General features: G+C 65.6%; 68 protein-coding genes (1 of these 68 running past the window's edge). 32 read left to right on the top strand and 36 right to left on the bottom strand.

Features of this window, described 5'->3' with window-relative positions; translation table 11 throughout:
- Positions 1–248: 248 nt before the first annotated feature.
- The 4 genes from ASE89_RS10600 to ASE89_RS10585 all read left to right on the top strand — a co-directional run bounded on the left by ASE89_RS10600 (position 249) and on the right by ASE89_RS10585 (position 3,716).
- Complete coding sequence (locus ASE89_RS10600) at positions 249–503, top strand: hypothetical protein (protein ID WP_156363415.1); 255 nt, start codon at positions 249–251, stop codon at positions 501–503.
- Between the two features lie 596 nt (positions 504–1,099).
- Complete coding sequence (locus tag ASE89_RS10595) at positions 1,100–2,236, top strand: hypothetical protein (RefSeq protein WP_056677251.1); 1,137 nt, start codon at positions 1,100–1,102, stop codon at positions 2,234–2,236.
- Positions 2,237–2,590: 354 nt separating this feature from the next.
- Positions 2,591–3,151, top strand: a complete 561-nt coding sequence (locus ASE89_RS10590; RefSeq protein ID WP_082451398.1) for a GDSL-type esterase/lipase family protein — start codon at positions 2,591–2,593, stop codon at positions 3,149–3,151.
- Positions 3,152–3,212: 61 nt separating this feature from the next.
- Positions 3,213–3,716, top strand: coding sequence for a TIGR02594 family protein (locus ASE89_RS10585; RefSeq protein WP_082451397.1), 504 nt, complete (start codon positions 3,213–3,215; stop codon positions 3,714–3,716).
- 194 nt (positions 3,717–3,910) lie between these two features.
- On the opposite strand, the gene ASE89_RS21560 is transcribed toward ASE89_RS10585, so the two are convergent.
- From ASE89_RS21560 to ASE89_RS10570, 3 genes are all read right to left on the bottom strand, one after another.
- Complete coding sequence (locus tag ASE89_RS21560; RefSeq protein WP_082451396.1) at positions 3,911–4,390, bottom strand: NAD-binding protein; 480 nt, start codon at positions 4,388–4,390, stop codon at positions 3,911–3,913.
- 118 nt (positions 4,391–4,508) lie between these two features.
- Positions 4,509–4,727 (bottom strand): hypothetical protein, encoded by a 219-nt coding sequence (locus ASE89_RS10575; RefSeq protein WP_056677240.1) that lies wholly within the window; start codon positions 4,725–4,727, stop codon positions 4,509–4,511.
- A 189-nt stretch (positions 4,728–4,916) separates the two neighbouring features.
- Positions 4,917–5,489 (bottom strand): TetR/AcrR family transcriptional regulator, encoded by a 573-nt coding sequence (locus ASE89_RS10570; protein WP_236701709.1) that lies wholly within the window; start codon positions 5,487–5,489, stop codon positions 4,917–4,919.
- Positions 5,490–5,649: 160 nt separating this feature from the next.
- Between ASE89_RS10570 and ASE89_RS10565 the strand changes: the two genes are divergently transcribed.
- Together ASE89_RS10565 and ASE89_RS10560 are read left to right on the top strand one after the other, a co-directional pair.
- On the top strand, positions 5,650–6,852 hold the full coding sequence (locus ASE89_RS10565) for an MFS transporter (protein WP_236701708.1): 1,203 nt from the start codon (positions 5,650–5,652) through the stop codon (positions 6,850–6,852).
- A gap of 52 nt (positions 6,853–6,904) precedes the next feature.
- Positions 6,905–7,918, top strand: coding sequence for a zinc-dependent alcohol dehydrogenase family protein (locus ASE89_RS10560; RefSeq protein WP_056677326.1), 1,014 nt, complete (start codon positions 6,905–6,907; stop codon positions 7,916–7,918).
- Positions 7,919–8,071: 153 nt separating this feature from the next.
- Here the strand turns inward: ASE89_RS10560 and ASE89_RS10555 are convergent, their stop codons facing one another.
- Entirely contained in the window at positions 8,072–9,694 is a 1,623-nt protein-coding gene (locus ASE89_RS10555) for an FAD-dependent oxidoreductase (protein WP_056677234.1), read from the bottom strand.
- Positions 9,695–9,865: 171 nt separating this feature from the next.
- Here ASE89_RS10555 and ASE89_RS10550 point away from each other — a divergent pair, with 171 nt between their 5' ends.
- Positions 9,866–11,449, top strand: coding sequence for a Na+/H+ antiporter (locus tag ASE89_RS10550; RefSeq protein WP_056677231.1), 1,584 nt, complete (start codon positions 9,866–9,868; stop codon positions 11,447–11,449).
- Positions 11,450–11,500: 51 nt separating this feature from the next.
- Here the strand turns inward: ASE89_RS10550 and ASE89_RS10545 are convergent, their stop codons facing one another.
- The 3 genes from ASE89_RS10545 to ASE89_RS10535 form a co-directional block, all read right to left on the bottom strand.
- Positions 11,501–12,091, bottom strand: coding sequence for an NADPH-dependent FMN reductase (locus ASE89_RS10545; RefSeq protein WP_056677227.1), 591 nt, complete (start codon positions 12,089–12,091; stop codon positions 11,501–11,503).
- Positions 12,092–12,163: 72 nt separating this feature from the next.
- Positions 12,164–12,991, bottom strand: coding sequence for an alpha/beta fold hydrolase (locus tag ASE89_RS10540; RefSeq protein ID WP_056677225.1), 828 nt, complete (start codon positions 12,989–12,991; stop codon positions 12,164–12,166).
- A 57-nt stretch (positions 12,992–13,048) separates the two neighbouring features.
- Positions 13,049–13,291, bottom strand: coding sequence for a hypothetical protein (locus ASE89_RS10535; RefSeq protein ID WP_056677222.1), 243 nt, complete (start codon positions 13,289–13,291; stop codon positions 13,049–13,051).
- Positions 13,292–13,497: 206 nt separating this feature from the next.
- Here ASE89_RS10535 and ASE89_RS10530 point away from each other — a divergent pair, with 206 nt between their 5' ends.
- Genes ASE89_RS10530 through ASE89_RS10510 form a run of 5 tightly spaced genes read left to right on the top strand, consistent with a single transcriptional unit; the run spans position 13,498 to position 17,973 of the window.
- Entirely contained in the window at positions 13,498–14,562 is a 1,065-nt protein-coding gene (locus ASE89_RS10530) for a sensor histidine kinase (RefSeq protein WP_056677218.1), read from the top strand.
- Positions 14,559–15,314 (top strand): LytR/AlgR family response regulator transcription factor, encoded by a 756-nt coding sequence (locus tag ASE89_RS10525; protein WP_056677216.1) that lies wholly within the window; start codon positions 14,559–14,561, stop codon positions 15,312–15,314. Before ASE89_RS10530 ends, ASE89_RS10525 begins: the two co-directional genes overlap by 4 nt.
- A gap of 41 nt (positions 15,315–15,355) precedes the next feature.
- Positions 15,356–16,000: a DUF6265 family protein gene (locus ASE89_RS10520; RefSeq protein ID WP_168427631.1), complete on the top strand. Its 645-nt coding sequence runs from the start codon at positions 15,356–15,358 to the stop codon at positions 15,998–16,000.
- Positions 15,997–16,851, top strand: a complete 855-nt coding sequence (locus ASE89_RS10515; protein ID WP_056677211.1) for an alpha/beta hydrolase — start codon at positions 15,997–15,999, stop codon at positions 16,849–16,851. Before ASE89_RS10520 ends, ASE89_RS10515 begins: the two co-directional genes overlap by 4 nt.
- A gap of 18 nt (positions 16,852–16,869) precedes the next feature.
- Entirely contained in the window at positions 16,870–17,973 is a 1,104-nt protein-coding gene (locus tag ASE89_RS10510; RefSeq protein WP_056677204.1) for a YybH family protein, read from the top strand.
- Between the two features lie 281 nt (positions 17,974–18,254).
- Here ASE89_RS10510 and mgrA read toward each other — a convergent pair whose 3' ends face one another.
- Positions 18,255–19,331, bottom strand: coding sequence for an L-glyceraldehyde 3-phosphate reductase (gene mgrA, locus ASE89_RS10505; RefSeq protein WP_056677201.1), 1,077 nt, complete (start codon positions 19,329–19,331; stop codon positions 18,255–18,257).
- 146 nt (positions 19,332–19,477) lie between these two features.
- Positions 19,478–21,604: an alpha/beta fold hydrolase gene (locus ASE89_RS20960; protein ID WP_236701707.1), complete on the bottom strand. Its 2,127-nt coding sequence runs from the start codon at positions 21,602–21,604 to the stop codon at positions 19,478–19,480.
- Between the two features lie 111 nt (positions 21,605–21,715).
- Between ASE89_RS20960 and ASE89_RS10495 the strand changes: the two genes are divergently transcribed.
- From ASE89_RS10495 to ASE89_RS10485, 3 genes are read left to right on the top strand one after another with little or no spacing between them, the layout of a single operon-like run.
- Positions 21,716–22,693 carry an SDR family oxidoreductase gene (locus ASE89_RS10495; RefSeq protein ID WP_056677197.1) on the top strand — a complete coding sequence of 326 codons (978 nt, stop codon included), beginning with the start codon at positions 21,716–21,718 and terminating at the stop codon, positions 22,691–22,693.
- Positions 22,690–23,190 carry a DUF427 domain-containing protein gene (locus ASE89_RS10490; RefSeq protein WP_056677193.1) on the top strand — a complete coding sequence of 167 codons (501 nt, stop codon included), beginning with the start codon at positions 22,690–22,692 and terminating at the stop codon, positions 23,188–23,190. The genes ASE89_RS10495 and ASE89_RS10490 overlap by 4 nt, the downstream gene beginning before the upstream one ends.
- Positions 23,187–24,662, top strand: coding sequence for a deoxyribodipyrimidine photo-lyase (locus ASE89_RS10485; RefSeq protein WP_236701706.1), 1,476 nt, complete (start codon positions 23,187–23,189; stop codon positions 24,660–24,662). Before ASE89_RS10490 ends, ASE89_RS10485 begins: the two co-directional genes overlap by 4 nt.
- 388 nt (positions 24,663–25,050) lie before the next feature.
- Here the strand turns inward: ASE89_RS10485 and ASE89_RS10480 are convergent, their stop codons facing one another.
- Both ASE89_RS10480 and ASE89_RS10475 read right to left on the bottom strand, forming a co-directional pair.
- A complete protein-coding gene (locus ASE89_RS10480; protein ID WP_192003339.1) occupies positions 25,051–25,653 on the bottom strand; it encodes a CC0125/CC1285 family lipoprotein in 603 nt (200 codons plus the stop codon).
- 55 nt (positions 25,654–25,708) lie between these two features.
- A complete protein-coding gene (locus ASE89_RS10475; RefSeq protein WP_056677186.1) occupies positions 25,709–28,996 on the bottom strand; it encodes a TonB-dependent receptor in 3,288 nt (1,095 codons plus the stop codon).
- Positions 28,997–29,380: 384 nt separating this feature from the next.
- On the opposite strand from ASE89_RS10475, the gene ASE89_RS10470 reads away from it, so the two are divergent.
- From ASE89_RS10470 to ASE89_RS10455, 4 genes are read left to right on the top strand one after another with little or no spacing between them, the layout of a single operon-like run.
- Complete coding sequence (locus tag ASE89_RS10470; protein WP_443024344.1) at positions 29,381–30,943, top strand: tryptophan halogenase family protein; 1,563 nt, start codon at positions 29,381–29,383, stop codon at positions 30,941–30,943.
- 56 nt (positions 30,944–30,999) lie between these two features.
- Positions 31,000–32,436 (top strand): tryptophan 7-halogenase, encoded by a 1,437-nt coding sequence (locus ASE89_RS10465; RefSeq protein WP_156363413.1) that lies wholly within the window; start codon positions 31,000–31,002, stop codon positions 32,434–32,436.
- A complete protein-coding gene (locus ASE89_RS10460; protein WP_056677178.1) occupies positions 32,433–33,944 on the top strand; it encodes a tryptophan halogenase family protein in 1,512 nt (503 codons plus the stop codon). Before ASE89_RS10465 ends, ASE89_RS10460 begins: the two co-directional genes overlap by 4 nt.
- Positions 33,945–33,947: 3 nt before the next feature.
- Positions 33,948–35,456, top strand: a complete 1,509-nt coding sequence (locus tag ASE89_RS10455; protein ID WP_056677175.1) for a tryptophan halogenase family protein — start codon at positions 33,948–33,950, stop codon at positions 35,454–35,456.
- Positions 35,457–35,488: 32 nt separating this feature from the next.
- On the opposite strand, the gene ASE89_RS10450 is transcribed toward ASE89_RS10455, so the two are convergent.
- The 3 genes from ASE89_RS10450 to ASE89_RS10440 all read right to left on the bottom strand — a co-directional run bounded on the left by ASE89_RS10450 (position 35,489) and on the right by ASE89_RS10440 (position 40,798).
- Positions 35,489–36,508, bottom strand: a complete 1,020-nt coding sequence (locus tag ASE89_RS10450; RefSeq protein ID WP_236701705.1) for a cupin-like domain-containing protein — start codon at positions 36,506–36,508, stop codon at positions 35,489–35,491.
- A gap of 161 nt (positions 36,509–36,669) precedes the next feature.
- Positions 36,670–38,301, bottom strand: a complete 1,632-nt coding sequence (locus tag ASE89_RS10445) for an alpha-L-fucosidase (protein WP_056677320.1) — start codon at positions 38,299–38,301, stop codon at positions 36,670–36,672.
- Positions 38,302–38,401: 100 nt separating this feature from the next.
- Entirely contained in the window at positions 38,402–40,798 is a 2,397-nt protein-coding gene (locus ASE89_RS10440; RefSeq protein WP_082451392.1) for a glycoside hydrolase family 31 protein, read from the bottom strand.
- 241 nt (positions 40,799–41,039) lie between these two features.
- Here ASE89_RS10440 and ASE89_RS10435 point away from each other — a divergent pair, with 241 nt between their 5' ends.
- The 8 genes from ASE89_RS10435 to ASE89_RS10400 all read left to right on the top strand — a co-directional run bounded on the left by ASE89_RS10435 (position 41,040) and on the right by ASE89_RS10400 (position 53,932).
- On the top strand, positions 41,040–43,835 hold the full coding sequence (locus ASE89_RS10435) for a TonB-dependent receptor (RefSeq protein ID WP_056677172.1): 2,796 nt from the start codon (positions 41,040–41,042) through the stop codon (positions 43,833–43,835).
- Between the two features lie 215 nt (positions 43,836–44,050).
- Positions 44,051–46,975 carry a beta-galactosidase GalA gene (gene galA, locus ASE89_RS10430; protein ID WP_156363412.1) on the top strand — a complete coding sequence of 975 codons (2,925 nt, stop codon included), beginning with the start codon at positions 44,051–44,053 and terminating at the stop codon, positions 46,973–46,975.
- A gap of 41 nt (positions 46,976–47,016) precedes the next feature.
- On the top strand, positions 47,017–48,678 hold the full coding sequence (locus ASE89_RS10425; protein ID WP_056677168.1) for a DUF5597 domain-containing protein: 1,662 nt from the start codon (positions 47,017–47,019) through the stop codon (positions 48,676–48,678).
- A gap of 175 nt (positions 48,679–48,853) precedes the next feature.
- A complete protein-coding gene (locus ASE89_RS10420; RefSeq protein ID WP_236701704.1) occupies positions 48,854–49,402 on the top strand; it encodes a Csu type fimbrial protein in 549 nt (182 codons plus the stop codon).
- Between the two features lie 65 nt (positions 49,403–49,467).
- Positions 49,468–49,923, top strand: coding sequence for a spore coat protein U domain-containing protein (locus tag ASE89_RS10415; RefSeq protein WP_056677146.1), 456 nt, complete (start codon positions 49,468–49,470; stop codon positions 49,921–49,923).
- Positions 49,924–49,940: 17 nt separating this feature from the next.
- Positions 49,941–50,678, top strand: a complete 738-nt coding sequence (locus ASE89_RS10410) for a fimbrial biogenesis chaperone (protein ID WP_056677137.1) — start codon at positions 49,941–49,943, stop codon at positions 50,676–50,678.
- A 15-nt stretch (positions 50,679–50,693) separates the two neighbouring features.
- Complete coding sequence (locus ASE89_RS10405; protein ID WP_056677128.1) at positions 50,694–52,988, top strand: fimbria/pilus outer membrane usher protein; 2,295 nt, start codon at positions 50,694–50,696, stop codon at positions 52,986–52,988.
- Complete coding sequence (locus ASE89_RS10400) at positions 52,988–53,932, top strand: Csu type fimbrial protein (RefSeq protein WP_056677125.1); 945 nt, start codon at positions 52,988–52,990, stop codon at positions 53,930–53,932. The genes ASE89_RS10405 and ASE89_RS10400 overlap by 1 nt, the downstream gene beginning before the upstream one ends.
- Positions 53,933–53,984: 52 nt before the next feature.
- On the opposite strand, the gene ASE89_RS10395 is transcribed toward ASE89_RS10400, so the two are convergent.
- The 5 genes from ASE89_RS10395 to ASE89_RS10375 all read right to left on the bottom strand — a co-directional run bounded on the left by ASE89_RS10395 (position 53,985) and on the right by ASE89_RS10375 (position 57,936).
- Positions 53,985–55,136, bottom strand: coding sequence for a winged helix-turn-helix domain-containing protein (locus tag ASE89_RS10395; protein WP_236701703.1), 1,152 nt, complete (start codon positions 55,134–55,136; stop codon positions 53,985–53,987).
- A 153-nt stretch (positions 55,137–55,289) separates the two neighbouring features.
- Entirely contained in the window at positions 55,290–55,568 is a 279-nt protein-coding gene (locus ASE89_RS10390; RefSeq protein WP_056677111.1) for a hypothetical protein, read from the bottom strand.
- A gap of 66 nt (positions 55,569–55,634) precedes the next feature.
- Positions 55,635–56,138, bottom strand: coding sequence for a ferritin-like domain-containing protein (locus ASE89_RS10385; protein WP_056677099.1), 504 nt, complete (start codon positions 56,136–56,138; stop codon positions 55,635–55,637).
- A gap of 83 nt (positions 56,139–56,221) precedes the next feature.
- A complete protein-coding gene (locus tag ASE89_RS10380; protein WP_056677087.1) occupies positions 56,222–56,686 on the bottom strand; it encodes a hypothetical protein in 465 nt (154 codons plus the stop codon).
- A 77-nt stretch (positions 56,687–56,763) separates the two neighbouring features.
- Positions 56,764–57,936: a zinc-dependent alcohol dehydrogenase gene (locus ASE89_RS10375; RefSeq protein ID WP_056677078.1), complete on the bottom strand. Its 1,173-nt coding sequence runs from the start codon at positions 57,934–57,936 to the stop codon at positions 56,764–56,766.
- Between the two features lie 516 nt (positions 57,937–58,452).
- On the opposite strand from ASE89_RS10375, the gene ASE89_RS10365 reads away from it, so the two are divergent.
- Positions 58,453–59,118: an HAD family hydrolase gene (locus ASE89_RS10365; RefSeq protein WP_056677070.1), complete on the top strand. Its 666-nt coding sequence runs from the start codon at positions 58,453–58,455 to the stop codon at positions 59,116–59,118.
- Positions 59,119–59,123: 5 nt separating this feature from the next.
- A complete protein-coding gene (locus ASE89_RS10360) occupies positions 59,124–60,137 on the top strand; it encodes an SDR family oxidoreductase (protein WP_056677067.1) in 1,014 nt (337 codons plus the stop codon).
- Between the two features lie 72 nt (positions 60,138–60,209).
- Here ASE89_RS10360 and pncA read toward each other — a convergent pair whose 3' ends face one another.
- From pncA to ASE89_RS10330, 6 genes are all read right to left on the bottom strand, one after another.
- On the bottom strand, positions 60,210–60,863 hold the full coding sequence (gene pncA / locus ASE89_RS10355; protein ID WP_236701702.1) for a bifunctional nicotinamidase/pyrazinamidase: 654 nt from the start codon (positions 60,861–60,863) through the stop codon (positions 60,210–60,212).
- Between the two features lie 72 nt (positions 60,864–60,935).
- Entirely contained in the window at positions 60,936–62,537 is a 1,602-nt protein-coding gene (treF, locus tag ASE89_RS10350; RefSeq protein ID WP_056677312.1) for an alpha,alpha-trehalase TreF, read from the bottom strand.
- A 69-nt stretch (positions 62,538–62,606) separates the two neighbouring features.
- Positions 62,607–65,303, bottom strand: a complete 2,697-nt coding sequence (locus ASE89_RS10345; RefSeq protein WP_236701701.1) for a TonB-dependent receptor — start codon at positions 65,301–65,303, stop codon at positions 62,607–62,609.
- A 99-nt stretch (positions 65,304–65,402) separates the two neighbouring features.
- Entirely contained in the window at positions 65,403–66,383 is a 981-nt protein-coding gene (locus ASE89_RS10340; protein ID WP_156363410.1) for a FecR family protein, read from the bottom strand.
- Positions 66,380–66,889, bottom strand: a complete 510-nt coding sequence (locus tag ASE89_RS10335; RefSeq protein WP_082451389.1) for an RNA polymerase sigma factor — start codon at positions 66,887–66,889, stop codon at positions 66,380–66,382. Before ASE89_RS10335 ends, ASE89_RS10340 begins: the two co-directional genes overlap by 4 nt.
- A 198-nt stretch (positions 66,890–67,087) precedes the next feature.
- Positions 67,088–67,429, bottom strand: coding sequence for a hypothetical protein (locus ASE89_RS10330; protein ID WP_056677055.1), 342 nt, complete (start codon positions 67,427–67,429; stop codon positions 67,088–67,090).
- A gap of 249 nt (positions 67,430–67,678) precedes the next feature.
- On the opposite strand from ASE89_RS10330, the gene ASE89_RS10325 reads away from it, so the two are divergent.
- From ASE89_RS10325 to ASE89_RS10315, 3 genes are read left to right on the top strand one after another with little or no spacing between them, the layout of a single operon-like run.
- Positions 67,679–69,436, top strand: a complete 1,758-nt coding sequence (locus tag ASE89_RS10325; RefSeq protein WP_082451388.1) for a type I secretion system permease/ATPase — start codon at positions 67,679–67,681, stop codon at positions 69,434–69,436.
- Positions 69,433–70,806 carry an HlyD family type I secretion periplasmic adaptor subunit gene (locus tag ASE89_RS10320; RefSeq protein WP_056677049.1) on the top strand — a complete coding sequence of 458 codons (1,374 nt, stop codon included), beginning with the start codon at positions 69,433–69,435 and terminating at the stop codon, positions 70,804–70,806. The genes ASE89_RS10325 and ASE89_RS10320 overlap by 4 nt, the downstream gene beginning before the upstream one ends.
- On the top strand, positions 70,796–72,397 hold the full coding sequence (locus tag ASE89_RS10315) for a TolC family outer membrane protein (RefSeq protein ID WP_056677046.1): 1,602 nt from the start codon (positions 70,796–70,798) through the stop codon (positions 72,395–72,397). The genes ASE89_RS10320 and ASE89_RS10315 overlap by 11 nt, the downstream gene beginning before the upstream one ends.
- A gap of 24 nt (positions 72,398–72,421) precedes the next feature.
- Here the strand turns inward: ASE89_RS10315 and pelF are convergent, their stop codons facing one another.
- From pelF to ASE89_RS10260, 11 genes are all read right to left on the bottom strand, one after another.
- On the bottom strand, positions 72,422–73,954 hold the full coding sequence (pelF, locus tag ASE89_RS10310) for a GT4 family glycosyltransferase PelF (RefSeq protein ID WP_236701700.1): 1,533 nt from the start codon (positions 73,952–73,954) through the stop codon (positions 72,422–72,424).
- Positions 73,930–74,844 carry a hypothetical protein gene (locus tag ASE89_RS10305; protein ID WP_056677039.1) on the bottom strand — a complete coding sequence of 305 codons (915 nt, stop codon included), beginning with the start codon at positions 74,842–74,844 and terminating at the stop codon, positions 73,930–73,932. Before ASE89_RS10305 ends, pelF begins: the two co-directional genes overlap by 25 nt.
- On the bottom strand, positions 74,841–75,758 hold the full coding sequence (locus ASE89_RS10300; RefSeq protein WP_156363409.1) for a hypothetical protein: 918 nt from the start codon (positions 75,756–75,758) through the stop codon (positions 74,841–74,843). The genes ASE89_RS10305 and ASE89_RS10300 overlap by 4 nt, the downstream gene beginning before the upstream one ends.
- A 47-nt stretch (positions 75,759–75,805) precedes the next feature.
- On the bottom strand, positions 75,806–77,278 hold the full coding sequence (locus ASE89_RS10295) for a hypothetical protein (RefSeq protein WP_056677032.1): 1,473 nt from the start codon (positions 77,276–77,278) through the stop codon (positions 75,806–75,808).
- Entirely contained in the window at positions 77,275–78,996 is a 1,722-nt protein-coding gene (locus tag ASE89_RS10290; RefSeq protein WP_056677029.1) for a hypothetical protein, read from the bottom strand. Before ASE89_RS10290 ends, ASE89_RS10295 begins: the two co-directional genes overlap by 4 nt.
- A complete protein-coding gene (locus tag ASE89_RS10285; RefSeq protein WP_056677026.1) occupies positions 78,993–79,871 on the bottom strand; it encodes an endo alpha-1,4 polygalactosaminidase in 879 nt (292 codons plus the stop codon). The genes ASE89_RS10290 and ASE89_RS10285 overlap by 4 nt, the downstream gene beginning before the upstream one ends.
- 14 nt (positions 79,872–79,885) lie before the next feature.
- Positions 79,886–81,283 (bottom strand): exopolysaccharide Pel transporter PelG, encoded by a 1,398-nt coding sequence (gene pelG / locus ASE89_RS10280; protein WP_056677023.1) that lies wholly within the window; start codon positions 81,281–81,283, stop codon positions 79,886–79,888.
- Positions 81,284–81,307: 24 nt separating this feature from the next.
- The gene (locus ASE89_RS10275; RefSeq protein WP_056677020.1) at positions 81,308–84,703 is read right to left on the bottom strand and encodes a M10 family metallopeptidase C-terminal domain-containing protein; all 3,396 of its coding nucleotides are present in this window, start codon (positions 84,701–84,703) and stop codon (positions 81,308–81,310) included.
- A gap of 145 nt (positions 84,704–84,848) precedes the next feature.
- Positions 84,849–85,589, bottom strand: coding sequence for an energy transducer TonB (locus tag ASE89_RS10270; protein WP_056677017.1), 741 nt, complete (start codon positions 85,587–85,589; stop codon positions 84,849–84,851).
- Positions 85,590–85,937: 348 nt separating this feature from the next.
- Positions 85,938–86,357, bottom strand: a complete 420-nt coding sequence (locus ASE89_RS20350; RefSeq protein WP_156363408.1) for a hypothetical protein — start codon at positions 86,355–86,357, stop codon at positions 85,938–85,940.
- 223 nt (positions 86,358–86,580) lie between these two features.
- On the bottom strand, positions 86,581–87,062 hold the 3' portion of the coding sequence (locus ASE89_RS10260; protein WP_056677010.1) for an alpha/beta hydrolase family esterase. The gene runs 388 nt beyond the window's last position; the window shows 482 of its 870 coding nt (coding positions 389–870); the start codon falls outside the window, past its right edge; the stop codon is at positions 86,581–86,583.

Raw genomic sequence — 87,062 nt, 5'->3', positions numbered from 1 at the left:
CCACGCTCTCCTCACGGAGCCTGAATCAGATCGCGCCTCTCACATCAATGGGTCCTGACCCTAACCCGGCGGATGTCAGCGCCAAGGGGCGGGCTGTCCGGCAAAGGGTTCCTGCTCAGGAAGACCGGATCAGTGGAAACCGCCAAGACTTTTTCGCCGCCCAACACATACTATCCCTGCTGAACGGACTTGGCTGTTGATAAGCACTAGTGCTAATGTCAACCGGCAGCTCAATAACGGAGACAAAGATGTTTGCCGTTACTCTTATGTTTTCCGAGGCGGTGGCCGTCGCTTCCAACCCGCTCGAATCCGGCAACGTCGTCAGGAGCGTGCGGGAATCGATATGTGAACTGCGCGCACCCTCGATTGCCGATGACGCCATTGGTCTTCTGGCCCTGCTAGCGCCGAAGCAAAAGAACGAGATGGGGGTCTTGCTCCTGGTCAATTGTTCGGACCGAAAGATCATAAGCCTGCGGATCCGAGTCGATCACGACGGCACGTGAACGAGTTTCCGTACGACCCGCGGGTCGTGACAAAATTGCGACATGACCCAGGGCGCTACGAAATCCTCAACTTCAACCAGAGGGCCAACAATTCCGTTGGGGACCACACGACCCATTCAAAATCGACATATTGGACGGGACCTTGCGAATATACGGGGCTTCAACTGACAACCGCCGCCGCAGGCGACGATCATAGCCGCCAAACGGTCGTCTTCGATCTCAACATCTGCAAGAACCAGATTCTCGCAATGCTCGAGCCCAACAAGGCGGTAATATCCCCGTAGGAAGACGCCAGAGAGCCGCCTGCAGAATACCACCGCGTGCCGCGATCAACGTCCTGCCCAGTACGTGGTTGGGCGAATGCCCCTCGTCAGGGCGGCGTCGCTGAAGTCATAGAGAGGCGGATGCGGTGGCGCATTTAACACTCCACGCGCTGAAAACGGCCAGCCGGTTTGCCGCTAATCTATCGAGAGAGTCGGCATTCCTCTCTTGATCAGTCATTCGCTGCTGCAAAGATAAAAGTTTCGCAATACAGTCGCTGATGCGAGGTTAGGCTTGCAGCGGTGCAAGGTGCGACTCGAAGTGGAGGCCTGGTGATGATTGCTTTATTCTTCGCATTGTCGCTGCAGGCCGCCACCCCCGATATCGTGATTTCTGGCAGGCAGCTTTCGGAAGCGTATGCAGCCTGCGTCGAGCAGGGCTGTCCGCCATTGCGAGATGCACAAGCGTCGATCGCCTTTGCCGAGCAGCAATTCCGGGATGGTGCGTATCTCAAGGCGCGTCACACGCTTATGCGCGCCATATCTCGTAACAAGCGTCACGCTGCGACGGACCCGAAACCGGTGTCCGCATTGTATGAAGCATATGCGACCGTCTCTTTGCACGACGGTGATCTGGATGCGTTCAAGAGCGCGGTCGGTGAGCAGGTTCGCACGCTGCGCGACAATCTGCCGGCCAATGACCCGGCTGTCGTTGCCGCGGCATTTGCAACCGGCGATATGTGGCTCGCGATGCGCAAGGGGCGTAGTGCCGAGATTTCGTATAAGGCGGTGGAGCGTCAGGCGTTGGCGGACCGAAACGCGGTGGTTGCCCTACAGGCGACGTTGCGCCGCGTCAGACTGGCCAACGCACGAGGCGACACGGCCGGTGCGGCCAGGCTTATGGCCGAAGCCGAAGCCCGGCCGATCGCGGCGGATCCAAAGCTGCACAACCTGCTGCAAGTTGTCCGGTTGCGCTTGGCGGCGGGGCAAAAGGACAACGCGCAGATTGACCAGCTGGTGCGTGCGATCGGCCGCGATGGCTCGACCCGCCCTGAGCTGGTATGGGCGCCGCCTTATCGACCTACGGCACTGGCGGCTGCGCAAGACGAAGCGCGCAAGTTCGACTTGCGCAATCCGCTTCCCGCGAGATCGTCCGATGTCGATCCAATCCAATGGGTCGACATCGGCTTCTGGATCCGACCCGACGGCAAGACGGACGAACCCGAAATCTTGCGCGGCTCGCGTTCGACGGGATGGGCAGGGTACCTCCTCAAGCAGGTTTCCGAACGACGCTACACCGGCTTTTCGACCAGCAGCACTGATCGGGGTGTTTACCGTGTCGAACGGTTCACCTTGCGCGGTACGTACCAGGTTCCAGTAGGGAGCCTGATTGCAAGGCGAGGGGGCGCTGCAAGGTTGGAAGTGCTCGACTTGACGCAGCCAGATACATCCGGCTCGTCGAACCGCTCATAACGACAAATGTGAGACGGGCTCCGGCGGCGGCTGATGATGCAAAAGCTGCTTCGCTGGGGACGGCCATTTGGCGGGGCAGTTCGGGCATATTCATCGTTCGCCGTGCCACGTTGCAGGTACCACGCCACGTCATCCGCGCCGACGATCGCGTTCCGGCGTTAGGCCATCACCCCATCCAGGCCGAAGATATTGGCAAAAGGTCGTCTGGAACTTCTGATGGTTCGATGGTCGCCGAAATGCGTATCGGCCGTCTGTATCTCGTTGCAGACGAAGGAGCACCAGCGTCAAAGGAGCGGCGCGATGGTGACCGGACGCCTTACATTGCATCGAAGGTGAACTATCTCACAGCGGCGCATGACACTCGACCGACCTTTGATACTCGCAATCGGCGACAGCCTGATTGCCGGTTACGGCCTGCCCGCCGACGATAGCTTTCCCGGACAGCTCCAGGCATCGCTGCGGCGGGCATGTCCTTTTGCCCGCGTGGTGAATGCCGGGGTGTCGGGTGATACCACCGCTGATGTCCTACGACGCTTGCCCCGAATGCTCTCCGCGCTTGACCAGCGACCCGCACTTGCGATCGTTCAGGTCGGACCGAACGATGTCCTGCGGCAGGTTCCGGTGGGTCGTACTCGGGCGCAGCTCGAGCAGGTCCTGCTGAGCCTGGGCAATTGTGGCATTCCCGTGTTGTTGACGACCGTCGATCCCCCGATGTTCATCCGTGATCGGGCTGCTGCATATCTCTGCATTCACGCGGCGTTGGCGGCCGAACACGGCGCGACCGTCTGGCCGTTCTTTCCGCCGGGCGTATTGGGACATGCCGATATGGTGCTGGCGGACCGGGTGCATCCCAATGCCAAGGCGATTGCTGCGGTGGTCGCAGCGATGCTGCCGATCGTGGAGAGGATGCTGTAATGCCCGCATTTGAGCGTAACCGCAGGCTCGTTCGTATCTCGGCCCCAGGGGCGGGTGGATCATGGTGACGGATCCGAAGTGGCTGAGAGTGGCGCGCACGAAGCTCGGCACGAAGGAAGCTGCGGGATCAGCGAACAGCGCGACGATCCTGGGTTGGGCAAAGCGGCTTGGAACGCGGGTGCTGGGCATGGTCTACAATGCCGATAGCGTCCCGTGGTGCGGCATGTTCGTCGCATATTGCCTGCAGGACGATGGTATCGAGCCGGTCTCTATTGCGGTGCGGGCGACGTCATGGTCGACATGGGGATTGTCGTTGCGGCCGGAGCGTCTGGCGCCGGGAGCTGTGCTCGTGTTCGAGCGTCCTGGCGGCGGGCATGTCGGTTTCTATGTCGGCGAAGACGCGACGGCCTATCATGTCCTTGGCGGCAATCAGGGCGACGCGGTGACCATAGCCCGGATAGCAAAGGATCGCTGTATCGCGCGCCGATGGCCAGCCGGCCGCCCCGTAATAGGCAAGCCGGTCCAGATGGCGGCACGAAAGCCGATCTCGACCGACGAAGCCTGATGGATATACGCTGATTTCGTAGTGCGCACATTGGATTCTGATCCTTTCGTAACAGACCGTATCGGCAAGCAGTCGCTCAAGTGGTCGGTTTGGCCTGACCGCGCCGTACGGCCTCGACGATGAGATCCCCCGTCTCGAGCCGCAGCGTGTCTGGCTCCCAAAATCCAAAGCTTTGATCGCTCCGGTAGATGCGATTACCGAGACCGGCACGGATTTCCGATAGTGCGATTCCCACCTCCGTCGCGGTCAGCGCTCGTTCGTGCAGGACGACCTGTCCGTCGGCAGCGGCGAGATCCGTTGATACGACGCGATATGCGCGCAGTGGGTCCGACCCTGCCAACAGGACGTCGGCGAAATTTGCGGGGTTCAGGACGATCGGGATCGGATGTGCCGTCCCATCCCGCAGCAACGAACAGGGCACGCGCACAGGCGAGCTGAACTGCCTCCAGCGCGGCATTGCGGGTCGCATCGCCTTGCATCACGGTCGTGCCCCATGCTTCAGTGGCGGAGAGCGCGACGGTCCGATCGTCGATTACCACGATTGTCTTTGGATCCGCACCACGCTTGACGAGTTCGTCAACAGCTTCCGCGCCCCACCCGCCATAGCAGCCGGAGCCAAACGGCGTTTTGCCGCGCAGTCTCGGGGTAAGACTGGGTCGAGGCGGACGGCGCATGACGTGGTCTACGCAGAGTTACGAACGACCCAAGGGGCTGCCGATCCGTTTTCGCCGTCGTGGCTCCGCGCCCGGGGTTGATGGGGCAGACGATATGATCTTCCAAAGTCGTGCCGGCCTATCGCCGACCGAACCCCGCGGTGCTGTTTGCGCCATCGTCGGTCCGCTCACGACCAGCCAGCACGTTCTCGAGTTCAGCCAATGAATGGGGCACGTCGAGGTGCTGCGCCCCGATGAACAGGCGTGACCCGTTCCCTTCGGGCACTGCATGGGTCAGCTTGTCGATATCGACCAGCGCCTTGCCCTGCGGCAGTATTTCGATCTGAACAAATCGCATGTGATTTCCCATCTTGCGTCTGAGGGCTGGAGTGTCGCGCGGTCTATAACGAAGTTCTGTGCCCTGAGGGTACCCGACACGCTGACGTACGTCGCTAGAGTCAGCTTAAGGGCGAGGTGACGGATCCCGGAGTCAGAAAGCGGGTAGGGTGGTCGGAATGCCTGCGAGTCGGTCTCTTTTTCGGCGAGATTAGTGGAGTTTGCTCTCACGCTCCCGTCTGCCTTGAGCATCCCACGCCAACATCGCGTGTTCGATGCCGGCCCGCAGCGTCTCGGTCGGAACGCCGTCCCGCGCCTGGATCGAGATCCCCAGCACCAGCCCGTCGTACAGCGCGGTGAGCCCCGCGACGTCCGTGGCGGGATCGAGATCGCCGGCGCTGACTCCGGCGGCGATACACCGCTGCAACGCCTGCCGGGTGATCTCGCGTTCGGCATGGGTCAGCGCCCGGGTCGGTGCGCCGGCCTCGGACGAAACGATTGCTGACAGCGTCATCATGCACCCCTTCGGATGAGCAGGATCGGTCTGCACCGCAACCGACGCGATCAAGGCCTGTTCGAGCCGTGAGCGTGGCGGTAGCATCTCGTCGTCGAGCGCACCGACGATGCCGCCATGCACGGCGAGATAGCGCGCGAGCGTTTCGCGGTAGAGCGCTTCCTTCGAACCGAACGCCGCGTAGAAACTGGCCGACGAGATGTCGCCCATCGCCTGACGCAGCGTGAGCAGCGACGCGCCCTCATACCCGTGTTCCCAGAACAGATGCATCGCGCTGTCCAGTGCTGCAGCCCTGTCAAAACCACGCGGTCGTCCGCTCCGTGCCATATATGTCCGCTCCTGATTGTGGACTAATCAATCTATTACTCGTTGACAAGCCACGCCATGTGGTTGAACGCAGTGGACCAGTCGATCCAGAAGTGAGTGTTGCGTGATTCCAAGATCCGGTCAGACCGATGATGGCGCGAGCGAGACGTTGCCGATCTCCGCGTTGCTGGCGCTGGCAATGACCGGTTTCACCGCGATCCTCACCGAAACGCTCCCTGCCGGGCTGTTGCCGCACATGGCCGCCGGGCTCGGCGTATCGGAGTCGCTCGCGGGGCAGACCATCACAGTCTATGCGGTCGGGTCGCTGCTCGCGGCGATCCCGCTGACGCTGTACACGCAAGGGTGGCGCCGCAAGCCGACCCTGCTGGTCGCGATCGTCGGCTTCCTGGTCTTCAACTGCGTGACCGCGGTGTCCACGTCGTACGCGCTGACGCTCGTCGCGCGGTTCATGGGCGGGGTCGCGGCGGGACTGGGGTGGGGAATCATCGCGGGCTATGCCAGGCGGATGGTCGCCCCGCCGTTGCGCGGCAAGGCGCTCGCGATCGCGATGGTCGGTACGCCGCTGGCGCTGTCGATCGGCGTCCCCTTGGGGGCGATGCTGGGCACGACGCTGGGCTGGCGCATGGCGTTCGGACTGATGTCGATCACCACCCTCGTCCTGATCGGCTGGGTGTTGTGGCGCGTGCCGGACTTTGCCGGCCAGCCTGCCGAACAGCGGCTGTCGATCGCCAGCGTGTTCCGCACGCCGGGCGTTCGTCCCGTCCTGATCACGCTGTTTGCGTGGATCACCGGGCACAACATCCTCTACACCTACATCGCGCCGGTCGCCGCCTTGTCGGGCGTGCGGCAGAGGCTAGATCTGTTGCTGCTCGGATTCGGACTCGCCGCGCTGGTCGGGATCTGGGTGACGGGCGTGCTGATCGATCGCGCGCTGCGTCCGCTCGTGCTGGTCAGCCTCGCGATGTTCGCGGTCGTCTCGCTGGCCTTCGCGCTGTTCGCGACTACCCCCGCGATGACGATCGCGGCGACGATCCTGTGGGGACTGTCGTTCGGCGGCGCAGCGACACAGCTGTCGACCGCGCTCGCCGATGCGGCGGGTGAGGGCGTCGACCTCGCCAATGCGATACTCACGACGGTCTGGAACGGCGCGATCGCGACGGGCGGGATCGTCGGCGGGGTGATCCTCGACCATGCGGGAGCAGGACCGCTCGCCTGGGCCGTACTGGTGCCAACCCTTCTTGCCCTGGCGCTCGCAGCCGGCGCGCGCCGCCATGCCTTCAAGCCTGGTCCCCGTGCCTTCGAATAACGTGCCTTCGAATAAGGCGCCCATCGTGCGTGCCCATCAGGAGAAGATTTCGATGAAAGCCTTTCACATCGGTGCCCAGAACGGCATCAGCGGGTTAGTCGCCACGACCCGGCCCGCGCCGGTCGCCGGTCCCGGCGAAGCGCTGGTAGCGCCGCGTCTCGTCGGCCTGATCAGCCGCGACGTTCAGCTGCTGCGCGGCACCTACGGCGCCCGACAGCCCGAGACCCGCATTCCGATGTCCGAAGGCGTGGGCGACGTGGTGGCGATCGGTGCAGGCGTGACCGAGGTCTCGGTCAGCGATCGCGTCGTCTGCGGTCATTTCGCGACCTGGCTGGACGGCCCGTTCCGGGCGGACGTCTTTGCGCATGATATCGGCATCACGCATGACGGCTGGCTTGCCGAAAGGGTCGTTCTCCCCGCGGCTGCGCTGATCCGGGTGCCCGACGCGCTGGCCGACGCGGATGTCGCAGGTCTCGCCTCGGCCGGCCTGACCGCCTGGAATGCACTGGTCGAGGTCTGTCGGGTCGAGGCGGGTGAGACCGTACTCTGCCTCGGCACCGGTAGCGTTGCGCTGGCGGCACTGAAGATCGCCAAGACCCGTGGCGCACGCGTGGCGATCACGTCGTCACAGGACGCGAAACTTGAGACGGCGCGCAGCCTCGGGGCGGACATCACGGTCAATTACCGGACGTCACCGGATTGGGGGGGCGAGGTGATCGCACAGACCGAGGGGAAGGGCGCCGACATCGTGATCGAAACCGGCGGCGTCGACACGCTGGGGCACTCGATCGCAGCCGCGGCGATCAATGCGCGGATCATCATCATCGGCGTTTCACCGGGCGAGGGGCCGGCGATCCCCGACTATCTGTCGCTCATCACGAAGAACGTAACGATCCGCGGCATCGCCAACGGCAGCCGCGCGATGTTCGTCGATCTGCTCGACGCGATGGTGGCGAACCGGATGACAACCGTCGTCGACCGGACGTTCGCCTTCGACGACGCACCGGACGCCGTCCGCTATTTCGCCGCGGCAGGGCATCTGGGCAAGGTGATGATCACGTTCTGATTACTGCAGCACGTCTGCCTCTGCGCACGTCTCTCACCGGGTTTCCTGTGATGCCGAGGTTGATCCGGATGGCATGAATGACCAGCATTGGACAGCTTGGAGCGCTTTTTTAAATGACCGACCGTCCGTCAGAACCGCGAGGGCGGATTCCGATCAGGCGCGATCCAAGCCGCGCACATGCTCCCACACATTGGAGATGACGACCGATCCCTCTCCTACCGAGGACGCGACGCGTTTCACCGATCCGGCGCGCACGTCCCCGACGGCATAGATTCCCGCGCAGGACGTGGCGAAAGGCGATAACGCGCCAGCCGCTTCGCCGGTGAGCACGAAGCCCTTGTCGTCGAGAGCGACCAGTTCGGAGAGCCAGCCCGTATTGGGTGCGGCGCCGACCATCACGAAGACGGCGCAGCTTGCCACGGTGCGGTCGCCGTCTTCGTTGCGGATCGTCACTGCCTCCAGATTGTCCCCGCCATGAAGTTCGACGGCATGGGTGCCGTATTCGATGGTGATCGCGGGGTCTGCCTCGAGCCTGCTCGACAGATAGCTGGACATGGACGAGGCCAGGGTATCGCCGCGCACCAGCAGGCGAACGTGGCGCGCCGTACGGCTGAGGAACATCGCCGCCTGCCCGGCCGAATTGCCGCCGCCGATGACCAACACCTCCGTATCCCGGCAGAAGCGGGCCTCATTCTCGGTCGCTGCATAATAGATGCCCGTGCCCTCGAACTCGGCGAGGCGCGCGATCGGCAGGCGTCTGTACTGGACACCGGTGGCAACCACGACAGAGGCGGCGAGAACGCGCCGACCATTGGGGAAGGTCGCACAGAAGGCGCCATTGTCGAGCTGGTCCAGCGACTCGATCCGCCGGGGCATGACGAAGCGTGTGCCGAATTTCATCGCCTGCACCTCGCCGCGCCACACGAGATCGGCGCCGGAAATGCCGGTAGGAAAGCCCATATAATTCTCGATCCGGCTGGACGTGCCGGCCTGGCCGCCGATCGCGGTCTCGTCGACTACCAGCGCGCGCAACCCTTCGGCTCCCGCATAGACGCCAGCCGACACGCCGGCGGGGCCAGCCCCGACGATGAGCACGTCGAAGGCCTCGTCTTCGGGAACGTCCTGATCAAGTCCGAGCAGCCGTGCCACCTTTTCCGGCGTCGGATCGCTCACCACCACGTCGCGGCCGAACACGACGACGGGCTCCAGCGGCGTGGTTCCGCAACTGCTGGCGACATGCGCGGCCTCAGCGCTGCCGAGCGGGTAGGAGCGGTAGGGCAGGCGATTGCGCGCAGCGAACTCGGCCACACCTCTGACGGCTCTGTCCTCCTCCTCGCCAACCAGAACCAGCATGCCGTCGCCGGCATCCAGCTGCCGCCGACGGCGCGCGGCCAGCACCGTGATGACAATGTCCGACATCTCCGGTATCGCCGCCATCAGGTGAAGCATCGCGGATCGCGGGACTTCGACGACGGTCGTGTCGCTCGCTGCGCGCATTGGTAACGACCATGTGCCGCCGGACAGCAGCGAGATCTCGCTCATGAACTGGGTGGGCCCCAGCGTCGACGGCACCAGCCGATCGCCCGTGAACGGGTTGACGACCTCGATCTCCCCCTCTTCGACATACACGAAGCGGTCGGCCGGCGCGCCGATCTCGGCGAGCATCATTCCCTTGGGATAGTGTTTGCGCGTCCCTGCCGCCCGGATCGCGGCAATATGCGCAGGTTGCAGCGGAACCCGCTGCATTTCCCGCAGGTCACGACCGATCGTTTCCATGAGCGCTGTCCCCTATCCCCCTCGACACTAGCCCGGCGAACGCGACGACGGCAATCGCCCGGGAACGGCCCAGGCCGAATGCGGGCGCGACCCGATACGCTGCCCGATCGCATTGACGCCGTTCGGGACAGCTTGCAGGACCACCGGGCGGGCAGGAAAAGGGGCGGCTCTGTGCATCCAGCGGCAAACTTCGAGCTGATCATCCTGATGTTCCTGGTGGTGCTGGGGCTTCACTATCTGGCCCGGCGTCTGTCGCTGCCACCAGCAGCCGCGCTGATCGTCGGCGGATGCGCCGTCGCCTTCGTGCCCGGCGTGCAAGGGATCGCGATCGATCCGGAGCTGGTCCTTGTCCTGTTTCTCCCACCCCTGCTGATGGACGGCGCGTGGTTCACCGCGGTTGCGCCGTTCCGGCGGCACATGGCCGGCATTCTTTCGCTGGCGGTTGGCGCCGTCTTCTTCACCACGGCGGTTGTGGCGGTCGTGACCAGGCTGCTGATGCCGGAACTGCCCTGGGCCGCCTGCGTCGCGCTGGGCGCGATCCTGTCGCCGCCCGACGCGGTATCCGCCCGCGCCGTGTTGCAACGGGTGACGCTCCCGCGCAGACTGACCACGCTGCTCGAGGGCGAAAGCCTGCTCAACGATGCCGCGGGTCTGGTGCTGTTCCGTTTCGCGGTGGCAGCGGTGCTGACCGGCAGCTTCCATCTGGGGGCGGCGACCGGAACGTTTTTCGTGCTCGTGGCGGGCGGCATCGCGGTCGGCGCGGCGATCGGCGGGCTCTGGGTAGTTCTGCTCCGCCGGCTCGGCGATGATACGCTGATGATCGCAGCGACCGTGCTGGTCTGCTGGAGCGCCTATATCGCGGGCGAACTGCTGCACGTGTCCGGCGTCATTGCCGTCGTCACTGCGGGCCTTGTCTGCGGCTGGTATCAGCATGTCGTCTTCACCGCCCGCGTGCGCATCCGGGCGATGGCATTCTGGCAGGTGCTGGTGTTCCTCCTCGAAGCCACCGTGTTCCTGCTCATCGGCCTGTCCTTGCGGGGACTGCTGGACCGGGTCGGCGGGCTCGACATCGTCATAGACACGATGGCGCGGCCCGTGCTGCTCATCGTCCTGGCGGTCGTCGCCGCGCGGTTCCTGTGGATCTTCGCGGTCGATGCCGGCGTCGCCACCGGTCGCCGCATCGGGTGGACGCGACAGCAACCGCTCGGAACGCGGGCGGCGGTGGTGATGAGCTGGGCCGGGATGCGCGGCGTGGTGACGCTCGCGGTCGCGCTCTCGCTGCCCGAGGCGATGCCGGCGCGGGATCTGATGCTCGTCACCGCCTTTGTCGTGATCCTCGTTACCGTCCTGGTGCAGGGCACCTCGCTCGGCTGGGTCATCCGGACCCTGAAGCCCTATGACGACGGCAGCGCGCGACCGCCGCTCGATCTGCACGCCGCCGAGATGATGCTGTTCCAGGCGCAGTTGGCGCTTGTCGAGCGCGAGGCGGTGGCGGTCGACGGCACGGTCATCCACCCGCAGCTCCTAAGGCGCTACCGGACCCGTGCAACCGCAGCGGATGCTTTCGACGGGACGGTGGAGGAGCGCAACGTGGCGATCGCGAGCCATTTCGACGTCATCATCGCCGCGGTCGCGGCCGGCCGCGCCGAGCTGGTTCGCCTGCACCGTGCCGGTCGTATCGATGACGAGACGCTCCACGACCTCGAACATGATCTCGACCTCGAGGAACTTGCCGCAACGGCAGCGAAGGGATGAACGAACTCGGTTGACCGGAGCCGCGATGTAGAGGCGCGGACGTCGGCCGGATCAATAGGGCGGATCACGCCGCTCGCGCTGGGAGCGGGCGGCCTGCGTCCACCAGCCGAGATCGTCGGCGAAGCGCGGGAAGGCGCGGGTGAGGGCGGCGCCACCGTCGCCCGCCGGTTCTCCGGTCGCATCGAAGGCATGGCCGATCCCACCCACCGCGATCGTACTGGACACCACCACCATGCCCATTTCGGACAGGATGCCGTGCCATGCGAGGCCGGCACGCGCACCGGCGAAACGTCCGGCCGAATAGCTGACGATCGCCGCCGGCCGCCAGTACCATTCCTCCAAGAAATGGTCGGTGAGGTTCTTGAGCCCGGGCTGCACGCCCCAATTATATTCGCCGGCCACGAAGACGAAGGCGTCGGCCGTCCTGATCTTTTCGGCGAGTGCCTCCAGCGCCGGCGGTGCCTCGCCGGTGGGATGTTCCTTGTACATGCGGTCGAGCATGGGAAGGTCGACCGCCCTGGCGTCGATGAGCTCGGCCGATGCACCGCGTTCGGCAAAGGCGCGGACGAGCCACTCGGCGAGGCGGATGCCTTGCCGGTCGGAACGATAGGAGCCGTAGAAGATCAGAACCCGATCGGGCATCGCGGCAATTCCTCGTTAAGCGTGTCGCGCAGAAGCACGGAGCGCGCCATCGCTCCGTGCTTCTACCATGGATCAGCCTTCGATGAAGGCGAGCAGATCGGCGTTGATCCGATCGGCGTTGGTAACCGGCATGCCGTGGGGAAAGCCGGGGTAGGAGATGAGCTTGGCGTCCTTCACGATGTCGGCCGACATCTTGCCGGTGGTGGCGAAAGGAACCACCTGGTCGTCCTCGCCGTGCAGGACCAGCGTCGGTACGTCGATCGCCTTGAGATCGTCGGTGAAGTCGGTCTCGGAGAAGGCCTTGACGCCGAGCGTATGGGCGAGCGCCGAGCCCATCATGCCCTGGCGCCACCAGTTGAGCCGCACCGCCTCCTTCACCTCGGCGCCGTCGCGGTTGTACCCGAAGAAGGGAAGCGTGAAGTCGTAGTAGAATTGCGAACGGTTCGTGGCCGTCTGCTCGCGCACCATGTCGAATACGTCCATCGGCACGCCGTCCGGGTTGGCATCGGTCTTGACCATGATCGGTGCGACCGCACTGACCAGCACGGCCTTTTTGACCCGCCCGGGCTTGGCGCGCGCGACATAGCGGGCGACCTCGCCACCGCCGGTCGAATGGCCGACATGAACGGCATCGTGCAGATCCAGCGCATCGGTCAGCGCGATGACATCCGCGACATAGGTGTCCATGTCGTGACCGCCCGCCGACTGGGTCGAACGGCCATGCCCGCGGCGGTCATGCGCGATGACACGATAGCCCTTCTGGACGAAGAACATCATCTGCGCGTCCCAGTCATCCGAGCTGAGCGGCCAGCCGTGGTGGAACATTACGACCGGTGCATCCGTGTTGCCCCAGTCCTTGTAGAAGATTTCGGTCTTGTCGACGGTGGTGACGAACGGCATTCGATGTCTCCTCGGGCTTGGTCGGGTACGCGGCACGCTACAGAGTGAAGGTGACAATCAGGCGGCGTCGACGAGGACGATCTCTCTACCCTTGATAGCGGTCATACGCGGTACGGCCTCGTCGGCAACGGCGGGGACCTCTCGCCGATCGAGACGGGTGAAGTTGACCTTGATCGACCCGATCGCCGGTATCAAGTCGCTACGCTGGTCGGCGCCGACCGGATATTCGGCGATTGCCTTCGGCAGGGCCTGCACCGCGTCGGAATGCGCCGCCTCGCGCGCATCGCGACACCGATGCAATAGAGGTTGGCGAGGCAGAATTCGTCGGTCGCGAATTTGGGGAGCACGCAGACGTCGGCGGCTGCGAACCGATCATGCGGGGTGAAGCGGACGATCTGTATCGGAACTGCATTTATCGCAGTTGAGCAGTTCTAATCTATTCATCCGTCCAGGCCTCGTCCCCGCCGGGCAGCTGTTCAATGTCGGGCGAATGTGCATGATTGGCCATGACCGCAGCGTATCGCCAAGGCGTCCTTCGCTATCTGGGCATTTGGGCCGCGTGGCTGGCGATCGCGGTGGTGACGGCGTTCCAGACCTATGCCGCGGGTTTCGCGGGTGGGCCAAAGCTCGCGCTGGGGCAGGCATTGGTCAATGGGCTGATCTGGTATTCGGCCTGGGCAGCACTGACGCCCGGGGTTGTGAGCGTGGCGCGAGCGTTCGCAGACGAGCGGCGGCTGGGCAGGCTGCTGGTCATCCATCTGGCCTTCGGGCTGCTCTTCGCGGTGCTGCATGCGGTGCTCTACAGCGCGGTGAACGCGATGATCTATGTCCGCGCGCCCTGGGCGCCGTGGAGCAATGCGCTGCTGATCACGAAGCTGGCGACCAGCATCCACGTCCATCTGATGATCTACGCGCTGCTCGTCGCGATCGTGCTCGGCGCGCGCGCCTATCGGACGATGCGCGATCGCGAAGTCGCGGCGGCGCGGCTGGAGGCGCAGCTCGCAGAGGCGGAAACCGCGGCGCTGCGCGCGCAGTTGCAGCCGCACTTCCTGTTCAACACGCTCAACGCCATTTCCGCGCTGGTGCCCGACGATCCGATCGTCGCCCAGCGGCTGATCGCGCGGCTGGGCGATCTGCTGCGGCTGTCGATCGATCAGCGCAGGTCGCAGCACAGCGCGCTTGCCGATGAACTCGACTTTACCGACACCTATCTGGCGATCGAGGAAGCCCGGTTGGGTGAGCGACTGCGGATCGTCCGCGCCATCGCGCCCGGGTTGGAGACCGTCCAGGTGCCGGCACTGCTGCTGCAGCCGCTGGTCGAGAACGCGGTGCGCCACGGGATTGCGCCGTTGATCGAAGGTGGCACGCTGACGATCGAGGCGAAGCCCGCGGGTGACATGCTGCGGATCAGCATCGCCGACGACGGCAAGGGCGCGGGCGCGATCCGCGAGGGCGTCGGGCTCGGCAACGCACGGCTGCGGTTGCGCCAGCTCCATGGCGAGCGCCAGTCGCTTGAGATCGACACGGCGCCGGGCGAGGGCTTCCGCGTCATCATCCTGGTGCCGCGGTGATCCGGACCCTGATCATCGACGACGAGCCGCTGGCACGCCGGGCGGTGCGCCAGTCGCTGGCCGGGTTCGGCGATTTCGAAGTGGTCGGCGAAGCGGGGCACGGGGCGGAAGCAGTGGCGGCAATCGGCACGCTGCGGCCCGATCTTGTGTTCCTCGACGTCCAGATGCCCGAGATGGACGGCTTCGGCGTGATCGAGGCGGTCGGGGTGGACGCGATGCCGCTCACCGTTTTCGTGACGGCGTTTGACGCCTATGCGGTGCGCGCGTTCGAGTCGGAGGCGCTCGACTATCTGCTCAAGCCGTTCGACGACCAGCGCTTTGTTCGCGTGATCGAGCGGGTGCGGCGACAGATCGGCACGGGCGACGGCCAGCGCGACGGCCAGCGCGACGGCCAGCACGACGGGATGCGATCGCTGCTCGGCGGGCAGGGCCGGCTAGTCGCGCGCGGCGATCGCGCGACGCAACTGGTTCGGCTCGACGAGATCGACTGGATCAGTGCGGCCGGCGACTATGCCGAAGTCCATGCCGGCGGACGCAGCTTGCTGATCCACGAATCATTGACGTCGCTCGAGGCGCGGCTGCCCCAGGCTGCGTTCGCGCGCATCCATCGCGCCGCGATCGTCCGGCTCGACCGGTTGGTCGAAGTCCGGCTCGGCACCCATGGCGACGGCGTGGTGCGGCTGGCGGGCGGCGCGGAGCTCCGGTTCAGCCGGCGATATCGCGAACCGATCGACGTCTACCTTACCCGCTGATCCCGCTTGGCGATCCGCCGGACCCGCCCGGCGAAAATTCATTGCCGGCAAACCCCGTTCCGGGCCCGTATGCCGCTCAACCAAAACAGGGGGTGGGCATGGGTTTGCAGCACAGGGCATATGTACTTTTCAGGTTTCCGACGGCGGTATTCGCACTGGCGATCCTGTTCCACGCAAGCCCTTCAACGGCGCAACTCGCCAACCCCCGGGCCATGATCAAGCTTCACGCCGAAGGCCGCCAGTCCCCGCGTGCGACGATCGCCGACATGGCGTGGATCGAGGGCCACTGGATCGGCGACATGCCCGATGGCCCGGTCGAGCATGTGCTTCTCAGTCCTCGCTTTGGGCAGCTTCCGGGCTTCGTCCGCGCGCTCGCTCCCCAGAACCTGGCCTTTTACGAGATCGGCGTGTTCGCCGAGATCGGCAATTCGCTGACGCTTCGGGTCAAGCACTTCACTCCGGAACTCGCCGGTTGGGAAGCGCAGGCGGCTTATATCGACCGTCCGCTGGTCGATCGCGATTCGACCAGCTTCTACTTCGACGGCGCGACTTTCTCGCGAACCGGGCCGGATAGCTTCACGGTCTATTTCCTCAATCGCTCGGAGGGCCAGGAACGCGAGACACTCGTGATTCCCTTCCGACGTACATCAGGCCCCACGCGGCAAAGCGATGGAGCACCGTCATGAGCGCGCTGTGCAAGCTTTACGCGGTTGCCTGTTGCTTGCTGGCGCTGTTCGTCGCTCCGGCGATGGCGCAGCCGCAGGGCCGGCTCGTTGTCGGCAAGCTGCAATCGATCAGCTTCGCCGGCAGCAAGATCGGCATCTCGCCCGTTCGCAACCTCACGGTCTATCTGCCGCCGCGCTACGCCGAGGCAGGCAAGCGATTTCCCGTCCTCTACTTCCTCAACTATTTCTTCGAAGATCACCGCGAACCCTTCGCCAGCCACGGCGCAAAGGCGTTGCTGGACAAGGCGATAGGGCAGGGTCTGATCGGCGACGTCATCGTCGTGACCGCCGACTTCACGACCCCCGCGGGCAGTTCATGGTACGTGAATTCGCCGGCGACGGGCAATTGGGAGGATTTCATGGTGCGCGAGCTGGTGCCGCACATCGATGCCACCTACCGCACGCTCGCCACCCGGGATTCGCGCGGGATCGCGGGGGACGGTCCGGGGGCGTATGGCGCGACGCTCGCCACCCGGGATTCGCGCGGGATCGCGGGGGACGGTCCGGGGGCGTATGGCGCGATCCGCTTCGGCATGCGCCATCCCGAAATGTTCGGCGCGGTCTATGGCATGCAGCCGGTGGCGAGCGGCCCCAATATCCAGCCGACGCACAGCCGCCCGAACTTCGAACGCATGGCGCGCGCGACATCGCTCGACGATCTGCGGGACGACGGCTTCTCGCTGATCTTCACGTCGATCTATCAGGCCTTTGCGCCGAACCCGAACCGACCGCCGCTGTTCTTCGATCCACCGGCGCGGCGTGTCGACGGGCGCATCGTAGTGGACAGCGACCGTACGGCGCGTTTCAAATAGGGATTCGCGCTGACGGCCTTGCTCCCCGCTTATGCCGACAATCTCAAATCGCTGCGGGGCTTCAAGTTCGACTGGGGGCGTCAGGACACGCTGGTCGATCATGTCTATGGCGCGCAGGCCTTTTCCAATCTCCTCGCCGAATATGGCGTGCCGCATGAGGCCGAGGAGCATGGCGGCGGCTTTCGCGACCGGCACTGGGGCGAGCAGGGGCGCTTCTATACCGATGTGCTGCCCTTCTTCGCGCGACACCTGTTGTTCGGGCCTCCCGCGACGCCGACCGAACGCGTCAACGCCGCGCATGGAAAGCTGCGCGAAACGATACTCGCCGACGATGCCGATGCGCGCGCCGCGCTTTACCGCGCCGACGCGTTGAGCATGCCCGAATATCAACCCGTGCTGCAGGGCACCCGCCAGATTGGCGCCTATCACCGCGCGATGCGCGAACGGCGGCAGGTGACCAATTATGTGCCGGTCGCGAGCGAAGTCTTCGACCTCGGCAACACACTGGTCGAGATCGGAACCTTCACGATCCGCTGGTCCGACCGCATCGATGAGGAGCGGGGAAAATACGCGCATGTGTGGGCCGTCGAGCGCGACGGCAGCCTCAGGCTCAAGGCCGACACCTGGGGCTATTTCCGTCCGCTGGCCGATCCCGCGGGCTTCTTCACCGCGATCCCGGAGCCGTCGTCCTCGCCCATCCCGCTAGCCGCAGGCGATCGGTCCGTGGGCGAATTCCTACGGGCGCATAACGACCGCGACGCCGAAGCCGTGCGGACCAAGGATGTCGAGGCGAAGCTCGTGGATTATACCGACGACGCCATCTTCATGCCCTTCGCCGATACGCCCAAACGCGGCATGGCCGAGATCCGCCCCTATCTGACCGCCTATACTGCAGCGGGAAGCGGCGCGACCTTCCGCGACGTGCGGGTCTGGACCCTGGCATTCAAAAATCACGGTGAGTGGGTAATCGAATATCCCAAATTCCGCGTCGATTGGACCGCGGGGGGCCAGTCGGGCACCGTGAAGGGCGGGGGCATCCGGTTGTGGCAGCGTCAGGCTGGCGGCTCGCTCAAGCTGCATCGCCAAATCGGAACACACGACTATGTCGTCCCGGCCCGTTGAGGCGGCGCCCCGCTTGGTCCGGATTGGCGGCAGGCATTCCGCTATCAGGCTGACATCGGAGGTCTTCGTTAGAGGCGGGCATTTACAAGCCTAGCGAGGCGCTCAGATCACGACGGGGCAAGGCTCAATAAACGTGGTTTGCTCAAAGAGAGCACGGCATCGCGTATTCTAACAATTCTGCGCCGCTGTCGGCGAACGTAAGCGGGCGTGAACGGATGTCCGAAGGTTGGACGCGCAAACGCCGCCTGGAATGTCCTGCAGGCGGTCGTCCTGACCGTTATTCAGGCGGGCACTCCTTGTGCTGCCGGCAGTGCAGTGATGTCAGATGATCCCGACCAGAGATTGACGCCGCCATCGTCGGCCGCGCTGTCGATCGCGGTAAGTTCGTCGGCGGAGAAGTCGAGCGTCTTTAGTGAGTCCAGGGAATCGTCGAGCTGGTCGACCGTTCGGGCGCCGATCAGCGCCGACGTGACGCGCGGGTCGCGCAAGACCCACGCGATCGCCATCTGGGCCAGGGTTTGTCCGCGCTCACCTGCGATATCGTTCAGGGTACGGATGGCAGCAAGGTTCTGATCCGAGAGCAAGGCCTGCGACAGCGACCCGTCACGGGTTGCTCGCGCATCCTGCGGGACGCCCTGGAGGTATTTGTTCGTCAGCATGCCCTGCGCCAAGGGTGAGAAGGCAATGCAGCCGACGCCCAGCTCCCCCAGCGTCGCCAGCAGGTCCCGCTCGATCCACCGGTTCAGGATCGAATAGCTGGGCTGGTGGATGAACAGCGGCACCTTTTCCGCGGCCAGGATCTCGGCCGCACGGCGCGTAAGCCCCGGCTCGTAGGAGGAGATGCCGACATACAGTGCCTTGCCCTGTCGATGGAGCTGCACCAGCGCGCCCATCGTCTCCTCGAGCGGCGTCGCGGCATCCACCCGGTGCGAATAGAAAATGTCGACATAGTCGAGGCCCATCCGCTTGAGGCTCTGGTCGCAACTCGCAATCAGGTATTTTTTGGATGAACCGACATCGCCATACGGTCCGGGCCACATGTCCCAACCCGCCTTGGTCGAGATGATGAGTTCGTCGCGATGGGCCGCGAAATCGGAGGCGAGGACGCGACCGAAATTCTCTTCGGCCGAGCCATAGGGCGGGCCGTAATTGTTGGCGAGATCGAAGTGGGTCACGCCACGATCGAATGCCCGCCGCAGGATGGCTCGCCCCGTCTCGAACACATCTTGTCCGCCGAAGTTCTGCCACAGCCCCAGGCTGATTGCCGGGAGCCTCAGCCCGCTTCGGCCGGTGCGTCGATAGGGCATGCCGCTGTCATACCGGAGCGGGGACGCGACGTACGGACGGGGAAACGACATTGGTGACTCCTTGTGAACGTCTTCGATGCGCAACGCGCAAACCGTTTCGGCGCAGCGTGCATCACTCTTCTGAACTGCCTCGATCGCGTTGGGCAGGTGCGCGATGCAGCGCTGCAGTTACGCGCTCAAGCTGCGCTAACGCTGGCCTAGATCAGCCATTCGAAAGCACGCTTCAGTCGTGCCGCACCATTGGTGTCGAACGGCCGACCATGAGCGAAGATCACCCGGTCAGGCTCGAGCGCCACGATCGCTCGCACCGCCTTTCGAGCGTCCGCGCCGCCTAGCCGTACCGGTAGCCGAAGGTACCGTGCGGTCGTGCCGTCCGTGGCAGCGGAGGCCTGCATCAATAGCCGCGTGACAGGCGGCAGCTTGTCAGGATCGAGGTTTTCGATGAGGTCGACGAGCACGAGCGTCCTGGTCTGCCGGTGGAAGAACCAAATCTCGTTGAAGCCAGCCCCTGCCGGCACCATCCCTTGATCAAGCGTGTCCGACCATTCCGCCGGGGCCGTGCCACCGAGTTCGGCATCGAACCGCACCGACGATGCACGGACCTGTGCCCGGTCCCGCAGTCCTGGCGCAGCCCAGGTGGTCGCATCCGGGTAGGCCCGTTGCCAATCGGCAATGTAGGTCCAGTGCGCGATGTTGGGGGCAACGAGATGCCGTACCCGGCCCAGCGCTTCGACCGCCTTGGCCAGCTCGGCCGAATAGGGGGTCGGCGAATGCAGCAGCAGATCGCCGTTTTCGAGGCGGACGATCGTCATGCGCACGGGCAGCGCTATCCCCATCGCGTTTATTGGTCCGCTGTCGACGATCCAGATACCCTCGGCAAAGACTTTCGGGACATCCAGTGGCGGGTAGGTCGCGCGATGCCGGGCTTGGGTATCGTCCGGGCGTCGATGACTGTCCGCCAGCGTCCAAAATCCAAGGGCGGCAACGCCGACGACACCCGCCGCGCCGGCGATCCGACGCCGTCTGCGCCCCTTCGAGGACGCCTGGTCGGCAAAGAAGCGTCGCATATCCGCCAGTAGGAGCCCGGGCTGTTCGAGCGCTGCGAAATGGCCGCCGGCCTCCATCTCGCTCCAGTGGACGATGTTGTAGGTCTTGCGTGCCTGCGAGCGCGGGGGCGGCGGGAAGACGGGATCGGGGAAAGCTGCGACGCCGGTCGGCACCTTGATACGGCTGCCTGCCGGAAGTTCGCCCGAACCCTCCAGCATGCGGCCGCGATACATCCAGGTGGACGTGATGAAGGACCCCTCGACGAGGTACAGCATGATGTTGGTGAGAAGCGTATCTTCGTCGAACGCCTGCCAGAGATCGGGCCTACCCTGTTCATCACGCGGAACGTCCGCCCAAGCACCGAACTTTTCCAGAATCCAGGCGGCAACGCCGACGGGACTGTCCGACATGGCAATGCCGAGCGTCTGCGGACGCGTGCCTTGCTCCTGTGCGTAGCCGGTTTCCTCTTTCGCCAGCGTGGCACGTCGGGCCGCCCAAGCGAGTTCGTCGGGCGTCTTCGGCGATACGTCCGCCGCCTGAAGGAGAACCATGTTGAGATGCAGCGCGGCCACGGCTTCGGGATGATCGTGCGCCATCCAGCTCCCGATCGCCGCGCCCCAGTCACCACCTTGCACCAGATATCGCGCATCACCGAAAAGCTCGGTCATAAGACCGTGCATCAACTCGCCTGTTCGGCGCGGTCCGATCGGCGCGGCAGGGCGCCCGGAAAAGGCGTAGCCCGGAAGCGAGGGCACGACGACGTCATGGCCGTCGGCGACCAATGGCGCGATGAGCGCCTCGAATTCCATGAACGAGCCCGGCCATCCATGCAGCAGGAGCAGGGGTGCGCGCGACCCATCGCCCCGCGCATGGATGAAATGAAGCTTTTCGCCCAGCACCTCCGTCGTGAACTGGGGTAGAGCATTCAGCCGACGTTCCTGCGCGCGCCAGTCGAACCGCATGCGCCAATGGTCCACGAGCCGCTTGAGATCCGCAAGCCCGACCCCTGACGTCCAGCTTCCGGCGTCCGGCAGCGCGCCCCAGTCGAACGATGCGACCTTGGCGTTGATGCCGGCGAGCCGCTCGTCGGGTACTGCAATCGTAAAGGGCTTTGCCATCTCGTGTCCTTGCGTTCCAAGGGCGCGCGCCCCGTCTCGAGCAACACCAACGCACGCACCTTCGTCGCGTTCAAAATCGTCCGGCATTCCGTAGTGAGAGCACCGTTCGAAGCTCGAGTCGGATACGGTAAGATAGGTTCTGCGGCGCTCGTGGGACACCGCAGCGCCTTAGAAACGTTGAGGGGCTATGCATGATGACAGGCCAGCCCCTCCGACGCGACAGCGTTCTCCCGCCGACCCTGTGCGGCCAAGCCCCCCGAGCATGGTCCAATGAGCGCGGACCACCCACTGGCGGGACACCGGGTGGTGATCACCGGTGCATCGAGCGGTATCGGCGCTGCGACGGCGGTGGCCTTCGCGGCGGCGGGCGCACGGGTTGTTCTGGGTGCCCGCGGCAGGGAAGGGCTGGACGACGTCGCTAGCCGCTGTGCCGCGGCGGGCGGCAACGCGATCGTCCGGCCCGTCGACTGTACGGATGCAGCAGCGGTGGCGACATTCGCCGCCGAGGCTCGCGACCTGCTCGGTGGCATCGACCTGTGGTTCAGCTGCGAGGGGGTTGGCGTGCTCGGCCGGTACGAGGACGTGCCGATCGCAGACCATGCGCGCGTCGTCGACGTGAACCTCGTTGCTCACATGAATGACGTGCACGCGGTGCTGCCGATCTTCCTCGCGCAGGATCGCGGCACCTGGGTCAACATGATCTCGGCCGGCGGCTTCGTCGCGACGCCGTATGCGGCGGCTTATTCGGCGAGCAAGTTCGGGTTGCGCGGGTTCAGTGCGGCACTCCGCGGCGAGGTGTCGAAGCGCCCGCACATCCATATATGCGACGTCTGTCCGACCTTCGTCGACACGCCTGGCGTCGACCACGCCGGCAACTATACGGGCGCACGGCTCGCGTTGCCGCCGGGTTCGCTCGCACCCGAGACGGTTGCGAAGGCCGTCGTGGGGCTCGCCACGCGACCCCGCAATTTCACCGCAATCGGCGCGCCGGCGATCGCCTTCAAGCTGGGGGAGTTCGCAGCGCCGAACCTGCTGGCGGCGATCCTGAACGGCTTCCTCGACACCTGGTCAGCCCGCGCACCCGACGCGGCCGACAGCGACGGGGTATTGTTCGAGCCCGGCGTCGCAGTCGGTCCGGATGGCGGCCGGCACGATCCGGACCGAAGGCGCAAGGTCGCGGCTGCGACGTCCGGTATCGCGGTGCTCGGCGTTGCGGGTATCGGCATCTGGCTCGGTCGTCGCCGGTGAGCGAGAACGACCGCGATCCTTCACTCGCGCCCGGCAAGGAGAGCGTGTGGCGCTTTCCCCGCCCGGCCGTTGCCGAAGCGAGCGAGCGATGGATCCGCATCGAGCATCGCGGCGTCCTCGTCGCCGATACGCGCCGGGCTGTCCGCACGCTGGAGACCAGTCACCCGCCCAGCTGGTACCTGCCGCCCGACGACCTGAGCCCCGGCCTGCTTCGCCGTTCGGAGCGACGCTCGTTCTGCGAGTGGAAGGGCTACGCAGTCTACTGGCACCTGACGATCGGAGCCGAAGTGCTGCGCGACGTGGCGTGGAGCTATCCGGAGCCGACGCCGGCCTTTGCGGTATTGCGCGACCATGTCGCTTTCTACGCCGGTCCGCTCGATACATGCACGGTGGACGGCGAGCAGGTGGTCCCGCAGCCCGGCGGATTTTACGGCGGCTGGATCACGTCAGACCTTGTGGGGCCGTTCAAAGGCATACCGGGCAGCATGGGATGGTGACGGCCGTTCTGCCTGCCGGTCTTCACGACTGGCGAGAAGCGCCGCGCGTGCGGGCGCTGAACGACCGCGCGGTGAACGCTAGCGGCCGATACGTCCTGTGCTGGCTGCAACAGGCGCTGCGGGCACGCGACAATCCGGTGATTGACGCGAGCATTCTGCTCGGCAACGCGCTCGGCGTGCCGGTCCTGGTGTACCACGGCGTGCGCGAGGATTATCCCTATGCCTCCGACCGGCTGCATCACTTTATCCTGGCGGCGAGCCGCGACCTTGGTACCGGGTGCACGAAGCGTGGTCTGGCCTGCGTTCACCACGTCGATCGGGCTGGGCACCGTGAAAAGGGTCTCGTGCACCGGCTTGGCGCCGATGCGGCGGCGATTGTGCTGGAGGACCAGCCGACCTTCGTCGCCCGCTGGCAGTCCGATAGGGTCGCTGCCCGCGCCGCCGCACCGGTCTACGCGGTCGAGGCTGCTTGTCTGGTGCCCCCGGCCGTTCTTGGCGACGACGTCCGTGGACGGTCGGGCTTTCTGCGACGCCACGAACCGGAGCGCCTCAACTGGGCCGAGACGAAGGCGTCGGTGCCGGAACAGCCCGCTTACGCCGGGACTCTGCCCTTCACGCCGGACAGGTTGAACACATGCGATCTCGACGCGCTGGTGACCAGTCTCGCGATCGATCATACGGTGCCGGTCAGCGACATGCACCCGGCCGGGCGGGGTGCGGCAGAGGAACGGCTGCGGCGGCTGCTGACCGAGGTGCTGCCCGGCTATGCCGCAGCGCGCAACGACGCCACGCGCGCGGACGGCGCCAGCGGATTGTCGCCCTATCTGCACTTTGGCGTGCTGGGCCCGCGCGAGGTGATGGCCGCGGTCTCCGCGGCTGATGCAGGCAGCAAGCACAAGGCAAAGTTCGCCGACGAGCTCCTCGGATGGCGCGAGTGGTTCCACTACCAGGCGCGGGCTCTTGCCGCGCCGGAGCGCTACGACCGCATCGCCGGCTGGGCAGTCGACACGCTCGCAGAGCATGCCGCCGATCCCCGACCCGAGCTGGAGACGTTGAGCGCGATGCTTCACGGCGAAACGCGCGACGAGACCTGGAACGCCTGCCAGAAGCAGTTCCTGGTCGACGGCTGGATGCACAACAATCTGCGGATGTACTGGGGCAAACGCATCATCGCGATGACGCCCAGCCCGGAAGCGGCATGGTCCACAGCCTGCTATCTCAACGACCGGCTCAGCCTCGACGGTCGCGACCCGTCGACCTACGGCAACATCGCCGCGACGTTCGCGGGCTCACCATCGGACCGCGAGCGACCGATCTACGGGCGCGTCTCGACACGCGGTGACGGCTCCACCCGGCGCAGGGACGGCGGCGACGAATGGCTCGCTGCGGCAGCGTCAAGGGCGGTGCCGCGGGTATCGGTTCCGGCGGAGGTGCCGGTCGATCCGTATCTCACCGGCGAGCCGACTATCTGAGCGGTCGTGCGACAGGGGGGCTTTGATCTGCAGATGCGGCCGAACAATCGCCTGCATTCCCGGCCTCTCTGTCATAGCTTCCCATGCGTCACCACCGCGCCCGTATTAAGAATGCCAATGATTTGCTGCTTCACCCGTCCATTCCGATTGCGGATCCCGGCTCCAAATCGAGGGGAAAAACGGGGGCGCGTCTCATCCGGCGCCCGCTGGCATTCTCTCGCATTGGTTTGTCAGGATCGCCGATAGTCGATCGCCGAAAGTCGGAGCCGCCCGACCCGACCGAGCCTGCGTCTCACGAAAAAACGGGGCGGCCGTGCGCCGCCCCAAGGGGGGGTGTTAGCGACCAGTGTACCGGTCGATCGAGGGTGTCCGATCGGCACGCTGCTCGTTATTTGCGTTTTCCCCGTATCTGTTCGATCACGTCCGCAGCGGCGTAGATTGTCGGCTGTACGTTGAGTCCTGGGAATGTGGCCTGGTCGCCCGATCCCATCTGGATCACGACCGTGGTCTGCGCAGACTGGCTCGGACGCCAGCGTTCCAGCACCTGGTAGGGAACGTCACCGCCGCCAAAACCACCCGTCGTAGGGCCATTTGGCACGGCTGCATCGGCCACCCCTGGAGGGCTGCCCGCCTGACTGGCCGACCCCATCGAAGCGCTGGCGCCGGTCCCTGTAGAAAAGCTTGGGCCAGTTTTGTCGCGCAGGTCGGAGCCGCCACCGGCAGCAAGGTCGCGCGTCTCGGCCTTGATGACGGCGAACCACTCCTTACCGGCATCCTGGGTGAGTTCCGCCGCCCGCAACATGGCGAATTTCGCGACATCATCGGGCTTTGCGCCCTTCGCGCCGGTGTAGACGATGGTCACCCTGCCGTCAGTGCCAACGGACGACTGATAACCAACGTCACTTGCCGCCTTCGCTGCTTTATACCCCTTCTGCGCAGCAGCCGGGGTGCAGATCAGCGCCGCTACTATCAGGACTGCATATTTCATCATGCCCTCCATCACGAAAGAAGATCGGGACGGTTTCGACCGTCCCGATCGCATAGCTTCAATACTGCAACAGGATGCCGAAGACGATTCGCCGATCGTTCAGGAAACTGAACCGATCATACAATTGTCCGCTCTGGTCGATTTGAACGCGCGCCTTGCTTTTCGTGTCGAGGATGTTGGCGACCGACGTGCGCAGCGTCAGGGGGCCGATTCTGTATCGAACCGAAGCGTCAAGGAACCCGGCCGCTGAGTTATAGACGGGGTTGCCTGTCACATAGTCGCGGTAGGTCGTGAGGTATTTCGAGCGCCAGTTATACGCCAGACGCATCTCGAGCGCGGAGTCCTGGTAAATTCCGACTACGTTGAGGATGTGATCGGATTGTCCGAGAAGATCATCGACGCCGAACCGGAAGAAGGTCGTCTGGTCATCGACATTCCCGTCGCCATCACTGTCGACGCCGTTCGCAGGCGGTGTCGTCGACGAGTCGATATAGGTATAATTCCCCTGGAAGCCGAGATGGCTCAGCACGCCCGGCAATTTGTCGAAGAACTGCTGGTAGCTGACCTCGATGCCTTTGACCTTCGCTTTGGCCTGATTCACCTGACCATTGTAGATGATATTGACCGTCTGCCCGTCAAGCATCGTCGTTCCCAACGCCAGATCGCCATTCGTGACGATATTCGACAAGCTCTTGTAGAATCCGGCGACGGAGAAATATCCCCCGCGGAAATAGCGCTCGATCGAGAGATCGAAGCTGTCGGCCGTGGTCGGTCGCAGCAGCGGATTTCCGCGATTCACGCGGATGTCGCCAGCCGTGATGTTCTGGGCACCACGATCAATGCCGAACAGCGGGTCATTCTCATCGGTGATCGGTGGGAAGTTCACGCGGTTCGTAGTCACGACATATTCCTGCGACGCACGCAGGTCCTGTACGTTCGGCCGGCTCAGCCCCTTGCTGTACGCGAATCGGACGAGTTGCTGCGAGTCGACATTCCAGCGCAGGTTGAAGGACGGAAGCCAGTTCTCGTTGGTCTGCTTGAAGCTGATCGGTACAGCCGCCTGAGCCCCGTACGCGATTGACTGGGGCAGGAAGTCCGCGGGATCGTCGCGGCTCTCCGCATCATCGGTTCTGGTCCGCTCAAGAACGCCATCGCCATCGGTGTCGGCAAACGCGGGTGTCTGGGCATCGGCCACGAATGGCCGGAACGCCTGGAACCCGGTCGATCGCAATTTGGTGCGGACGTATCGGACGCCGAAGTTTGCGGCGATCGACATGCCGTTGTCGAACTCGTGCTTGAGATCAAGGCGAGCGTACGCGTTCGCCGTCTGCTCCGTGATATTGGACGTGTCCTCGGGGCGGAATATGGGAACCCCGAATTTACTGCCGTCGTCCGTACCCCTGGGCACCCAGTTGTAATTGCCGTTGGCCAGCTGCGGCTCTGCGTTCAGATATTTGCGGAATGCGGAATAGTCGTTGAGAAGTGCGGAGTTCGCAAAGACGAAGGTCTGGTTCGGCCCTTCGACCACGCCGCCCCGGAAGAAGTTGGCGAAGCTGATGGCTTCTGCAGCCTTGGTGGGCTCCTGAAAGGTGCCGACCACGCCGTAACCGCCGCGACCATCCCATGCAGGCGAAATGGCACCCCAGTTCAGCGCCATTTCCGAGTTCGTCTGGCTCCGCTCGGAGTAGCGACCGCCGAATTTGACGCTGTCGAACCAGCCGGCAAGGCCGTCACTCCCCGACACGTCGTACGCGGTATCGGCACGGAAGGCGTAGAGATCGCCCTTGCCGACCTGGAACTGGTCGGCCGCAAATTGCCAGGTCGCGCCGTTCAGATCGCCGGACGATGTCGGCGACGCGAGCGGATTGGCATCGCTGTCACCGCTGAAGCGCGTATTGCCCGGATTGAAGCGATGGGCCGGGTTGACCGAAAAGGCGATCCGCGGGTTATCGAGATCGGGCGCAATCTGCCAGTCGAGATAGGTGTTGAAGCCGCCCCAGATCTGACGCTGCCGTGCGCTTGCCTTGGTATATTGCCCGTCGACCGTCACCAGCAGGCGTTCGGTCGGCTGCCACCGCAGATTGAGGCTGAAATCCTCGGTCTTGCTCTCTTCCGTCCTGCCGATGCCGAGCGATCCGACCGGCGATCCGACCGCGCCCGTCCAGGCATCGATCCGGTTCGTGACGAAACCCGACTCCATCAGACCGCCGCGGATCGGGATCAGCGTCTCGCAGTCGCCCGGGTTCGAGGGGAAGCCGCCCGCGCCGCTGCACATCGCGACACCGTCGGACCCGAAACCAGGCTTCACGCTGAGGTTGCTGATCCCCGCCGTCGTGCCCGTATCGTGCTCGGGGAACCACTCGAACGTCCGCTCGATGCTGTCCGTGTCCTCCTCAACCCGGATATACTTGGCCGTGAGTTGCAGCGTGTCATTCTTCCACTGCAGTGCGCCGTAATAGCTTCGACGATCACGATCGACATCGTTCGTACGCAACTGAAATCCCGGCGTCGTACCAAGGATGCGTGACGGATCGACGCCGGTGAACTCGGACAGCTTCGCCGCGCCGGTCAGGCTTGTCTGCGGAACATTGCCGGTTGCGTCGAGCACGCGTGGAAACGGCGAATTCTGCTGCCAGCCGTTGATACGCGAACTCAGCTTTGACCGTGAAACCGACGCTACCACGCCGAATTCGCCGATCCCCGTCTTCCATCTGCTGCCGCCCGTGATGCTGCCCGACGGCGACGACTTCTTGCGAAGATCGGTGTAGGTATTGTCCGCCGAGATTGCGAGAAACGGCTTCTGGCGATCGAATGGTTCCAGGGTGCGCAGGTTGATCGTGCCGCTGATGCCGCCCTCGATGAGATCGGCCGTCTGGTTCTTGTACACATCGACTGCGCCGATCAGCTCGGGCGGAATACTCGAGAAATCGAGCACACGCCCGCCATTGGCGCTGAACGCGTCGCGGCCGTTGAACTCGGAGCGGACAAAGCCCAGGCCGCGGATCAGGTTGCCCTGGCCTTCGGGTGAGGGGAAGTCGGGCGACGCGCCGCCGGTCGCGAAGCGCGAGATCGTCACGCCCGGGACGCGCCCGAGCGCCTCTGCCACCGACAGATCGGGTAAGGTGGCGATGTCGGACGCTGTGATCGAGTCGACGACCGTGTCGGCGTTGCGCTTGATGTCTTTCGCGCTTTCGAGTGCGGCGCGGATGCCCCTTACGACGATGTCCTCGGTCGTCGTCTCGTCGAGCTCGGTAGTCTGAGGCGCGGTCGCCGGGTCGGTATCCGGCAAGCCGGATTTCGGCGGCGAGGTCTGCTCGTTTGCCGGGGACGAAACCGTCTGGGCCATGGCTGGTGACCCGATCAACGCTATCGAGAGCGCCGAAGTCGAAAGCAGAAAGCGCTTGGTCGAGCTTGATAACGCCGGAAAAACCGAATTTTGCATCACAGCATCCCCTCTTTGTCCGGTTTGTCCCGGGCTTCCTCCTCACCTGCGCCAGCTTCTAAGTGATCTGAGCTTTTGAGCTCTTCATCACGACCGGTCGTCAAATGTAAGAGTAATGCTACGTCCGCTTTCTGCGACAATCAAGACCTGAATATTGCGACAGAATGCTTGTCTTTTAATCACTTGCCGACGTTCGCGACCGCGCTTGCCTTCCCGCGCTCAGGCTTTAATCAGGCGTAAGGCGCCAATAGGCGCGGGGAACAGGAGGGGCAGCGGCGATGCCATATTGTGGTGCACCCGCAAGATACGTGGTGGGCGTTCGTGGCAGAACAGTCTGACATTAGCAGCATCTGCATTGTCGGGGGCGGCACCGCAGGATGGATGGCCGCGGCCGCCTTGGCGGCCAAGCTGGCGGGGCTCCCGATATCGATCACTTTGGTCGAGTCGGACGAGATCGGCACCGTGGGCGTTGGCGAAGCGACGCTACCGCATATTCGAGCATTCAACCTCGCGCTCGGCATCGACGAAGCGGAAATGATGCGGGCGACCGAGGCCACCTACAAACTGGGCATCGAGTTTTGCGACTGGGGCCGCCGCGGCGATCGATATATCCACCCGTTCGGTGATTTCGGGCCGACGACCAACGACGTACCGTTCTATCAATACTGGCTGAAGCTGCGCCAATCGGGAGACCGGAGCCGGATCGACGAATATAGTTACCCGGTCATCGCCGCGGAGCAGGGCCGCTTTCGACGGCCCTCGGGTGACCTGGACGCCGTAGAGTCCACGTTCGGGTACGCCTACCAGTTCGACGCGGGGCTCTATGCGAAATTTCTCCGAGGCTTTGCCGAGAAAAGGGGGGTGTCGCGCATCGAGGGGAAGGTGGTCAGGGTCGTACAGGATGGCGAAACCGGGTTTGTGCGCGATGTCGTGCTGACGAACGGCACGACGCTATCCGCCGACCTGTTCATCGACTGCTCGGGGTTTCGAGGGCTACTGATCGAGACCGCCCTGCAAAGCGGCTATGACGATTGGAGCGCATGGCTGCCGTGCAATCGGGCGATCGCGGTCCCGACGGAAAGCAATGGTGCGCTGCGCCCGTTCACCCGGGCGACCGCGCGCACCGCGGGGTGGCAGTGGCGGATCCCGCTGCAACACCGTGTCGGCAACGGCCATGTCTATTGCAGCAGCTTCATTTCCGACGACGAGGCACATGATCAGCTTGTTGCGGGGCTCGACGCACCGATGCAGGCAGAGCCGCGCCGGCTGTCGTTCACGACGGGTCGGCGACGCGAGTTCTGGAAGAAGAACGTCGTGGCGATCGGGCTGGCAGGCGGCTTCCTCGAGCCGCTCGAGTCGACGTCGATCAACCTGATCCAGGATGGCATTACCGAACTGCTGGCGGTCTTTCCGGACAAGGGATTCGCGGCGCGCGACATCGCCGAATATAACCGTCGCATCGGCCTTCACTATGAGCGCATCCGCGACTTCCTGCTGCTGCATTACGTCGCGACGCAACGCGCCGACTCCGAGATGTGGCGGCATTTCCGCAACCTCCGCCTTCCCGACAGCCTGTCCGAGCGGATCGACGCGTGGCGTGCCCGCGGTCACCTGATCCAATACGAATTCGGCCTCTTCCTGTCGCCGAGCTGGGTCGCGGTGTTCCTGGGTCAGAATATCGTTCCCGACCGGCATGATCCGCGCGTCGAGAACATGAGCGTCGATGCTCTGACGGCCAGAGCAATGGACGTGCGCGCGAAGGTAGATGCTGCGGTACGGCGGACACCCGAGCACACCGCCTTTATCCGGGAAAGCGGAGGAGCGGCGCGTCTGGCCGTTGCCGGGGCTTGATCGGTGCACCGGGAACACCTGTTGCATTTACGCCGGGTAACAACATCAGGCACATCGTGGTCTGCGGTGGAGGGCTTGCCGCCTGGATGACGGTGGCGACGCTTGCGCGCCAGCTGCCGGACACGGTGCGGATCACGCTTGCTGAGATCGATAGCGATCACCGGCGCACCGACCTTTTCTACGGCACCGTCTCCGGTCCAGGCAGCTATGCGTTCAATCTGGCGGCCGGTGTCACCGAGCCCGCTCTCGTACTCGGCAGTTCCGCCGCCTTTTCCTGGGGCAGCAAATATGTGCATTGGGCCGAAGGCGGGCGATCCTGGATCCAGTGCTTCAACCTGACGCTGCCGGTGATCGACGGCGTCCTGATGCACCAGTATCTGGTACAGCAGGGCATGACGCGGCTCGATCCGTTTCTTCTCGGTGCCGTCGCGGGAAGTCGGGGCACGTTTGCGCATCCCCCGCGATCACCCGGCGCGGCCGGTCAGCAGCCACTGGCGCGTGCCGAATATGGCTACCATTTCGACCCTGCAAGCCACGCCCGGTGTTTTGCCGCCGCCGTACCGCCCGGCCGCATCCACCATCTGAAGGGGGCGCTGAGCCGGGTCGGGGTGTGCGACGGAGTGATCACTGGCATCGCGCTCGACGGTGCCGACATGATGACGGCCGACCTGTATCTCGATTGCAGCGGACCGTCGGCCGAACTCCTATCCCGGCTCGATCCCGCGTGGCTGGGCGGGCGGAAGCTTCAGATTTCCGCAGACGACGTGGCCGAGGCCCGGCTCGGCCCGCCGGTCCGCAGCGTGTCGTTTCACGACAAGGGCTGGGCGGCACAGACCCCGCTGCGCGGATCGACGCGATCGCTGACGGTCTCCGATGCAACTGCGTCGTGCAACACGATAGGCAAGCTGAGCACGTCTGCGACGCTCGGGCGGCGCCGACGGGCCTGGGCGGGGAACTGTGTCGGTATCGGGCACGCGGCCGGCATCGTCGAGCCCCTCACACCGGCGCCGATGATGCTGCTCGAACGCGACATCGAACGGCTGATGACGCTGATCCCCGTTTCGACTGCGTCGATGACCGTCGAAGAACGCGAGTATAACCGCAGGCATGGCGAAGATCACGATCATGCGATGCGCTTCACCCGCGCGCTTCTCGAAACGTCCGCCCTGCCGGACAGCGATTTCTGGCGCGCGGCGCGCGACACGCCAGACGCTGAGCTTGAGCACAAGCTCGCGATGTTCGCCGAACGCGGATTGCTCGTCTCCTACGATCTCGAACCCTTTCATCCCGAGGACTGGCTGATCATGCACTTCGGTATCGGCCGACGTCCGCGACGCCATGATCGTCTGGCGGACCGCGCCGATGCCAAACGGGTCCGCCGCTATCTCGACGATGCGGCACAGCAGGTCGCGAGTGCCGCCGCCGCGTTGCCGTCGAACCACGTCTATATGACGCAGCTGGAACGCTATCTCCGCCAGGATCCACGAAAATGACGCAGGCCCGCCTAGGATCCATCGTCATCGTCGGCGGCGGCTCAGCCGGCTGGATGACCGCCGCCGCGCTTTCCAGCCTTGTTCAAACCAAGGACGTGTCCATCACGGTCATTGAGTCCGATGCGATCGGCACCGTTGGTGTCGGAGAGGCCACCATTCCGGACATGCTGGTCTTCAACCAGATGCTCGGCATCAGCGAAGCCGAGTTCATGCGTGCCACCGACGCGACGTTCAAACTCGGGATCGAGTTCGTCGACTGGGGTCACAAGGGCGACCGCTACATTCATCCCTTTGGTCAGCACGGTGTCGACATGGAGGGGATCGACTTCCACCAATATTGGCTGCGCCTCAGAAGGGATGGCGGCACGGCACCGATCGAGGACTACAGCCTCTCCGCGGTTGCCGCCGGCGCGGGTCGCTTCGCCCTGCCTGACCCGAACCCGCGATCGGTGTTCTCGCACCTTCGCTATGCCTATCACTTCGATGCGACGCTGTACGCGCGATATCTGCGGCGTTACGCCGAGAAGCGGGGCGTCAAGCGCGTCGAGGGCGTGGTGAATGCGGTTCAACGGACCGCGCAGGGCGACGGCATCGCGGCCGTGACGATGGACTCGGGCGCGCAGGTCAAGGGCGACTTCTTCTTCGACTGCACGGGATTTCGCGCGCTGCTGACTGGGCAGACGTTGGACATCGATTTCGTCGACTGGAGCGCGTGGCTGCCGTGCGACAGCGCGCTGGCGGTGCCAAGCGCGCATGTCGGACCGCCCCCGCCCTATACCCGGTCCACGGCGCGCCCCGCCGGTTGGCAGTGGCGGATCCCGACGCAACGCCGCGTGGGCAATGGCCATATCTACAGCCGCAGCTTCATGGACGATGACGAAGCGGAGAGGGTCCTGCGCAAGGGGGTCGAGGGCGCGCTTCTTGCAGAGCCCCGCGCGATCCGTTTCAAGGCGGGGCACCGGCGGCAGTTCTGGCGCGGCAATTGTATCGCGATCGGGCTTGCCGCTGGTTTTCTGGAGCCGCTTGAGTCGACGTCGCTGTATCTGATCCAGGAAGGAATCAGCCGCTTCATATCGCTTTTCCCCAACGGGGATATTCCCGATATACTCAGAGTAGAATATAACCGCTACATGCAGAAGAAATTCGAGCAGGTGCGCGACTTTATCGTGCTGCACTATGTCGCGACGAACAGGGACGATACGCCGTTCTGGCGCTATTGCCGGAGAATGAGCGTGCCCGACAGCCTCCAGCACAAGATGGAGCTGTTCCGCGAAACGGGGCGCATCTTCCGCTATGATGACGAGCTTTTTGCCCGCCCGAGCTGGGTGGCGGTGATGCTGGGCCAGGGAATCATGCCCAAACGATGCGATCCGATCGTCGAGGCGCTGCCCGCGCGCGACGTGGCGAACAGCCTGCAATCCATGGCGTCGGCGATGAAGGACGCTGCATCGCGCATGCCGACACATGCGAGCTTCATCGCGTCCTACTGCGCCGCGACGGAGGGCTGAGCGATGGACGAACTTGCCATTCGCAGGATCGTGGTGGTCGGTGGCGGCACCGCCGGCTGGATGGCGGCTGCAGCCCTGTCCCGCGTCCTGGGTCGCGCGGTCGAGATCGAGCTGATCGAATCAGAGGCGATCGGCACGGTCGGCGTCGGCGAAGCGACCATCCCGCACCTGCAATATTTCAATCGGCTGCTCGGGATCGACGAGGACGACTTCGTCCGCCGCACGGCCGCGACGTTCAAGCTGGGGATCGAGTTCGTCGATTGGGGTCGCATCGGCGACCGCTATTTTCATCCGTTCGGCACCTATGGTCAGGAAATGGAGGGTTTGCACTTCCATCATTTCTGGCTGCGTCAGGCTCAGCTCGGCGGGGCTCTCGATCTCGACCGATTCAGCATCGGCGCCGATGCCGCGCGGGCCCAGCGATTTCAGCGGCCCGATCACAGCCGCGCTGGCTCGCCGCTCGGGACGATCAGTTACGCGTTCCAGTTCGACGCATCGCTCTACGCCCGCTACCTGCGCGAGCGGGCCGAGGCCGGTGGCGTGCGGCGCACCGAAGGGCGTATCGTCGATGTCACCCTCGACAGCGGCAATGGTCATGTCCAGGCGGTGACACTGGAGGACGGCAGCCGCGTCGCGGGCGACCTGTTCATCGACTGTTCGGGCTTTCGCGGTCTCCTGATCAGCGAGGCGCTTGGCGCCGGCTTCGAGAACTGGAGCCATTGGCTGCCCTGCGATCGCGCGGTGGCGCGCGCCTGCCGCCGGACCACCGACCCGCTTCCGTACACCCGCGCCACCGCCAAGGCGGCCGGCTGGCAATGGCGCATCCCGCTCCAGTCCCGCACCGGCAACGGCTATGTCTACTGCTCCGATCACTTGAGCGATGATGAAGCACTTGCCGGCCTCAACGCCGCGCTCGATGGGGACCCCTTGTCCGAGCCGAACTTCATAAGGTTCAAGGCCGGCGTCCGGCACAAGGCCTGGGACCGCAACGTCGTGGCGCTCGGTCTGGCGAACGGCTTTCTCGAACCGCTCGAATCGACGTCGATCCACCTGATCCAGTCGGCCATTGCGCGCCTGCTCACCAACTTTCCGGACCGTCGCTTCAACCAGCACGACATCGACTATTATAATCGCCGCACGCGTGTCGAATATGAGCAGGTGCGCGACTTCATCATCCTGCATTATGCCACCACGACCCGCGATGATTCGCCGTTGTGGCGGTACTGCCGCAGCATGGCGTTGCCCACGTCGCTCGGAGAGCGCATCGCGATATTTCGCGAGAATGGCCGGTTATATCGCCACGACAATGAACTGTTCAGCGAGACGAGCTGGCTCGCGGTCATGCACGGGCAGGGGCTTGTTCCAAGGCGCTACCATCCACTCGCCGATCTGCTGCCCGAAGGCGAACTCGACAAGCGCATGGCGCACATCGCAAATGCGATGCGGCTGGCGGTCGACCGTATGCCCTCGCACCAGCAGTTCCTCGACCAGATTGGTCACCCTGCGGTTTGACGCCCGGCTGGCAGAGGTGACGCCGGGAGGGCTTATCGCGCGCCTAGTGCGTGGAGCAGATACTGCTTGATGCGATCCGTCCGCGATGGCGACGCCGCCCCGAGCACGCCGCGTGCTGCCTCGGGCAGGTGATCGGCAACCCGGTCGGCCGCGTCGTCGAACGCATAATGATCGAACCATTTCCGCCAGACCGCGCGCTCGCGCGGCGGTAGGTCGCGTACCGCCATCAGCGCATGGATCATCGCGGTAAACGGGCTCGTCGCCTCGGTCCCTTCTGCCCAATAATTCACCAATATGTTGAGCGGCTCGTACGAGCGCACATTGTGCCACCACAGTGCCGGAATGAAGATCGCGTCGCCCGGCCCCAGGTCCGCGACCAGCGCATGGCGCATCGCCTCGGCAAAGCGCGGGTAGCGTTCCAGGTCGGGTTCATCAGGGTCGACCATGCTCGCCGGCTGCCCCGCCATCGTGTGGTCGAGCGGCCCGACATAGAGATTTTCGAGCTGTTCGGGCGGGAACAGGACGAAGCGGCGACGGCCCGCCACGACGCACGCGAGGTTCGCTGAGCCGTCGTAATGCGTCGAAATCCGGGTCGCGTTGCCGATCCACACCCGCGCCTTCGCGCCAGGCAGCGTCAGGTCGAGCGGGTTTGCCTCGCTCCAGCCCGGCAGGAGCTGTCCTGTCGGCGCAGACCCAGCATAGAGGACGGGCGCCGTGGGATCGTTTTCAAACCGAAGCAATTCCGACAACAGCAACTGCAACGGAACCATCTGACGGTTGAAGTTGAAGCCCTGGACGGCATCATCGTAGAAGAAGCGGCCTTGTATCTCCGGCCGCCCCGCCATCACCTGAACAGGGACACCGCCGTCGAACTTCTCCATGTATTGCGCCGCGTGCCGGGCGCCGCCGCGTGCCGCCGCGACGGACGGCCAGGCGGAGACTTGAGCACGCAGGACGACCGGCTCACCACGGTTCAGGATCTCGGCTTCGAACGTTGCTGAGTCCACCCGCGCACGCTCGGCAAGCGGGCGCGCCCAGTCCAGATTGCTCACCCCTCGTCATCCTTTCATCCCGCCCCGCCAAGAAGTTTGGCGCTGCGCTACCCAGGTTTCTCCGGATATAACTGGCTGGGAAGCTGGTGGCGACCGCGTATTCGATCTTCGAACGCCCGCTCGAGGGCGAGCAATGGCCGAGCCCCGAGAAACGCGACGCCCTAGACCAGGCCGCGGCCCTCGATTTTCACGACCGGAACGAAGCCGTCACCGCGGTCGGCAGGCATTGCGAAATGCAGGCCGTGCGGGTCGCGGCGGTGCGCTATGCGGTCGCCGCCGAGCAACGTGACGCGCTCGACGACGCCGTCGGCGAAGCGGTGGCGTGCGAGGGCCTCGATCGTCACGTCGCCGCGTGGCCAGCCGAGGAACAGCGCATAGAGCGCGCCCTTGTTCGTGGTGAAGCGCACGTCGCGCGGCGTGAACACCCCCGCAGACTGCTCGTTCTGCATCCCCGTCTGCAGCTTGGTCGGGCCTTCGCCGTAGATCCGCCACGGTCGCGAGCCGAAGATCGCCTCGTCGTTGATCGCGATCCAGCGGCTCATGCCGTCGAGGATCTTTTCCTCCTCGCCGTCGATCGAGCCGTCGCCGGGCTGCGGGATCGAGAGCAGCAGATTGCCGTTCTTCGACACCACGTCGGCAAGCCGCTGGATGACCTGCTCGGCGGTCTTGTAGCTTTTGTCGTTCAGGCGGGCGACGTTGTAGAACCAGTCGCCGATACACGTATCGGTCTGCCACGGCTCGTCCCACAGATGGTCGGTGAAGCCGCGTTCGACGTCCTGGACCAGGCCAAACCGGGCATAGGGTTTCAGCTGCTTGGCGGTCAGCACGACATCGATCTTGCCGTGCCAAGCGATCGACCGGTTATAGTAATCCGCCGCCGCCTGGAGCCCGATCGGGCCGAACGGCAGCTCGTAATCGTCGAAATAGCAGAAATCCGGCTTGTACTTGTCGATCAGGTCGGTCTGCCGGAGCAGCCATTTCGCGGCATAGGACGGGTCGTTCGGCGGCGGCGTCTCGATCCACTGGCCGTCATGCGCATCGTGCCATGCGTTCATCGCCGCAATGGTGTCGATTCCGTTCGGCAGGACCGCGTGCGCGCCCGTATAGAGCTGCTGCGGATCTAACCCGTCCCACCATGTACCGTGGCCATCGGCGGCGCGGAGCGTGAACGCGTCGTAGCGCTGTCCCTTGCGCGGCCCGACCGGATCATAGCCATAGGCGGTCTGATACCAGTGCCAGCTATGCGCCGCATGGTTCGAGACACCGAACTTCAGCCCGGCCTTGCGCGCGGCCTTTTCCCAGATGCCGACGACGTCGCGCTTCGGCCCGACGCGGAGTGAATTCCAGGCGTGATAGCGACTGTCGTAGCAGTCGAGATTGTCGTGATGATTGGCGAGCGAGACGAAATATCTCGCGCCCGCCTTGGCATAGCGGGCGATCAGCGCGTCGGGATCCCAGCGCGCCGCGGTCCAGCGGTTCATCACCTCCATCATTCCCGATCGGGTCGGATGGCCATAGGTCTTGAGGTGATGTTCGTACGCTGGATGGCCCTGCATATACATGAAGCGACCATACCAGTCGCCTTGCTCGGGCACCGATTGCGGGCCCCAATGCGACCACAGGCCGAGCTTAGCATCGCGGAACCATTCGGGGTAGCGATAGTGATCGACCAGCGATTGCCAGGTCGGCTGCACCGGGCCCCGCGCCAGCCCCATCGGGCTCTGTGCGAGCGCATGCGTTGCGGGTCCGAGTGCAGCGATACCGGCGAGAACCGACCGACGGCTGAGGTCGATGCTCACGGGGTTGCGACGGATCTGACGGGCGCGCCGTCAACGCGCGCGCCCGCTGCCGTCGGCAACCCGGTCAGGAGCCGTGCGGTGACGCGGATACGGATCATTTCGGCGCCACGATCTGGACCAGGGATCCGGCGTCCTGCCCGGTCGGCAGCTTGCCCGACGCGGTCAGGCGCCGGCTCTTGTCGTCCCAGCGGAGGGTCGCCTTGCGTCCGCCCTTGGTCCGGTAATCGTTGGTCACGCCGTCGTCGTCGTAGAGTGCGAAACTGGCATCCGCGCCGGGATACACGCGAATGGCCTCCAGCGACTGCGCCGTCGCGGTGCTGGGGACCTGGACGCCCATCGGGATGATCGACCCGGCGCGCACGAACAGCGGGATCCTGTCGATCGCTGCGTTCGCGGTGACGGTCTGCCCACCGGTAAAGCGCTGGTTGGTCCAGTAATCATACCAGTCTGCCCCGGCCGGCAGATAGACCTGGCGAATGGTCTTGCCCTGTTCGGTGACAGGGGCAACGAGGAAGGCGGGGCCGAACATATATTCATCGCCCATGTCGGCGACGTTGGGATCGTTCGGGAAATCCATGAACAGCGCGCGCATCATCGGCGCATTGCTCTCGTAGGTGTGGCGCCCGAGCGAATAGATGTACGGCATCAGCGAATAGCGCAGCTTCAGGAAGTTCGCGAGAACGGGTTCGGCCGCGGTCCCATATTCCCAGAGCGCGGTGGCGGGGCGCTGGCCGTGGATCCGCAAGGTCGGCGTGAACACGCTATAGGCGAACCAGCGCGTGAACAGCTCGGGATAATCCGCATAGTCGGGCGCCATCGCGGTCGCGCCTGCCGGATCGAGCAATACCGGACGGGTCGCCTTGGGCCCGTTCGGCCATTGCCAGCCGCCGATATCGCTGCCCCAATAGGCCATGCCGCTCGCGGTGAAGCCGAGCCCGGCGGGCACCTGCCGGTGCAGCGCTTCCCAGGTCGACTTGATGTCCGACGACCAGAACAGCCCGCCATTGCGCTGGGCGCCCAGATAGGCGGCGCGCGACAGGATCAGGTTGCGCATCGTGGGGCGATCCCGTGCCGACCCGTCCGCGACGCTCATCGTGTGGAGCAGCGGGAAGACATTGTGATAACGGTCGCCCGAGCCGATCGAATAGAAGCTGCCGTCGGGCACGAGATCGGGCTCGGTCTCGTCGAGCCAGAACCAGTCGAAGCCCTGGCTGGCGATATTGTCGCGGATCCGCTCCCAGAACCAGTTGCGCGCGTCGGGGTTGGTGCTGTCGAGCAAGGCGCCTGCACGATCGGACCGGATCGGCAGGCCGTCGACGGCGTTGCCATCCTTGTCCTTCAGCAGCCAGGACTTGCTCGACAGCAGATTGAAGTAGCGCGATTCCTTTTCGAACCGGGGCCAGACGCTGATGATCGAGTGCATCCCCATCGCCTTGAGCTTGTCGTTCATGCCCTTGGGATCGGGGAAATAGGTGCGGTCGATGTCGAGCTGACCCATGCGCGACCAGTAGAACCAGTCGAGCACCATGATGTCGAGCGGCAGGCCACGGCTGCGATACCCGTCAGCGATGCCGAGCAGTTCCTTCTCCGTCTCGTACCGCGCCTTGCTTTGGATAAGCCCGAACGCGGCCTTTGGCGGCAGCGGGGTCGTCCCGGTCAGCGTGGCGTAGCCGGCATAGATCTCGTCGGTGGTCGCGCCCGTGATGACGAAGAACGAGACGCGCTCGCCGACTTCCGACTGCCAGTGCGTCGCACTGTGGAGGCCGGGGGACACGACGGTCGAGGATGGATTGTCCCAGACGATGCCATAGCCCTTGTTGGTGACCATGAACGGCACGCAGACCGTCTCGCCCGCGGGCGCATCGTAATTGTGGCGGCAGTCGATCGTCCGGCCGCGCAGGTCGAGCTTGCCTTCCTGGTTCTGGCCCAGCCCGTAATAATGCTCGTCGGCGGGGGAGGCGAAGCTTGCGCCGACGCGGAACGTCTTTTCGCCGTTGACGGTATGCGGCCCCATCTCCCACCCGGTCATCTGCGTCAGCATCGTGCCGTCGGGCTTGCGGATCGTTACCGACACCGGCGGCAGCGATGGCGCGAAATAGCGCTCCATCTGCGTGGGGGCCTTAGGCCATGGCTTGGCATCGACCGAAAGCGACAGCGCAGCGGACGTGAAGATATCGGCGCCTGCGTCGTTGCGGTGCGTCCAGCCCGCGGCATCGGGCTTGGCGTTGGGACCGTCGCCGGGGGGGGCGTCGACCTGCCCGCGGTCGGTCGCGATCGTCACGCGGACGATGTTGGGGGCATAGGCCGCGACCGAAACCAGGCTGCCGTTGCGGTCGACCGTCGCGATCGGCGCTGCGAACCCGCTCGTCGCAATCGTCGCCAGCGAAACCCCAACGGCAAATCGCGCGATCAGGCGCGACCAGACCGGCGATACCGTGCTGCGGGAATCGTAGGACGGCTGCGTGACGACACGGGATGGGGCGATATGCATTGAAATCCTCTCCGCGGGTCTGTGCCCGTTATGGTACCGCAAACTTCGCCAAAGCGGCAAATTTGTCGTATAATTGCAGGTCCGCGCTACAGATCAACAGAATTCTCTCTCAAAAATATGACTTGTCAGACAATTTGTCCATTGATACCGATACCACACTTCGACCGCAGAGCGCTTCATGGCTCAAAATGCGGCACAAATTTCGAGCGGTGGTCCGTTCGGTATCCTGGGGAGATGGTGTTTGAACCGCGTAAAATTCCGTTCGGCTTGTGTACTCAAGGCGCTGGCAAGCGGGGCATCTGCCCTCGCAATCGTCTCGGCATTCACGGTAGCCGCGAGCGCCCAGCAGGCGCCCGCTATCGTCCCCGACACGGCCGAAGAGGTCGCCCCGTCACCGATCGATCAGGGCGCGCAGGCGGGTACCGTCGCACCGAGCGGCGACGTTGCGAATGCGGATGCGGATGCGGACATCGTGGTTACCGGCGTCCGCGCCAGCTTGCGCAGCGCACAGGCGCGCAAGCGCAACGCCAGCCAGATCATCGATTCGATCGTCGCAGAAGACATCGGCAAGCTGCCCGACAACAACGTGTCCGAGGCGCTGCAGCGGATCAGCGGCATCCAGATCGAGCGCAACCAGGGCGAGGGCAGCCGGATCGCGATCCGCGGCCTGACCCAGGTCCGTACCGAGCTGAACGGTCGCGACTATTTCACCGCGGGCGACGGCCGCACGATCAGCCTTGAGGATATTCCCTCCGAACTGCTCGCCGGGATCGACGTCTACAAGAACCCCGCCGCCGACGTGATCGAGGGCGGTCTGGGCGGCACGGTCAACCTGCGCACGCGGATGCCGTTCGACTTCTCGAAGCCGACGATCAGCGGCAGCGCGCGGGTCACGCATCACGATCTGGCGGACAAGACCAAGACCTCGTTCTCGGGCCTGATCACCGACACCTACCAGACCGGCCTGGGCGAGATCGGCTTCCTGCTCAACGGATCGCTCCAGCGCGGCGCCTATCGCACCGATGCCTTGTCGATCGAGCCCTATCAGCTGCGCACCGGCATCGTCGATCGAACCGGCAATGGCAGCACCGCCGATGCCGCCGACGCGGTGATCGTGCCCAACGGCGTCGGCCAGTTCAACAATGTCGGCGATCGCCGCCGCATCGGCATTTCCGCGGCCGTCCAGTGGAAGCCTGCCGACAATCTCGAAGTCTACGGCCAGTTCGACTATGCCAACTACAAGTTCAACCAGGTCGGCTATCTCGTCTACCCGTTCGGCCGCGGCGGTGCGCCGATCACGCCGGGGCCGGCGAGCAGCTTCACGTTCGATGAGAATGGCGAGTTCCAGAGCGGCACGTTCCAGAACGTGTTCGTCGAGGGCAATACTTATCGCAGCGATCGCCGCTCGAAGACCGCATCCTATTCGGGCGGGCTCAAGTTCAATCCGACGAGCCAGCTCACGCTGACCACGGATGTCAGCTATGTCGACAGCCGCACGAAGACGGAGTTCTTCGCGCTCGGCGTCGGCAGTGATCAGCCCAACACGCTCAGCGTCGACATTACCGGCAAACTGCCCGTGATCGGCGTGACCGGGGCAGGGTCGCCCAGCTTCCTCACCGATCCGGCGAACTTCTCCTATCTCTACATCCTTGATTCCAGCAGCCGCAGCCACAACGACCAATGGTCGGTACGGCAGGACGTAGAATATGAGACCGATGGCGGCTTCTTCACGTCGATCAAGGCGGGTGTGCGGTACACCAAGCTGAACGCGGTCGTCGAAAATCCGGTGTTCGGCTATGTCGACCTGTTCGATACGCCACGCGTGCCGCGTACACCGCTCTCGGCGATCCCCGGCTATTACAACCCCGTACCGGTGAAGAACTTCTTCCGCGGCGATGCGGCCGGGCTGGGCAGCTTCCTGATCCCGCCGTTCGACGTGATCCGCGGCGATCTGAACGCTGTGCGCCAGACCTTCGCCTCCTATTATCCCAATGGCCAGGTCGCCGTTCCGGAATATCTGCCGACCGGTCGCAACGACGTCTCGGAGCAGACGATCGGCGGTTATTGGGTCGCGCGGTTCAAGTCCGAGACCATCCTGCCGTTCGACGGCAACCTCGGTGTGCGCATCGTGAATACCAAGACCAACGTCGCCGGCTTCCAGACGCCGTCGGGCGGTCCGACCATTCCGATCGACCAGACCAACAGCTACACCTCGGTCCTGCCGAGCCTCAACATTCGCTTCCCGATCACCGAGACGCTGCAGCTGCGCTTGGCCGCGTCGAAGGGCCTGACGCGACCAGATTACAATCTGCTCAACTCGGTACTGACGTTCGATCCCGTCAGCCGGCGGGGCTCGTCGGGCAATCCCGATCTGAGGCCGCTGCGCGCGGATCAGCTCGACGTCTCGTTCGAATGGTATTTCAACAAGACCAGCTCTGTCTACGCGGCCGCATTCTACAAGGCGGTCAACGGCTTCATCGCGCGCGTGGACGATCCGGTGGTGATCGACGGCACGCAATACCAGATCAACCGGCCGGTCAACGGCGCGAACGGCAAGATCAAGGGGTTCGAAGTCGGCTATCAGCAGTTCTTCGATTTCCTGCCGGGGCCGCTGTCGGGCTTCGGGGTGCAGGCCAACTACACCTATGTGGACTCCAAGGCGCCCAATCCGAGCGCCGGTGCGATCCCCGGCGCGCCGATCTCGGTGCCGCTCGAGGGGCTGTCGAAGAACAGCTACAATCTGGTCGGCATCTATGAGAAATACGGACTGTCGGCGCGCGTCGCGTATAACTGGCGCGACGATTACGTCCGCACCACGTCGGCCAGCGGGACGGGCAATCTGCCGATCTACGACCGGGCGTTCGGCCAGCTCGACGCCTCGATCAGCTACGACGTCACGCCCAACATCACCGCGTCGGTCGATGCTACCAACCTGCTCAACACGCGGCGTGAGACGTTCTTCGGGTTGGACAGCCGGCCGCGTGACTATTCGGTCGTCGATCGCCGCTTCGGCGCGACGCTCCGCGTGAACTACTGACCGGCCGAAGCCCGGGGGTCTCGAAAGGCTCCCGGGCTTCTGGTGCGATCCCGTGCGATGTCGCCACCTGAACCTGTAGCACAGCACCGCGATCCGCGCCGTGGGGGTTGCAATGCCGTCGCAAGGGCGCCCACCAGTGTCCGACTAATGCGAACGCCAGCATTGACGGCGCAACGAACGGGGCTCGCCCGGCAGCGATGGATAGGAAGCCAGAGATGACGGATGCGCACGAGACGGGTCGGCTGAACCGGCGGCATTTCCTGGGAAGCGGCACCGCGATCGGCGTGGCGCTGGCCGCGGACGGTGTCGCTCAGGCTGCACCGGTGCAAGCGCCAGCGATCGGCGCATTGCCGATGCCGGCAACCCGCGACGACCTGCCGCTGCGTGCACCGGTCGAGGATCCCAGCCGGCTGCTGCTCGATCGCAGCTGGCGCTTTCACCTCGGCGATATCCCGATGCCGGATATCCGCGGCCATGGCTGGTCCTACAACAGCGCCAAGGCGGGGCAGGCGCAGGGTGCGGCGGCGATGCAATATGACGATTCGGACTGGCCCGAGGTCGATTTGCCGCATGACTGGGCATCGACGATGCCGTTCGAGGAAAGTGCCAATGTCTCGCAGGGCTATCGCAGGCGCGGCTTCGGCTGGTACCGGCGCGCGCTGCGGCTCGATCCCGCGGACCGGGGGCGGTATCTCGAATTGCAGTTCGGGGGGATCGCGACGAATGCGACGATCTGGTTCAACGGATCAATCGTAGCGCACAACTGGAGCGGCTATAATTCCGTCTATATCGATATCACGGATCTGGCGCGGTACGGCGATGATCTGAATAGCATCGTCGTGCGGGTCGATGCGCAGACGATGGAGGGATGGTGGTACGAGGGCGCCGGGCTGTACCGCCATGTCTGGCTGGCGAAACGCGATGCGACGTACATCGCGACCGACGGCATCCACGCCGACCCGCGCCGCGCCGCTGATGGCAGTTGGAGCGTGCCCGTCACCGCGACGCTCGGCAATATTGGCAAGATCCCGGCCGAGGCGAGCATTGAGGTCTCGCTGATCGATCCCGCCGGCCGCACGATCGCGACGCAGACCGCTTTGGCGCACCTGCCGTCTTTGAAGCCCGGCACGGCCACGCTGACCATTCCGGTCCCCGCGCCCCGGCTATGGTCGATCGACACGCCGACGCTCTACACGCTGCGGACGCGGCTGATGCGCGGCGGCAAGGCCGTCGACGAACGCACGCTGCGGATCGGGTTTCGCACGCTGCGCTTCGACGCCGCGACGGGCTTCCATCTCAACGACCGTCCGCTCAAGATCAAGGGTACGTGCAACCACCAGGATCATGCCGGTGTCGGCGTCGCGGTGCCCGATGCGCTGTGGGACTGGCGATTGCGCCGTCTGAAGGACCTGGGATGCAACGCGATCCGCTTCGCGCACAGCGCGATCGCGACCGAGGTGCTCGACGCGTGCGACCGGCTCGGCTTCCTGGTGATGAGCGAGAACCGCAACTTCAACACCAGCCCCGATTACATGGACCAGCTCGAATGGCTGGTCCGCCGCGATCGCAACCGGCCAAGCGTGTTCATGTGGTCGGTGTTCAACGAGGAGCCGATGCAGGGGACGCCCGCCGGGTACGAGATGGTCCGCCGCATGTCGGTCGCGGTGAAGGCGCTCGACGACAGCCGCCCGGTGACGGCGGCGATGAACAGCGGGATGTTCGCGCCGGTCAATGTCAGCCAGGCGGTCGACGTGGTCGGCTTCAACTATCAGCGCGACCAGTATGACCGGTTCCACGCCGCCAACCCGATGCTACCGCTGACGAGTTCGGAGGACACCAGCAGTTTCATGACGCGCGGTGCGTGGGAGACCGACCGCGCCGCGCACGTGATGGCGTCGTATGACGAGGAACCGGCGGACTGGGGCAGCACCCACCGCGAGGGCTGGAAGTCGGTTGCCGAGCGGCCGTTCGTCGCGGGGACGTTCGTGTGGACCGGGTTCGACTATCACGGTGAGCCGACGCCGTTCGAATGGCCGTCCGCGGGCAGCTATTTCGGGATCATGGATCTGTGCGGCTTTCCGAAGATGGCCTTCTATCTGCACCGCGCGCAGTGGGTCGACGACGTGCCGCTGCTCGATCTGATGCCGCACTGGAACTGGCCCGGGCGCGAGGGCCAGGCGATCAAGGTGATGGCGCTGACCAATGTCGAATCCGTGCGGCTGATGCTCGATGGCCGTCTGATCGGCGAGCAGAAGGTCGATCGCTACACGATGCCGAGCTGGCGGGTGCCCTATGCGCCGGGCCGGCTCGAGGCGATCGGCTATCGCGGCGGACGTGAGGTCGCGCGCAGCGTGGTCGAGACGACCGGCGCGGCGGTGGCGCTGCGGATCACGCCCGACCGGCGTGCGATGGCGGCGGATGGCGAGGACGTGCAGCCCTATACGATCGACGCGGTCGATGCGCGCGGACGGCATGTCCCGACCGCCAATCTCGACGTCACCCTTGCGGTCAGCGGCGGCGCGATCATCGGCCTCGGCAATGGCGATCCGGTCAGCCACGAAGCCGAACAGGGCAATCGTCGGCGCCTGTTCAACGGCCTGGCGCAGGTGATCGTTCGCGCGGGCGGCGGCGGCGCGGGCACCGTCAAGCTCTCGGCCAGCGCGGCGGGACTGCGCCCTGCCACCAGCAACGTGCGCCGCCTCGCCACGCCGGCCCGTCCGTCCGTCGCGCCCGCCCGCATGACGCTGACGGTGCAGGACTGGCGGCAGTCGCCTGCCGCCACCGCCAGGCCCTCGCCCGACATCGTGCTGGCGGACAATGACATGAACAGCTGGCTGTATGTCCGCGCGGGCGAGATCCAGCCGGCGCAGGGCAGTGGTCACTGGACCGTGCTGCGTGCCAGGCTCACCCCGCACCGCGGCACGCGCGAACGGGGCGGAACGATCGTGTTCAAGGATCTCGTCGGTCGCGGGGAAATCTGGATCGACGGCAAGCGCGCCGCGACGAAGCCCGATTTCGCCGCCGCCACATTGCGCGTCGCCTTTCCGCCAGGCCCCGGCGAGCGGATCGTCACCCTCCTGCTCGAGAGCGACGGCACGGTCGCATCGGGCCTGGGCGGGCTCGTCTTCGTCGAGGACTGATCCGGCCCGACTTTCCCGTTTCCCGTTCGAGGTACTGCATCATGATCTTCCGCTCCTCCCGCGTGCTTGCGGGCCTGACCCTCGCCGCAACTCTGCTCGCCGGCGCCGCGCACGCGCAGACCGCGACCGAGGTGCCCAGGCTGGTCACCCGCGACGGGCATCACGCGTTGATGGTCGATGGCGCGCCGTGGCTGATGCTCGGCGCGCAGGTCAATAATTCGAGCAATTATCCGGCGATGCTGCCCAAAGTCTGGCCGACGATCCACGCGATGCACGCCAACACGGTCGAGGTGCCGATCGCGTGGGAGCAGATCGAGCGAACCGAGGGGCAGTTCGACTTTTCCTTCCTCGATCAGCTGCTCGCCGAGGCGCGGCAGAACAAGGTGCGCCTCGTCCTGCTGTGGTTCGCGACGTGGAAGAATACCTCGCCCAATTATGCGCCCGCCTGGGTCAAGCTCGACAACGCGCGGTTCCCGCGGATGACCAACGCCAAGGGGGAGACGCATTATGCGCTGTCGCCGCTCCATCGGTCGACGCTGGAGGCGGACAAGCGCGCCTTCGTCAAGCTGATGCAGCATCTGAAGGCCGCCGATCCGCAGAACACCGTCATCATGGTCCAGCCCGAGAACGAGGCCGGTACCTATGGCAGCGTCCGCGATTTCTCGCCGGTCGCGCAGAAGCTGTTCGACGGTCCGGTCCCGGCGGCGTTGCTCAAAAAATTCCGCAAGCCCGCGGGCAGCTGGAAGCAGGTGTTCGGCGCTGATGCCGACGAGTATTTCCACGCCTGGTCGATCGCCCGCTATATCGAGGAGATCGCGGCGGCGGGCAAGGCGGTGAAGCCGGTGCCGATGTACGTCAACGCCGCGCTCGCCTCGGCCTTCGGACGGCAGGCGGCAACGACCTATTCGAGCGGTGGGCCGATCCATCACGTGATCGACGTGTACAAGGCCGCGGCGCCGTCGCTCGATCTGGTCGCGCCCGATATCTATGCGCGCGATCATGCCGCGTATCTCGAATATCTGAAGCTCTACGGCCGTGCCGACAACGCCCTGCTGATCCCGGAGACGGGCAATGCGCCCGAGTTCGCACGGTATTTCTATCCGGTGGTCGGCAAGGGCGGCCTCGGCTTCGCGCCGTTCGGGATGGACGATAGCGGCTATTACAACTTTCCGCTCGGTGCGAAGACGCTGGACGCGCCGACGATGGAGCTGTTCGCACGCAACTACCGCGTGTTCGAGCCGATGATGCGAGAATGGGCCCGGCTGGCCTTTGCCGGCAAGACCTGGGGCGTGGCCGAGCCGACCGACCCCAAGGCCGAGCACAGGCAAGTCATGGACCTCGGCAAGTACCGCGCCACCGCGACGTTCGGCCAGTATCAGTTCGGCACCGACAAGCCGACCGGCAACCCGCAACCGACCGGCGGTCTTGCTATCGCCGAGATCGGCCCCGACGAATATCTCGTGACCGGGTTCGATACGCGCGTCTCGTTCGCGCTGGCGGATGCGAATAGCGGGCGTTCGATGCTCTACGATCGGGTCGAGGAGGGGCATTACGACGCGCAGGGGCATTGGGTGTTCGACCGTGTGCTCAACGGCGATCAGACCGACTACGGGATCAACTTCACCGATCGTGCGCAGGTGCTCCACGTCAAGCTTGGCAGCTACAAGGGCAATCCGGTCATCCCGGTCGGCAATCCGAATTAGGGCCCACCGCGGTCGTCAGATCGGGGCATGTTCAATGACCGGCCACGAGAGCCGTCATCTTATTGGAACCATGTCATAATCGTTGGATCGAAAGCTATCGTCGGCCAGATCGGTTGTTCAACATACTGTTAACTGGCGACCATTGAGAACAGCCCAAATGGAGGGCTGTTTTATCATGATTTACCGTAAGATGACGAGCAGGGTTCTGGGCATTGCGGTCGGCATGATCGCGGCGTCTGGCGTGGCGACATCGGCACATGCACAAACCGCCAGCGGCACGATCGGCGTGTCCCTGAACATCCTCGCGGCCTGTGCCGTGAATGGCGGCAACAGCGCCGCGACCATGGGGCGGATCGGGACGATCGCCTTTGCCGATCAGTCGGGCGTCTTCGGCAACGCCGATGCGACGATGGTTGCGCAGGGCGGCACGAATGCGGTCACGGTGCTGTGCACGCCGGGCCTCGCGCCGAAGGTAACCGTCGGGGCGGGCGCGAACGACGCAGGCAACGTCCGTCAGCTGGCGTATCTCGGGCAGACCGTTGCGTATCGGCTGTACATGGACTCGGCGCGACAGGACGAGATCACCATCGGCAGGCAGATCAGCCTGGGTACCGCGGCCACCTCGGCGTTGACGCTGCCGATCTTTGCTCGCGCGTCGAGCAATGGCCTAGCGCTGCCGGCGGGCACCTATACCGACACGGTACAGGTGACGCTCAGCTGGTAGCGGCGGTGCGCGCCGTCCGGACTCTCTTCGCGCTTTCGGCGATCGCAAGCTGTGCGTCCGGGAGCATGGCCGAGACCAGCCGCACGTTCAGGGTCGGGGCGGTCATCGCCAATGGTTGCGCGGTCAGCGCCGAGACGGGGGGCAGTTGGGGATCGATCGACCTCGGGTCGGTGAACGGGGTCGATGGGGGAGCCGCGCAAGGCAGCCTGGTCACCGCGGTTGCCGCCGGATTGCAGATCGACTGCACCCCGGGAATGAGCGTCACCCTCACCGCCGACAACGGCACTCAGCCGGCCAACGGTGTGCGCCAGCTCGTCCACGCAACCCGGCCTGCCGATCGCTTGCCCTATCAGCTGTTCGCGAACGGCAGTCAGACGCCCTGGACGTCGCAGGCGATCGCGCTGGCATTTCCGATCGGCACGTCGCGACTGTCCGTTCCCGTACAGGCCCGTGCCGTCGTCCAGCGCGGCGTGGCGGCGGGGCGATATTCCGATGTGGTTCGCATCACCGTCACCTGGTGATGCAGCGAGGACAAGTCATGAAGATCCTGCGTATGTTGACCGCCATCGTCTCACCGCTCCTCCTGCTGCCCGGCACAAGTCGCGCCGCGGCGGTCATCATCTGGCCGGTCGATCCGAAAATCGCCGCCACCGAGCGCGCGACCGCGCTGTGGATCGAGAACAAGGGTAACGAACCGATCACGATGCAGGTCCGGACTTTGCGCTGGTCGCAGGGGCCGCAGGGCGATCTGTACGATGATCAGGACGAGGTCGTTGCCAGCCCGCCGATCGCAGTCATCCCGGCGGGGGAACGGCAGATGATCCGTGTGCTGCGGCGCGAGCGGCCTGCTATTGCGGCGAACGACCAGACCGGCCCGGTGGAGCGCAGCTACCGCCTGTTGATCGACGAAATCCCCACCGCGAACGCGCCGAATGCGAGCCGGCTGCCGGCGGCCGAGCTTGCGGTACAGATGCGCTATTCGGTTCCGCTCTTCACCTATGCGGGGTCCGTCAACGCAGCCAAGCCGGAGCTGACCGCGACGTTGGAACGGAGCGGCAGCGGTCGGATGCTGGCGATCCGCAATACCGGCATGCTGCACGCGCGCCTGGTCGACATCCGGACGGCGGACGACAAGAAGACCAGTCTTGCTTCGGGGCTCGCGGGTTATGTTCTTGCGGGGCAGACGATGCGCTGGCCGGTGCCGGAGGGTGTCCCGGACACCAGTCCGCTGATGGCAAACGTCAATGGCGCCGATCAGCGCATTGCCGCGCGTTGATCCGTCCGACACGCCATGATCCGCGGTTCGCTCCTGCTGACGACCATGCTGGTCTGCCTGCCACAAATGGCACGCGCGGGTGACCCGGTGCAGCAGCTGTTCGTCGAGCTGGTCGTGAATGGCCGTGCCACCGGCGATCTGGTGCCGCTGCGGATCGACGGCACACGCATGCTCGTGCCGGCCGAGGCGCTCAGCCGAAATGGCGTGACGCTCGATGGGGAGGGCGGCGGTGCGGAGGGCGGCGGGACGGAGCGCGACGTCGCGTCGCTGCCGCACACCCGCGCCCGCTATGACGCCGCGCTCCAGACGCTCCATCTCGAAACCGCGCCCGACTATCTGCCGACCACCCGGATCGCCGCGGGTGATAGGCCCCGCGCCGCCACGCTCGCCAGCTGGGGCGCGATGGTCAACTACCAGTTCTATGCGCAGCGCACCGACGGCGGCTCCTTTGCCTCCTTATGGTCCGAACAGCGGGTGTTCGGGCCGGTCGCGACGCTGTCCAATTCCGGCGTGCTGCGAGTCGGGTCCCGCATCGGCGGCTATCTGCGCTACGATACGCATGCGAAAATCGTCAACGAGGATCGCGCGCTGACCGTCACGGCGGGTGACCTGATCACGCGGTCCTTGCCCTGGAGCACGTCCGTCCGGCTGGGTGGCCTGCAGCTCACGCGCGATTTCAATACGCGGCCGGACCTGTTGACGATGCCGCTGCCGAGCTTTGCGGGCAAGGCGGCGGTGCCGTCGGCGGTGGACCTGTTCGTCGACGGCTATCGGCAGCAGGGTGCAGACGTCACGCCCGGTCGGTTCGTGCTGCAGGATGTTCCGGTGATCAACGGCGCCGGCGAGGCCGTGATCGTCACGACGGACGCCGTGGGCCGGCAGATCGCGACCACGATCCCCTTCTATGTCTCGTCGACACTGCTGCGCGCCGGGCTCACCGATTTTGCAGCCGAAGCCGGCGCCATCCGCCAAGGCTATGGCATCCGCAACTTCGATTACGGCACGCTCGCCGCCAATGGCTCGATCCGACGCGGCATGACGTCGTTCCTGACGCTCGAGGCGCATGCCGAGGCGACCGCCCGGCTTCGGCAGATTGGGGGCGGGCTCGTGGTGGCGCCGTGGCGATTTGGCACCGTCGCGCTGTCGGTCAGTGCGTCGCGTTCGGGGCAGGCCGCGGGTCATCGCTGGTCGCTCGGCTACAGCTATACCGCGCGTCACTTCAGCGTCGCCGCGCAATATGACGATCGCAGCAGGGGCTTTCGCGAGCTCGCCAGCTTCGACCTTGCAAATCCCGCGACACGGCGGCGAACCTATCGCGCGATCGCCAACGTCAATCTGGCGCGGCTCGGCACGGTGGGGGCGGCGTACATATCGGGACGAACCTTGGGATCGGTCGACGAACTCACGCTACGTTCGCGCCTGCTGTCCTTGTCCTATGGCCGTCCGGTCGGATCGCGCGCGAACCTGTTCGTGACCGCGGATCGCGATTTCGAACGGGGCGCGACCAGCGCACAGCTGCGCCTGTTCATCCCGTTCGGACGCAATGCGGCCAGTGGCGGGATCAGCCGCTCGGCCGGGCGCAATCTCTATCAGGTCGGTTATACCCGGGCGACGCCGACCGATGGCGGCCTTGGCATCGACGCCGGGATAGCAGCGGCGAGCCGGGGGCCTGCATCGGGGCAGGTGACCGGGACATGGCGCGCGCCCTTCATCGAAGTGCAGGCCGGGGGCGCGACGGCCCAGACGCGCAGCTCGGCCTGGATTGGCGCATCGGGTTCGATCGTGGCGATGGACGGCGGCCTGTTCGTCGCCAACCAGGCGAGCGATGCCTTTGCGGTCGTCGAGACTGGCGTGGCGGGCGTTGGCGTCAGCTATGAAAACCAGCCGGTCGGCGTGACGAACCGCAAGGGCCATCTCTTCGTGCCGAATGTGGTGCCCTATCTTCCCGTCCGCTTCGCGATCGATACGCTGTCGCTGTCGGAGAACCATGTCGCATCCGCGGTGGAGCAGCGGGTTGCCGTGCGACAGGGCAGTGGTGCCGTCGTGCGTCTGAACGTCCGCATGACGCGCAACATCCTTGCGGTGCTCGTCGACAGCACCGGGGCGACACTCAAGCCGGGCGGTCGCGTCCAGCGTGAGGGGCATCCCGACGTCGCCATCGGCTGGGACGGCATCGCGTATCTGGAGGATGTCGGCGAACAGGTGTCGCTCTCCGCGGTGACGTCGGACGGGACGGTGTGCCAGGCGACGTTTGGCGTCTCCGTAGACGTCGCGGCGCTGTCACGGATAGGACCGGTCTCGTGCCGGTGATGGCGTCGCTCCGGCTGTTCTTCGCACTGATGGTCCTGAGCATCGTCACGGGCCCTGCATTCGCTGCCTGCACGACATCGTCCGGGGCGCTCACCTTCTCGCCGGTGTCGTCGTACGACGTGCGCGGTAACACGGTGCCGCAAGTTGCCGGGTCAGCCGGTCTTTCCTGTACGGGGTCCGTGCTGACCCTGATCGGCGGCAATTCGGCGCGCGCGACCATCACCAGCCTCAACCAGTTTCGCCTCGTCAAAGGTGCCGACGCGATCGCCTATCAGGTATCCGCCGATGCCAGCGGCACCACGCCGTTCACGCAAGGGTCGACCGTCAACTATATGAGCGGCAGCCTGTTGGCGGTGCAGGGCGGTGGAAGCAGTTTCACCACGCCGTTGTTCGCGCGTTTGACGGCGGCTCCCAATGTGGCTGCCGGGACCTATAGCGACACACTGACGGTGCAATGGGACTATAGCGTCTGCAACGGGGTGAATGTGCTGAGCCTTGTCTGTTCGGGCTATGACAGTGGCAAGGTCGTCGTAACGCTTCAGGTGACGCTGGTGGTCGGCAACGACTGCAAGATCACCGCGCCCGACCTGTCCTTCGGCAGTGCCGCGCTCGTCACGCAGTTCGGGCCGGTGACCTCGGCCGTCCAGATCGATTGTACCCGCGACGCCGTCTACCGGATCGGCTTTACACCCGGCGGTGCCGGTACCGGTGCGGCGTGGCGGCAGATGACCAGCGGCGCGGGCGCGACGTTGCAGTATCAGATCTATCATGCGGATGGCATCACCGTCTGGAACGAAGCCAACCCGCTTACCGGCGCAAGCCCCGGAACGGGCAGCCTGACCCCGGTCAGGACCTATCCCTATGTCGCCAGGATCAATCAGGCGCAGGTCACGCCGGCGGCTGGAAGCTACCAGGACGCCGTCAGCGTGGTCGTGACATTCTGATCGATCAGCCACTGACATGTGGCGGCGAGACGGACGATCGTTGCATGGCGCATCATGCGGGGCGGATGATCTCCCCGACACGAACGTCCGACAGGCCGAGCCATTGCGCCATCCGCTCCAACTCGACGTGCAGGCGGGGCAGCGTGTCGTCGGGCGCCCCCGGTTCGAGCGTTATGCGCTTTGCCAGCAGCGCACTCGCTTGCCGGTCCGCTTTGAGATCGACCCGCGCGACCAACGCCTCGTCCATCAGGAAGGGCAGCACATAATAGCCGTGGGTGCGTTGCGCCTGCGGAACATAGATCTCGATACGATACCGGAAGCCGAACAGCCGTTCGGTGCGGCCGCGTTCCCAGATCAGCGGATCGAAGGGCGCCAGCAAGGCCGCCCCGCGCAACCGGCGGGGCACCGCGGCGTCGCGGTGGAGCCAGACCTTCTGGCTCCACCCGTCCACGCGGACCGGCACCAACACCTGATCCTCGGCCAGATCGGCAATGGCATGATCCGCCTCGACGGGTTTCAGCCGGAAATAATCACGCAGCTCGGCAGCGGTCGCGATGCCGAGCGCGCGGGCGCTCCGTTCGATCAGCGCCCGCTGCGCTTCGGCAACGCTCGGCGTGGGCATGGCGAGCACGGCAGGGGGCAGGACACGCTCGGGCAGGTCATAGACCCGCGCGAAACTGCCCCGCCGCGTCGCCGTGGTGATCCGGCCCGACCAGAACAGCCATTCCAGCGCGTGTTTGACGTCGCTCCATTCCCACCAGCCGCTGCGGCTCGTGCCGCTTTCGAAGTCGGCGGCGGTCAGGGGGCCCTCGGCTGCGATGCGAGCCAATACGGCGTCGGCTTCGCTAGAATGCTCTGTCGCAAAGCGGCGAAGCGCGGCGTAGCCGATCTCGCCTCGTTCAGCGCGGGCCATCCGCCATCGCAGCAGCGGATGAAGCTCGAGCGGCAGCAGCGACGCCTCATGCGCCCAATATTCGAAGAATTGGCGATGCGGCTTGGGACCCCAGGCGGCGCGCTCCAGCAGCGCCCGGTCGTAGCGGCCAAGCCGGGAAAACAGTGGCAGGTAATGCGCGCGGGCCAGCACGTTGACGCTGTCGATCTGGAGAAGGCCCGTCCGATCGGCGACCTTGCGGACATGCGCCGCGGTGACCCGAGACGGCAGTGGACGGTCGAACCTGAGCTGCAAGGGCAATGCGGCGCGCATCGGCCTGCGAGATGATCATGCAGTAATGATGTTCGCAAAGGACAGCGACGGTCAACGTTACCTTGGCTGCCCCGCCGGGCTACAGCGTCCTCCGTGTGATCCGGGAGCCGCGGGCGTACAGGCAATCACGGAACGCCGCGAGCGCCTTTGTCGCTACTGGTCGGCGACCTTGATCTCGGTGATTTCCGCGTTTGAAAGACCCGGTTTTTCCGTGCGGAGATAGTGGAGGAGTTCGCCGATCTCCCGCGCATCGAATCGGAGGTCGAGAGCGTCCATATGGATGGCGACGGAACGCTGCCGCGCCTCCGACAGGCCAGCGACGATATCGACGCACGCCTCGAGCGTTCCGCGTCCGACTTCCGTCGGTGTCGCGCCGGCGGACGATGCGTCAGCGAAGATCCGGGCCGGCTCGCTCAAGGGGTAGGTGGTCATGACTGTCGCGTCCGTCGTCTACGGGGCAGGACATCGCCCGCCGGGGTGAGCCGGCGGGCGATCGTTTCAGGCGTCTTCCGCGTCGATGTTGACGCTCGTCTCGGCGAGCTTCGTCATATATTCGTCGCCACCGTAAATGTCCTTGGTGGCCGCGTTCAGCGCCTTGTGATCATTCTTGAGACCCAGCGCCTTGGCATAGGCTGCGGCCGTGCCGAAACCGGCGATCCCGTAATGCGTCATCCGCTGATATTGGGCGATGATCATGACATCGAGCAGCGGACCCTTTGACGGACCCTCTTCGACGACATGCTTGGTGGCTTCGGCAACCAGCCCTTCCATGCCCTTGCAATGCTCCTTAGAGACCTTCTCGTCGTTCGACGCGATCAGCTCCTTGAGGAGATCGGTATGCTTCTCGATATCCGCCTGCGACTTGGTCAGCATGTCCTTCAGCGCGGCATCGCTGGCCTTCGACGTGATCTTCTTCAGGACCTTCTTCATCTGGTCGTTCGCCGACCACAGGTCCTTCAGCTCGTCGGTGTAGATGTCTTTCAGATCTTCAGGTGCAGACATGGGATGGTCCTTGCTGGACCACCGGACGAAATGTCCGGTGGCGTGGTTGACGTTGAATAAGGGGGTAGCGTGCCGTCCTGGCGTCAGCCGGCGCCGGGCTTTGCCTGTTCGTGCTCATAGCGTGCATCGGTGCCGACCTTGCCCGTCGCCTCGGCCTCGGCGATACCGGACGTCTCGACGACCTTGATCGTGCCATGCTCGGCCGCGATCGAATGCGGGGTCCTATCAGCATCCGGGTCCGCCGCGATCGTCGTGCCGCCGCCACCGCTCGAGCCGGCAACCGCGTTGCCCGCGCTGCCCCCGTCTTTGCCCGCCTGACCGCCACCATGATAGGCGATGTCCGTCTGGCCGCCCTGCGACGCGGGGCTGGTATCGGCGTCGGTCTTGCCTTCGTGCGGGTTGGGATAGGCGCCGCCCGCGCTCTCACCGCCGTCGCTGCGACCATGAACGCGGCCGTCGGTATCGCTGCGAGGCGACTCCGAGACGCCATCCGGTGCGCCCTTGCTCGCGGGATTGCCCGGGACGGGGGTATGAACCTTGTCGCTCATGAAAACTCCTCGTGACGGTCGTGGATAGGAAGCGGCCACCCCGATCGGCATGCCGAGCGGACCGGGGTGGGGCAGGGTTACGGCCGCAGCACGACCTTGATGACACCGTCCTGCTTGTCGCGGAACTTCTGGTACATTTCGGGCGCATCCTCGAGGCTTGCAGGATGCGTCACGACGAAGCTCGGGTCGATATCGCCGGCTTCGATGCGCGCCAGCAGCGGCTTGGTATAGGCCTGGACATGCGTCTGGCCGGTCTTGATCGTCAGCCCCTTGTTCATCATCGCGCCGATCGGGATCTTGTCGCCCATCCCGACATAAACGCCGGGGATCGAGACCGTGCCACCCATCCGGCAGCTCATGATCGCCTCGCGCAGGACATGCACGCGGTCGGTAGCGAGGAACGTCGCCGCCTTCACCTTGTCGATCACGGCATCCATCGCGCCATGACCCGAAGCCTCTGCACCGACGGCGTCGATGCAGCTGTCCGGGCCGCGGCCCTTGGTGCGGAACTGGAGTTCGTCATAGACGCTGTCGACCTCGGCGAAGTTGATCGTCTCCGCACCGCCGGCCTCGGCCATCGCCAGACGCTCGGGCACCTCGTCGATCGCGATCACGCGGCCTGCGCCGAGCATCAGCGCCGATCGGATCGCGAACTGGCCGACCGGACCGCAGCCCCAGATCGCCACGGTGTCGCCCTCTTCGATGTTCGCATTCTCGGCGGCCATATAGCCCGTCGGGAAGATGTCGGAGAGGAACAGCGCCTGATCGTCGGTGACGTTGTCCGGCACCTTGATCGGGCCGATATCGGCCATCGGCACGCGCAGATACTCTGCCTGGCCACCGCAATATCCGCCGAGCATGTGGCTGAAGCCGAACAAACCGGCAGGCGAATGCCCCATCGCCTTGATCGCCATTTCGGCATTCGGATTGGTTCGCTCGCACGCCGAGAACAGGCCCTTGCGACAAAAGAAGCAGTCCCCGCAGCTGATCGTGAACGGCACGACGACGCGGTCGCCGATCTTCAGGTTGGTGACCTCGGAGCCCAGTGCGACGACGACGCCCATATTCTCATGGCCGAGAATGTCACCGGCCTGCATCGTCGGCTGATAGCCGTCGAGCAGATGAAGATCGGACCCGCAGATCGCGCAAGACGACACCTTGATGATCGCGTCGCGCGGATGCTTGATCTCGGGATCCGCGACAGTGTCGACCCGAACATCGCCTCTTCCATGCCAAACCAGTGCGCGCATCAGAAAGTCTCCGTCTTGTAAGTAGCGTGCCGTACTTTCGAAAGTACAATTCGCCTTAAGAAATCATCAGTCATCAGGCCATCTTGACGAAGCATAGTAAGCAGAAACAACAACGAGATCGCCGGGCGGCGTCATCGCCTCATGTGTCCTACCGTCAAGCCACGCGTCAGGCCCCGGATATTGATGGAGACATAGCGATCTGGATGTCCTCATCGTTCCTGACGATCTTGAATATTTGTCGGGAATATTTCGTATTGATCCTCATCAGTGTGGCTAAACGCCGGGGATCATTGGCAAACTGCCGAAAATGGCCGTCAGGTTGGGCTTCTCGCCGGCGAAAAATCACACCTTCAACCGTTTCGCAGAGGATGCGCGCCCCGCCATGCTTGCCGTCGCCGGGGCCAATTCGGACAGCGGACCGTTGGAATGTCAGCAACCTTCGCCGACGCTCACCGGCGCACCTGCGCGACGCTGGCATGCCGGCTGGCAAACGCGACTTAAATTCGGGAATTAGATATGCAGATCAAGGCCATCCTCTTCGACATCGACGGCACGCTGGTCGACACCAATGACATGCATGTCCTCGCCTGGGAGGAAGCCTTTGCAGGCGTCGGGGCGTCCTTCGACCGGCAGGTGATCCACGATCAGATCGGCAAGGGGACCGACATGCTCGTGCCGACCCTGTTGCCCGATGCCGACGCGGAGGAGCAGGAGAAACTCGGCGATACGCACGGCGAGATCTTCAAGGCAAAATATCTGGAGACCGCCCAGCCGTTCGCACGCGCGCATGATCTGCTGGTGCACGCGCATGGCCTGGGGCAGCAGGTCGTGCTCGCCTCGTCGGCGTCGGGATCGGAGCTCGATCATTACATCGCGCTTCTCGAGGCGCGCGATCTGATCGGCGCGACGACGAGCAGCGACGACGTCGAGCGCACCAAACCCGCCCCGGACATTTTCGCGACCGCCCTGAAGGCGCTGCCGGGAATCGATCCTGCCGAGGTGATCGTCGTCGGCGATACGCCCTACGACATCGAGGCAGCGGCCAAATGCGGGATCGCCGCGGTTGGTGTCCGATCGGGCAAGTTCAGTGACGAGCGGCTGAATGCCGCGGGCGCGGTCGCGATCTATGACGATGTCGCGGCCCTGCTCGCCGGTTACGCCCAGTCGCCGCTGGGGCGCTGATCGCCATGGCCATCACGCTGAAACCCCTTCGCGACCAGGTCATCGTCGTCACTGGCGCCACCAGCGGCAACGGGCTCGCGACCGTCGAGGCCGCCGTGGGCCGCGGGGCCGCCGTCGTCGCGACCGCGCGGAACGACGCGGCGCTCGAGGCCCTCCGCGCCCGTCTGTCCGCCGATGGCGGACGCATCGCGGTGTGCGTTGCCGACGTCAGCGACATGGCGGCGGTCGAGCGTGTCGCCGACGTTGCAGTCGCGGCGTTCGGCGGCTTCGACAGCTGGGTCAACAATGCCGCGACAGGCACGTACGGCACACTCGATCATGTGCCGGTCGCCGATCACCGGCGCGTGTTCGACGTCAATTATTTCGGCGTACTGCACGGATCGCTGGTCGCGGCCCGCCATCTGCGCGAGCGAGGCGGCGCGATCGTCAACATCGGCTCGATCCTCAGCGACCGCGCGATCGTCGAGCAGGGGCCCTATGGCGCGACCAAGCATGCGGTGCAGGCGCTGACGGACACGTTGCGGATGGAGCTCGAGCAGGAGGGGGCCGGCATCTCGGTCACGCTGATCAAGCCCGGTGCGATCGACACGCCATTCCCCGAACATGCGCGCAATTTCATGGATCAGCCACCGCGCCTGCCACCGCCGCTCTACACCCCCTCGGTCGTCGCCGACGCGGTCCTGTTCGCGTGCGAGACGCCGCGACGGACGCTGTATGCTGGTGGTGGCGGGCTGCTGGCATCACTCCTGTCGCGCGCCGCGCCGCGGGTGAGCGACCGGATCATGGAACTGGTCGGCACGCTCGCGCAGCAGAAGCCCGAGAATCCCGGTGATCCGGCACGCCGTGACAATCTCTATGATCCGCGGGCCGATGCGCTGCGCGGGACCCAGCATGTCCACGCGCGCACATCGAGCAGCGTGCTGCAGGTGCAAAAGCTTCACCCCGCGGTTGTGATGCTTGGTGTTGTCGGCGCTGGTATCGTCGTCGCGCTCGGCCGACCAAAGGGTGGACGCCGGTAATATCAGGCACGGAAAGGGTAGGGAGCGTGCGCGGCGTCGACACGTGACCATCCTTCCGCGCCATTTTGAAGTCTATATCAACCGGACGCCGGCTGCGCGGAACTGCGCTTCAGCCACGTCGACTGTCGTTCCATCACCTGCCGGCATCGCGATCGCTCGCGTGTAGTCCGTCAGGATAGACGCTTCGAAGCCCTCGCGCCGCGCATCGAGTGCCGACCAGGCGACGCAGAAATCATAGGCCAGCCCAATGAAAACGCACCGTCGAACCTGCTTGTCCCGCAAATACCCGGCCAGCCCCGTTCTCGTCGTCTTGTCGTTCTCGAAAAAGGCCGAGTAGGAATCGATCTCCGGATTATAGCCCTTGCGAACGATGACGTGTGCGCGGCGGATGGTGCCCTCCACCCCGGGATGGAACTCGGCACCAGCGGTTCCCTGGACGCAGTGATCAGGCCAGAGGACCTGCTCGCCATACGGCATCGCCACGGTATCGAACGGCTGGCGACCTGAGTGGCTGCTCGCAAACGACAGGTGCCCGGCCGGATGCCAGTCCTGCGTTACGACGACATGCCGGAACCGCGGAGCGAGCCGTTCGATCCCGGCCATGATCTCGTTCCCGCCCGCAACCGCCAGCCGGCCGCCGGGGCAGAAGTCGATCTGCGGGTCGACGACGATCAAGGCGTCCGACTCCGTGATGGCTGCGTCGCGGGTGAACTGCTCGATACCCAATGTCATCTCCTGCAAAGCCGACAGGTCGCGTCAAAGGCGGCCGATGACAAGAATGATCCTATTGCCGAGCGCCTATTTGCGAACACTGGTCGACGGCTGGGCCAGGTCCGGGAAGCGATCGAGGATCGCGCTGGTCACGCCATTGGTCCAGCCGAACCCGTCCTGGACCGGATATTCGCCACCTCCGCCCGGTATGCGCTGTTCGATATTATACTTCTCCAGCATCTTGCCGGTGTCGGCATAGGCCGCGCCAACCGTCCCGAGCCAGCGTCTGGCGATGTCCTTGGCCAGCGCCGGTTCGCCGTTTCGCTCGAGCCCTGTGATCGCGACCCATTGCAGCGGTGCCCAGCCATTGGGTTCGTCCCATTGCTGTCCGGTGTTGAGCGTCGTCGTACGCAGGCCGCCCTCGGCCACCAGCGACTTGCGCATCGTCGCTGCGACGGCCTTCGCCTGCGCCGGCGATGCGAGCCCGACGAACAGCGGGTGCAGCATCGCCGCATTGACGCTGGTCGTTGGCTTGCGCGTCGACAGGTCCCAGTCGGCGTAGCGCGCGGTCGTCGCCTGCCAGAGATAGCGGTCGATCGCGGTCTTGCGCTTGGCCGCCAGGGTCGTGAATTCGGTCACGCAGGGGGTGTCGCCGGCGGTCTGGCAGCGCGCGGCGATGCGGCGTTCCATCGCCCAGATCAGGCTGTTGAGATCGACGGGCACGATGTCGGTGGTGTGGATTGTGGCGAGCGACCGCGGATCGCGGAGCCAGCGCGAGCTGAAATCCCATCCGCTTTCCGCGCCCGCACGCAGGTTGCGCTGCGTATCGGCGGCGGCGCGGGGTGCCGCCCTAGCCGCGGTCTCGACATCCTCGGCATAGGATTCGTCGCGCGGCGTATCGCGGTCATCGTAATAGCGGTTGAGCAGGCTGCCGTCGGGCATCCGCACCACGCGAAGACAGGCGGGCTTGCTGTCGAGGCAGGTTGTGCCCTTCATCCAGAAGGCGTGCTCGGCGCGCAACGCCGCCAGACGACGCTTTGCGACAGCGGGTTCGGTGTTGGTCGAGAGATCGAGCATCAGCGCATAATAAGGCGGCTGCGAACGGCTGAGATAATAGGTCCGTGTCCCGTTCGGGATATGCCCGTAGCGCTCGATCAGGCTGGTGAAATCGTCGAGCATCGATTCGACGAGCGGCTGCTGACCGTCGACCTTCAGCCCGAGCATCGTGAAATAGCTGTCCCAGTAATAGATTTCGCGGAAGCGTCCGCCCGGCACGACATAGGGTGCCGGCAGCGGCAAAGCGGAGCTGCCCGCGACGGGGGCAACCGGCTGACGGACGAGTTGCGGCCACAAGGCGCGGACATGCGACCTCAGATCGCCCGAACCCCGGTCATTCTCGCCGGGCACCACGAAATTGGCGAGCACGAACGCCTTCAGCGCCGGGCCGGCGGGTCTGGTCCGCGCATAGTCCGCCATGATCGCCGCGGCCGCGCGCTTGGGGACGGCATCGACGAACGTCTTGCCGTCCGCGAAGACGTGACCCTGCTGCACGGCCTGGAACAGCGGGCCATAGATATCGGCGGGCGACTGGGCCTTCGCGGCGGATGCAGCCGGTCGGGACGGAGCGGTCTGGGCAGGCGCCATCGCGGCAACCGAGGCCAGGGCGGCAAAACGGCAAAGGGTTTTCATGAAGATCGCAACCAATTTGCCAGGGCGATCGATCCCTCGACGGGGCGGGATCGATCACCCTGGCCTGTGTCAGAACTTGAACGCGGCGGCGAAGCGGATCGAGCGACCGACGATCGGCCTTGCGAGGATCGTGCCGCTTCCCTGCGATCCGAGCGTGCGCGGATTGCCCTCGGTCAGCCCGATCTCGTCGGTCAGATTGTCACCGATCACCTGGAACTGCACCTGCCGGTTCAGATCGAGCGTGATGCCTGCGTCGAGCTTGTAAAAGCTCGGCAGCACCTGCGCGTTCTGGACGTCCGAGAAGCGGTCGCCGATATAGCCGATCGTCGCATAGACGCCGGCCTTCGCATCGCCGCCGAGCTCGAGATCATAGGCGGGGGTCACGCGCCATTGCCATTTCGGCTGGCGCTGAACCCGGTTGCCGGTGAGATCGGTCCGGCCGCCATCGGTGAAGAAGTCGCGGTAGCTGGCGTCGAGATAGGTCGCCGACCCGCTGAGCGTGAAGCCACCGAACGGCCGCAACTGCCCCTCGAACTCGACGCCGGTCGCCTTGGCACCGCCGACCGAGGCGATCGGGGCGCCGCTGGTGATGACCGTCGTTGCAAGGCCGTCGAACGTGTTGTGGAACAGCGTCGCGTACAGGTTGGCGATGCCGGTCGAGACCTTCACGCCGCCTTCATAGCTGTCGACCTGCGGTGCGACGTCGATCCCGTCGCGCAGATTGTCGAAGAACGGAAAGCTGTTGCCGCGGCTGTAGCGGACGAACGCGCCGACCTGCCGGGTCAGGTCGTAATTGACGCCGCCGGTAAACGACCAGGCATCGCCGCGGTAGCGGATCGTGCGGAAGGTGCCGTTCAGCTGCGCATCGCCATTGTCGTACAGCGTCCGCGGGTTGCCGTCCAAACCCGCCGCCGGAACGGTCGCTGCAAGGTTTTCGAGCGTGCCGTCGACCGAGTGATGCTGCCACCGGACGCCGCCGTCGATCCGCAGCTGGTCGGTGATCTGCAGTTCGTCGACGGCATAGCCCGCGACGTCCTCGCCGGTGTAGCGCGCGTTGACCTTGAACGTCGATCCGCCCGAGAAGCCGTCCCGCGTGACGATCCGGCCATCCGCCAGCGTCAGATTCAGCCGCCGGGCATTGGGCTCGGCTGTGAGCAGCATGCTGTTGCCGAGATTCCACCGGTCGCGCGACTTGTACCGCGTGTAATAGACGCCGCCGGTCAGCGTGTTGCTGCCCGTTTTCCATTCCAGCGCGAAATCGTTGACGAAGGCCTGGATGTGCTTTTCGACGCTCCACAGCCCGGCCTCGACGACCGTTTGGTTAGGCGAGGCCGCCGCACCGCCGGTGGCAAAGGTGAGCGAACCGATCGTTCCGCCCCGGCCGGCCGCATAGGCTGCGGCGGTGACCGGCGCAGCGCCGCCGGGGACGAGACCGATCGTGTCGGCATCGCCCTCCATCCAGCTGCCGCGATCGCGCACCGTGATGCCGCTGCCGAGTTCGTAATCGAAATTGCCGCCCAGATTGTAGATCTTCGCGCTGCGGCCATCCGCCAGATCCACCCGGCTGCCGTCATTGCGCACGCCGATCCGCGTGTCGCGTCCGACGAGCGTCCCGGTACCGGCATCGAAGCCGGAATATTCGCGGATCTTGTCGCCGTCCTGGACGACCGGGATGGGCAGCAGCCACTGGCCGCGATCGTCGAGATAGCGCCCGAAGAGCAGGATCGAGCCCTTGTCGAAGTCATGGCGGATATTGCCGGTGATCTGACCACCGCGCTCCGCGTCGAACTGCGCGTCGCGGACCCCGCGCGAGGTCGAGTAATAGCCGCCGAGCATATAGGTTGTGCTGTCGTCGATCGGCCCCGAGACGTAGCTGTCGACGCGGAACTCGCCGAAATCGGTGCCGCTGAGCTTCAGCAATCCGGCCGGCGTCTGCTTGCCCTCGCGCTGGACGAGGTTGACGGTCAGGCCGGGCTGACCGTTCGAGAACAGCGCGCCGGTGCCGCCGCGCACCGCTTCGACGCGCTGGATCGTCTCGTCGATTCGGATCAGCTGCGTGTTTTCGAGAAACGAAAGCGTCGGCGGCGGGAAGAACGGCACGCCCTGCGTCTGGAAGGTGACATATTCCGCATCGCCACCAGACGGATAGCCGCGCACGAAGATGTTCGCGCCGGTCTTGCCGCCCGAGCTTTCTGTGCTGACCCCCGGCACCGCGCGGAGGACTTCGGCGGTGCTGGCAGTGCCGAGCCGCTGCGCCATGCTGCTGTCGATCGTGGTGACCGCAAACGCGGCGTCCTGGCGCCGGGTGCCGGCGCCCGCGGTGCCGATCACGACGATATCGGGGGCGGTTTCCTCGGGTACCTGCACCGCAGCCGGATCGGCTGCCGCCTGCGCCGGGGCGACCTGAACCGCCGCTGGCGTGGCTTCGGCCGCCTGGGCATGCGTGTCGATGATCAGATAGGCCCCGCTCGGCGTCAGCCGGTGGCCGAGCCCGGAGCCTTTCAGGATCGTCGTCAGCGCCGCGCCGACGTCCATCCGGCCGGCCACCGCGCGTGCGGTCTTGCCGCGGACGAGGCTGGGGGAGAACAGGATCTGCCTGCCGCTCTGGCGCGAGAAGGCGAGCAACGCGGTGCTCATGTCCTGCCGTGCGATGCGGATGCCGATAGCGGCCTGCGCGGTGACGCCGATCGGGATCCCGCCTGCGCCCAGCGCCAATGCGGTCATCATCACGCCGCGTATCAGCACGGCCCTGCCTGTGGATGTCATGCAACCCTCCCTGTTCGTGCGATCCCTCTGCCGGGGTCGATCTGACGATAAAGACGCGGAACGTCGGAAAACCCGAACCGGGTTTTGCCCTCGGGTCGATTATTTTTTCGAGGCGATCGTGATGCTGCCGTTCGCGCGCCGGTCGACGCTGACGGGAAAGCCGAGTTCGAGCGCGTCTAGGAACGGCTGGACCTCGCCCGTCCGGAATGCGCCGCTGATCCGGACCCGGCCCGCCGCGGCGTCGACGATCGCGATCTGCTGGACGCTGTAGCGATTTATCTCGGCGACGGCCTGACTTAATGCCTCGTCCTCGAACACGAGCCGGCCTTCGCTCCAGCTTGCCAGCCGTTGCGCACTGCCGGGCATGTGGCGAACCAATACGCCGCCCGCCGATGCGGTTAGGACATCATCCGGCACCAGCGCGACGGGTTTGCCGTGCGCGCCTTTGCTGGCGACGCTGACCAGCCCTTCGAGCAGCGCGACGCGCACCGCGCTGGTCTCGAGCCGCACGTCGAACGCGGTGCCGTGCGCGGTGACCGCTTGCGCGCCCGCGGTGACGACGAACGGCCGGGTCTGGTGCTTGGCGACCTCGAACAAGGCCTGTCCGCGTTCCAGCACCAATCGACGCTCGGTGCTCGTATAGGCCATCCGGACCCGCGTGTCGGTATCGAGAGTCAGCCGCGACCCGTCGGACAGCGTGACCATCAGGCGCTGACCCGTCGCCGTCCGGTACATGGGTGTTTCGGCGACCTGCACGGCAGGCGTATCATCCGCGAAGCGCCACAGCGCCAGCGGCGCGACCACCGTGGCACAGGCGGCCGCGGCCAGCATCCACGGCGCGACTCGTCGCGCCTCGCGGCGCAGCGCGGCACGCGCCACGGCCGCGTGCCGCAATGCCAGCAGGTCGGGATGGTCTGCCAGCGCTGCACTAGCAACCCGTGCTTGGGCTATCACCGCCCAGGCTGCAGCGTGATCCGGTCGCGCATGCCAGTCCTCGAACCGCGCACGCATTGCTGCGCCCGGGTCGCGGTCCAGCCGTTCGGCCCATTCCGCGGCTTCGATCATGACCGGAGCGCTCACCGATGCCAGTCCTTCAAGCGTTCCGCGACATGCGCGAGCGCGCGTGCCTGGTGCTTCTCGGCGGCACGCGTCGAGATCGCCATGGCATGCGCGACATCGGCCATCTTCAATCCCTCCAGCATTCTGAGCACGAACACGTCACGTGTCCGTTCGGGCAGTTCGGCAAGCGCACGACGCAACGCGTCCGCGATGTACTTACTCGCCAAGACGCGGTCGGGCGCGAAATCCGAACCTTCAAGCGAAAGATCGTCGATGGGATCCGACAATCCCGCGCCTCGCGCCTGATTGCGCCGGGCCTGATCCTTCAGGACATTGGCTGCGGTGACGAAAATGAAGCTGTCATGCTGGCGAATGCCGTTCGGGTCTTCCAGCCGACTGAGTCGCAGGAAAACCTCCTGGACCAGATCGGGGACGTCGTGTGGCGCGGAGACGCGCCGCGTGAAGTACCGGCTCAGCGGCCGGGTATAGGTCTCGACCAGCGTGAAGGATCGTTGTCCTTTCGCCAAGGCCGGACACTTGCTCCCCCTTCATCGCCATGACCGGTTTCTAATAGCCGGGTCTGTTACGTCAATGAGTCTCGCTGGTCGGTATTTGACGCGGTCAATCTTGCGGCATTCGAAATCTATATTGATGCAGGCGAACGCGCGCCGTGTTTTAGAAGCCGTGAACACCGTTTTCTGGGCCGCTCCACGAGGCGTAGCTGGTCAGCGCTGCTTCTTCGTCGTCGTCGCGGTGAAATCAGGATCTTTCTTCGCGACCCAATCCACGAATTTGCGGGCCGTGGGATCGGCCAGCAGCGCGTCGACATTCATGCCGTGGCGTTGCAGCTCGGAATTGGTGAAATTCGCCATCAAGGTCTGCTGGCAGATCGGATGCATCGGCACGACATCGCGACCGCCGCGGCTTTTCGGCACGGGATGATGCCAGACGATGGTCTTGCCGAGTACGCGTCCGCAGAGCCAGCACGGCGCGACCGGTGCCGGGCCTTCCTCGTCTTCGCGATCGGGCTCCTCGTACGGGGCATGTTTCGAATGTTTGCGGGCCATGTCGCTGTATAGTCTCTCGGTGGATGTCTGCACGCTGTAGCGGCGCGCCCGGCACCACTACACCTGCGACACGCAGGATGACCACAGGAACGGGTGTCGGGATTGGGTCGCGAAGGCCCCGGGCCAGACGCTGTGCGTCACACGGAGCGAACCCGCACGCGCGTTAAGACAGAGATCGTCGAGCGGCAGATCGGCCTTGGGGAGCGCCTGAGAAACCGTTCGTTTAAACTTCGTGGCTAAGACGACGCGATGCCGACGTCCTCCCCAGCGCCCCTGACGGCACCATCCGACCATGGGCATAATGCACTGGCGCGTGCCGTCCTTGGGTGTCGAAGGCATCTGGTCTTCGCCGGTCTGTTCTCCGGCCTCGTGAACATCCTCTACCTCGTGCCGTCGATCTTCATGCTGCAGGTGTATGACCGGGTCGTGCCCACGCGGGGCGGGACGACGTTGCTGCTGCTGACGCTGATCCTCGTGCTGGCGCTGGTCGTGTTCGCGATCCTCGACGCGGTGCGCATGCGGTTGCTGTTGCGCGCTAGCATGCGGCTGGAGCGTCAGGCGGCACCGGGGATCCTGCTGCGGATCCTCGGCACCGATGGCGCGACGACCGGCCAGCGCAGCCAGGCGATGCGCGATTTCGACACGGTGCGCGGGACCCTGACCGGGCCGACGATCATCGCGCTGTTCGATGCGCCCTGGGCGCCGATCTATATTGGCATCGCATTCCTGCTCCATGTCTGGATCGGCGTGCTGGCGCTGATGAGTGCGCTGCTGCTCGGCGGGATCGCGATCCTCAGCGATAGGGTGACCGCGGGGGCCGCGCGCGACACGCAAGCCCGCGCGGTACTCGCGACGCGCGAACAGGATGTGTCGATCCACGGATCGGAGGTCGCGCGCGTGATGGGGATGCGCAATGCGCTGATCACCCGGCATCTGCTGGAGCGCGCCGAGCTCGTCCGCCGTCAGGCCGCGCTCGCCGGTACGTCGGGGCAGTTTCTCGCGATCACCAAGTTCCTTCGCCTGCTGCTCCAGTCTCTCGCGCTCGCGCTCGGCGCGCTGCTGGCGATCCGGCAGGATATTTCGGGCGGCGCGATCTTTGCGGCGTCGCTGTTGCTGGGGCGGGCGCTCCAGCCGGTCGAGCAGATCCTCGGGGCGATGAAGCCGCTCGCTGCCGCGCGCAACGCCTATCGCGATCTCGATGCGTTCTGCCGGATGCCGGGGCCCGCGATCGACGCGACGACGCTCCCCGTGCCGACCGGCCGGATCGACGTCCACGGTGTCACGGTGCGCGCGGAAGGCAGCGATCGCGCATTGCTGTCGGACATCAGTTTCGCGGTCGCGCCCGGCGAGATCGTCGCGCTGGTCGGCCCGAGCGGCGCGGGCAAGTCGACGCTGCTGCGCGTGTTGTCGGGTGCGCTGTCGCCGGACGCTGGCGAGGTGCGGATCGACGGTGCGAGTCTCGCGGACTGGAACCGCGAACAGCTTGGCCGGCACGTCGGCTATATGCCGCAATCCCCGTCGCTGTTCCCGATCACGGTGCACACCAACATCTCGCGGTTCCAGTCGGTGCTGGCGGGCGAAAGCGAGCAGCTCGACGCCGCAGTGGTCGAGGCGGCACAGGCGGCGGGTGCGCATGAGGTGATCCTCGGCCTGCCCAATGGCTATGCGACGATGCTGAGCATGGCGGACGGGTCGGGGCTGTCGGCGGGCCAGAACCAGTCGGTCGCGCTGGCGCGCGCGCTGTTCGGTACGCCGACGATCCTGTTCCTCGACGAGCCCAACGCGCATCTCGACAGCGATGGTGAGGCCCGGCTGGTGACGACGCTCTCGACGCTCCGCGCGCGTGGCGCGACGGTGATCGTGTCGACGCATCGGACCGGGCTTTTGCAGGCGGTCGACAAGATCATGGTGCTGCGCAACGGCACGATCCAGCTGTTCGACGACCGCGCCAAGGTGTTGCGCCCAGCCAATGCAGAGCCCGTCGCGGCGACCGGAGGCCCCCGATGATACCCGCCGAACTGGCCAGCCCGGTCCCCGCCGCCAGTGGCGCGCGCCTGGCGGATCGCCTCCGTCTCGACGATTCCCCGCGGCATGCGATCCTGATCGGCGGGCTGGTCGCGATCCTGTTCTTCGTCGTGGGGCTGGGCTGGGCGGCGTTCGCGCGGCTCGATGCGGCGGCGGCGGGCGAGGGGCAGGTGGTCGTCGCGGGCAATCGCCAGACCGTCCAGCACCGCGAGGGCGGGATCGTCGCGGCGATGGCGGTGCGCGACGGTCAGCACGTCCGTGCGGGCGACGTCCTGTTCCGGCTCGAAGGCGGCGAAGTCACCGCCAGCGAGCGTGCGCTGGCCGCCAGCGTCATCGACCTCCAGGCGCAACGGGCCCGGCTCGAAGCGGACGTTCGCGGCGGCGCGGTCGTCTGGCCTGCGGACTTCGCGTCCGTGCAGGGCGACGACCTCCGTCTCGTCGAGCGGGCGAAGTCGCTCCAGCTTGCGCAGCGGTCGGCACGCTCGGCGGCTCTCGCCGCCAATGGCGCGGTCCTCCGCCAGCAGGAGGCGACCGTTGCGCAGCAGACGACCGGCTTCAACGCGCAGGCGCAGGCGACCGCCCGGCAGCGCGCCTCGCTCCGGCAGCAGCTCGACAGCACGCGGGCGCTTGCCGACCAGGGCTATGTGTCGCGCAACACGGTCCGTGCGATCGAACGCTCGATCCAGCAGCTCGACGGGACCGACGCCGACTATGTCTCACGCTCGGCGGCCGCGCGTGAGCAGATCGGCCAGACCCGCGCGGAAGGCGTTCAGACCCGCCGCAAATATGTCGAGGAAAGCGCGACGTTGCTGCGCGACACGCAGTTCCAGTTGAACGAGGTCTTGCCCAAGCTGGCCGCGGCCCGCGAACAGCTGGCGCGCACGATCATCCGTGCACCGGTGGCGGGCCGCGTGGTCGGGCTGCGCGTCTTCTCCGTGGGGGGCGTCATTCAGCCGGGCCAGGCGATCCTCGACATCGTCCCCGACGCCGCGCCGCTTGTGGTGCGCGCAAATTTCTCGCCGGGCGACATCGACGGGGTGTTTGCCGGGCGCGAGGCGGAGGTAAAGTTCCTGTCGCTGCACGAACGCGACCTGCCGATCCTGCTCGGCACGGTTCGCACGGTTTCCGCGGATTCGCTTCGCGACGAGCAGACCGGTCGCAGCTATTTCAGTGCGGAGGTCACCGTGCCGCGCGCTCAGATCGCCAAGATCGAGGCGGTGCGCGGTCGCGACACGGGCATCCGCGCGGGCGTGCCGGTCACCGTCCTCGTCAAGCTGCGGTCGCGGACTGCGCTCGACTATCTTCTCGATCCGTTGACCGAGGCCTTTTCACGGTCGCTCCATGAACGCTGACAAGCTCCGGCTCGCCGCCGCGATACTGCTGGTGCCGGTCATGCCCGTAGCCGCACAGACGGCGTCGGAGGCAACCACCGCAGCGCCCGAAACGCTGGGACAGGCGATCGCCGATGCCTATCGCAGCAATCCGTCGCTCGAGGGACAGCGCGCCCAGCTTCGCGCGCTCGACGAGCAGATCGTCCAGGCGGGGGCCGCGTACCGGCTGACCGCGGGCATCAACATGACGCTGCAATATCAGTCGCAGGATCAGCGTGGGCTGCTCGGCGACTTCGATACGGCGCGGGGGCGGACTCTGGGGGCCTCGCTGACCGCTTCGCAGATCCTGCTCAACGGCGGGCGGACCGCCGCTCAGGTGTCGGCGGCCGAGGCGACCGTGCTTGCCGGGCGCGAGCGCCTGCGCGAGGCGGAGAACACGATCCTGCTCGAAGTCGTCGACGCGTTCGTGTCGGTGCGGCGTGACCAGGCGCTGGTGGCGATCCAGCAGCGCTCGCTCGACTCCTATGGGCGACAGGTGACCCAGGCGATCGCACGCGAACGGGGTGGCGACCTGACCCGCACCGACATCGCGCAGGCCGAGGCGCAGCGCGAGATTATCCGCGCGCAGCTGGCGCAGGCGACGGTCACTCTCCAGGCAAGCCGTGGGCGGTTCGCGGCGGTCGTCGGGCGCAATCCGGGCACGCTGCTCGTGCCGCCGACGCTGCCCGGCCTGCCGCGCTCGCTCGATGCCGCGTTCGCCGTGGTGGAGAAGGAGAGCCCGAGCCTGTGGCAGGCGATCCTCGCCACCAAGGCGGGCGACGCGCGGATCGCGGCGCAGCGCGCTGAACGCGCGCCGATCGTCGCGCTGTCGGGGAGCTATGGCTATGGAAGCCCCTATTCCTACCGGCTGCGCGATGCGGGTGCGCAGGCGACCGGCGGGGTCACGGTGACGATGCCGTTGTTGACTGGCGGCGTGATCGGCTCGCGCGTCCGCGCCGCGGTCGCCGAACGCCAGCAGCTCGGGTTCGAGGTCGAGACGGCACGACGTGCCGCACTCGCCAATGCGCAGAACGCCTGGAACCAGGCGGTGGCGGGGGGTGAACAGATGGCGGCGGGGCAGCGCGCGACCGAGGCGGCGGAGTCGGCGCTGACCGGGGTTCAGCGCGGCTTCGCCGAAGGATTTCGCTCGAATTTCGAGGTGCTGGATTCGGAACAGCGCCTGCTGACCGCGCAACTCGTGTTCGTCAACGCGACCTATGGAGCCTATGCCGCCGAGGCGCGGCTTTTGGCGACGCTGGGGCGACTGCAGGCGGCGGCGATCGATCAGGCGGTGCCGACCTATGATCCGGCGCGGAACACGCGGGTGGTGCGGGCCAGGACATTCGGACCGTTCGATCCGGTGCTCGCGCCGATCGACCGTGCGCAGAAGCCCGCCGGCACCGCCCCGGCTGCACCCGTGATCGCGCCTGCCACCGACGCGCGGATCAGGCCGGCCGCCGTCCGGGCCTTGCCAGGGCCGATCGGCAAAGTGCTGCCGATCGCGGCGGTTCCAGTGCTTGCGGGACCGGTCGCGGCCGATCTGAGCGATGCGGTGGTCACGAGCGGAAGATGATCCGATACGGCGTACTCGTGTCGGCTACCGCTCGATCAGTGTTCCGTAGAGTTCTGCATAGGCCCCGATGATCGTGTCGTGATCATAGTCGCGGCGCACGCGTTCGCGCATGGTTTCGCCCATTGCCGATCGCATTGCCGGATCGCCCGCGATCGCGAGGATCCCCGCCGCGGTCGCTGCGGGATTGACCAGCGGGGTGATGATGCCGCCATGGCCCGAGTCCCCGCCGCCGCGTCCCTCGATCATCTCGCGGCAGCTGCCGACGTCGGGCGCGACCACGGGGATCCCACAGGCGCCACCTTCGAGGATCACCAGCGGTTGCGCTTCGGACAGGCTGGTGAGCACGAGCAGATCGATCTTTGCCATCCAGTCCTCGATCCGCACGCGCCCGGCGAAGTGGAAGACCGGCGACAGGCCCAGATCCTCGACCAGCCGCGAGCATTCCGCGGCATATTCCCGGTCCTCATCCTCGGGGCCGAGCACGACGAAGCGGATGTCGGGGCGTTCGGCATGCGCGATCGCGGCGGCGCGGATGAACGTCTTCACATCCTTGATCGGGACCACGCGGCCGAGCAATGCGACCAGCGGGTGTGCCGGATCGCGCTGGTCGGGGAGTGCGGCGAACCGCTTCGAATCGATCCCGTTGGGGATGACGCGGACCCGGTCGGCGGCGGCACCCAGCCGGCGCTGGACCGCCGTATTCTCGCCGTACAGCGCAACGATTGGATCGCAGCTGTCATAGCAGGCGGTCGCATAGCTGGTGAAGGCGCGTACCCAGAGGTCGCGCAGATCGCGCACGCTGCGTTCGAGCTCGAGCCCGGTGTCGACCTGATCGCCGATCCAGTCCGCCATCATCACCTCGATCTGGCGTTCGAGCAGGTAGATGCCGTGTTCGGTGATGAACGCCGGGCGCCCGGTCTCGCGCGCGGCGCGGGCGGCGAGCAGGCCTGCGAACCCGGTCGAGATGGTGTGATAGGCCTTGGCGCGCGGCAGGGGCGCCGTCAGCACCGCGAGCAACCCGCCGAGCAGCACGCGCATCGCCCAGAAATAATGGTGGAACGAGGCCTTGGGCAGCATCGCCTGATAATGGCGCCTGAGGCGTGCGAAGACGGACGGGTGCGACAGGATGTCACCGGGGGCAAGCGGTCGCGCGATGCCGCCGATCACGTCGATCAGCGTCGCCAGCCGCTCCGCGCCACCGGTTCCAACGAACGCGACCAGCGCGTCGGCTATCGGTACCGCGATCCGGTCCGGGATCGCGCGCGGCATCGCCGGCGCGGGCGCCAGGCCGATTTCGACCACCGCGACGACGTTGGGCGGCGGGGCGAGCTGGAACGCGAGCAGCCCCGCGCCCGGCTTGATCGCGGCGATCACGAACCGGACGTCGGGCAGATGCGTGATCAGATCCTGCAGCCAGCCGGATACGCCGCCGATAACATAGGGATATGCGCCCTCGACGATCAGGCAGATATCGGCGTCGGGTACGCAGACCGGCGCGTGCCGGGCCGTTTCGGCCAAGGCGGACAGCGGGATCACGCCGCGGCGCCCGTCAGCCACCAGTTCGCCAGCGTCGTCGCGCCGTGATCGTTCGCGCCGGTCGGATCGCCGGTCCGGTCTGCCGACGCCTGGATCGCGGTCGCCATCCAGTCGATCGCGTCATAATCGCCCGCAGCCCAGAACGCCTCGATCATCAACGCATCACGCGTGTCCGCATGCCGGTCGTCCGCCCCGTCCGATCCCGCGGCGGCCATCGTCGCAACCGCGTCCTCGCGCAGGTGGAGGCGCTGTGAATCGGACAGCAGCACATCCGAACGCGCGTGGTCCCCGAGCAGCCGCGCCAGATTGGTCGCGGCGTCCGGATCGCCGCCATCGGCAACGCGGGCCGACAGCCGTGCACGGGCGAGCACCAGATTTTCCGCGACGCGCGCCGACGCGGCCGCAGCAAGCGCGCGGATCGTCTGGTCGCTATCGGTCAGCGCCAGCGCGATGAGCGGCGACAGCGCGGGCTCGAACGACCGCACCACGGTCTCCAGTGCGCGCCGCCGCTCGGCGACCGCGCCGTGACGCATGATCGTGACGAGCGAGCTCAGCGTATCGGGGGTGGCGTGATGAACCCGCCCGTCGAGCATGCGTGCGACCGCAAGACGCGCGCCACGCTGTGCGGAACGCCCGGTAACAGGGCCGAACATCTCGTCGTCGCTCCGGTGGGCGGCGGGTCTGACGAAGCGAGCAAGGGGCAGGGCAACAAGCAGGCCGAGCGGACCCATCACACCCAGCATCGCCGCCGCAAAACCGGCCGCCGCACCGCTGCGGAGCCACAAAGTGAGCCCAATTCCGCTAGCCACGGCATGGACTGCGAGCGCCCAGCCGGCCGCAAGTTCGAAAAGCCAGCACGCCGTCAGGACGACCATCTCCAGCAGCGCGAGCGCAGTGAGGCGGCGGATCACGCGACCAGCCCGGCGGCCCTGACCGGCCGCTGCGTTGCGTGCAGCGTATCGGCGAGCAGCGGCGTCAGCCAGGCGGCGATCTCGGTCAGTTCGGCGGTACGGCTCGCGTTCAGCGTCTCGAACGGCAGCGCGTGCAGGACCAGGCACCCGACAGGTTCGCCGGTCTTCGGATCAGGGAGGGCGATCGCGGCAATGCCGATACCATCGAGCACGATCCTATCGCTGCGCCTCGCGACGTGCAGCATCCCCTGCGACCGTGCCATCCGCTCCATCAGGGGACCTGGCAGGGTGTCGCGTCGTCCCGCGGTGACCGGCCCGCGGATCCATGCGCGCGCCTCGTCCCCGGTCATGCGGTAGCAGGTGAAGTCGGGGGTTCGCGCGGCAAGCGCGATCAGTTCGCCGATCGCGCCACGTCGTTCAGCCAGGTCCTGCGAACAGAGTCGCGCGGCCGTCTCGATCGCATGGCCGACGGTATGCGCCTCGGTCGCGATCTGCACTTGCAACAGCCGGTTGGTCCGCGACAGCGCGGCAAACGCGTCGGTCAGCCGCGCCAGGTTCCGCGTCGCGACCCCGCCGCGCTTTTCCAGCCGATCGTGCCGCGCGGTCCGCATGATCGTCACTTCGCCGATGACTCCGGCGGCGACGAACCACATCAATGGCTGGAGCGACAGATGGAACAGATGATCGAGATAGTCGCGCGCGCCCGTGTCGTCGTGGACATGCGCGAGCCATAGCCCCGACGCGATTCCCGCCGCGAGGACGCCGGGGCCGGTGCCATAGGCGAGCGCCATCACCAGCACCGGCAGCCAATAGGGGTTGGGCTGAACGCGCGTGAAGCCGGTTTCGCCCGTCAGCCACCAGTCGAGCGCCGCCAGCGCGGCGAAGGTGAGCGCGATCTCCAAGGCAATCCGCAAGGGGCGTCGCCACCGGGCCTGCCATTTTGGCGCAGCGTCGTCGTGCGTCACTGCGTATCCCCGAGGCTGCGGGTCAGCAGCGCGCGCGCATAAAGCTGCCGACCTGCAAACCCCTGCCGCGCGATCGACGTGATGCCGCCGCTGCCCTCGACCCGCCACGCGACTGTGATCGGCGCGGCGAGACCCAGGCTGGCGGTGGGGCCATCGCCGCCGAACCGATCGACGGTCCAGCCTGCGAGCGCGGTCATCTGCACCGCGCCGACCGCGCCGCTGGCAAGGCCCTGGATGGTGTGGTTCTCGCGAGTGGCCAGCGGAATGACGGCAAGGCGGTCTGCGCCGATCTGCATGCGCTGAACATATTCCGCGTCGAAGCGGTAGGTCAGCCCGAGCGCCGGGAACTGGCGGCGAATGAGATAATCCACCCCGCCACTCGCGACGATGGTGTCGCTTGCACCGTTCCCGGCTGCGAGGCCGTACCGGTAGGCGCCGACATCTCCTTGCGCGACCACGCCCGGCGTCAGGCGGTAGGTGACGCCGATCAGCGCGCGCGAGAGATATCCTCCCGTCAGCACCTGCGCCGGGGTCGAATAGTCCGGCATGTGGCGGCTCAAGGTCGCGCGGAACTGCGCGTCTGCGGCCCCTGCCGTGATCCTGGCACCGCCACCCGTCACCGCGTCGTCGAGCGCGGCGGAGGCGAAGAGCTGGATGCGGACCGCGCCGTCGAACGCTGCGGCCAGCGAGGCGTCGACGACGGTGTCGCCGGATCGCACGGTCGGCGCGGCGGTGGCGACGTTGCTGACGACATGGCGAACGCCGCCTCCCACGTCGAGCGTGCCGCCGACCGCTGCGTCGATCCGCGCGCCAAACTCTGTCTGCGCGAGGTCGCTGCCGTCACGCGCGGTGACGCCGATGCTGGCGGCCCCCGCCGCGGCGGCGATCGTACGCCGTGCGGTCAGGTCGTCTGCCTTGAGCACGCGGTACGCGCGCGCCGCGCCGCGGACGTCGCCCTGGGCTAGACGCGTGTCGGCGAGCAGACGGGCGGCGCGTTGGTCGGCGGGATAGCGCTGTGCCAGCTTCGTAGCAGCGCGCAGGGCCGATCCCGGATAGCCGGCGGCCACGTCCGCCTCGATTGCGGCCAGTGCGGCGTCGGATGCGCTGTCGTCGGTAGCCTCGAGCAGCGCGATGTCCGCGGGCGGTGAGAAGGCGAGCGCGACGACCGGGCCTGTCTGCCGCCAGCGCATCGTCCAGCCCGCCGCAGGACGGAGGACCAGGCTGTCGTCGTTCCAGCGCAGATCGCCGATTGCGTCGCCCGCCGCCTTGCGGAACGCGGCGAGCCGCGCCGGCGCGATCGGTCGATCGAACCGCGCGACCAGTTCGCCGTCATGATCCTCGATCCGGACGACGGCGTCGTCGGGCCAGGCGAGCCGGGACTCGGACGTGACGATCCGGCCATCCGCAAAGACGGTCCGGGGTATGGTCAGCACCGGCGCATCCGCGAGGCAGAAAAACAGGATGATCACTGCGCCAGCACCGTCCGCGCCCGGCCCGGCTGGCCCTGCGTGATCAGCAGCCGGGCGTGCAGCGCGGCGAGCGATCGGTCCTGCGGCGTTTCGGATCGCAGCGTCTCGACCAATCTCACTGCCTCGGCCCGACGCCCGAGCTTCTCGAGCACTTCCGCGCGCGCCCTGCTGTCGACGGGCGTCTGGGCGAGCGCGCGTTCGAGCCAGGGGCGTGCCTCACGCGCCCCACCGATCCGCGCCTGCACGTCGGCCATCAAGCGCAGCGCGGGCAGATCGGTCGGGGTGGTCGCGAGATGCGCGTCGAGCCATTGTACCGCGGCCTTCGCATCGCCCGCGTTCCACGCCACCCAGGCGAGGTCGAACTGATCGCGCGGCCCGGCGATCCCGGCAGCGACACGGCGTCTCGTGATCGCCGCCGCCTGTGCCGGATCGATCCGCGCGGGCGCCGCGGCGGATACGGCACGGACCTGATCGGGGGACAGCGCGCGGCCGTCGAGCAAGGCCGCCAGCACCGTCCGACCGGCGGCGTCATTGTTCGCCGCGCGCGCCAGCGACAGCCGCATCAGCATCACGTCGGTCTCGTCCGCGAGCGGATGCCGGGACAGGAACGCCAGCGCAGCGCCCGGTTGATCGCGTTCGGCATAGCAGGCCAGCCAGCTGCGCTGCCGGGTCGCGCTGCCTTGCACGCTCTGCTGTTTCAGCCAGGCGAGATCGTCGGATCCGGGGCGCGGACCCATTAGGTACAGCAGGCGCTGCGCTGCCGGCGCAGTCGGTGCCAGCCCGGCCGCCGCACGCCGCAGCACCGCCGTCGCATCCCCGCGATACCCGGCCGCGACTAGGCGTTCCGCAATCTGCTCGAGCGGCGCACCGGATCCGGCCGCATGCGCCAGCAATTCGCTGCGCAGCCCGGCGCGGTCGCCGGCCTCGGTCAGGATTGCCTCGCGTGCCGCCTGACGCTGCTCGACCGGAAGATAGCCGGCTGCCCGCAAGCCTGCGGCGGTGTCTTTCGAACGCGCAGCCACCCGGATGGCGAGCCATGGGTCCGCGGCGCGCCAGTTCGCGGTCGTCGCGGTGTCAAGCAGCGCGATAAGGTCGCGCCGTCCGGCCTTGTCGGCACGACGCGCGAGATCGAGCGCCAGCGCGGTATCGGGCGGCGGGATGACGTGGTTCGCCGCGGCCACGATCACCAAGTCGGGCCGATCGATCGCATAGGCCGCCGCGACGATATCCGCAGCGGGCAGGGCGCCTCGCTTCTCCACCGCCCGCGCGACCAGCGCGGCAGCGTTCGCGGCGCGTCCGGTCCGGTGAAGAAGATCGATGCGGAGGCGCCACGTTGCTGCGGTCGCACCATCGGGCCGGGCCGCCAGATAATCGAGCGCAACCGCCGGTCGCTTCGCAGCGACCAGATCATAGGCGACCTGCAGCGTGGACACCGGCTGGCCCTCTGCGATCAGCCGCGTCGTGAGCGCGGCGAGCGTCGCTGCGTCCGCGGTCGCGATCTGCGCCGTGATCGACGGATGCGCAGGCGGCAGCACCGGTGATGCTGGCGCGGGCATCGAACTACGCGCAGTCGAAAACGGCACCGGCTGCGCCCGACGAACGGCGGGGAGGATTTCACGCTCCTTCGGCAACAGCATCAACCCGCCCGCGAGCAGACCGATCCCGGTCAGCGCGGGCAGCAGGAGCGCAAGCCGTGCGCGGTCGCGGTCGATCCTCACCCCGCCGGCTCCGGCATGAGCTGGTCGAGCGCCAGGGTCGCGACATAGGGGCTGAACCCCGCCGCACGCTCTCGCGCATACAGCGCCGCGACCTGTTTCGTATCCGCCGGATCCCAGTAATCCAGCGTCATCAGCGCCAGCGCCGGGTTCCGCGCCTGTGCGGTGCGCAGGCGACCCGCTTGCCAGGCCCAGTCCGAATCGCTCAGCAACTCATAGTGTTTGGCCGCAAAATTCCACCGCGACGCCATCGCCTCGCCGAGCAGATAGTCGATCTTCGGCGCGACGTCGGGCAGCAGCGCATAGCCGCGGTTGAGCATGATGCGGATCTTGGGGAAGCGGGCGCGCACGGCGGCGATCAGCGATACGCCTGCCGCTACCATGCCCTTGTTGGCCACCAGATCCTGCTGTTCCATCGCCTCGGCATTATCCATCGTATCGATGAAGATTCCGTCATAGCCGAGCGCGAGGATCGCGGGGACGAGCCGGTCGAGCACCGCTGCCCGCCACGCCGGATGACGCAGGTCGGCGAGCCGCGCATCGGGCCAGTTGGGGTTGGCGGCCTTGAGCGCGCCGGCCTTGTCCAGCGCGGCGAAATAGGGTCGGTTGCGCTCGACTTCCCCGAAGCTGACGTAACCGAGAAGCGTGCTGCCCGGGCCACGAAGCGGCGCGATCGGACGCGCGTGATGCGGCTCGAGGACCAGCAGCGCGCAGCCGCGTGCCAGCACGGGGTCGGTCGCAGCCCCGTAATCGACGCCCCAGCGCAACGCGGCGTTCGCGTTCGGTCCAGGCGCAGCGACCGACTGGTGGCGGCTGCCCAAGGCCCACCCGGCCGCGCCGAGCGCCAGCATTCTCTGGACGATCCAGCGGCGGCGCATATCCGTAAATCCCGTCACAACAGACGCCCTCCATGCCCCACGACGGAGGGATTGTTGCCGACGAACAGCAGATAGGTGAGGTTGACCGTGGCTTCGGCGACCAGCGCGAGGCCCACCGATGCACCGACCACGGCGCCGGCCATATAACCCCAGCCGAACGCTGCGAACCCCGTATCCCATTGGAGAAGCGTCGCGAGTCCGCTGCCGATGGCGAAAGCCGTCCAGGTCACGAGGATCCGCCCGAACAGGTCGTAATAGGCCAGCACGACCGTGGCCGCGATCACCACGAGGTGGAAGACGGTGCCAAGCGCGGTCTGGCGAAACGCGAAGACCGCGCGTGCGTCCGCGCCGATCAGCTCGAACAGCGGCACCGCGAACACCCAGGCGAGCGCCGCGACGAGGGCCTGCACCAGCAGCATGATCCGCAGCCCGTCGAACATCGTCCCCGCCAGGTCACTGCGCGCCTCCTCGATACGTTGCAGCGTCGAGGTGCCGGTACACCGGACGATCATGTCGCCGAATGCGCGATCGAACCGCGTCTCGGCGACGATCAGCAACAGCGTCAGGCCCGGCACCATCGTCAGCAGCCCCAGAAAGCTGCCCTGATCGTTGATCGGGTTCAGCCGAAGCAGCCCGATCGCGCGAATGCTCTGCGGCCCTGTCCACAGGAGCCATTTGTCGATCCAGATCGCCGCGACCCCGGCAATGCCCGCCGCGGCAACGATAAGTGCGAGACGTGGCGCCATCGCGTCCCGCGTCGGCAGGACGGGCGACGCGGAGAAATGTCGGCGGATCACCGCCATGATCGCGGCGAGCGTCAGGCCGACGCCCCCGGCAATGACGGCAAGCACGGCAGAGACGTCGGGGCTTGGCAGGAGCGCCAACAGCAACGTCGCGACGCCGATGCCGAGCAGATAGGCGAGCGGAATCGCTCGGTACCGGCGCAGCGCGGTAAGCAAGGGCGCGGCGATCCAGACCTGCGTCAGCCAGGCGAGGATCAGCGTCGCAAGCGCGGCCTCGCCGAGCGGAAGCCCGGCAAGGGTTCCGAACACGATCGCCCCGATCGCCAGCGCGATCCCGCCGCCGGCCGCCAGCGCGACCAGCATGATGCCCGACACGCCGCCTGCGTCCCGCGCGAAGATCCGATCCGCGGCCATCCGCGTCGCGAGAATGCCGACCGGCGCCGCGGCGAGTGCGGACAGGCTGAACGCATAGACAAGGATCGTCTGGACGGTCCGCGCGCCGCGTGCGCCGAGATGCGTGCCCAACCAGTGGGTGAGCAACGCCATCGCGACCGCGGTGATCAACCACGGTCCCGCGCTGATCACCGCACCGAATGCAGCGGCGCCGACGATCCCGCCGACACCGCCCTCGCGCGCGGTTTTCGCTAATTGAAAGCCTATGCCCGCCATAACTTCGCCGGCCTATGGCGCAGCTTACATGAAGAAATCGTTCGCGGTCAGCACGTGTTGACCGGCCAACGCGATCGAGAAATCGGCGCCCGCACCGCTGTCGATATTGCCCTCGACGACGGTGAATTCCTTCCCGCCGATCATCTGGTAGCTGTAGCGCAGCTGCCCCGGCGCGGTGAAACGCGCGCTCGTGCCGATGAAGCTGAACGCCTGATCACCGCGGGCGAACAGCGACGTGTTGGCGTCGATCATCGACAGGTCGATCTTGTCCTGCCCGACGGTGAAGTCGGTGATCACGTCGCGCGACGCCGATGCGAGGCTGTCGCCCCTGGCCTCGAACCGGAAGATGTCCGCGCCGGCACCGCCGGTCATCATGTCCAGGTCGTCGCCACCGATCACGATGTCGTTGCCGTCGCCGCCGCTCAGGATATCCCTGCCATTGCCCCCGATCAGCGTGTCGTTGCCCGCGCCGCCGTTGAGCGTGTCGTTGCCGAGCCCACCAATGAGCCGGTCGTTGCCGCCGAGCCCGTTGAGCACGTCATTGCCCCAGCTGCCGTCGAGCACATCCTGCTCGCTGGTGCCGTTGATCGTCTCGGAGAATATCGTCCCGGTCTTCGTGATGCCGACCACGTCCGTCACGCCGATCGTCAGCGTCTGCGTGTCGATCGCGCCGCGTGCGTCGGTCGCGACCACCGTCACGGCGTAGATATTGTCGCGATTGGCATCGGTCGGTGCCTCGAAATCGGGCGCGGTGACGAACTTGAGCACACCGGTCGTCGCGTCGATCGAGAAATTTGCGCCGTCGCCGCCAGCACCGATCGAATATTTGATCGAATCGCCCCAGACAATGTTGGCGTCGGTCGCGGTGATCGTCGTCAGTGCCGTGCCGTTCTCGGCGATCGACAGCGATCCCGTCGTGCCGCCCGCGAACGACGTCAACACCGGATCGACATTGGCTTGGTGACCGTTTTTGACGTCGTGAACGCCGATCGCGCCAAGGTCGATGGTCAGGATTTCGCCGATCTGGCTGGCGATCGTCCCGCCGCTCACCGTCGTCCAGTCGGTACCGGGCGCCTTGAGGTCGATGGTGACCTTGCCCTCGCCCTCGACCGTGAACGCCAGGTCGCGGCCGTCGCCGCTCAGCGTCGTCAGCGTCGCGCGCATCGGCAGCGCGGTGATGTGGGTCACGTCGTCCGCCACCGCGCCCATCGTGATCGCGTAGGTGCCGCCCGCCTTGGGCAGGAACACCGTGTCCCCGTCATAGGCATACCAGTTGGCGACACCCTTGATCACCTGGCCGCTGCTTTGGCCGTCGACGTCGAGCGAGAAGCTGCCCGTCGTCGCGCCGACCGTGGCCGTGATCGTGTTGCCGACGACGGTCGAGGTGATCGTCGCATTCTGGAACGCGCTGACCCGGCCTGCCAGATCGGCAAGCGTCACGAACTCCACCCCCGCCGCCGCGGCCTGCGCGATGAAGGTGGTGAACATCTGCTTGGTGTACAGGCTGGTCGCGCCGTCGCTCGCCCACATGGTCGGGCCGTAATCATGCCACGGCCACACCACGACCGGCGCATCGCCACCGGCGGTCAGCGCGGCGAATTCCTTGGCCCAGATGGCGCTGGCTTCGGCGACGGTCTTCTTCTGGAATTCGATCAGCGAGAAGTCGAACGACGTGTTCGGTGCGATATACACCTTGTCGTCCGCGGCATTCTGCGGCGTCATGTATCCGACCGCGTTGGGATAGCCTGCACCGACGCCCGAAAAGCCGCCGCTGAGATAGGTCACATATTTCAGGATTTCCTGGCTCGTCGCGATCTGCTCGGGCGCACCAGGTACCGCGGCACCGCCGACCGTCACGGTCTTGCCGAGATACGCGCTCAGCTGCTTTTCCAGCTCGGCGCGCGACTGGCCAAACTCGAACGCGATCTGCGCATCGGTCAGCAGATTGGTGTTCTCGGGATGCGTGAAGCTGTGCGAGCCGACCTCGTTGCCGGCATCGAGCAACGCCTTGTAGACGGGCAGCGAGACCGCCCAGTCGGTTGTCTGACCGTTCGTGGCATCGTTGCCGACATTGACGTAATAGCTGCCGACGAAATTATAGTCGGTCTTCCATTCGGTGAGGATCGGCAGCAGCTTGTCATAAATGCCGGGCGCGGTACCCGCCGGATTGACCTCTTCGCGCTCCTGGCTCTGGTCCATGTCGACGCGCGACGCGAACAGGCCGCTCTGCCGCGTCATCTGCAACCCGACCGACAGGCCGTTGCCATGGACCGAATAATCGATCGCCTTCTGGAGCAGATTGTCGTCGGCCATCACCGCTTCGCTCGAGAACAGCACGTTGCGCCCGCCGGTCTGGGTGGCGATCGCCGCCGCATAGGTCTGGCCGTTGACCGTCTCGGTCGCGATCGTCGTGCCGGTCCCGCTGACGCTGGTGAACGCGTTCCAGCCGATGCCGGTATATTCGCGAATGACCTGCCCGTCGGCATAGCCGTCGAGCACCAGCTGTGCCCCATCGCTCGCCTTCACGGTCACGTCGGCCGGAAAGCCGCCGGTCACACGCGTCGCGTCGAACAAGAGCTTCATCCGCGAATAGGAGTCGCCGGCCAGCGCGGCATTGTCCGCGCCGTTGGTCATGAACTCGCCCGCCGCGACCAGGCCGATGCCGAATTGCGTGGTCGCCTGTTCCAGCGTCTGCGCGATCTGGTCGGCCTTGCCCGCCTCGACGTTGCGGAACGACGGGAAAACGATCGTATCGTATTTTAACAGCGTCGCCAGGTTGGTGAGATCGCCTTCGGTCAGGATGTCGAACGGTACGCCCGCCTGCATTGCCTGGCTCTGTGCCGCCATGAACAGCTGCGAATAGGCGGTCTTGCTGAAATAGGCGGTGGCGGTCGTATCGGACCAGACGATCGCGATGCGGTGGGAGGGATCGGCGACGACGCCGGTGTCGTTGAACACGGTGAACGCGGGGTTCGAATAGCTGCCGGGCAGGAATGCGGTGTCGTTGACGTCGTAGATCGTGTCGATCGCGTTCGGATTGCCGATCGCCGCCTTTGGGACCTTGAATTCGACGGTGGTGCGATCCGCCGACCACGCCGCCTGCAGGCCGCTGGCGATCAGCGTCTGCCCCGCCGCGCCGCTGTACAGCGAGACCGTGCCGTCGGCGGCGAAATTGACGTTGAATTCGGCACCGCCTGCGAACCCGAACACCTGATAGCCGGTGGCCGTGTTGCGATCGGTGTTAAGCCACGCGGTGGTGTTTGCGCCGATCGCGGTCGGCGCGGTCATCGCAAAGGCAAAATCCGCGCCGTCGCTGCGGGCATAGATCGCGTAGCCCGCGCCGAGCCCGCGATCGATCCGGTCGTCGGCGGTCCAGTCGTTCAGAGTGCCATCAACGGTCACCGGAGTTGCGTTCGCCATTCTTTGTCCCCGCTTCGGTCACGGGCTTCATGCGAGGGCCAGGCCGCTCGTCATCAAGCTCGAGCGTCAACTAGCGAAGACCGTCGGTCTTTCGAACAACTTAGATGAATGGTTAACGTCGAACTTGTATCACGATGGTACGCGATTACTGGTGGTATGCCCGGTCGCCAGGGCGGAGCGGTAATGCGAGCGAACCGGAAGAATGGCAAAGCGGTGTCAATGGTAACGAACATTGATCAGGTGCGCCTATCGGGTCGGGTTGACCCAGCTTAGTCGAGGTGAATTCAATCCGCTGCATGCGAATGACTGGCCACGCCTTGTCGGCCTTGTCCTTGGCCGGCGCGTATCGATAATGCTTTATCATCGAAGAACAGGCGCCGGTATCGAATGGCGCAGAGCCGCTCGACGTTATAACCGAACAGCGTCGGATCGCGCCGTCTTCCCCGACCAGATAGGCCAGGGTGACAGCAACGGACCTCCGCCCCGCCGGCAGCTTCGCGACTTCCAACACGATGTCTGCCGGCACCTTGGGTGTAGGGGTAGAAGCATCGAAGAAGAGCTCCATGTGCCACCGAACCCGCATCCGGTAGACACCGTACATGGGCGACCTGGTCTCGTCCGTAGCGGGCGCATATTTACCCCGCAGCACCCCGGCTGCACACGCCTTCAGGTCCAGATCCTTGGATCCGCTGGTCGAGACAAGGCCGCACGTCTGAGGTTTTCCCGTCGGATCGATCAGGATCTCGACCACCGTGTAGCCGCTCTTGCCCGTACCGACTGCGCGCGAGACGTAATCGTCGGACGTGAGCATCTCACTCGCGTTGCGGACGATCACGGGCGTCAGCGTGCCCTGTCCCCCGAGAAAGAGCATTACCAGCCAGAACATTCGCCTCTCCCCGTTGCGGATAGTGCTTCTTGGTAGCTGGAGCCCCGGGCTGTTGACGCTCGTCTCGCGGGTAGGGTCGCCCACCCGACCCGATGCCCGCAGGTGAATTTATTTCCGGCAGCGCACCCAACGGCAATCTCGGCTCCGGCAGCTAAAGCATGATCATCTGACCCTGCCGCGAGCCCGTGGCTCCGCCGGCCGAACCGATCGCATCCAAATGGGTACCCGTTAGGCGCGGTCGGCATAGTGTGGTGCGGCGTCACGTTAGCGGCGGAATACAGGGCTCTGTGCGACCCGAGACCGGCGGCTACAGACGCCCCGCTATTGGCGTTTAGGCCCAACGGCACGTCATGGGGCCGGATGACCGTGCGCCATCATGACGTCGAGCTTGCTCTTGGGCATATTGATCAAGAGCCCGTTCTTGTTTTTTGCAAAGGACGGAAAGTCCACCTCGACACTCCCGATCGCACTCGACACGACCGCAAAGCCTTTACCGACGGTCTCGATCTTGCCGACGACGAGTCCCTTTGCGTCATGGACTTCCAGCCCCTGAATGATGTCCTTGGGTCCGGCCGGGACCGGCCGCATTGTCAATCGATTGGCGTCGGTAACGCTGACTGCGAAATCCCGGAAATTTTGCTGACGGTTGAATTCCCCCGTACCGCTGTCGTTCGCCCCGACTCCCTGCGCCGAAGGAAATTGCTGTCCCTGGGCTCCGGTTGCCGATGCGAGAACAGATGCGATCATGCCAAGCAAAAGCTCCCGCATTTCATCCTCCCATTATCTTATGCCATCAGCTTATCCTTATTTCATACCGCGGACAATACACCGAGTCAGCTTGGTAGTAATATGCGGCAGGTAATTAAATACAAAACAACTGGCAAATTAACCTGGCAATCAACCATCGAAATAGAGTTGGGATGGCGAAGTATCTGATCTGGCAACCGAACCGGGAATTGCCGAGACGTTCTGGCAGCTGCCGACTTTTGACTTAGCGCCGGTGGCGGGAGAAGAACGCCCACATTGCCTCATTGTCGACGACCGACCAGCTATGCTGCCCGCCGCGCGTCACACGCGCCGCGACGCTCGTGCCGTGCTGACAGCGGGCATAGCCCTGTTCGTAAACCGTCGCGCCGAGGTTGCGGGCATAGGGATCCGAGCAGCCGTTCAGCACAGCCCAGCGTTGCAGCGCGGCGGCCTGTGAATATTGCCAATAAGGAGCGCCGCCGCCGGTGATGGGGTTGGTGGTGTCGGCATCGCCGGCGAAGGCGAGAACGGGCAGCGGCGCTGTCGAGCGACACGTCGCGGGATCGGCGAGTGACACATCGGATGCGAGGGGGCGTCCGGCACGCAGTCCGACCACCGGCGCGATCGCGGCGAAACGTCGTGCGCCGACGCAGCCGAGCCAGGACGTCATCCGTCCACCACCCGACAAGCCGGTCGCGTACACCCGCGCGCCGTCGACGCAACCGG

Origin of the sequence: Sphingomonas sp. Leaf30, assembly GCF_001422525.1 — a bacterium.
Classification (GTDB): Bacteria; Pseudomonadota; Alphaproteobacteria; order Sphingomonadales; family Sphingomonadaceae; genus Sphingomonas; species Sphingomonas aerolata.
Note: the sequence above shows the minus strand (reverse complement) of the source record. Positions and strands in the feature narration are given on the sequence as shown.

Excerpts from the sequence above, each read along its gene's own strand:
- ASE89_RS10400 (WP_056677125.1), top strand. The coding sequence starts at position 52,988 with ATGGCGTCGCTCCGGCTGTTCTTCGCACTGATGGTCCTGAGCATCGTC.
- ASE89_RS10390 (WP_056677111.1), bottom strand. The coding sequence starts at position 55,568 with ATGACCACCTACCCCTTGAGCGAGCCGGCCCGGATCTTCGCTGACGCA.
- ASE89_RS10495 (WP_056677197.1), top strand. The coding sequence starts at position 21,716 with ATGAGCGCGGACCACCCACTGGCGGGACACCGGGTGGTGATCACCGGT.
- ASE89_RS10475 (WP_056677186.1), bottom strand. The coding sequence starts at position 28,996 with ATGGCCCAGACGGTTTCGTCCCCGGCAAACGAGCAGACCTCGCCGCCG.
- ASE89_RS10560 (WP_056677326.1), top strand. The coding sequence starts at position 6,905 with ATGAAAGCCTTTCACATCGGTGCCCAGAACGGCATCAGCGGGTTAGTC.
- ASE89_RS10385 (WP_056677099.1), bottom strand. The coding sequence starts at position 56,138 with ATGTCTGCACCTGAAGATCTGAAAGACATCTACACCGACGAGCTGAAG.
- ASE89_RS21560 (WP_082451396.1), bottom strand. The coding sequence starts at position 4,390 with ATGCGCCGTCCGCCTCGACCCAGTCTTACCCCGAGACTGCGCGGCAAA.
- ASE89_RS10555 (WP_056677234.1), bottom strand. The coding sequence starts at position 9,694 with ATGGAAACGATCGGTCGTGACCTGCGGGAAATGCAGCGGGTTCCGCTG.
- ASE89_RS10395 (WP_236701703.1), bottom strand. The coding sequence starts at position 55,136 with ATGCGCGCCGCATTGCCCTTGCAGCTCAGGTTCGACCGTCCACTGCCG.
- ASE89_RS10410 (WP_056677137.1), top strand. The coding sequence starts at position 49,941 with ATGAAGATCCTGCGTATGTTGACCGCCATCGTCTCACCGCTCCTCCTG.
- ASE89_RS10540 (WP_056677225.1), bottom strand. The coding sequence starts at position 12,991 with ATGCCGTTCGTCACCACCGTCGACAAGACCGAAATCTTCTACAAGGAC.
- ASE89_RS20350 (WP_156363408.1), bottom strand. The coding sequence starts at position 86,357 with ATGCGGGAGCTTTTGCTTGGCATGATCGCATCTGTTCTCGCATCGGCA.
- ASE89_RS10375 (WP_056677078.1), bottom strand. The coding sequence starts at position 57,936 with ATGCGCGCACTGGTTTGGCATGGAAGAGGCGATGTTCGGGTCGACACT.
- ASE89_RS10530 (WP_056677218.1), top strand. The coding sequence starts at position 13,498 with ATGACCGCAGCGTATCGCCAAGGCGTCCTTCGCTATCTGGGCATTTGG.
- ASE89_RS10440 (WP_082451392.1), bottom strand. The coding sequence starts at position 40,798 with ATGCATATCGCCCCATCCCGTGTCGTCACGCAGCCGTCCTACGATTCC.
- ASE89_RS10315 (WP_056677046.1), top strand. The coding sequence starts at position 70,796 with ATGAACGCTGACAAGCTCCGGCTCGCCGCCGCGATACTGCTGGTGCCG.
- ASE89_RS10460 (WP_056677178.1), top strand. The coding sequence starts at position 32,433 with ATGACGCAGGCCCGCCTAGGATCCATCGTCATCGTCGGCGGCGGCTCA.
- ASE89_RS10415 (WP_056677146.1), top strand. The coding sequence starts at position 49,468 with ATGGCCGAGACCAGCCGCACGTTCAGGGTCGGGGCGGTCATCGCCAAT.
- ASE89_RS10275 (WP_056677020.1), bottom strand. The coding sequence starts at position 84,703 with ATGGCGAACGCAACTCCGGTGACCGTTGATGGCACTCTGAACGACTGG.
- ASE89_RS10380 (WP_056677087.1), bottom strand. The coding sequence starts at position 56,686 with ATGAGCGACAAGGTTCATACCCCCGTCCCGGGCAATCCCGCGAGCAAG.
- ASE89_RS10285 (WP_056677026.1), bottom strand. The coding sequence starts at position 79,871 with ATGCGCCGCCGCTGGATCGTCCAGAGAATGCTGGCGCTCGGCGCGGCC.
- ASE89_RS10595 (WP_056677251.1), top strand. The coding sequence starts at position 1,100 with ATGATTGCTTTATTCTTCGCATTGTCGCTGCAGGCCGCCACCCCCGAT.
- ASE89_RS10420 (WP_236701704.1), top strand. The coding sequence starts at position 48,854 with ATGATTTACCGTAAGATGACGAGCAGGGTTCTGGGCATTGCGGTCGGC.
- ASE89_RS10325 (WP_082451388.1), top strand. The coding sequence starts at position 67,679 with ATGCCGACGTCCTCCCCAGCGCCCCTGACGGCACCATCCGACCATGGG.
- ASE89_RS10405 (WP_056677128.1), top strand. The coding sequence starts at position 50,694 with ATGATCCGCGGTTCGCTCCTGCTGACGACCATGCTGGTCTGCCTGCCA.
- ASE89_RS10270 (WP_056677017.1), bottom strand. The coding sequence starts at position 85,589 with ATGTTCTGGCTGGTAATGCTCTTTCTCGGGGGACAGGGCACGCTGACG.
- ASE89_RS10360 (WP_056677067.1), top strand. The coding sequence starts at position 59,124 with ATGGCCATCACGCTGAAACCCCTTCGCGACCAGGTCATCGTCGTCACT.
- ASE89_RS10365 (WP_056677070.1), top strand. The coding sequence starts at position 58,453 with ATGCAGATCAAGGCCATCCTCTTCGACATCGACGGCACGCTGGTCGAC.
- ASE89_RS10590 (WP_082451398.1), top strand. The coding sequence starts at position 2,591 with ATGACACTCGACCGACCTTTGATACTCGCAATCGGCGACAGCCTGATT.
- ASE89_RS10575 (WP_056677240.1), bottom strand. The coding sequence starts at position 4,727 with ATGCGATTTGTTCAGATCGAAATACTGCCGCAGGGCAAGGCGCTGGTC.
- treF (WP_056677312.1), bottom strand. The coding sequence starts at position 62,537 with ATGAAAACCCTTTGCCGTTTTGCCGCCCTGGCCTCGGTTGCCGCGATG.
- ASE89_RS10345 (WP_236701701.1), bottom strand. The coding sequence starts at position 65,303 with ATGACATCCACAGGCAGGGCCGTGCTGATACGCGGCGTGATGATGACC.
- ASE89_RS10480 (WP_192003339.1), bottom strand. The coding sequence starts at position 25,653 with ATGATGAAATATGCAGTCCTGATAGTAGCGGCGCTGATCTGCACCCCG.
- galA (WP_156363412.1), top strand. The coding sequence starts at position 44,051 with ATGACGGATGCGCACGAGACGGGTCGGCTGAACCGGCGGCATTTCCTG.
- ASE89_RS10425 (WP_056677168.1), top strand. The coding sequence starts at position 47,017 with ATGATCTTCCGCTCCTCCCGCGTGCTTGCGGGCCTGACCCTCGCCGCA.
- ASE89_RS10545 (WP_056677227.1), bottom strand. The coding sequence starts at position 12,091 with ATGCCCGATCGGGTTCTGATCTTCTACGGCTCCTATCGTTCCGACCGG.
- pelG (WP_056677023.1), bottom strand. The coding sequence starts at position 81,283 with ATGGCGGGCATAGGCTTTCAATTAGCGAAAACCGCGCGCGAGGGCGGT.
- ASE89_RS10515 (WP_056677211.1), top strand. The coding sequence starts at position 15,997 with ATGAGCGCGCTGTGCAAGCTTTACGCGGTTGCCTGTTGCTTGCTGGCG.
- mgrA (WP_056677201.1), bottom strand. The coding sequence starts at position 19,331 with ATGTCGTTTCCCCGTCCGTACGTCGCGTCCCCGCTCCGGTATGACAGC.
- ASE89_RS10320 (WP_056677049.1), top strand. The coding sequence starts at position 69,433 with ATGATACCCGCCGAACTGGCCAGCCCGGTCCCCGCCGCCAGTGGCGCG.
- ASE89_RS10570 (WP_236701709.1), bottom strand. The coding sequence starts at position 5,489 with ATGCATCTGTTCTGGGAACACGGGTATGAGGGCGCGTCGCTGCTCACG.
- ASE89_RS10600 (WP_156363415.1), top strand. The coding sequence starts at position 249 with ATGTTTGCCGTTACTCTTATGTTTTCCGAGGCGGTGGCCGTCGCTTCC.
- ASE89_RS10330 (WP_056677055.1), bottom strand. The coding sequence starts at position 67,429 with ATGGCCCGCAAACATTCGAAACATGCCCCGTACGAGGAGCCCGATCGC.
- ASE89_RS10455 (WP_056677175.1), top strand. The coding sequence starts at position 33,948 with ATGGACGAACTTGCCATTCGCAGGATCGTGGTGGTCGGTGGCGGCACC.
- ASE89_RS10585 (WP_082451397.1), top strand. The coding sequence starts at position 3,213 with ATGGTGACGGATCCGAAGTGGCTGAGAGTGGCGCGCACGAAGCTCGGC.